General features: G+C 72.5%; 97 protein-coding genes, 6 tRNA genes, 1 other RNA gene and 1 pseudogene (2 of these 105 running past the window's edge). 54 read left to right on the forward strand and 51 right to left on the reverse strand.

Annotated elements, in window-relative coordinates:
• Window positions 1-863, reverse strand: the 5' portion of a protein-coding gene (locus ACIO9K_RS04405; RefSeq protein WP_363623072.1) for an oxidoreductase. It extends 28 nt beyond the left edge of the window; only the first 863 of its 891 coding nucleotides appear in the window; its start codon is at window positions 861-863; the stop codon falls past the left edge of the window.
• 218 nt (window positions 864-1081) lie between these two features.
• Here ACIO9K_RS04405 and ACIO9K_RS04410 point away from each other — a divergent pair, with 218 nt between their 5' ends.
• The 7 genes from ACIO9K_RS04410 to ACIO9K_RS04440 all read left to right on the forward strand — a co-directional run bounded on the left by ACIO9K_RS04410 (window position 1082) and on the right by ACIO9K_RS04440 (window position 11146).
• The gene (locus tag ACIO9K_RS04410; RefSeq protein WP_400327034.1) at window positions 1082-2080 is read left to right on the forward strand and encodes an ATP-binding protein; all 999 of its coding nucleotides are present in this window, start codon (window positions 1082-1084) and stop codon (window positions 2078-2080) included.
• 455 nt (window positions 2081-2535) lie between these two features.
• Complete coding sequence (locus ACIO9K_RS04415; protein WP_400327037.1) at window positions 2536-4965, forward strand: SulP family inorganic anion transporter; 2430 nt, start codon at window positions 2536-2538, stop codon at window positions 4963-4965.
• A 242-nt stretch (window positions 4966-5207) separates the two neighbouring features.
• Entirely contained in the window at window positions 5208-7163 is a 1956-nt protein-coding gene (gene acs / locus ACIO9K_RS04420) for an acetate--CoA ligase (RefSeq protein WP_363623066.1), read from the forward strand.
• A gap of 473 nt (window positions 7164-7636) precedes the next feature.
• On the forward strand, window positions 7637-9013 hold the full coding sequence (gene nhaA, locus ACIO9K_RS04425) for a Na+/H+ antiporter NhaA (protein WP_363623064.1): 1377 nt from the start codon (window positions 7637-7639) through the stop codon (window positions 9011-9013).
• A gap of 187 nt (window positions 9014-9200) precedes the next feature.
• Window positions 9201-9677 carry a phage holin family protein gene (locus ACIO9K_RS04430; protein ID WP_063348673.1) on the forward strand — a complete coding sequence of 159 codons (477 nt, stop codon included), beginning with the start codon at window positions 9201-9203 and terminating at the stop codon, window positions 9675-9677.
• A 95-nt stretch (window positions 9678-9772) separates the two neighbouring features.
• A complete protein-coding gene (locus tag ACIO9K_RS04435) occupies window positions 9773-10792 on the forward strand; it encodes an alpha/beta fold hydrolase (RefSeq protein WP_400327042.1) in 1020 nt (339 codons plus the stop codon).
• A 144-nt stretch (window positions 10793-10936) separates the two neighbouring features.
• A complete protein-coding gene (locus tag ACIO9K_RS04440) occupies window positions 10937-11146 on the forward strand; it encodes a hypothetical protein (RefSeq protein WP_063348672.1) in 210 nt (69 codons plus the stop codon).
• Window positions 11147-11228: 82 nt separating this feature from the next.
• On the opposite strand, the gene ACIO9K_RS04445 is transcribed toward ACIO9K_RS04440, so the two are convergent.
• From ACIO9K_RS04445 to nth, 4 genes are all read right to left on the reverse strand, one after another.
• Window positions 11229-11930 carry a metal-dependent hydrolase gene (locus ACIO9K_RS04445; RefSeq protein WP_363579682.1) on the reverse strand — a complete coding sequence of 234 codons (702 nt, stop codon included), beginning with the start codon at window positions 11928-11930 and terminating at the stop codon, window positions 11229-11231.
• A 150-nt stretch (window positions 11931-12080) separates the two neighbouring features.
• On the reverse strand, window positions 12081-13265 hold the full coding sequence (locus ACIO9K_RS04450) for a MarP family serine protease (protein ID WP_363579683.1): 1185 nt from the start codon (window positions 13263-13265) through the stop codon (window positions 12081-12083).
• A gap of 46 nt (window positions 13266-13311) precedes the next feature.
• Window positions 13312-14079: a CoA pyrophosphatase gene (locus ACIO9K_RS04455; RefSeq protein ID WP_363579684.1), complete on the reverse strand. Its 768-nt coding sequence runs from the start codon at window positions 14077-14079 to the stop codon at window positions 13312-13314.
• On the reverse strand, window positions 14076-14951 hold the full coding sequence (gene nth, locus ACIO9K_RS04460) for an endonuclease III (protein WP_363579685.1): 876 nt from the start codon (window positions 14949-14951) through the stop codon (window positions 14076-14078). The genes ACIO9K_RS04455 and nth overlap by 4 nt, the downstream gene beginning before the upstream one ends.
• Before the next feature lie 147 nt (window positions 14952-15098).
• Between nth and ACIO9K_RS04465 the strand changes: the two genes are divergently transcribed.
• The 3 genes from ACIO9K_RS04465 to ACIO9K_RS04475 all read left to right on the forward strand — a co-directional run bounded on the left by ACIO9K_RS04465 (window position 15099) and on the right by ACIO9K_RS04475 (window position 18841).
• Window positions 15099-16634, forward strand: coding sequence for an FAD-dependent oxidoreductase (locus ACIO9K_RS04465; RefSeq protein WP_363623060.1), 1536 nt, complete (start codon window positions 15099-15101; stop codon window positions 16632-16634).
• Window positions 16631-18034, forward strand: a complete 1404-nt coding sequence (locus ACIO9K_RS04470) for a glutamate-cysteine ligase family protein (RefSeq protein WP_400327048.1) — start codon at window positions 16631-16633, stop codon at window positions 18032-18034. The genes ACIO9K_RS04465 and ACIO9K_RS04470 overlap by 4 nt, the downstream gene beginning before the upstream one ends.
• A gap of 189 nt (window positions 18035-18223) precedes the next feature.
• Window positions 18224-18841, forward strand: coding sequence for an RraA family protein (locus tag ACIO9K_RS04475; protein WP_363623057.1), 618 nt, complete (start codon window positions 18224-18226; stop codon window positions 18839-18841).
• A gap of 119 nt (window positions 18842-18960) precedes the next feature.
• On the opposite strand, the gene ACIO9K_RS04480 is transcribed toward ACIO9K_RS04475, so the two are convergent.
• Entirely contained in the window at window positions 18961-19812 is an 852-nt protein-coding gene (locus tag ACIO9K_RS04480; RefSeq protein ID WP_400327050.1) for an isocitrate lyase/phosphoenolpyruvate mutase family protein, read from the reverse strand.
• 120 nt (window positions 19813-19932) lie between these two features.
• On the opposite strand from ACIO9K_RS04480, the gene ACIO9K_RS04485 reads away from it, so the two are divergent.
• Together ACIO9K_RS04485 and ACIO9K_RS04490 are read left to right on the forward strand one after the other, a co-directional pair.
• Window positions 19933-20964, forward strand: coding sequence for a winged helix-turn-helix domain-containing protein (locus tag ACIO9K_RS04485; protein ID WP_363623053.1), 1032 nt, complete (start codon window positions 19933-19935; stop codon window positions 20962-20964).
• A 152-nt stretch (window positions 20965-21116) separates the two neighbouring features.
• Complete coding sequence (locus tag ACIO9K_RS04490; RefSeq protein ID WP_030240972.1) at window positions 21117-21791, forward strand: Crp/Fnr family transcriptional regulator; 675 nt, start codon at window positions 21117-21119, stop codon at window positions 21789-21791.
• A 181-nt stretch (window positions 21792-21972) separates the two neighbouring features.
• Here the strand turns inward: ACIO9K_RS04490 and ACIO9K_RS04495 are convergent, their stop codons facing one another.
• From ACIO9K_RS04495 to ACIO9K_RS04515, 5 genes are all read right to left on the reverse strand, one after another.
• Window positions 21973-22806 carry an MBL fold metallo-hydrolase gene (locus tag ACIO9K_RS04495; RefSeq protein WP_363623052.1) on the reverse strand — a complete coding sequence of 278 codons (834 nt, stop codon included), beginning with the start codon at window positions 22804-22806 and terminating at the stop codon, window positions 21973-21975.
• On the reverse strand, window positions 22803-22976 hold the full coding sequence (locus tag ACIO9K_RS04500) for a hypothetical protein (RefSeq protein ID WP_400327053.1): 174 nt from the start codon (window positions 22974-22976) through the stop codon (window positions 22803-22805). Before ACIO9K_RS04500 ends, ACIO9K_RS04495 begins: the two co-directional genes overlap by 4 nt.
• Before the next feature lie 87 nt (window positions 22977-23063).
• Window positions 23064-23930, reverse strand: coding sequence for an NUDIX hydrolase (locus tag ACIO9K_RS04505; RefSeq protein ID WP_400327055.1), 867 nt, complete (start codon window positions 23928-23930; stop codon window positions 23064-23066).
• Between the two features lie 64 nt (window positions 23931-23994).
• Window positions 23995-24462 (reverse strand): RidA family protein, encoded by a 468-nt coding sequence (locus ACIO9K_RS04510; RefSeq protein ID WP_063348662.1) that lies wholly within the window; start codon window positions 24460-24462, stop codon window positions 23995-23997.
• Window positions 24459-24617, reverse strand: a complete 159-nt coding sequence (locus ACIO9K_RS04515; protein WP_363623046.1) for a DUF4177 domain-containing protein — start codon at window positions 24615-24617, stop codon at window positions 24459-24461. The genes ACIO9K_RS04510 and ACIO9K_RS04515 overlap by 4 nt, the downstream gene beginning before the upstream one ends.
• A gap of 208 nt (window positions 24618-24825) precedes the next feature.
• On the opposite strand from ACIO9K_RS04515, the gene ACIO9K_RS04520 reads away from it, so the two are divergent.
• Both ACIO9K_RS04520 and ACIO9K_RS04525 read left to right on the forward strand, forming a co-directional pair.
• The gene (locus ACIO9K_RS04520; RefSeq protein ID WP_363623044.1) at window positions 24826-25911 is read left to right on the forward strand and encodes an ArsA-related P-loop ATPase; all 1086 of its coding nucleotides are present in this window, start codon (window positions 24826-24828) and stop codon (window positions 25909-25911) included.
• A 131-nt stretch (window positions 25912-26042) separates the two neighbouring features.
• A complete protein-coding gene (locus tag ACIO9K_RS04525) occupies window positions 26043-27161 on the forward strand; it encodes an ArsA family ATPase (protein ID WP_363579928.1) in 1119 nt (372 codons plus the stop codon).
• A gap of 233 nt (window positions 27162-27394) precedes the next feature.
• Here ACIO9K_RS04525 and ACIO9K_RS04530 read toward each other — a convergent pair whose 3' ends face one another.
• Window positions 27395-27718: a WhiB family transcriptional regulator gene (locus tag ACIO9K_RS04530; protein ID WP_030240986.1), complete on the reverse strand. Its 324-nt coding sequence runs from the start codon at window positions 27716-27718 to the stop codon at window positions 27395-27397.
• A gap of 423 nt (window positions 27719-28141) precedes the next feature.
• Here ACIO9K_RS04530 and ACIO9K_RS04535 point away from each other — a divergent pair, with 423 nt between their 5' ends.
• Window positions 28142-30568 (forward strand): transglycosylase domain-containing protein, encoded by a 2427-nt coding sequence (locus ACIO9K_RS04535; protein ID WP_363623042.1) that lies wholly within the window; start codon window positions 28142-28144, stop codon window positions 30566-30568.
• A gap of 135 nt (window positions 30569-30703) precedes the next feature.
• Here ACIO9K_RS04535 and ACIO9K_RS04540 read toward each other — a convergent pair whose 3' ends face one another.
• Window positions 30704-31159: a GatB/YqeY domain-containing protein gene (locus ACIO9K_RS04540; RefSeq protein WP_363623040.1), complete on the reverse strand. Its 456-nt coding sequence runs from the start codon at window positions 31157-31159 to the stop codon at window positions 30704-30706.
• Between the two features lie 161 nt (window positions 31160-31320).
• Between ACIO9K_RS04540 and ACIO9K_RS04545 the strand changes: the two genes are divergently transcribed.
• Together ACIO9K_RS04545 and ACIO9K_RS04550 are read left to right on the forward strand one after the other, a co-directional pair.
• On the forward strand, window positions 31321-32265 hold the full coding sequence (locus tag ACIO9K_RS04545; RefSeq protein WP_400327059.1) for a metallophosphoesterase: 945 nt from the start codon (window positions 31321-31323) through the stop codon (window positions 32263-32265).
• Window positions 32266-32365: 100 nt separating this feature from the next.
• Window positions 32366-32439, forward strand: a tRNA-Pro gene (locus tag ACIO9K_RS04550).
• A gap of 119 nt (window positions 32440-32558) precedes the next feature.
• On the opposite strand, the gene ACIO9K_RS04555 is transcribed toward ACIO9K_RS04550, so the two are convergent.
• Entirely contained in the window at window positions 32559-32777 is a 219-nt protein-coding gene (locus tag ACIO9K_RS04555; protein WP_400327061.1) for a hypothetical protein, read from the reverse strand.
• Window positions 32778-33195: 418 nt separating this feature from the next.
• Between ACIO9K_RS04555 and ACIO9K_RS04560 the strand changes: the two genes are divergently transcribed.
• Window positions 33196-33372, forward strand: coding sequence for a hypothetical protein (locus ACIO9K_RS04560; protein WP_400327063.1), 177 nt, complete (start codon window positions 33196-33198; stop codon window positions 33370-33372).
• A 221-nt stretch (window positions 33373-33593) separates the two neighbouring features.
• A complete protein-coding gene (locus ACIO9K_RS04565) occupies window positions 33594-35024 on the forward strand; it encodes a PIN domain-containing protein (protein ID WP_400327065.1) in 1431 nt (476 codons plus the stop codon).
• Window positions 35025-35196: 172 nt separating this feature from the next.
• Here ACIO9K_RS04565 and ACIO9K_RS04570 read toward each other — a convergent pair whose 3' ends face one another.
• From ACIO9K_RS04570 to ACIO9K_RS04580, 3 genes are read right to left on the reverse strand one after another with little or no spacing between them, the layout of a single operon-like run.
• Window positions 35197-36945 carry an ATP-binding protein gene (locus ACIO9K_RS04570; RefSeq protein ID WP_400327067.1) on the reverse strand — a complete coding sequence of 583 codons (1749 nt, stop codon included), beginning with the start codon at window positions 36943-36945 and terminating at the stop codon, window positions 35197-35199.
• Window positions 36942-37340, reverse strand: coding sequence for a GIY-YIG nuclease family protein (locus ACIO9K_RS04575; protein WP_400327069.1), 399 nt, complete (start codon window positions 37338-37340; stop codon window positions 36942-36944). The genes ACIO9K_RS04570 and ACIO9K_RS04575 overlap by 4 nt, the downstream gene beginning before the upstream one ends.
• Entirely contained in the window at window positions 37337-37810 is a 474-nt protein-coding gene (locus tag ACIO9K_RS04580; protein WP_400327071.1) for a hypothetical protein, read from the reverse strand. The genes ACIO9K_RS04575 and ACIO9K_RS04580 overlap by 4 nt, the downstream gene beginning before the upstream one ends.
• Before the next feature lie 841 nt (window positions 37811-38651).
• Between ACIO9K_RS04580 and ACIO9K_RS04585 the strand changes: the two genes are divergently transcribed.
• The gene (locus ACIO9K_RS04585) at window positions 38652-39623 is read left to right on the forward strand and encodes a YDG/SRA domain-containing protein (RefSeq protein WP_400327073.1); all 972 of its coding nucleotides are present in this window, start codon (window positions 38652-38654) and stop codon (window positions 39621-39623) included.
• Between the two features lie 69 nt (window positions 39624-39692).
• Here ACIO9K_RS04585 and ACIO9K_RS04590 read toward each other — a convergent pair whose 3' ends face one another.
• On the reverse strand, window positions 39693-42431 hold the full coding sequence (locus ACIO9K_RS04590) for an AAA family ATPase (RefSeq protein ID WP_400327075.1): 2739 nt from the start codon (window positions 42429-42431) through the stop codon (window positions 39693-39695).
• A 192-nt stretch (window positions 42432-42623) separates the two neighbouring features.
• Between ACIO9K_RS04590 and ACIO9K_RS04595 the strand changes: the two genes are divergently transcribed.
• The 4 genes from ACIO9K_RS04595 (at window position 42624) to ACIO9K_RS04610 (ending at window position 47316) form a co-directional block, all read left to right on the forward strand.
• Window positions 42624-43001, forward strand: a complete 378-nt coding sequence (locus ACIO9K_RS04595; protein WP_371518052.1) for a nuclear transport factor 2 family protein — start codon at window positions 42624-42626, stop codon at window positions 42999-43001.
• A gap of 76 nt (window positions 43002-43077) precedes the next feature.
• A complete protein-coding gene (locus ACIO9K_RS04600; protein ID WP_400327078.1) occupies window positions 43078-44628 on the forward strand; it encodes an MFS transporter in 1551 nt (516 codons plus the stop codon).
• 196 nt (window positions 44629-44824) lie between these two features.
• Entirely contained in the window at window positions 44825-46777 is a 1953-nt protein-coding gene (locus ACIO9K_RS04605; RefSeq protein ID WP_400327080.1) for a S9 family peptidase, read from the forward strand.
• Entirely contained in the window at window positions 46774-47316 is a 543-nt protein-coding gene (locus ACIO9K_RS04610) for a hypothetical protein (protein ID WP_400327082.1), read from the forward strand. The genes ACIO9K_RS04605 and ACIO9K_RS04610 overlap by 4 nt, the downstream gene beginning before the upstream one ends.
• A 67-nt stretch (window positions 47317-47383) precedes the next feature.
• Here the strand turns inward: ACIO9K_RS04610 and ACIO9K_RS04615 are convergent, their stop codons facing one another.
• From ACIO9K_RS04615 to ffs, 10 genes are all read right to left on the reverse strand, one after another.
• Window positions 47384-48175, reverse strand: coding sequence for an SURF1 family protein (locus ACIO9K_RS04615; protein WP_363579720.1), 792 nt, complete (start codon window positions 48173-48175; stop codon window positions 47384-47386).
• A gap of 156 nt (window positions 48176-48331) precedes the next feature.
• Window positions 48332-49519, reverse strand: a complete 1188-nt coding sequence (locus ACIO9K_RS04620) for a hypothetical protein (RefSeq protein ID WP_363623024.1) — start codon at window positions 49517-49519, stop codon at window positions 48332-48334.
• A complete protein-coding gene (locus tag ACIO9K_RS04625; protein ID WP_363579722.1) occupies window positions 49512-50057 on the reverse strand; it encodes a SigE family RNA polymerase sigma factor in 546 nt (181 codons plus the stop codon). Before ACIO9K_RS04625 ends, ACIO9K_RS04620 begins: the two co-directional genes overlap by 8 nt.
• A gap of 403 nt (window positions 50058-50460) precedes the next feature.
• Window positions 50461-51540: an aspartate-semialdehyde dehydrogenase gene (locus ACIO9K_RS04630; protein ID WP_363579723.1), complete on the reverse strand. Its 1080-nt coding sequence runs from the start codon at window positions 51538-51540 to the stop codon at window positions 50461-50463.
• On the reverse strand, window positions 51537-52817 hold the full coding sequence (locus tag ACIO9K_RS04635; RefSeq protein ID WP_063348651.1) for an aspartate kinase: 1281 nt from the start codon (window positions 52815-52817) through the stop codon (window positions 51537-51539). The genes ACIO9K_RS04630 and ACIO9K_RS04635 overlap by 4 nt, the downstream gene beginning before the upstream one ends.
• Before the next feature lie 424 nt (window positions 52818-53241).
• Window positions 53242-53991: a DUF5063 domain-containing protein gene (locus tag ACIO9K_RS04640; RefSeq protein ID WP_363579724.1), complete on the reverse strand. Its 750-nt coding sequence runs from the start codon at window positions 53989-53991 to the stop codon at window positions 53242-53244.
• Window positions 53984-54583: a recombination mediator RecR gene (gene recR / locus ACIO9K_RS04645; RefSeq protein ID WP_350876365.1), complete on the reverse strand. Its 600-nt coding sequence runs from the start codon at window positions 54581-54583 to the stop codon at window positions 53984-53986. Before recR ends, ACIO9K_RS04640 begins: the two co-directional genes overlap by 8 nt.
• Window positions 54584-54764: 181 nt before the next feature.
• Window positions 54765-55103, reverse strand: coding sequence for a YbaB/EbfC family nucleoid-associated protein (locus ACIO9K_RS04650; RefSeq protein WP_063348649.1), 339 nt, complete (start codon window positions 55101-55103; stop codon window positions 54765-54767).
• Between the two features lie 121 nt (window positions 55104-55224).
• Window positions 55225-57438, reverse strand: coding sequence for a DNA polymerase III subunit gamma and tau (locus tag ACIO9K_RS04655; RefSeq protein WP_400327087.1), 2214 nt, complete (start codon window positions 57436-57438; stop codon window positions 55225-55227).
• A 91-nt stretch (window positions 57439-57529) separates the two neighbouring features.
• An RNA gene (gene ffs / locus ACIO9K_RS04660) (signal recognition particle sRNA small type) lies at window positions 57530-57620 on the reverse strand.
• 110 nt (window positions 57621-57730) lie between these two features.
• Here ffs and ACIO9K_RS04665 point away from each other — a divergent pair.
• The 3 genes from ACIO9K_RS04665 (at window position 57731) to ACIO9K_RS04675 (ending at window position 59573) form a co-directional block, all read left to right on the forward strand.
• Window positions 57731-57815: transfer RNA gene (locus tag ACIO9K_RS04665), tRNA-Ser, on the forward strand.
• A gap of 80 nt (window positions 57816-57895) precedes the next feature.
• Window positions 57896-58228, forward strand: a complete 333-nt coding sequence (locus tag ACIO9K_RS04670; RefSeq protein ID WP_363627824.1) for a hypothetical protein — start codon at window positions 57896-57898, stop codon at window positions 58226-58228.
• 748 nt (window positions 58229-58976) lie between these two features.
• The gene (locus ACIO9K_RS04675; RefSeq protein WP_400327090.1) at window positions 58977-59573 is read left to right on the forward strand and encodes a restriction endonuclease; all 597 of its coding nucleotides are present in this window, start codon (window positions 58977-58979) and stop codon (window positions 59571-59573) included.
• 258 nt (window positions 59574-59831) lie between these two features.
• Here ACIO9K_RS04675 and ACIO9K_RS04680 read toward each other — a convergent pair whose 3' ends face one another.
• The 4 genes from ACIO9K_RS04680 to ACIO9K_RS04695 form a co-directional block, all read right to left on the reverse strand.
• A complete protein-coding gene (locus ACIO9K_RS04680; protein ID WP_400327092.1) occupies window positions 59832-61259 on the reverse strand; it encodes a hypothetical protein in 1428 nt (475 codons plus the stop codon).
• Window positions 61256-63220 carry a hypothetical protein gene (locus ACIO9K_RS04685; protein WP_363627827.1) on the reverse strand — a complete coding sequence of 655 codons (1965 nt, stop codon included), beginning with the start codon at window positions 63218-63220 and terminating at the stop codon, window positions 61256-61258. The genes ACIO9K_RS04680 and ACIO9K_RS04685 overlap by 4 nt, the downstream gene beginning before the upstream one ends.
• Window positions 63217-64008 carry a toll/interleukin-1 receptor domain-containing protein gene (locus ACIO9K_RS04690; protein WP_363627828.1) on the reverse strand — a complete coding sequence of 264 codons (792 nt, stop codon included), beginning with the start codon at window positions 64006-64008 and terminating at the stop codon, window positions 63217-63219. Before ACIO9K_RS04690 ends, ACIO9K_RS04685 begins: the two co-directional genes overlap by 4 nt.
• Before the next feature lie 116 nt (window positions 64009-64124).
• Window positions 64125-65363, reverse strand: coding sequence for a helix-turn-helix transcriptional regulator (locus tag ACIO9K_RS04695; protein WP_400327095.1), 1239 nt, complete (start codon window positions 65361-65363; stop codon window positions 64125-64127).
• Window positions 65364-65871: 508 nt separating this feature from the next.
• Here ACIO9K_RS04695 and ACIO9K_RS04700 point away from each other — a divergent pair.
• Complete coding sequence (locus tag ACIO9K_RS04700) at window positions 65872-66363, forward strand: hypothetical protein (RefSeq protein ID WP_363579742.1); 492 nt, start codon at window positions 65872-65874, stop codon at window positions 66361-66363.
• Between the two features lie 94 nt (window positions 66364-66457).
• On the opposite strand, the gene ACIO9K_RS04705 is transcribed toward ACIO9K_RS04700, so the two are convergent.
• Complete coding sequence (locus tag ACIO9K_RS04705; RefSeq protein WP_400327097.1) at window positions 66458-67417, reverse strand: aldo/keto reductase; 960 nt, start codon at window positions 67415-67417, stop codon at window positions 66458-66460.
• A 164-nt stretch (window positions 67418-67581) separates the two neighbouring features.
• Between ACIO9K_RS04705 and ACIO9K_RS04710 the strand changes: the two genes are divergently transcribed.
• Window positions 67582-67998: a VOC family protein gene (locus ACIO9K_RS04710; protein ID WP_400327099.1), complete on the forward strand. Its 417-nt coding sequence runs from the start codon at window positions 67582-67584 to the stop codon at window positions 67996-67998.
• A gap of 1 nt (window position 67999) precedes the next feature.
• Here ACIO9K_RS04710 and ACIO9K_RS04715 read toward each other — a convergent pair whose 3' ends face one another.
• Window positions 68000-68707, reverse strand: a complete 708-nt coding sequence (locus ACIO9K_RS04715; RefSeq protein WP_400327101.1) for a helix-turn-helix domain-containing protein — start codon at window positions 68705-68707, stop codon at window positions 68000-68002.
• A 109-nt stretch (window positions 68708-68816) separates the two neighbouring features.
• Window positions 68817-70352, reverse strand: coding sequence for an MFS transporter (locus tag ACIO9K_RS04720; protein ID WP_400327103.1), 1536 nt, complete (start codon window positions 70350-70352; stop codon window positions 68817-68819).
• A 233-nt stretch (window positions 70353-70585) separates the two neighbouring features.
• Here ACIO9K_RS04720 and ACIO9K_RS04725 point away from each other — a divergent pair, with 233 nt between their 5' ends.
• The gene (locus ACIO9K_RS04725) at window positions 70586-71338 is read left to right on the forward strand and encodes a TetR/AcrR family transcriptional regulator C-terminal domain-containing protein (protein ID WP_363619509.1); all 753 of its coding nucleotides are present in this window, start codon (window positions 70586-70588) and stop codon (window positions 71336-71338) included.
• A 7-nt stretch (window positions 71339-71345) separates the two neighbouring features.
• On the opposite strand, the gene ACIO9K_RS04730 is transcribed toward ACIO9K_RS04725, so the two are convergent.
• Both ACIO9K_RS04730 and ACIO9K_RS04735 read right to left on the reverse strand, forming a co-directional pair.
• Entirely contained in the window at window positions 71346-72119 is a 774-nt protein-coding gene (locus tag ACIO9K_RS04730; protein ID WP_400327106.1) for an isocitrate lyase/phosphoenolpyruvate mutase family protein, read from the reverse strand.
• Window positions 72116-72277: a hypothetical protein gene (locus ACIO9K_RS04735; RefSeq protein WP_400327108.1), complete on the reverse strand. Its 162-nt coding sequence runs from the start codon at window positions 72275-72277 to the stop codon at window positions 72116-72118. Before ACIO9K_RS04735 ends, ACIO9K_RS04730 begins: the two co-directional genes overlap by 4 nt.
• Window positions 72278-72342: 65 nt before the next feature.
• On the opposite strand from ACIO9K_RS04735, the gene ACIO9K_RS04740 reads away from it, so the two are divergent.
• The gene (locus tag ACIO9K_RS04740; protein ID WP_363619506.1) at window positions 72343-73029 is read left to right on the forward strand and encodes a winged helix-turn-helix domain-containing protein; all 687 of its coding nucleotides are present in this window, start codon (window positions 72343-72345) and stop codon (window positions 73027-73029) included.
• 157 nt (window positions 73030-73186) lie between these two features.
• Here ACIO9K_RS04740 and ACIO9K_RS04745 read toward each other — a convergent pair whose 3' ends face one another.
• Window positions 73187-73984: a VOC family protein gene (locus ACIO9K_RS04745; RefSeq protein ID WP_400327110.1), complete on the reverse strand. Its 798-nt coding sequence runs from the start codon at window positions 73982-73984 to the stop codon at window positions 73187-73189.
• A 139-nt stretch (window positions 73985-74123) separates the two neighbouring features.
• Window positions 74124-76526, reverse strand: a complete 2403-nt coding sequence (locus tag ACIO9K_RS04750; RefSeq protein ID WP_400327112.1) for a germacradienol/geosmin synthase — start codon at window positions 76524-76526, stop codon at window positions 74124-74126.
• Window positions 76527-76871: 345 nt separating this feature from the next.
• Between ACIO9K_RS04750 and ACIO9K_RS04755 the strand changes: the two genes are divergently transcribed.
• Window positions 76872-77507 carry an HhH-GPD-type base excision DNA repair protein gene (locus ACIO9K_RS04755; RefSeq protein ID WP_350876398.1) on the forward strand — a complete coding sequence of 212 codons (636 nt, stop codon included), beginning with the start codon at window positions 76872-76874 and terminating at the stop codon, window positions 77505-77507.
• A gap of 129 nt (window positions 77508-77636) precedes the next feature.
• Here ACIO9K_RS04755 and ACIO9K_RS04760 read toward each other — a convergent pair whose 3' ends face one another.
• The gene (locus ACIO9K_RS04760; protein WP_363619503.1) at window positions 77637-79157 is read right to left on the reverse strand and encodes an MFS transporter; all 1521 of its coding nucleotides are present in this window, start codon (window positions 79155-79157) and stop codon (window positions 77637-77639) included.
• Between the two features lie 132 nt (window positions 79158-79289).
• On the opposite strand from ACIO9K_RS04760, the gene ACIO9K_RS04765 reads away from it, so the two are divergent.
• Complete coding sequence (locus ACIO9K_RS04765; protein ID WP_400327501.1) at window positions 79290-80255, forward strand: helix-turn-helix transcriptional regulator; 966 nt, start codon at window positions 79290-79292, stop codon at window positions 80253-80255.
• Window positions 80256-80629: 374 nt separating this feature from the next.
• On the opposite strand, the gene ACIO9K_RS04770 is transcribed toward ACIO9K_RS04765, so the two are convergent.
• Window positions 80630-81148 carry a YbhB/YbcL family Raf kinase inhibitor-like protein gene (locus tag ACIO9K_RS04770; RefSeq protein WP_363619502.1) on the reverse strand — a complete coding sequence of 173 codons (519 nt, stop codon included), beginning with the start codon at window positions 81146-81148 and terminating at the stop codon, window positions 80630-80632.
• A gap of 268 nt (window positions 81149-81416) precedes the next feature.
• Between ACIO9K_RS04770 and ACIO9K_RS04775 the strand changes: the two genes are divergently transcribed.
• Complete coding sequence (locus ACIO9K_RS04775; RefSeq protein ID WP_400327115.1) at window positions 81417-82583, forward strand: hypothetical protein; 1167 nt, start codon at window positions 81417-81419, stop codon at window positions 82581-82583.
• Between the two features lie 31 nt (window positions 82584-82614).
• Here the strand turns inward: ACIO9K_RS04775 and ACIO9K_RS04780 are convergent, their stop codons facing one another.
• Entirely contained in the window at window positions 82615-84180 is a 1566-nt protein-coding gene (locus tag ACIO9K_RS04780; RefSeq protein ID WP_400327117.1) for a helicase HerA-like domain-containing protein, read from the reverse strand.
• 202 nt (window positions 84181-84382) lie between these two features.
• Here ACIO9K_RS04780 and ACIO9K_RS04785 point away from each other — a divergent pair, with 202 nt between their 5' ends.
• Together ACIO9K_RS04785 and ACIO9K_RS04790 are read left to right on the forward strand one after the other, a co-directional pair.
• Complete coding sequence (locus ACIO9K_RS04785; RefSeq protein WP_063348635.1) at window positions 84383-84679, forward strand: type II toxin-antitoxin system VapB family antitoxin; 297 nt, start codon at window positions 84383-84385, stop codon at window positions 84677-84679.
• 253 nt (window positions 84680-84932) lie between these two features.
• Window positions 84933-85613, forward strand: coding sequence for a LytR C-terminal domain-containing protein (locus ACIO9K_RS04790; RefSeq protein WP_363619530.1), 681 nt, complete (start codon window positions 84933-84935; stop codon window positions 85611-85613).
• A 74-nt stretch (window positions 85614-85687) separates the two neighbouring features.
• On the opposite strand, the gene upp is transcribed toward ACIO9K_RS04790, so the two are convergent.
• Window positions 85688-86323 (reverse strand): uracil phosphoribosyltransferase, encoded by a 636-nt coding sequence (gene upp, locus ACIO9K_RS04795; RefSeq protein WP_350876411.1) that lies wholly within the window; start codon window positions 86321-86323, stop codon window positions 85688-85690.
• Window positions 86324-86488: 165 nt separating this feature from the next.
• Here upp and ACIO9K_RS04800 point away from each other — a divergent pair, with 165 nt between their 5' ends.
• From ACIO9K_RS04800 to ACIO9K_RS04875, 16 genes and pseudogenes are all read left to right on the forward strand, one after another.
• A complete protein-coding gene (locus ACIO9K_RS04800; protein WP_063348632.1) occupies window positions 86489-86725 on the forward strand; it encodes a hypothetical protein in 237 nt (78 codons plus the stop codon).
• Between the two features lie 303 nt (window positions 86726-87028).
• The gene (locus tag ACIO9K_RS04805) at window positions 87029-87565 is read left to right on the forward strand and encodes a tRNA adenosine deaminase-associated protein (protein ID WP_363579757.1); all 537 of its coding nucleotides are present in this window, start codon (window positions 87029-87031) and stop codon (window positions 87563-87565) included.
• 51 nt (window positions 87566-87616) lie between these two features.
• Window positions 87617-88144: a tRNA adenosine(34) deaminase TadA gene (gene tadA, locus ACIO9K_RS04810; RefSeq protein ID WP_400327121.1), complete on the forward strand. Its 528-nt coding sequence runs from the start codon at window positions 87617-87619 to the stop codon at window positions 88142-88144.
• 93 nt (window positions 88145-88237) lie between these two features.
• A tRNA-Ser gene (locus ACIO9K_RS04815) sits at window positions 88238-88324 on the forward strand.
• A 452-nt stretch (window positions 88325-88776) separates the two neighbouring features.
• Window positions 88777-88941: a hypothetical protein gene (locus ACIO9K_RS04820; protein ID WP_167745863.1), complete on the forward strand. Its 165-nt coding sequence runs from the start codon at window positions 88777-88779 to the stop codon at window positions 88939-88941.
• A gap of 92 nt (window positions 88942-89033) precedes the next feature.
• Window positions 89034-89327, forward strand: coding sequence for a Dabb family protein (locus ACIO9K_RS04825; RefSeq protein ID WP_063348630.1), 294 nt, complete (start codon window positions 89034-89036; stop codon window positions 89325-89327).
• A 338-nt stretch (window positions 89328-89665) separates the two neighbouring features.
• Window positions 89666-90448, forward strand: coding sequence for an RNA polymerase sigma factor SigF (locus ACIO9K_RS04830; RefSeq protein ID WP_244293642.1), 783 nt, complete (start codon window positions 89666-89668; stop codon window positions 90446-90448).
• A gap of 144 nt (window positions 90449-90592) precedes the next feature.
• The gene (locus tag ACIO9K_RS04835) at window positions 90593-91486 is read left to right on the forward strand and encodes an RNA polymerase sigma factor SigF (protein WP_350876421.1); all 894 of its coding nucleotides are present in this window, start codon (window positions 90593-90595) and stop codon (window positions 91484-91486) included.
• A 786-nt stretch (window positions 91487-92272) separates the two neighbouring features.
• A complete protein-coding gene (locus ACIO9K_RS04840) occupies window positions 92273-94624 on the forward strand; it encodes a hypothetical protein (RefSeq protein WP_363619497.1) in 2352 nt (783 codons plus the stop codon).
• A 114-nt stretch (window positions 94625-94738) separates the two neighbouring features.
• On the forward strand, window positions 94739-96253 hold the full coding sequence (pelF, locus tag ACIO9K_RS04845; RefSeq protein WP_350876425.1) for a GT4 family glycosyltransferase PelF: 1515 nt from the start codon (window positions 94739-94741) through the stop codon (window positions 96251-96253).
• A gap of 73 nt (window positions 96254-96326) precedes the next feature.
• Window positions 96327-97844: a hypothetical protein gene (locus tag ACIO9K_RS04850; protein WP_400327124.1), complete on the forward strand. Its 1518-nt coding sequence runs from the start codon at window positions 96327-96329 to the stop codon at window positions 97842-97844.
• A gap of 183 nt (window positions 97845-98027) precedes the next feature.
• Entirely contained in the window at window positions 98028-99020 is a 993-nt protein-coding gene (locus ACIO9K_RS04855; protein ID WP_363619493.1) for an SDR family NAD(P)-dependent oxidoreductase, read from the forward strand.
• Between the two features lie 74 nt (window positions 99021-99094).
• A pseudogene (locus tag ACIO9K_RS04860) lies at window positions 99095-99796 on the forward strand (NDP-sugar synthase); the annotation flags it as partial.
• Window positions 99797-99921: 125 nt separating this feature from the next.
• Window positions 99922-100839 (forward strand): NAD(P)-dependent oxidoreductase, encoded by a 918-nt coding sequence (locus tag ACIO9K_RS04865; protein ID WP_363619492.1) that lies wholly within the window; start codon window positions 99922-99924, stop codon window positions 100837-100839.
• A complete protein-coding gene (locus ACIO9K_RS04870) occupies window positions 100836-101531 on the forward strand; it encodes a spherulation-specific family 4 protein (RefSeq protein ID WP_363579765.1) in 696 nt (231 codons plus the stop codon). Before ACIO9K_RS04865 ends, ACIO9K_RS04870 begins: the two co-directional genes overlap by 4 nt.
• Before the next feature lie 22 nt (window positions 101532-101553).
• Window positions 101554-102594: an endo alpha-1,4 polygalactosaminidase gene (locus ACIO9K_RS04875; RefSeq protein ID WP_363579766.1), complete on the forward strand. Its 1041-nt coding sequence runs from the start codon at window positions 101554-101556 to the stop codon at window positions 102592-102594.
• A gap of 75 nt (window positions 102595-102669) precedes the next feature.
• Here ACIO9K_RS04875 and ACIO9K_RS04880 read toward each other — a convergent pair whose 3' ends face one another.
• Window positions 102670-102879, reverse strand: coding sequence for a hypothetical protein (locus tag ACIO9K_RS04880; RefSeq protein ID WP_350876437.1), 210 nt, complete (start codon window positions 102877-102879; stop codon window positions 102670-102672).
• Between the two features lie 154 nt (window positions 102880-103033).
• On the opposite strand from ACIO9K_RS04880, the gene ACIO9K_RS04885 reads away from it, so the two are divergent.
• Window positions 103034-103999, forward strand: coding sequence for an aldo/keto reductase (locus ACIO9K_RS04885; RefSeq protein ID WP_363619491.1), 966 nt, complete (start codon window positions 103034-103036; stop codon window positions 103997-103999).
• 530 nt (window positions 104000-104529) lie between these two features.
• Here ACIO9K_RS04885 and ACIO9K_RS04890 read toward each other — a convergent pair.
• The 6 genes from ACIO9K_RS04890 to ACIO9K_RS04915 form a co-directional block, all read right to left on the reverse strand.
• Window positions 104530-105552 carry a C40 family peptidase gene (locus tag ACIO9K_RS04890; protein WP_400327128.1) on the reverse strand — a complete coding sequence of 341 codons (1023 nt, stop codon included), beginning with the start codon at window positions 105550-105552 and terminating at the stop codon, window positions 104530-104532.
• Entirely contained in the window at window positions 105549-106847 is a 1299-nt protein-coding gene (locus ACIO9K_RS04895; RefSeq protein WP_400327130.1) for an SPFH domain-containing protein, read from the reverse strand. Before ACIO9K_RS04895 ends, ACIO9K_RS04890 begins: the two co-directional genes overlap by 4 nt.
• Window positions 106848-107041: 194 nt before the next feature.
• Window positions 107042-110077, reverse strand: a complete 3036-nt coding sequence (locus ACIO9K_RS04900; RefSeq protein ID WP_400327132.1) for an Ig-like domain-containing protein — start codon at window positions 110075-110077, stop codon at window positions 107042-107044.
• A 277-nt stretch (window positions 110078-110354) separates the two neighbouring features.
• Window positions 110355-110430: transfer RNA gene (locus ACIO9K_RS04905), tRNA-Arg, on the reverse strand.
• A 31-nt stretch (window positions 110431-110461) separates the two neighbouring features.
• Window positions 110462-110537, reverse strand: a tRNA-Arg gene (locus tag ACIO9K_RS04910).
• A gap of 235 nt (window positions 110538-110772) precedes the next feature.
• Window positions 110773-110863: transfer RNA gene (locus ACIO9K_RS04915), tRNA-Ser, on the reverse strand.
• 178 nt (window positions 110864-111041) lie between these two features.
• On the opposite strand from ACIO9K_RS04915, the gene ACIO9K_RS04920 reads away from it, so the two are divergent.
• The gene (locus tag ACIO9K_RS04920) at window positions 111042-114518 is read left to right on the forward strand and encodes a PAS domain-containing protein (RefSeq protein ID WP_400327134.1); all 3477 of its coding nucleotides are present in this window, start codon (window positions 111042-111044) and stop codon (window positions 114516-114518) included.
• A 105-nt stretch (window positions 114519-114623) separates the two neighbouring features.
• Here the strand turns inward: ACIO9K_RS04920 and ACIO9K_RS04925 are convergent, their stop codons facing one another.
• Window positions 114624-114817: the end of a long-chain fatty acid--CoA ligase gene (locus ACIO9K_RS04925; protein ID WP_400327136.1), read on the reverse strand. 1468 nt of this gene lie beyond the right edge of the window; 194 of the gene's 1662 nt are visible here — the last part of the coding sequence; the start codon falls outside the window, past its right edge; its stop codon occupies window positions 114624-114626.

Below are 114817 nucleotides of genomic sequence, written 5' to 3' on the forward strand. Positions count from 1 at the left end.
CAGACCGCCGTACTCTCCCGCACCCCGAGCCGCAGCGCCCGCCCGCAGTGCGCGATCCAGGCCGCCATCCCCTCGGGCGTGCCCGCCAGGTAGCCGGCCAGGGCCCGCCGGTAGGCGTCGGTGCCGAGTTCCGCCAGCCCGACCTCGGCCGGGCAGATCGACTTCGGGTCGAGCCCCTCGGCGAGCAGCACGATCCGCTGGGCGGCCCGCGCGATCACGCCGTTGTACGCGCCGAACGGCCGCAGCGCGAGCAGTTCGCCGTGCACCACGGAGGCGACCACCAGGGCCGGCGTCCCCACGCCCTGGCCCTCGGCGCGCGCCACCAGCAGTCGGGAGAGCTGGTCGAGCCGGGCCGCGACCTCCTCGGCACCCGGGGCGGGCGGCAGCACGGGCAGCGGTTCGTCCACCTGGACGACCTCGACGCTCTCCACCGGCTCGAGCCCCAGCGGGAACAGGTCCTCGACGCCTTCGCCCGCGCGGCGGGGCCGCCCGGCGGACGGCTCGCCGTCGCCGACGGCGAGCAGGTGCAGCCGGGCCAGCACCTGGAGCGGCGAATGCCGCCAGATGCTGAGCAGCTGGCCGGCCTCGGCGGCGATCCGCAGGGCCGCGCCGACCGTCCGAGCCCCGGGGTCCGCGCTGAAGTCGCTGCGGCGCCGGACCTCCTCCAGCGGCCAGTCGGCCCCGGCCAGCGCCGCCGACGCGCGGGCGCCGCGCAGCGCGGACTCGGAGGTGACCTCGGCCGCGCGGCGGCGCATCACCCGGTGGCCGTAGAGCCGGTCGACGGCCTTGCGGACCTCGGCCACGGCGTCGGGCACCCCGGGGAGCTGGGCCAGCGGGGCGAGGGGATCTGTTCCAGTGCTCACCTACCCGAGAGTAATGAACAGCCGCCCCCTCCCGGAACAGCAACCCCGGATCACCCGTTAGAGGCAATCCTCACTTCCCTCCGCCGAGGAGGCCCAAACCCCGGCTAGCATGGCCACTATCGGAGACGATAACTATTTCCACTTAGGGCGCCTCGGCACGTGCGGCCCCTGAGCAGGTGGCCCCGAGCGCGGGCCCAGAGCGAGAGCCGGAGTCCCAGATGAAGATCGCCTTCGTCGGCAAGGGCGGCAGCGGGAAGACCACGCTGTCCGCACTGTTCATCCGCCATCTGGCCGCCGCGGGCCGGCCGGTCATCGCCGTCGACGCCGACATCAACCAGCACCTGGGCCCGGCCCTGGGTCTGACGGATGCCCAGGCCGCGGAGCTGCCCTCGCTCGGCGCGCACCTGCCGGAGATCAAGGAGTACCTGCGCGGCAGCAACCCGCTGATCCGCTCGGCCGACGAGATGATCAAGACCACTCCGCCCGGCCGGGGTTCGCGCCTGCTGCGGATCGTCGAGGAGAACCCGGTCTACGCCGCCTGCGCCCGCCCGATCGCCCTGGACGAGGGATCGGTCCGACTGCTGGCGACCGGCGCCTTCACCGAGGAGGACCTCGGGGTGGCCTGCTACCACTCCAAGGTCGGCGCGGTGGAACTGCTGCTCAACCACCTGCTGGACGGCCCCGACGAGTACCTGGTCACCGACATGACGGCGGGCTCGGACTCCTTCGCCTCCGGCCTGTTCACCCGCTTCGACCTGACCTTCCTGGTGGCCGAACCGACCCGCAAGGGCGTCTCCGTCTACCGCCAGTACAAGGACTACGCCCGCGACTTCGGCGTCCGGCTGCGGGTGATCGGCAACAAGGTGCAGGGCCCGGACGACCTGGCGTTCCTGCGCCGGGAGGTCGGCGACGACCTGCTCACCACCTTCGGGCACTCGGACTGGGTGCGCCGTCTGGAGCAGGGCGCCGAGCCGCCGCTGAAGTCGCTGGAGCCGGCCAACCGGGCCGTCCTGGAGGAGCTGCGGGCCGAGGCCGAGTCCGCGTACGGGCAACGGGACGTGCGCCGCTACACCGAGCAGGCCGTGCTCTTCCACGTGCGCAACGCGGAGAGTTGGGCCAACGCCAAGGTCGGCGTCGACCTCGCGACCCAGGTGGACGAGGCCTTCGTGCTGGGCGGGGTCGGCGAGCGGCCCGCCCCGGCGGGTGCGCGCGCCTGACGCCGCTCCGCCCGAACGGGCCGTGGCCCTCCCCCCTTCCCCGGGGAGGGCCACGGCCCGTTCCGCACGTCCGGACCGCCCGGCGCCACCGAACGCCCGGCCGTCCCCGGCTTCGCCAGCAGATTCCCAGCGGTTCGAACACCACCCAATGGGGTGAATCGGGGGGTTTTCCCCTTCCCTCCCGGAATGACGCTGTGCAAAGCTTTCATTACCCTCGGTTTACCGAGTCTTGATGGTCCGTCCCGACGGCCCTCGGCGAGACGTCCCGCACCTCGCCCAGGTCCCTGGCGGGCCCTGATGGTCGAGGTCCGGCCGGTGACACCCGCACTCCCCGCCGCGCCCACGCCATCCCGCCACACCGTCGCGACCCACGACAGCCGATCCGCCCCGGAGCCCCACCCCGGACTCACCGCCGGACCTGACTGCGTTCGTTCCCCCGGACAGACGGGAAGACAATGACCCTCGACATCTCCAGCGCCCCCATCGCCTCCGACACCACCGACCACGCACCACCGGGCCCCGGCACCAAGGCCCGCTGGGCCCAGGACCTCTCAGCCTCCCTGGTGGTCTTCCTGATCGCCGTGCCGTTCTCCCTCGGCATCGCACTCGCCACCGGCGCCCCGCTCACCGCCGGCCTCGCCGCCGCGGCCGTCGGCGGCATCGTCGTCGGGCTATTCGGCGGCACCCCGCTCCAGGTCAGCGGCCCCTCCGCCGCGCTGACCGTGATCACCGCCGGACTGATCGTCCAGTACGGGTGGCGGGCCACCTGCGCCATCACCCTGGCCGCCGGGCTGCTCCAACTCCTGCTCGGCGTGCGCCGGGTGGCACGGACAGCGCTCGCCGTCTCGCCCGCCATCGTGCACGGCATGCTGGCCGGGGTCGGGCTCACCATCGCCATCGCGCAGTTGCACGTCGTCCTCGGCGGCTCCCCGCAGAGCTCCGCGATCGCCAACCTCCTCGCGCTGCCAGGCCAGTTGGCCGGGCCGCACCCGCCCGCGCTGCTGGCCGGATCGGTGACCGCGGCCGTCCTGCTGGGCTGGCCCCGACTCGGCCGACTCCCCGGCCGCGCGGGCGAGTTCGGCGCCAGGCTGGCCAAGGTGCCGGGCCCGCTGGCCGCCGTCGCCACCGCGACCGCGCTCGCCCTGGCCCTGGACCTGCGGCTCGCCCACATCGGGCTGCCCGCCTGGCAGCCGCACGCCCTCGTGCCCGCGCTGCCGCACGGCCCGCTGGCCGGAGTGCTGGCCGCCGTCCTGACCGTCACCGCCGTCGCCAGCGTGGAGTCGCTGCTGTCCGCCGTCGCGGTCGACCGGATGTCCCGCCGCACCGGCGACCTCGACCGCGAACTGCGCGGCCAGGGCCTGGCCAACATCGTCAGCGGGCTGGTCGGCGGGCTGCCCGTCGCCGGCGGCGCCGTCCGCAGCACCGCCAACGTGCGGGCCGGCGGCCAGAGCAGGTGGTCCTCGGTGCTGCACGGCGTCTGGGTGCTCGCCGCCGCACTGGCGCTGACCGGCGGGCTGCGCCGGATCCCGCTGGCCGCGCTGGCCGCGCTGGTGCTGGTGGTCGGGCTGCAGATGGTGAGCTTCGCGCACATCCGCAACGTGCACCGGCACCGCGAGTTCCCGGTCTACCTGACCACCGTGCTCGCCGTGGTGGCGCTCGGCGTGCTGTGGGGCGTCGCGCTCGGCGCCGGCACCGCCGTGCTGCTCGCGCTCTACCGGCTGACCCGCGCCCACGTGGACGTGCTGGCCGGCCCGGCCGGCGTGGTCACCGTCCAGACGCACGGGCCGCTCACCTTCACCGCCGTGCCCCGGCTGAGCCGGGCGCTGGCCGGGATCCCCTCCGGCGCCGAGGTCACCGTGCTCCACGACGGCTCCTTCCTGGACCACGCCGCGTACGAGACGCTGCACAGTTGGCGGACGGGCCACCAGGCCGCGGGCGGCCGGGTCTCGATGGTGACGCGCCGCAGGGACGACGAGGTGCTCGACCCCGACGGCACCGTCCGGGCGGGCAGTTCACCCGGTCCGCACCGCTGCCGGGCCTGGACGCCCTGGGTCGGCCACCACTGCATCGAGCAGCAGGAGGACCCGCACGGCCGGCTGCTGGACGGCGTCCGGGTGTTCCAGCAGCACACCGCCCCGCTGATCCGGCCCGAACTCGCCCGCCTGGCCCGGGAGGGGCAGACGCCCTCCCAGCTCTTCCTGACCTGCGCGGACTCCCGGATGGTCACCAGCATGATCACCAACAGCGGCCCGGGGGACCTGTTCACCGTCCGCAACGTCGGCAATCTGGTGCCGGCCCCGTACGAGCCCGGTGCGGCCGACGACTCGGTGGCGGCCGCGGTGCAGTACGCGGTCGAGGTCCTGGAGGTCGGCTCGATCACGGTCTGCGGCCACTCCGGCTGCGGCGCGATGAAGGCCCTGCTGGACGGCGTGCACGAGCGCCCCGGGCCGCCCACCCCGCTGGCCCGCTGGCTGCGCAACGGCCGCGGCTCGCTGGACCGGCTCCGCCGGGTCCCCGCCGGGTTCGACGCGCGGCCGGTGGTGGACCTGGTGGAGCAGCTCTGCATCACCAACGTGGTCCAGCAACTGGACCAACTGCTGGCCAACCCGGCCGTGGAGCGCCGGGTGGAGGAGGGCACCCTGCGACTGGTCGGGATGTACTTCGACTTCGCGACCGCCCAGGCCTACGTGCTCGACCGGGCCGAGGGGACGTTCAGTCCGATCGAGGCGCGCATCGGGACGGCAGCGGCCGGAACGACCGCCGGCCGGTCAGCGCCAGGGGCACCGCCGACCGGGTCGCCGGCGGGCGACACGCCCGAACGGGTGAATGAGGATGGCCGGGTTCCCGCCGACGGCGCCGAGGACGGCCCCCGGCTGGCCGCCTGAGAGCCGGGCCCGCGTCCCCGCCGGGCGGGCCGGGGCGCGGGCCCTCCGGCCGCCGTACGGCGCACCGCCCAGAGGCGGTGCGCCGTACGATGGTCCGTTCGACTGCCGGTCAAAGGTCTACACCAATTACCCGGAGGCTCTTGTCAAGTGCCCCATTCGCCTGGTGAGCTGTGCGCTGGGACACACGGGACAATCCCCACGCACGGGATCGTCTCCGATCATGACTCGATGAGGAGTGCGCGTTGAGCAACGAGAGCCTGGCCAACCTGCTCAAGGAGGAGCGGCGATTCGCCCCGCCGGCAGAGCTCGCCGCCGCCGCCAACGTCACCGCGGCCGCGTACGCGCAGGCCTCCGAGGACCGCCTGGGCTTCTGGGCCGAGCAGGCCCGCCGCCTCAGCTGGGCCGTCGAGCCGACCGAGACGCTGGACTGGTCCAACCCGCCCTTCGCCAAGTGGTTCGCCGACGGCAAGCTCAACGTGGCCTACAACTGCGTCGACCGCCACGTCGAGGCCGGACTCGGCGACCGGGTCGCGATCCACTTCGAGGGCGAGCCCGGCGACAGCCGCTCGATCACCTACGCCCAGCTCAAGGACGAGGTCTCGCAGGCCGCCAACGCGCTGCTGGAGCTCGGCGTCCGCAAGGGCGACCGGGTCGCGGTCTACCTGCCGATGATCGCCGAGGCGGTCGTCGCGATGCTCGCCTGCGCCCGGATCGGCGCCACCCACTCGGTGGTCTTCGGCGGCTTCTCCGCCGACGCCGTCGCCTCCCGCATCGAGGACGCCCAGGCCAAGCTCGTCATCACCGCCGACGGCGGCTACCGCCGCGGCAAGCCGTCCGCGCTCAAGCCGGCCATCGACGAGGCGCTCACCAAGGTCGACGGCGTCGAGCACGTCCTGGTGATCCGCCGCACCGGGCAGGACATCGCCTGGACCGAGGGCCGTGACGTCTGGTGGCACGAGATCACCGCGCGCCAGTCCACCGAGCACACCCCCGAGGCGCACGACGCCGAGCACCCGCTGTTCATCCTCTACACCTCGGGCACCACCGGTAAGCCCAAGGGCATCCTGCACACCTCGGGCGGCTACCTCACCCAGGCCAGCTACACCCACCACGCGGTCTTCGACCTCAAGCCGGAGACCGACGTCTACTGGTGCACCGCCGACATCGGCTGGGTCACCGGCCACTCGTACATCGTCTACGGCCCGCTCTCCAACGGCGCCACCCAGGTCATCTACGAGGGCACCCCGGACACCCCGCACCAGGGCCGGTTCTGGGAGATCGTCCAGAAGTACGGCGTGACGATCCTCTACACCGCGCCGACCGCGATCCGCACCTTCATGAAGTGGGGCGACGACATCCCCGCGAAGTTCGACCTGTCCTCGCTGCGGGTGCTGGGCAGCGTCGGCGAGCCGATCAACCCCGAGGCCTGGATCTGGTACCGCGAGCACATCGGCGCCGGCAAGACCCCGATCGTGGACACCTGGTGGCAGACCGAGACCGGCGCCATGATGATCAGCCCGCTGCCGGGCGTCACCGAGACCAAGCCGGGTTCGGCCCAGCGTGCCCTGCCGGGCATCGCGGCCACCGTGGTCGACGACGAGGCCAACGAGGTCCCGAACGGCTCCGGCGGCTACCTGGTGCTCACCGAGCCGTGGCCGTCCATGCTGCGCACCATCTGGGGCGACGACCAGCGCTACATCGACACCTACTGGTCGCGCTTCGCGGGCCGCTACTTCGCCGGTGACGGCGCCAAGAAGGACGAGGACGGCGACATCTGGCTGCTCGGCCGGGTCGACGACGTCATGCTCGTCTCGGGCCACAACATCTCCACCACCGAGGTCGAGTCCGCCCTGGTCGGCCACCCGTCGGTGGCCGAGTCCGCCGTGGTCGGCGCCGCGGACGCCACCACCGGCCAGGCCATCGTCGCCTTCGTGATCCTACGCGGCGGCGCCACCGAGAGCCCGGAGCTGGTCGAGGAGCTGCGCGCGCACGTCGGCCGCACGCTCGGCCCGATCGCCAAGCCGAAGCAGGTCAAGGTGGTCGGCGAGCTGCCGAAGACCCGCTCCGGCAAGATCATGCGCCGTCTGCTGCGCGACATCGCCGAGGGCCGCGAGGTCGGTGACACCACCACCCTCGCCGACAGCACGGTGATGAGCCAGATCCAGGCCCAGCTGCCGCCGGCGGGTGGCAACGGCTGAGCCGGCCGACACGGTGAAGCGTGCCCCGGGCGGTGGTCACCGCCCGGGGCACAGCCATGCGTGAGTCCGAAGCCCGCTTCCGGTCGGCCGCCGGGGTGTGCCAGCGGGGCGGCCGGGGCGGGGCGGCCGGGGCCGGGCGGCGCCTGCGACCGACGGCAAGGGCGACGGAGACCACAGGGACGACAGAGATGACAAGGACGACAGGGACGGCAGGGCCGCGTTCACCCGTCTGCGAGCGGCCTAGGCCATTCGGGTGCCGTGCTACTGCTCCTCCGGAGTGCAGAACCAACCCGCAGGGCTTAAGTCCTTGAATAGGACAATCCGGATGTCACCCGAACGATCCCCTAGACTGTTAACGACGTATCAAGATCCCTGAACGGGAATCCGAGCGTCACAGGGCGCGCCGGGAAGTCTGGTCGGCAACTGCACCACACGTGCATCCGTTGCCGCTCCCAGCCCCTCAGGAGGTCCTCGTGACCGACCAGCCGCCCGTCCACGAGCCGACGACCCGCCGCCGGCAGCTGCTCGGCCGGCTGTCCCTGCCCGAGCGGACGTTCATCACCGACGCCCTGCGCACCGAGACCGTCGGCGGCGTGCTGCTGCTGCTCGCCGCCGTGGTCGCACTGGTCTGGGCCAACGTCTGGCCACACGCGTACGAGAGCGTCCTCGACTACACCGTCGGGCCGTCCGCCCCGCTGCACCTCGACCTCACCCTCGGCAACTGGGCCAAGGACGGCCTGCTGACGATCTTCTTCTTCGTGGCCGGGATCGAGCTCAAGCGCGAGTTCGTCGCGGGCGAGCTGCGCACCCCGAGCGCCGCGCTGCTCCCGGTGGTGGCCGCCGTCTGCGGGGTCGCGCTGCCGGCGATCCTGTTCGCCCTCGTCAACTCGGGCAGCGGCGGTCACCCCAGCGGTTGGGCCATCCCGACCGCCACCGACATCGCCTTCGCGCTCGGCGTGCTGGCCGTGGTCGGCAGCCACCTGCCGTCCGCCCTGCGCGCCTTCCTGCTCACCCTCGCCGTGGTGGACGACCTGATAGCGATCCTGATCATCGCGGTCTTCTACAGCTCCGGCATCAAGTTCTGGGCGCTCGGCCTGGCCTTCGCCGGCCTGGTGCTGTTCTGGTTCCTGCACCGGCGCGGGGTGCACGGCTGGTACCTGTTCGTACCGCTGGCCGTCGTGAACTGGGCGCTGATGCACGAGAGCGGCATCCACGCCACGGTCGCGGGCGTCGCGATGGGCCTGATGCTGCGCTGCCACCGGGAGGGCGACGAGCAGCACTCCCCCGGCGAGCACATCGAGCACCTGGTCCGTCCGCTCTCGGCCGGCCTGGCCGTCCCGGTGTTCGCGCTGTTCGCCGCCGGGGTGACGATCTCCGGCCCGACGCTGCGCGAGGTGTTCACCCAGGCCACGCCGCTCGGCATCGTCATCGGCCTGCTGGTCGGCAAGACGGTGGGCATATTCGGCGGCACCTGGCTGGCCGCCCGGTTCACCCGGGCCGAGCTGAACCCGAAGCTCAAGTGGGCCGACATGTTCGCGGTCTCGGTGCTCGCGGGCATCGGCTTCACCGTCTCGCTGCTGATCAGCGAACTGGCGTTCCGCGACGACCTGGCCCTCGCCGACCTCTCCAAGACGGCCGTCCTGGTCGGCTCGCTGCTCTGCGCGACGGTGGCCACCGTGCTGCTCAAGCTCCGCAACCGGCACTACCGCGAGCTGTGCGAGGAGGAGGAGCGGGACGTGGACGGCGACGGCGTCCCGGACGTCTACCAGGAGGACGACCCGGCCTGGCGGGCCCGGGCCGCCGAGCTCGCCCCTCGGCCCGACGGCGAGGGGCCGGAGAAGCCCCGCTGAGGCCCGTCGGCGGCCCGGCAGCGCCCGGACACGTCCCCCCGGCGGGGCCCCGGAGTGGTGTGCGACTGACCGGTAGGGGCATGATTCTGAGCTGTCGACAGTCCACTGACGCCTCCGGGCCCCTCCGGCCCCCCGAACCGCACCACGCGGCGGCGTCACGCCGCACAGCCGCAGAGGAGAACCGCTGATGCCCGCAGGAGCCGCAGACCCGTCCAGCAACGGCCGGGCGCCCTACGAGGGCGAGCGTTCGGTGGGGCAGCTGTTCGCGGCGGCCACCGCCGACCTGTCCGCACTGGTCCACGACGAGATCGCGCTCGCCAAGGCCGAGATCCGGGCGGACGTCAAGCGCGGCGTCTCCGGGGGCGTCTCGCTGGGCGTCGCCGCCGTGGTGGCGCTGGCCGCCGTCCCGATGCTGAGCGCCGCGGCGGCCTTCGGCATCCACGCGCTGGGCCTGTCGCTCGGCTGGTCTTTCCTCATCGTGGCCGGCGCCTACCTGCTGCTCGCGGTGCTGCTCGGGCTGATGGCCTGGCGCTCGTTCAAGCGGATCGAGAAGCCGCACCGCACCATCGAGGGCGCCCAGAAGACCGCCGACGTGCTGAAGAACGCCCGGCCGCGCCCGGCCACCAAGGAGGAGATCGACCGGGCCCTGGGCCGCATCCCGTAACGGCCCTTCCGGTGGCGGCGCGCAGCCGCCCGCCCGGACCCGCCGGGAGCGAGTACCGGGCGCCGTCCGGCGCACGGATGTGACACGCTCTCGGTATGCCGCTTGACCAGAAGCCCGTGCCCGCGCAGCCGTCCGCCGACTCCGGACCCGACCTGGCACCCGGGGGGGAGCCCGCCGAGGAGACCCCCGACACCGCCCCCCACGGCGGCGCCGAGGCCTGGAGCGTCCGGCAGAGCGGCCCGTGGACGCACCGCGACCTCGCGGCCAACGGCGCCCGGTTCCACATCGCCGAGCTGGGCTCGGGCCCGCTGGTGCTGCTGGTGCACGGCTGGCCCGAGTACTGGTGGGCCTGGCGCCACCAGCTGACCGCGCTCGCCGAGGCCGGCTACCGGGCGGTGGCGCTCGACCTGCGGGGCATCGGCGGCAGCGACCGCACCCCGCGCGGGTACGACCCGGGCAACCTCGCCCTGGACATCACCGGGGTGATCCGCTCGCTCGGCGAACGCCGGGCGCACCTGGTCGGGCACGCCGCCGGCGGCACGCTGGCCTGGGTGGCGGCGGTGATGCGCCCGTCGGTGATCCAGAGCCTCACCGTGGTCTCCGCCGCGCACCCCCGGGACCTGCGCCGGGCCCTGCTGACCGACCGCCGCCAGGCTGCCGCCTTCGAGCACGTGCTGGGCTTCCAGCGGCCGTGGATACCGGAACGCCGCCTGGTGGCCGACGACGCCGCGCTGGTCGGCCGCTACCTGGACGCCTGGGCCGGTCCGAACCGGCTGGACGAGGAGGCGGTGCACGCGTACCGGCAGGCCATCCAGATCCCCAGCACGGCGCACTGCTCGATCGAGCCGTACCGCTGGCTGCTGCGCTCGATGGCGCGCCCGGACGGCATCCAGTTCGCCCGGCGGATGAAGAAGCCGATCACGGCGCCGACCCTGCACGTCCAGGGCGCGGCGGACCCGGTGCTGCTGTCGCACACCGCGCTGGGCGGCGGCGAGTACGTGGCGGCGCCGTACCGCTGGCGGCTGATGCCGGGGGTCGGGCACTTCCCGCACGAGGAGGCCCCGGAGCAGTTCACCGCGGAGTTGCTGGACTGGGTCGGCCGTCACAAGGAGTGACGGCGCAGGAGCGGCGAAGGGGCCGGGAGGGAAGGGCCCTTGGTCCCAACTCCCTTGATCTGACGCACATATGACAACCGCATAGGCCAATTTCGACGCGTGCCCGGCGGTTACCCCCACCGGCCCAGGGGCATCCATTCCGGTATGACCTGGATGCCCGATCGCGGCGGCGCCCCGCGCGCCCGACGCCACAACAGCTCCCAACGCTCCGCCCACCGCCCCGACTGGGCGGACGACCTCGGCTACGACGGCCCCGACCGCCGTCCGCGCCCGGCGCAGCGGCAGCTCGGCATCCCCCGCATCCTCGGCCGCCGCGCCCGCTGGGTCGGCGCACGACTGCGGCGCGAGACCTGAGGCCTCGCGCCGCGTCATCCGGCCGGTCGGTCCCGTCGGCCGGGTCGGCCGGCCGATCGGTTCGGCCGGTCGGGCCGGACGGTCAGTTCACGATCGTCGGCGACACCGCGGTGAACCAGAGCAGGACGAAGGTCGCCACCGACATGATCGGCACCAGCACCTTGGTCTCGACGTTGTTGCCGCTGCGCTTGATCAGCACCACCTCGTAACGCTCCTTGTGCGGCCAGAGCAGCGGCGCGCCCTTCTTGGTCAGGCAGTCGCCCAGCAGGTGCGCCAGGGTGCCCAGCGCCACCGCGTACGGCAGCCAGCCCGGCGAGTTCGGCATCCAGGTGTTCATCCCGAAGGTGCCGAGCGCGGACAGCCCGATGACGGTGATCCAGCTCTCCGGGCCGTCCCCCGGCGGGCAGAGCCGCAGCGCCCGGATCGCGAGCGCGATCAGGAAGAACGTCAGCACCAGGGTGAAGTTGCGGCCCAGGTAGGTGACGCCCGCCCAGGTGCCGGCGCCCATCAGCGCGACGAACAGCAGCGAGTGGGTGGCGTGCCGGTGCCCGCCGGAGGCCCAGGCCACGAAGCGGCAGAGCGCTTTGGAGATCGGCCCCAGGAAGTTGGCGATCGAGCCGTCGTGGTGGTCGAGGTCCGGCAGCAGGGCCGCCCCCGCGCACAGCACCGTGCCCATCAGTATGTCCGCCGGCTGCAGCGTGGTGTGCAGCAGCAGCGGGGGCAGGAACGGCGCGGAGGCGGCGTACAGCATCGCCCCACTGACCGCGTGCGAGTGACCCATCATCGGACTACCACGACCTCCCGTAAGACTCACTCCGGGACGGCGCCCGGTTGAGCCGAACGGGTGAGCGCGGCAGAGGCTACCAGGGCGGACTGACGGTGTGACGGATATCGGATCGTCGGATCCGGCGCGTCGGACCGCCCCGGGGCCCGGTCAGAGCGCGCAGCCCTGGGTGTCCACCCGGGTGCTCGCGGTGCCGCCCTTCTCCGCGTCCTCCCGCACCTCGGCCGCGGTCAGCACGTACCCGGTGTCGGCGCTGTCCAGCGACTTGGCGAACACCACGCCGTAGACCTGGCCGTCCGGAGTGAGCAGCGGGCCGCCGCTGTTGCCCTGGCGGACCAGCGAGCGGACCGAGTAGACGTCGCGGACCACCTGGCCGCGGTGGTAGATGTCCGGGCCGTTGGCCTGGATCCGGCCGCGGATACGGGCCGGCTGGACGTTGAAGGCGCCGTTCTCCGGGAAGCCCGCCACGATCGCGCTGTCGTTGGTCTTCGCCTCGCCCGCGAACGACAGCGGGGGCGCGTTCAGCTTGGGGACGTCCAGGACGGCGATGTCGCGCTGCCAGTCGTAGCGGACCACCGTCGCGTCGTACAGCTGGCCGACCCCGCCGATCTGCACGGTCGGCTCGTCGACCCCGCCGACCACGTGGGCGTTGGTCATCACCCGGTGCGGGGCGAAGACGAAACCGCTGCCCTCCAGGGTCTTGCTGCAGGAGGTGGCGGTGCCCACCACCTTGACCAGGCTCTGCTTGGCCCGCGCCACCGCCGGGCTGCCGGCCAGCGCCGGGTCGGGGGTGTCGACCTGGGTGATCGGCTCGTGCTCGAAGGGGTTGAAGACCTGCGGGAAGCCGTTGCGGGCCAGCACCTTGGAGAAGTCCGAGAACCAGTTCGGCGCGTCGTCGGGCAGCGCGTTCTGCACGCCGCCGAGGATCGCCGAGGAGCGGACCTGCTTGGACACCGTCGGCAGCGACGCCCCGGCCAGCGCCGAGCCGATCAGCCAGGCCACCAGCAGCATCGAGACCACGTTCACGGCCGCGCCGCCGGTCGCGTCCAGCACCCGCGCCGGACGGCGGCCGATGTGGCCCCGGAGCTTCCAGCCGAAGTGCGCGGTGACCGCCTGGCCGATCGCGGCGCACACGATCACCACCACCACGGCCACCACCGAGGCCGTCGTACCCGGGCTGAGGTGGTCGAGCAGCAGCGGCAGCAGTTGGACGGCCAGCAGGCCGCCGCCCAGGAAGCCGACCAGGGACAGGACACCCACGACGAAGCCCTGCCGGTAGCCCGACACGGCGAATGCCACGGCAGCGGCGATCAGCAGCACATCCAGGACGTTCACCCGGACACCCTCCCACGGCCCGCGGCCCGGCCGTGCAGACGGCCCCTCACGTGGGACCGGCGTCGCCGCCGGGCAGCGCCCGGGAGTGGTCGAGATCGCCCTGCACCAGGGCCAGCGCCTCGTCCGAGAGGTCGACGATCCGGGACGGGTCCCAGGGCAGCTCCAGCCCGCCGTGGTGCAGCACCCGGTCGATCACCCCGGCCGTGAACCCCCAGACCAGCCGCCCGGCCACCGCGAAGGCCGGCCCCACGTGCCCGGACGGGTGGCGCAGCCGCACCCGGTTCGCCGGGTCGGCCAGATCGGCGACCGGCACCCGGAACACCGCGCCGGTCTCGCCCTGGTCCACCGGCCGCACCGGCGACTCCTCGCGCCACCAGCCCAGCACCGGCGTCACCACGAACCGGCTGACCGGGATGTACAGCGCCGGCAGCACCGCGAACACCTGCACCCCGGCCGGGTCCAGCCCGGTCTCCTCCCAGGCCTCGCGCAGCGCCGCCGCGACCGGGCCCGGGCCGTCCGGGTCACCGTCCTCCGGATCCAGCGCGCCGCCCGGGAAGGACGGCTGCCCGGCGTGCGAGCGCAGCGAGCGGGCCCGCTCGATCAGCAGCAGGTCCGGCCCGTCCGGGCCCTCGCCGAACAGCATCAGCACCGCCGCCGCCCGGCCGCCCTCCACCGGCGGCAGGAAGCGGCTCAGCTGCTCCGGCAGCACCCGCTCGGCCGCCTCCCGCACCGGCTCCAGCCAGGCCGGCAGGCCGTCCGCCTCGACCACCCGCACCGCCGACGGCTCCGGAGTCCGCCGTGCCTCGCGGGTCACTCGCCCACCGCCAGGTCCGCGATCCGCCCCTGGTGCTCGGCGGCGTCGGCCCGGGCGGCGGCCTCCCCCGGGAAGTCCCCCGGCGGCCTCAGCCGCTGCCCGGGCTGCCCGCCCAGCTCGTACTTGAGCAGCTTGCGCGCCTTCTCCGGGTCGGTCTCGCCCTCCCCGTACGACGGGCAGAGCGGCGCGACCGGGCAGGCGCCGCAGGCGGGCTTGCGGGAGTGGCAGATCCGGCGGCCGTGGAAGACCACCCGGTGCGACAGCATCGTCCACTCCGACTTCGGGAAGATCTCGGCGACGGCCGCCTCGACCTTCACCGGGTCCTCCTCCGCCGTCCAGCCGAACCGCCGGGCCAGCCGCCCGAAATGCGTGTCCACGGTGATCCCGGGCACCCCGAAGGCGTTGCCGAGGACCACGTTGGCGGTCTTGCGGCCCACGCCCGGCAGCGTCACCAGGTCGTCCAGGCGCCCCGGGACCTCGCCGCCGAAGTCGTCGCGCAGGGCGATCGAGAGGCCGATCAGCGACTTCGCCTTGTTCCGGAAGAACCCGGTCGGGCGGATGACCTCCTCCAGCTCCTCCGGGTTCGCGGCCGCCATGTCCTCCGGCGTCGGGTACTTCGCGAACAGCGCCGGCGTCGTCTGGTTCACCCGCAGGTCAGTCGTCTGCGCCGACAGCACGGTCGCCACCAGCAGCTGGAACGGGTTCTCGAAGTCCAGCTCCGGATGCGCGTACGGGTACAGCTCCGTCAACTCGCGGTTGATCCGCCGCGCCCGCCGCACCATCGCCAGGTGCGACTCCGGCTTCCCCGGCTTCACCCCCGGCACGGCCTTCGCCTTCGGTGCCGCCGCCGCCCGGACCTTGCTCTCTGCCATGCACGAAGGCTACGCCGAACGGCCGACGGCGGGCAGCGGATCACCGGAGCCCGCGGGAGCCGCGGGCCGACCTTCGGATGGGCGCGGTCTGGTGGCTCGCGACGGCGGGCTGCCCCAGGCTGAGGGCTACGACGACGCGAGGTGCCCATGTTCGACGAGAGCTTCGCCTTTCCCAGCAGCCTGCTGCGCCCGGTGACCGGCGCCACCGGACGCGTCGCGGTGATCGGGGCCGGGGTGGCGGGCCTCGTCGCCGCCTACGAGCTCCAGCGCAGGGGCTTCGGCATCGTCCTGTACGAGCGGTCGAACCAACCCGGCGGACGGGTGCGCACGCACCGCTTCTGGGACGGCACGCACGCCGACCTGGGCGCCATGCGCATCCCCGGGAACCACCACTGCGTCCTCCACTACGTGTCCCAGTTCGGCCTGCGGACCAGGCCGTTCGTCAACTTCAACCCGGACGCCTACTACCACCTGCGCGGCCGTCGCGCCCGCGTCCAGGAGGTGCACGCGCTGCACCCGGCGTACGCGCTGCGCGCCGCCGAGAAGCAGGACCCGGTGCGGATCCTGGACCGGCTGCTGACGGCCGCCTGGGAGACGCTCACCCCCGACCAGCGCCGGCGGGTGCTGGACGGCCACTGGGACGACCCGGCGCTCGACCGGCTCGTCTCGGTGTCGCTGTGGCAGTACGTCCACGAGCACCTGTCACAGGACGCCTGGGACCTCCTCGGCCACGCCAGCGGCCTGGTCCACTACGAGCAGTCCTCCCTGCTGGAGGTCCTCGTCGACTACTTCGGCCTGTTCCACGCGGGCCAGGTGGAACTGGTCGACGGCACCGACCGCCTGGTGCACGCGTTCGTGCGCCGGCTGCGGCCGAGGACCCTCCAGCTGTCCACCCAGATCGACGAACTCTCGCTGACCCGCCGGGGCGTCCGGGTGCACGGGCGGCGCCTCGGCGGCACGATCACCGAGGACGTCGACTTCGTCGTCTGCTGCGTCCCCGTCCCCGCCCTCGACCAGATCAGCTTCCGGCCCGGCCTGCCCCACCACCAGCGCCACGCGATCCGCGGCATCAGCTACGCCAGCAGCACGAAGACGCTCGTCCACACCAAGCGGCGCGGCTGGGAACTGGACGACCGGATCTTCGGCGGCGGCAGCTTCACCGACATGCCGATCCAGCAGTGCTGGTACCCGTCGGACAACGCCCGGCCCGTCGACGGCCGGACCAACGGGAGCACCGTCGGCAGGCGCTGGGCCGCCCGGGACCCGCAGCGCTCCCACGAGCCCGCGGTGCTCGTCGGCGCCTACCTGTGGGGGGCCAACGCCCGCCGCTTCACCACCCTGCCGCCGGCCGACCGCGACCTGCTGGTCCTGAAGTGCCTGGAACGGCTGCACCCCGGCATCCTCCGCGACGCGGACGACATCGTGCACTGGAACTGGGACGACCAGGTCGGCATGGGCGGCGGCGCCTTCGCCCACCTCGCGCCCGGCGAGCACACCCGGTACCTGACCGGGCTCGGCGCCCCGCACCCGACCGACGACCCGAGGATCTTCTTCGCCGGAGAGCACCTGTCCGGAGCGCACGCCTGGATGCAGGGCGCCGCCCAGTCGGCCCTGGCCGTGGTCGGCCAGGTGATCGACCGGGGGCAGCACGCCGACGACACCGCCCGGCTGCGGGCCGGGTGAGCGCGGCACCGGCGCCCCGGCGCCGACCCGGCGAGCAGAGCGGCGGCCCGGCGACGGGAGCGGCGCTGCGCCGCGACGACCTCGGACCGCTGCTCGCCCCGGCGGCGTCCGCGACCGAGCGGATCGGGCTGGAGATCGAGAACGGCATCGTCGACCCGGAGACCGGGCTGGCCGCCCCCTACGAGGGGAGGAACGGCGTCCGGGCCGTCCTGGAGGCCGTCCTCGCCGAATGGGGCGGCACGGACCGGCGCGACAACGGTCGGCTGACCGGCGTGGACCTGACGGACACCGCCCAGATCACGCTCGAACACGGCGGCCAGGTCGAGTACTCCTCCGCCCCGGCCGCCGACCTGGCCACGGCCGTGGACGACATGCGGGCCACGATGGAGCGCCTCGCGGAACTCGTCGGGCGCTTCGGCCTGGCCCTCCTGCCCGGCGGCAACCTCCCCTTCGACCGGCTCGACACCGTCTCCTGGGTGCCGATGCTCCGCGGTGCCGTCATGCGCGACTTCTTCGACCGGATCGGCGAGGCCGGCAGCGGGGCCCCGAAGATCATGTCGATGTCGCTGTCCACCCAGGTGCACCTGGACTACCTGTCCGACGAGGACTTCACCCAGAAGCTGCGGATGCTGACCGCCGCGTCCCCGGTGGTCGCCGCACTCCTCGTCAACTCGCCGCTCCAGGGCGGCCGATCGAACGGGCTGCTCTCGCACAGGTCGCAGAACTGGCTGCGGATGGACCCGCGCCGCTGCGGCGTCCTGCCGCCCGCGCTGCGGCCCGACGTGACCGCCGACGACGTCATCGACTGGGCGCTGGGGATCCCGATGATCTACTACCGCGACCCGGACGGACGGTACCGGCTCGCCCCCGACCGGCCGTTCGCCGAGATCCTGCGGCAGGGCTTCGACGACGGCACCATGCCGACCTTCGACCACTGGGTCTCCCACATGTCGCAGATCTGGACGGACGTCAGAGTCCGCCGGACCCTGGAACTGCGGGCCGGGGACGGCCCGCCGTACCCGCACATCCCGGCCGTACCGGCGCTGTGGGCGGGGCTCGCCTACCACCCCCCGTCGCGGACGGCGGCCTGGGAACTGCTGCGCCACCACGGCGTGGCGGAGCACCGCGCGGCGAAGGCCCGGCTCCCCGCCGACGGCCTGGACACCCTGCTCGGCGGCGACCGGGTCCGCGAACTCGCGGCGGAACTCGTCCGGCTCGCCCGGGCAGGCCTGCGGGACCGGGTCCGCGCCGGCCTGGAACAGCCGAAGGTGCTGGACTACCTCGACCCGCTCGACGAGGTGCTGCGCACCGGGCAGACCTTCGCGGAACAGTGCACGGCCCGCTGGGACACCGACCTCCGCCGCGACCCCCGCCGCTACGTCGCGGCCTTCCGCGTCTGAGCCCCCGTCCGACACGGCCGCCCGGCACGGCCGCCCGGGTGCGCGGGTGCACGGGTGCGCGGCGACGCAGCCCACCCCGCCCGAGCCGGTGCAGTTCTCCGGCCGAAGGGCCTTCCTCGCCCGAACCGTCGCGGGTTAGCGTGACCGGCGGCGGCCGGCCGCCGCCTGCCCACCGAAGAACGAGGAAGCATGGACCAGGACTTCAAGGACATCCCCACCACCACCCTGGCCGACGTGCTCGGGCGCGCCCAGGTCATGGACATCGGCATCCGTCCGCTGTGGGCGGGGGCGCCGCGGGTGGCCGGCCCGGCGTTCACCGTGCAGTGCCCGCCCGGCGACAACCTGATGCTGCACGCGGCGATCCACCGGGCCGAGCCGGGCGCCGTGATCGTCGTCGAGTCGGGAGACCTGGACTACGCGCTGGCCGGCGGCAACGTGTGCGCCGTCGCGCAGCGCCGGGGCGTCGTGGCGTTCGTCGCCGACGGCCTGATCCGGGATCTGGGCGAGGTGCGGGAGCTGGGCTTCCCGGTCTTCGCCCGCGGCGTGATCCCGATCCCGGGGGCCAAGCGGGAGCTCGGCACGCACGGCGCCCGGGTGCGCTGCGGCGGCGTGCTGGTGGCGGCCGGTGACATCGTGGTGGCCGACGAGGAGGGGGTCGTGGTGGTGCCCGCCGACCGACGTGCCGAGGCCCTGGAGGCGGCCCGCGCCAAGCTGGCCAAGGAGGCCGCCGAGACGCTGGACGACTGGGAGGCGGCGCACCGCACCCGGATCGAGAAGACCCTCGGCGAGCTGGGCTTCACCGGCTGACCCCCTGCCCGGCGAGCCCGGCCCGGGTGAACGGGCCGGGTGAACGGGCCTGGTGAACGGGCCTGGTGAACGGGCCGGGTGAACGGGGCCGAGCGGCCGTGCCCCCGGCGGGCCCGCGGTCAGCCCCGGTACAGCCCGTTCAGCTCGCCGAAGCCGAGCGCGCCGTCCAGCTCCGCCAGCGTCCCGGCGCCGAGCAGTTCGGCGGCCGCGCGGCGCGCCGCGGTGTACGCGAGCTGGGCGAGCCCGGTGCCGACGCTGACACGCCGCACCCCCGTGGCGGCGAGTTCGGCGACGGTCGGCCCGCCCGCGACGGCCATGGCGTTCACCGGCAGCGGGGAGCGCTCGCACAGCCCGGCGAGGGCGTCGAGGTCCAGCAGCCCGGGGACGAACAGACCGTCGGCGCCCGCCTCGGCGTAGGCCTCGGCCCGGGCCAACACGTCGTCGAGACCGCCCAGCCCGAACAGGAGGACGTCGGTGCGGGCGTTGACCACCAGCTCGGGCAGCCCGGCCGCGGCCGCCGCCGTCCGGGCCGCCCGCAGCCGGTCGGCCTGCTCGGCCACCGGGAACAGCGGGCCGCCGACGGCCGTCGAGTCCTCCAGGTTGACGCCGACGGCACCCGCCCCGACCAGTGCCGCCACGGTCGCGGCCACGTCGGCGGGCGTCGGCCCGTAGCCGCCCTCGGCGTCGACGGTGACCGGCACGTCCACGGCCGCGACGATCCGGCGGGCCGCCTCGACGGCCTGCGCCCGGTCCAGCCGGTGGCCGTCGCCGTGGCCGAGCGACCAGGAGACGCCGCCGCTGGTGGTGGCGATCGCCGGGGCGCCGGCCGAGGCGATGACGGCGGCGCTGCCCGCGTCCCAGGCGTTGGGCAGGACGAGCGGGCCGTCCACGACGAGCTCCCGCAGCCGAAGCGCCCGCTCGCGCGGCGTGGGGGTGGGGGTGGGGGTGGGGGCCTGAGGGGGAGTGGACATGCGGGGTCACCGTTCTTCCGTGCCGTCGGGTGCTGCCTCGGTTCCCCCGCATCGTGCGGCCCGGCCCGGGCGGGTCACCACTGATTAAGCTGGGCCCGAATCTTCTGGGAGGGGCCCGGCATGCGGACGGCACTGCACTTCTCCGCGAACGACCTGGCGCTGACCCGCTTCGCCCTCTCCCCCCTGCAGGAGGTGGTGACCAGCCTCCGCGCCCTCGCCCACTCCCCCGTCCCCGCGCTGCACCGCCGCTGGGCCGACCAGGTCCGCGACCGGCTGGCCGCCACCGGACTCGACCGCGGCCGGCTGGCCGTCATGGTCCCGGCCGTCGGCCACCTGCCCGACTTCCTCAACCCCGCACCGGCGGGCTTCTCCCCCGCCCTCGCCGACGAACTGGCCGCGATCGCCACCACCGGCGCCGGGCAGGTCCGCGCCGACCTGGACATCCTCGCCGCCGAGGCCGGCGGCCGCCTGCCGCCCGTCCTGGAGCCGCTGTACCGCGACCCGGCGGCGCAGCTGCCCCGGCTCACCGCCGAGATCGAGGCGTACTGGCAGCTCGCGCTCGCCCCGTACTGGGCCCGGATCCGCGCCCTGCTGGAGGCGGACGTGTTCCACCGCTCCCGGCAGGCCGCCGAGCACGGCACCGCGCGGATGCTGGACGACCTGCACGAGACGGTCCGCTGGGACGGCGCGGCGCTGCGCCTGGAGCGGCGGCACTGCGCGGTCGCCCGGCTGAGCGCCGGGGCCGGGCTGCTGCTCCTGCCGTCCGCCTTCGCCTGGCCGCGGGTGCTGACCCGGGTGCTGCCGCCGGACCCGCCGCAGCTGAGCTACCCGGCGCGCGGCGCGGCCACCCTGTGGGAGCCGCGCCCGAACGGGCGCCCGGACGCGCTGGCCGCCGTCCTGGGCCGGTCCCGGGCCCGGCTGCTGGCCGAGTTGGACTCCCCGGCCTCGACCACCGAGCTGGCCCGCCGCACCGGTCTGTCCGCCGCCGGCGTATCGCAGCACCTGACCGCCCTGCGCGCGGCGGGCCTGACCAGCGCCCACCGGGCCGGTCACAGCGTCCTCTACGCCCGTACGGCGGTGGGCGATTCACTGTTCGAACCGTCCGATGACGCGTTCGACCCGGTGCCGCCCCCGCGACGCCCCACCCGGTGACCCGCCGGTACGAATGGCCCCGCACCGCACACCTCGGCACACCCCCTCCTCATATGATCGGAGCGACATGCGCCATGCTTGGTGATGCAGAGCACGGTACGGAACTTGCGCCGGACGGCCCACCCGCCGAACGGCCGAGAAGGAGGAAGCACGTGGACGACGTTCTGCGGCGCGCCGCACTCTTCGCGGCACTCGACGACGAACAGGCCGGCGAGCTGCGCGCTTCCATGACCGAGGTGACCCTCGCCCGTGGTGAGTCGCTGTTCCACGAGGGCGACCCGGGCGACCGGCTGTACGTCGTCGCCGAGGGCAAGGTCAAGCTGCACCGCGCCTCGCCGGACGGACGCGAGAACATGCTCGCCGTCCTCGGCCCCAGCGAGATGATCGGCGAGCTGTCGCTGTTCGACCCGGGCCCGCGCACCGCGACCGCCAGCGCGCTGACCGAGGTCAAGCTGCTCGGCCTGGGCCACGGCGACCTGCAGCCCTGGCTGCACGCCCGCCCCGAGGTCTCCATCGCGCTGCTGCGGGCCATCGCCCGCCGCCTGCGCCGGACCAACGACGTGATGTCCGACCTGGTCTTCTCCGACGTGCCCGGCCGCGTCGCCAAGGCCCTGCTGGACCTCTCCCGCCGGTTCGGCGTGCAGTCCGAGGAGGGCATCCACGTCGCCCACGACCTCACCCAGGAGGAGCTGGCCCAGCTGGTCGGCGCCTCCCGCGAGACGGTCAACAAGGCGCTCGCCGACTTCGCCGGCCGCGGCTGGCTGAAGCTGGAGGCGCGCGCGGTGGTGCTGATGGACGTCGAGCGGCTGTCGCGCCGCTCGCGCTGACCTCGGCGCGCACGTCTTCACGCCTTCACGCCGTAAACGCCGAAGGGCCCGTCCGAGCGGACGGGCCCTTCGGCGTTCCCCTTCGGCGTTCCCCTTCGGCGTTCCCCTTCGGCGTTCCCCTTCGGCGTTCCCCTTCGGCGTTCCCCTTCGTGTTCCGTTGCCCGCCCCGCGCGCGACGGGATCAGTCGAGGCCCGGGATCAGCCCGTGCTCCTCCAGGTACTCCAACTGCGCCCGGACCGAGAGCTCGGCGGCCGGCCAGAGCGCCCGGTCGACGTCGGCGTAGACCCGGGCCACCACCTCGTCCGCGGTCCGGCAGCCGGCCTCGACCGCGGTCTCCACCTGGGCGAGCCGGTTGGCCCGGTGGGCGAGGTAGTAGTCGACGGCGCCGAGCGCGTCCGCGAGCGCCGGACCGTGGCCGGGCAGCACCGTCCGCACACCGTGCGCGGAGGCCATCGTGTGCAGGTGGCGCAGCGAGTCCAGGTAGTCGCCGAGCCGGCCGTCGGGGTGGGCGACCATCGTGGTGCCGCGGCCGAGGACGGTGTCGCCGGTGAGGATCGCGCCGTCGGCGGGCAGGTGGAAGGTCAGCGAGTCCGAGGTGTGGCCGGGGGTGGCGACCACCCGCAGGTCGAGGCCGCCGACGTCCAGCCGCTGGCCGTTGACCAGGCCCTCGGAGCCCAGCCGGTGCGCCGGGTCCAGCGCGCGCACCTCGGTGCCGGTGAGTTCGGCGAAGCGGGCCGCGCCCTCGGAGTGGTCGGCGTGGCCGTGGGTGAGCAGGGTCAGCGCGACGCGTTTGCCCTGCTCTTCCGCGAGGTCGACCACCCGGCGCAGGTGGCCCTCGTGCAGCGGGCCGGGGTCGACCACCACGGCGAGGTCCGAGCCGGGCTCGGAGAGCAGCCAGGTGTTGGTGCCGTCCAGCGTCATCGGCGACGGGTTGGGCGCCAGCACGCACAGCGCCCGGGCCGTGGCCTCGCCGTCGATGGTGGCGGCCGGGTCGCCCGGCAGGAGCCCGCTCACCGGTTGTCCCCGCCGGGCCGGTGCAGGGCCCTGAGCGGCAGGACCCGGACGAGCGGCCGCTGGGCCGTCTCGACGAACGGGACCGGACTCTCGCAGGCCGGGGTACGGGGGATCAGGCGGCGGGCGGGCAGCTCGGGTGCCGTCCGGCGAGCCACGGCGTTGTGGGTCATCGGGCGTCGGTCCTCTCTGTTTCGAGTCTGTTCGGCGGCGTCGGCGGCGTCGGCGGCGACAGTGCCGACGAGGGCGGCGCCGGGCGGTCAGGCGTCCTCGGGGAAGTCCCCGTCGATGGTCAGTTCGTCGTACCCGGGCCAGCGGACCGTCATCCGGTCGCCCCGGACCTCGGCCCGGCCCAGCACCGGCTCCAGCGACCGCCCGGCGGCCGCGGCCAGCGCCTCCGCGGCGGTGCGCACCGGCGCCAGCTCGCGCAGCACCGTCACGGTCGGCGGCAGCATCCCGAACCGGCCCTCCCGGTAGCCGAGAACGGCCTCGGCGGGCGTCAGCCAGGCCACCCGGTCGGCCTCGCCGACCTCCAGGGCCGCGCTCTGCCCGGCCGGCAGCACCGCGACGAAGAACCACGTGTCGTAGCGGCGCTCCTCGAACTCCGGGGTGACCCAGCGGGCCCAGCCGCCCAGCAGGTCGCTGCGCAGCACCAGAGCATGGTCGCGGAGGAACTCGGCGAAGGACAGCTCGTGCGCCTCCAGCGCCGCCCGCTCGGCGCTCCAGTCGCGCGGCGCGGCGACGCTGTCCGCGTCCGGGCCGGCCAGCAGGACGCCGGCTTCCTCGAAGGTCTCGCGGACGGCCGCGCAGACCACCGCCCGCGCCGTCCGGGCGTCCACCCCGAGCCGTCGCGCCCACTCCTCGGGCGCCGGTCCGGCCCAGCCCGTCTCCACCTCGGCGTCGCGCGGATCCACCCCGCCGCCCGGGTAGGCGTACATGCCGGCCGCGAAGGCCATCGAGGTGCGCCGGCGCAGCAGGTACGCCTGCGGCCCGGCGGCCGCGTCGCGCAGCAGCACGACCGTCGCGGCCAGCCTGGGCACCGGCGGGGTCAGCACGCCGGAGTCGACCGCCCGGATCCGGGCGGGCCAACCGGGCGGCATCGGGAGCGTCGTCGCTCGATGGTCCATGCCCGGATGCTAAGCGCACGAAGGCGGGGTTGGACAGGCCCAACCCCGCCTTTCGCGATCACGCTCAGCTGTTCTTGACGCGCACCTGGAGCTCGACCTCGACCGGGGCGTCCAGCGGCAGCACCGCGACGCCGACCGCACTGCGGGCGTGCACCCCGGCCTCGCCCAGCACCTTGCCCAGCAGCTCGCTGGCACCGTTGATCACGCCCGGCTGACCGGTGAAGTCGGGGGCGGAGGCGACGAAGCCGACCACCTTCACGACCCGCTCGATCTGGTCCAGATCACCGATCACCGACTTGATCGCGGCCAGCGCGTTCAGCGCGCAGGTCTGCGCGAGCTCCTTGGCCTCCTCCGGGGAGACCTCCGCGCCGACCTTGCCGGTGCTCGGCAGCTTGCCACCGACGACCGGCAGCTGGCCGGAGGTGAACACGAACTCGCCCGAGCGCAGGGCCGGCACGTACGCGGCGACCGGAGCGGCCACCGGCGGCAGGGTCAGCCCCAGGTCGGCGAGCTTGGCCTCGACCTTGCTCATGCGTTCTTCTCCCGCTTGAAGTAGGCCACCAGCTGCTCCGGGTTCGGGCCCGGCACGACCTGGACGAGCTCCCAGCCGTCCGCGCCGAAGTTGTCCAGGATCTGCTTGGTGGCGTGCACGAGCAGAGGCGCCGTCATGTATTCCCACTTGGTCATGGCCAGACTCTAGACGAGCGGCCACCGCGATCGGCGCCGCCCACGGACCGGCGTGTGAGGTGGCCCACAAAGGGGGCATGATTCAGGCCCGGCCCCCCTGGTGCTCCGGGCATCCGGCGCGCTCCCTGGTTACCCTCGCGAGAGGGCACCGGTAGTTCGGGCCGGCCGACGGAGCGGCCCCGGCCCACGAGACGGACGGAGACGGAGCGTGGCACGCACCCCCGGCCAGGCGGCCCGGCGCGACCCCGACTGGGAGGGCGTCCGGCTGCACGTGGTCAGCGGCAAGGGCGGCACCGGGAAGACCACGCTGGCCGCCGCGCTGGCGCTGGCGCTCGCCGCCGACGGCGGCCGGGTGCTGCTGATCGAGGTCGAGGGGCGCCAGGGCATCGCCGAGCTGTTCGGCATCGCCGCCCTCCCGTACGAGGAGCGCCGGATCGCCGCGGTCTCCCGCGCCCAGCTGGGCCTGCCCCCCGACGACGGGGGCGGCGGAGGCGGCGGCGGCGAGGTGCTCGCGCTGGCCATCGACCCCGAGCAGGCGCTGCTCGAGTACCTGGAGATGTTCTACAAGCTCGGCCGGGCCGGCAAGGCGCTGCAGAAGGTCGGCTTCGTCGACTTCGCGACCACCATCGCGCCCGGCGTCCGGGACGTCCTGCTCACCGGCAAGGCCTGCGAGGCGGCCCGGCGCAAGGGCCCGGACGGCCGCCGCCGCTACGACGCGGTCGTGATGGACGCGCCGCCGACCGGGCGGCTCACCCGGTTCCTGAACGTGAATGCCGAGGTCGCCGGGCTGGCCCGGATCGGGCCGATACACACCCAGGCGCAGGCCGTGATGCGGGTGCTGAAGTCGCCGGAGACCGCGGTGCACCTGGTCACCCTGCTGGAGGAGATGCCGGTGCAGGAGACGGTCGACGGCTTCGCCGAGCTGCGCGAGGCCAGGCTCCCGGTGGGCGGGGTGATGGTCAACATGGTCCGGCCGCCGGTGCTGGACGCCGCGGCGGTGGCCGCGGTGGACGGGGACCACCGCGAGGAGGTCGCCCTGGCCCTCGGCGAGGCCGGGCTCGGCGGGCGCTCGCGCAAGCCGGAGACGGTCCGGGCGGCGGTGGAGCCGCTGCTCGACCCGCTGCTGGAGCAGGCCAGGGAGCACGCCGAGCGGGTCGAGCTGGAGCGCGAGCAGCGCGCCGACCTCCAGCAGCTGCGGCTCCCCACGTACGAACTGCCACTGCTGGGCGAGGGCGTGGACCTCGGCGGGCTGTACCAGCTGGCGGGCCAACTGAAGCGGCAGGGGGCGGCGTGACCACCAACGGAACCAACGGAACCAGCGGGAACGGCGGGGCCGGCCGGGCCCACGGCGGCGGTAGCAGCGGCGGGGTCGGCGACGGCGGCAGCGGTGTCCGGGCCGCCGGCAGCCGGCTCGCCGTCGACGGGCTGATCGACGACCCGAGGACCAGGATCATCGTCTGCTGCGGCTCCGGCGGCGTCGGCAAGACCACCACCGCCGCGGCGATCGGCCTGCGGGCCGCCGAACGCGGCCGCAAGGTCGTCGTTCTGACCATCGACCCGGCCCGCCGGCTCGCCCAGTCGATGGGCCTCACCGAGCTGGACAACACCCCCCGGGTCGTCAAGGGGGTCACCGGCAACGGCGAGCTGCAGGCCATGATGCTCGACATGAAGCGGACCTTCGACGAGGTCGTGCTCGCCCACGCCGAGCCCGAACGGGCCAAGGCGATCATGGAGAACCCGTTCTACCAGTCCCTGTCGGCCGGCTTCGCGGGCACGCAGGAGTACATGGCGATGGAGAAGCTCGGGCAGCTGCGCGATGCCGAGGAATGGGACCTGATCGTCGTCGACACCCCGCCGTCCCGCTCCGCACTGGACTTCCTGGACGCGCCCAACCGGCTCGGCTCCTTCCTCGACGGCCGGGTGATCCGGATCCTGACCGCCCCGGCCAAGGTCGGCGGACGCAGTGCGATGAGGTTCCTCAACGCCGGCATGGGCCTGATCACCGGCACCCTGGGCAAGATCTTCGGCGCCCAGCTGCTCACCGACGTGCAGACCTTCGTCAGCGCGATGGACTCGATGTTCGGCGGCTTCCGCGAGCGCGCCGACCGCACGTACCAGCTGCTCAAGGCGCCGGGCACGGCGTTCCTGGTGGTGGCCGCGCCGGAGCGGGACGCGCTGCGCGAGGCGGCGTACTTCGTCGACCGGCTCGCCGCGGACCGGATGCCGCTGGCCGGTCTGGTGCTCAACCGGGTGCACGGCTCGGGCGCGCCGCAGCTCACCGCGGAACGGGCGCTGGCGGCCGCCGAGGCGCTGGAGGAGAACGGCTCGGAGCACGCCTCGCCCGAGGCCGAACTGCTCGCGGCCGGGCTGCTGAGGCTGCACGCCGAACGGATGCAGATCATGGGGCGGGAGCGCCGAACCCGCGACCGCTTCGTCTCCGTGTACCCGGACGTGCCGATCGTGGAGGTCGCCGCGCTGCCGGGCGACGTGCACGACCTGGACGGGCTGCGCGCCATCGGGGACCGGCTCAGCGGCACCGCGTAGGCACCGGCCCGGCCCGGGCGCCCAACACCGGTGCGCCCGGCGCGAACGTCGTCGGCACGGATGTCCTCAGCCCGAACGTCGTCGGTGCGGATGTCCTCAGCCCGAACGTCCTCAGCGCGGATGTCCTCAGCGCGGGTGCGCCGGACACGGGTGCGCTGGGCACCGATGTCCTCAGCCCGATGGCCCCCCGGCACCGGTCTGCCACGGCGCGGGTCCGCACCGCGCCGGTGTGCTCAGCCCGCCTGGGCGTAGTCCGTCAGTATCACGCCGGTCGCGAGGGACTCCTCGTACTCGGTGCGGGCCGTCTCCAGCAGTCTCCGCCACGAGATGACCGTCGGGCGGCGGCGCAGCAGCGCCCGGCGCTCGCGCTCCGTCATCCCGCCCCAGACCCCGAACTCGACCCGGTTGTCCAGTGCGTCCGCCAGGCACTCCGTGCGGACGGGGCAACCGCTGCACACCGCCTTGGCGCGATTCTGCGCCGCCCCCTGGACGAACAACTCGTCCGGATCACTCGTGCGGCAGGCGGCCTGCGCACTCCAGTCGTCAACCCAGCCCATCCCGGCGCCGTCCTCTCCCGTATCGAGGCTCCCCCACGGCGGCAACGGCATATTCACCGTTGCCAGTTGAGGACGTTACGGAAGAACGACAGCGAGCAACAGCCCCTCCGGGCTCAATCTCGAATGACCCGATTGGACTATGGGTACCGGTCAGCTCACTCGTTGGAGTGATCGCAGGTCGCAAGCCTTGTCAATCGCGGCGCGGCAACTCTCGCCACGCGTGTCATCACGGAGCGCTACCGTTCACACGGGTACAGCAGGCCACAGCTGCCTCAAAAACCCTCTAATATCGGGCAATTCGGGCAAGTCTCTGCACTCACAAGAGTGAATGGTGTTGACGCACCGAAGCTGTCGCAAGCTTGTGACAAGCGTAGGGGAACACCTGCCCCTATGGGCGGGATTCCGCGACGTAGGGTTCTCCTCATGGCACCGAAGCGCCCCCAGGCATCCCAGCCCCCAGGCAACACCGGAGCTCCGCGCGATAAGCGCCGCGAGTCGCCGCTCGACATCGCGGGACACGGAGTGAAGTTCCTGGGCGTCAGCGTGCTCTCCGGAGTCCTGCTGGCAGGCCTCGCCCTGCCCGCCGTCGGCGCCATCGGGCTGACCGCCAAGGACACGGCGGAGAGCTTCTCCAACATCTCCGACGACTTCAAGACCCCGCCGCTCACCCAGGCGACGCAGATCTTCGACGCCAAGGGCGGCCTGATCGCCAAGGTGTACGAGCGCGACCGCACCGTCCTCACCGCCGACCAGATGTCACCGTTCATGCGGCACGCCCAGGTCGACATCGAGGACGCCCGCTTCTACGAGCACGGCGCCGTCGACCTCAAGGGCGTGCTCCGCGCCATCGGCAAGAACGCCGAGAGCGGCACCACCTCGCAGGGCGCCTCGACGCTGACCCAGCAGTACGTGAAGAACGTCAACGTCGAGAAGGCCGGCGACGACCAGGCCGCGGTGCTGGAGGCTCAGCGCAAGACCCTGGGTCGCAAGATCCAGGAGCTCAAGGTCGCGATCAAGCTGGAAGAGGACCTGTCGAAGGACCAGATCCTCACCAACTACCTCAACATCACCTTCTACGGCCACCAGGCCTACGGCATCGAAGCCGCCTCCCAGCGCTACTTCAGCAAGAGCAACAAGGACCTGACCGTCGCCGAGGCCGCCACCCTGGCCGGCATGGTGCAGAACCCGTCGTCCTACGACCCGGTGCGCTACCCCGACAACACGGTCAAGCGCCGCAACGTCGTGATCGACAAGATGCTCGAGAACAAGCACATCACCGCGGACCAGGCCAAGGAGGCCAAGGCCGCCCCGCTGGGCCTGAAGTTCAAGGACCCGCAGAACGGCTGCATCACCGCCCAGGCCGGCATGGGCTTCTTCTGCGACTACGTGCGCCACGTGGTCAAGCAGGACCCGGCGTTCGGCAAGAGCGCCGCCGACCGCAAGAAGCTGTGGGACACCGGCGGCCTCAACATCTACACCACGCTGGACCCGGACAAGCAGGCCGCCGCCCAGAACGCCGTCACCAAGAAGGTCAACGTGACGGACACGGTCTCGGCCGCCGCGACCATGATGGAGCCCGGCACCGGCAAGATCCTGGCCATGGCCCAGACCCGCCCGTACGGCCTGGACCCGAACAAGAACCAGACCGTCGTCAACCTCAACGTCGACTCCGCGATGGGCGGCGGCAACGGCTTCCAGACCGGTTCGACGTTCAAGCCGATCCTCGCCGCGGCGGCCCTGGAGTCGGGCCTGTCGCCCACCCAGCCGTTCCCCTCCGAGAACAAGATCGACTACCCGCAGATGACCACCTGCACGGGCACCTGGAGGAACACCGACAAGCCCAGGGCCACGGTGAAGAACGAGTCGGCCGGCGAGGTCGGCCCGTACGAGCTCAAGCAGGCCATGGCCCTCTCGGTCAACACCTACTTCGTGCAGATGGAACAGCAGGTCGGCCTCTGCGCGATGAAGCAGATGGCCAACAAGCTGGGCATCACCCAGTCCGCCAAGGGCGACGCCTTCCAGGAGGTCCCCTCGATGGTCCTCGGTACCCTGGAGCTCAGCCCGCTGACCATGTCGAACGTCTACGCGACCTTCGCGGCCCGCGGCAAGTACTGCACCCCGATCGCGATCAACAAGATCAGCACGGTCGACGGCAAGGACGTCAAGGTCCCGCAGACCACCTGCAGCCAGGCCTTCTCCGAGCAGACCGCGGACGCCCTCAACACCGTCCTGCTCAACGTGACCGAGAAGGGCACCGCGGCCGCGCTCAAGCTCGACGACGGCCGGCAGATCGCCGGCAAGACCGGTACCACCGACGAGAAGAAGGCCGCCTGGTTCAGCGGCTACACCCCGTCGCTGGCCACCTCCGTCTGGCTCGGCGGCCCGGCCGGCGGCGTCAAGATGAAGAACATCAACATCGGCGGCAAGCACTTCGACGAGGTGTTCGGCGCCGACGGCCCCGGTCCGATCTGGCAGCTCGCGATGAACCAGGCCCTCAAGGGCTCGTCCCCGGAGCAGATCCAGACCATCAACATCCCGGACCCGGCGCCCAAGACCGACCCCAACGCCAACCAGACCGGCGGGGCCACGCCGCCGGCCGACCCCGCCCAGCAGCAGCCCGGCGGCAACCCGCCGCCCCAGGGCGGAAACCCGGGCGGCAACCCCGGTGGCAACCCGGGCGGGAACCCCGGCGGCGGCAACCCGGGCGGGGGCAACCCTGGCGGCGGCAGCAACAACGCCGGCGGGATGATCGGCGGTGGGTTCACCTTCCCGCCGGGCGTCATCGGCGGGAACAACGGCGGCAACGGTGGAAACGGCAACGGCGGCAAGCACGGCGGCAACAACGGCTGACCGGCCCCCGACCCGGGCACGACACGACGAAGGGGCGCCCTCCGAGACCACTCTCGGAGGGCGCCCCTTCGGGCTCCGCGGACGGTGCCATCCGGGCCCTGGCCGGCTGGCACCCTTCGGGCCTGGCGGCGGGGCTCAGCCCGTCAGCGCCGCCCTCACCGCGGCGGCCACCCGGCCGCCCTCCGCCAGGCCGTCCACCTTCGGCTTCACCAGCTTCATCACGGCGCCCATCGCCTGCGGACCGGCCGCCCCGCTCTCGGCGACGGCGGCCGCCACGATCGCGGTCAGCTCCTCGTCGGAGAGCTGCTTGGGCAGGTACCCCGCCAGCACCTCGCCCTCCTCGCGCTCCCGGGCCGCCTGCTCCACCCGGCCGGCGGTGTCGAACGCCTCCGCCGCCTCCCGGCGCTTCTTCGCCTCGCGGCCGATCACCTTCAGCACCTCGTCATCGGACAGCTCGCGCTTCGCCTTACCCGCCACCTCCTCGCTGGTGACGGCGGCCAGCGTGAGCCGGATGGTGGACGAGCGCAGCTCGTCCCGGTCCCTGATCGCGGCCGTGAGGTCCTCGTGCAGCTTCGCCTTGAGCGTCGTCATGGCCCCGAGTCTCCCACCTGCGACGTTCGGTCGCTTGCCATTAACCGGCCCGGCGGCAGGCAACGGGCCCGCTGGCACGTAGCGGACCCGCCGGCGGCCCCGTATCCGCGCACGGCCACCGGACGTTCACCGGCTGATCCACCGTCTGAGAGCATGGAGCGATGCGACCGCTGTACTCCGTTCCCCTCGGCTTCGCCGCCGCCGGCGCCGCCTGCCTCGCCTACTCCGTCGGGTACGAGGTCCGTTCCTTCCGGCTCCGCCGGGTCGAGGTCCCCGTCCTGCCCCACGGCGCCCGGCCCATCCGGGTACTGCAGGTCTCCGACATCCACATGGTGAGCGGGCAGGGCAAGAAGCAGCGCTGGCTGCAGAGCCTCGCCGGCCTGCGCCCCGACCTCGTCGTCAACACCGGCGACAACCTCTCCGACCCCCTCGGGGTCCCCGCCGCCCTGGACGCGCTCGGACCCCTCATGGACTTCCCCGGCGTCTACGTCTTCGGCTCCAACGACTACTACGGCCCGGCCCGCAAGAACCCGGCCCGCTACCTCCAGGCGATGCGCAGCGGCGCCCACGGCCTCAACAACGCCGACGGCACCGGCCGCCGCGGCGTCACCGGCGCCGTCCACAACCCGTGGGAGAAGCTCCGCGACGGCTTCGACGCGGCCGGCTGGCTCGACCTCACCAACACCCGCGGCCGGCTCACCATCGGCGGCCTCGACCTCGAATTCACCGGCCTCGACGACCCGCACATCCGCCGCGACCGCTACAGCGAGGTCGCCGGCGGCCCCTCCCCCGATGCCGACCTCTCCCTCGCCGTCGTCCACGCCCCCTACCTGCGCGTCCTCGACGCCTTCACCGCCGACCGCTACCCGCTGATCCTGGCCGGCCACACCCACGGCGGCCAGCTCTGCATCCCCTTCTACGGCGCCCTGGTCACCAACTGCGACCTCGACGCCCGACGGGTCAAGGGCCTCTCCACCCACCAGGCCGGCGGCCGCCGCTCCTACCTCCACGTCTCCGCCGGCTGCGGCACCAACCGCTACACCCCCGTCCGCTTCGCCTGCCCCCCCGAGGCCACCCTCCTCACCCTCACCCCGGCCCCCCGCTGACCTGCACCGGACGCCCGCCAAGAACCGGATTTCGTGTCTCGGCGAGCGTCCGGTAGAGTTCTACTCGTTGCGAAGGAGACGGAGCAACAAACCGCAGGACCGGGGTGTGGCGCAGCTTGGTAGCGCGCTTCGTTCGGGACGAAGAGGCCGTGGGTTCAAATCCCGCCACCCCGACCCAGTGACATCATTCAGGCCCGGCCTCCCGCAAGGGAGGCCGGGCCTGAATGGCTTTTCGGGGCCTCTCGGAAGAATTCCTGGGAGAAACCCCGTCCCGGAGGCCCTCCCCGCCGGATCTACTGACCGGCCCTCAGCAGGGTGTCGAGCGTCCTCATCGGCGAGCCTGGCGACATCTCCCGGCGCAGGGCGAGGGATTCCTCCCACACCCGGGCGAGGTCGTCCATCAGGGTGCGGCGCATATCGGCGGTGGCGTGCGAGTAACAGGCCTGGACGGACCCGTCCTCGTGGCCCATCCGCTCGCCCTTGAGCTTCGGCGGCGTACCGAACTCGTCCATCATCGTCTTGTGCGTGTGCCGCAGGCCGTTCGGCGTGAGGCCGCAGGCGATCGACAGCCGGCACGCCTCAGTGCGCTGGGAGGCACCCCGCCACGGGCGGGAATCCCGGCCATGGATCGGCCAGCAGCGGCACTGGGTGCTCATCCTGGCTCGCGCGCTTCGGGTACCGGCCCGTGGCGGCCGGCCGGAACAGCCAGATGGCGAACCCGCTGCGTCGCCAGTGCGCCGCGTTCCCCCCGGACGGCCGGCACCGGATGCACCCGAGATCGGTGATCGCTTTCTCGACCCGGTCCCGGGCGTCCGGGGCGACGGCATGGGGCCGGCCGGCGGGCCAGAAGCTGCCGAGCATGCCCTGACCGGCTTTACGCCTCGGAACGGCGTGCGCTCTGCGGCCACTACTCCTGACGGTGTGTCATATATGGTGACCGAGTACGGCATGGCGACGTGGAGCGAAGCCTTCGGCCTGCTCCGCGCTGGCGGGCCTGCCCGCCTGATCAGCGCTGTTCAAGAGGTTGAGGCCACAGATCCGAACGGACAGCGGTGGCCCCGCTACAAAGCTGGCGACGACGCGGCAGTCGCCTACTGCTTTCTCTGACCGGGCGGAAATAGACCACTGCTCGGTAGCCTGGCCCTCCCAGGTCCGCCCCGCGTCCCAACGGAACAGATGCATATATGCGGCCCCGGTCCCGTGCGAGACCGAGTGCGCAGGCATTAGAGGAGGCAGGAGGTTGGGGCAGATTTGCCAGTGACAGGGTCAGGGATCTGGGACAGTCAGTGGCTCGGTGATGCCAAAGACTCCGGGATGGGGAGAGGTACATGGCGACAGCATTCGGGCTGTTCGACGGGTTCGAGGCCCATCGGACTCCGAACGATGACAACTACAGTGCAGTCCTGACGAGCGGATTGGTGGCGCTGGACACCAATGTCCTACTCGACCTATATCGGATGAATGCCCGGGTCCGAAAGGACATGCTCAAGGTTCTCAAGGCCATCGATGCCCGCATCTGGATCCCACACCAGGTCGCCATGGAATTTTGGCGGAATCGTCAGAGCGAGGATCTTGTCGGCTACCACGACCGCAGAGCTGACTCCACGAAGAAGGACCTGCAAGACTCGGTCCTCAAGGCCCGACGCACCATAGAGGAGTGGATCAAGCAGGTCCACATTGAGGACGGCAGCGAAGAAGCCCTCGCCTTGCACAGACAGCTGGAGAGGTCGAGCGAGAACTTCAAGGTGCTACAGGACATGCTCGATGCCCAGGCGGAGCGCGACCGAGTGCCTGGCATCCGCGATACCAACACTGATCCGGTGATCAAGTTTCTAGAGGAGCTATTCACAGGGCGTGTCGGCGCTCCCTACGATGAGGAGCGTCACCAGGAACTGGTGACTGAGGCCAAGCGTCGGAGCGATCTCAGGATCCCTCCGGGCTATAAGGACTTCGAGTCAGGCAAGAAGGGCGACACCGAAGCGGCGGGTGACTACCTGGTCTGGCAGCAGCTGCTCGACGAGGCCTTGGACCGGAAAACGGACGTCCTTTTCGTTACCCGTGACATCAAAGAAGACTGGTGGCGCGCTGCTTCCTCTAGAGCTATTCGCATGCCGCGTACAGAATTGGTCGACGAGCTACGGAACGTAACTGGCCAGCGACTCTTCATGGTCGAGCCCAGCCTCCTGATGCAGCAGGTGATCCGTGTCTTCGGCCTGGGCGGGAAGACGGACAGCAATTCAGTCGCGGCATTGCAGCAGTTCGAGTCAACCGAGGCGACGGCGGAGGCGATTCGCCGCTCCAATTCAAAGATACGCTATCGGCTCGCTCAGCTTCCAGGCGGCAGAAGCGGTGATTACTTCGAGATCATCATGATCATGGCCAGGCTAGTGGCAGCGAATCCTCGGATGAGCGACTGCCTGCAGAGATTCATGGAGGAGTTCCAAAGCGTCACACTTGAACCGGAGGCGCGCAGACGCTTGATGAACCTGGCCTCCCTTGGCCTCGCCGTTACAAAGGGAGACGAGGTACATCTAACCGATGCCGGCGAGACATACGTCAGGAACTACGACCGGGAACTGCTGACTAACCTGTTCATGGAACGCATCGAAGGGGCATCCGAGGCTCGGGAATTGTTGCATGGGGGGGTACCGGCGAACGGCCTTAGGGACCTACTGGCCGAGTACCCTGCACTAGAGCTGAGCGCCACTCAGAGCGAGCTGCTCTTGCGCTGGATGGAGAGGTTGGGCCTCCTCATCTGACCGCCGATCTCCATGAACCGGCCTCCGATTTCGTAGCGGATCGGGGCCGTAAGTGCTTCCCGGTTCGGTGATCTTCCAGAGCTGCAGAGGCCCGGTCAGATGGTCTGACCGGGCCTCGCGGCATCTCCGCAGCCTGGAGTGCGTACCTACCCTCTGCCGGGCGCCCCGGCAGCTACTCGTCGCTGGGCAGTTCGCGCAGGAAGGCCTGTGTGTACTGGCCCCAGTAGCTGCGGAGGTCGTCGAACTGGTTGGGGTCGACGTGCATGTTCTCGGCCTTGGCGTAGGCGAGGATCAAGACGTCGAGGGCCGTTTCAGTCTTGCGGATGAGCTTGACCAACTCTTCCGTAGTGGTTCCATTGGCGCCGCCGTCGGCGACGGCCTTGAGCCGGTCGTAGACATCGCGGATGAACGGGTGCCGGTGGTTTAGGCGGACGATCGCCTTAGCATTGAGGTGATCGATGTTGAACATCTCCTTGCCTGGCCAGGCGCCGTCCACCAGGGTGAAGGGCTGTTCCCTCACCTGTTCGCGCACCTGCTCGGCCTGCTCCTGATCGTCGGCGACGCCCAGGTCCTCGATCAGGTCCTGGATGATCTGCTCAGTCTCCTCCTCGCTGAGGTCCTGACCTGCCTGCCCAGGAAGCATGGTCCTATCGGCTCGGGCAGCGGCGGCCGCGGCCTCGGCGTGCTGGCGAGCGGCGGCACGCTCCTGCGTTTCAACATCACCCCAGTGAGCGCGGATCTCCTTGCGAGCCTGCCTTATCGGGCGCTCCAACCAGCTCCTGAGCTCGGTGCGGAGCTTGTCGACCGGCACAGCACCGCGCTTGACGTTGCGCACCTGGAAGAACTCGTCCAGTTCGGCGGGGAAGGCGACCTCGATGCCGATATAGCGGTCGACCTTTTCGACCCCAGAGGGGAGTAGCTTCGCGACGATGTCGTAGTTGATCTCCCGACCGTTGCGGATCATGCTGATCTTGCCGGCACTGTCGGGGATCTGGAACTCCCGGATGTCCCGGCCGCCGCGGTCCTTGTAACCACCCTCGCCTGAACGCCAACGGAACTGTTCTGGGGCGATTGTGACGGTGACGTGGATAGCGTGCCCGTCAGCGATCGAGATGTCATCCTCGTCAACGACCGTGCCGCGGACGTCCTCCTTGGGGTAGTTCTTGAGGATGCGCGGGTTGTTCAGGAGGAACAGCGGGTCCGAGAGCGTGACCGTCGTGGTGTTGAGCCGGATCACCAGGCCCTGGTCGAGGAACTTGCGGTAGGCACGGGCGATGAAGCTACGCAGGTCAGCAAGCTTCTCGTCAAGGCTGGTGCCGTAGTGGCCACCTGAGGCGAGGCGGTCGATCTTGCCGTAGATCACCAGGGTTCCGGAGTCGAGGGGAGCCTCGTCCGGCGTACGCATGGTGCCCGCGTACGCCGCGGGCCAGCCGTCGACCTCACGAGCCTGGATGTCCCTCTGCTGCCCAGCCGAGATTTCGTCCAGGTCGAGGTAGGCATGGCGGATGGTGTTGTCACCGGCCTGCTTGGTGTAGACGTCGATACGCCGACCGAGGCACAATCCGGCCAGCTTCATGCCAACGCCGAAGCGGCCGAGGCTGCCGCGCTGCCCGTATCGGGTGCTGTAGCCCATGGACAGGGCATGGGCGAGGATGCCGGACTTGATGCCGCGGCCGTTGTCAGCGATGGCGATCTCGTCGATGCTGGTCTTCTTCGGCCCGAAGGCTGTCAACACCTGGATACGGGCGGCCCCGGCCTCGATGGAGTTGTCGATGGGCTCGCCGATCGCCGCGGTCAGGTCGAACCCGGAGTCGCGCATGGACTCCAGCGCCGTGTCGATCTTGATGATGTCGGCGACGGGCTTCGGCCCGGTGGAGGGATTGCTGGGCTCGGAGGGCTGGAAGAGGGGGTTGGTGGTCACCGGGTTCCTTCTGCAAGAGAGGTGGTTCTCGGGGCGGGAATGCTCAGGCGCTGCTGCCGGACGGCCAGCAGAGTGGCTGGGCAAAACGGGCACTTCGCCTGGGAGTAGTTGGGGCGGTCCGGGTGCAAGACGTTGGTCAGGTGGGGGCGTAGGACGTGGTAAAGACTGCATTCGGCGGTGAACGCCTGATCTGCGGAGGTGTGGACGTCGTACGTGAAGTACTCACCGCGAACCGAAGCGCAGTGCTGGAGAAGCCGGCGTCGCACGCAGGTGTCGCTACGACCGATGTAGTGCGGCGCGCCGTGGCGGTAAAGCACATACGCGCCGATGTAGCCGTTCGGGATGAGAGCGCGGACCACCCACGGCGCGAGCCGGAACGAGCGGGGGCGCGTCATGCGGCAACAACCTCCGAGGCGTATGCCGTGCGGGCGAGCTTGCGTGCCCGGGAGATCTGCTCGCGCATGCGGGGCAGCGGGATACCGCGCCGCGACGCGAGAGCGTCCGGCTCCAGACCGGCGGCCAGGTTCTGGAGCAGAGCACGCTGGGGTTCGGCGAGAGAGGGCGTGGTCTGCAGCCAGTGGTAGGTGTCGACCGCGGCGAAGGCCATCTCCTCCGTCTCGGGCTCATCCTGCGGCTCCACCTCGCTCAGCCGCATCGACGGCACGAGCTTGCGCCGCTCGTGGAGCACCGCACTTGCATGTGCCATGGCACTGCGTAGCTGGAACGGAGCCGGGCTGCTGGAGTTCAGCCGGATGATCTCGTCCTTCGCGCGGTCCACGCGGTCGAGAGTGAAAAGATCGCCCGTGTTGTCGGCGCGACGGGTCAGCAGCACAAGGGCGCGCTGCGCCTGCTCGGTGAGCGGCATCTGGGATCTCCTGGTCTAACTGCGGCCCCCATGCGGTGGGACGCGGTCGAAGTAGCGGAGCGTCTGAAGTTGTGGTTCGAGGGTACCCGGAGCCGGCTCACCCCCACCAGGGATTTACCCGCTCGCTGCCGTGCTGCCCTCAATATGGGAGGGCGGCCTGGGCGGCCAATTGTTGCGCGCCTTCGCGACTCGCCGGATCACGAGCGCGGTCAGCGCTGCGGAGTCGTGCACGGCATCGGCCGGAGGCGTGCGGTCTGAGCAGGCCAGGGCGCCTTCGGGTGCAGAGTGCGAAGGCGCTGACACTTCACCTCGTGAAGGATGTGGTCCTGGGAGAATCTCGGGAGAAGATCTTGCTTGCAACGCTCGCTAAGGCTGTACCAGGCCTCCCCAACCAACGCCCTGGCCTGCGCTGACCCCAATCCCGGCAGGTTGGACGAGCCCTTAGCCCTCATTCGGGACGAAGAGGCCGTGGGTTCAAATCCCGCCACCCCGACCCAGTAACACCAGCTCAGAGCCGGTGACCCGCAAGGGTTGCCGGCCCTGACTGCTTTCCCCAGGGCCCCCGGAGACTTTCCGGAGAGAGCCCTCAGACAGCTGGCCCCTCGGCCCAGGGCTGACCGGGCTTCAGGCGGTGGAACCGTAGCGAGCCTGCACGCGTTGCGCGAATATAGATCGCTTGGCGGGTCGATCGAGGACCCGATGTCGGAGACGAGCCGGGTAAACGCCCGCTGCGCGACAGTGGATGTCTTGCGCGTCGACGAGTCCTCCGGCCAGCCAGGTCAGCAGCAGACCGTCGACGCCTTGGTGAACCGTTTCTTTAGCGCTGAGAGGACCGACAGCTTTGCGGATAAACACCCTTCTCACTGTCCCCACCGGCTTTGACGGCTTCGGGTCGGTACCGGGGATAGCGACCGGACGCGTCTTCGTGAATCGGCGGGCTCTGAGCGAGGCAGGCGTGCACCGGCCGCTGCAGGCAGGCATCTGTGGCACCAAGAAGCTCGGTGCGGAGTCGATCGTCGTGTCTGGCGGCTATGAGGACGACCTGGACCACGGCAACGTCATCGTCTACACCGGACAAGGGGGCCGTGATGCCGACACAGGCCAGCAGGTGGGCGACCAGACGCTCACCCGCGGAAACGCTGCGCTGGCGACCAGCATGGCTACTGGCATCCCGGTGCGAGTCGTACGCGGCTCACAAGGTGATCCTCAGCACTCACCCACCACTGGCTACCGCTACGACGGGCTCTTTCGTGTCGAAGACTTCTGGCGCGAGACCGGTCAGTCCAGCTTCGCGATCTGGCGCTACCGGCTCGCAAAGATCGCTTCTGAGGAAACCGTGAGCGAGGGTCCCACGCTTCAGGAGCCGGTAGGCAGGGAGACGCCGACGCGATTGGAAGCGACGATTCAGCGGATCGTCCGCAGTACCAAGGTGGCGAACTTCGTGAAGCGCGTCCATGACTTCACCTGCCAGGTATGCGGCACCCGACTTGCCACGCCCACGAGTGCCTACGCAGAGGCTGCTCACATTCGGGCCCTGGGGCAGCCGCACAACGGGCCTGATCTCGCGGGCAACGTGCTGTGTCTGTGCCCCAACCACCACACGCTGTTCGACTTCGGCATGCTGTCCATCGCGGATGACCTGACGATTACCGACCGCGCCACAGGTGCCGGCCTTGGGAGGCTGCGCGAGGCTGACGGCCATCGGATCGACCAGGCGCACCTGGCGTATCACCGAGAGCATCACTCCCAGGGATGGAAGCATGCCCAGGACGGGGGCCTCGGCGACGAAGGTGGCACCGGGACCAAGGAGTAGCGAGCCGACGAGTGGAGAGCAGGGCCCTGCCGGAGGTGTTCGGGAGGGCCCTTTGGTGTGGGCGGGGTGTCAGAGGGTGGTGGGGAGGTCGGTGCGGGAGGTGATGTGGAGTTTGGGGTAGGCCTTGTAGAGGTGGTGGGCGATGGTGCGGGGGCTGAGGAAGAGTTGGGCGGCGATCTCGCGGTTCGTGAGGCCTTGGGCGGCCAGGCGGGCGATCTGGAGTTCCTGGGGGGTGAGGGGGGAGTCGGGGGTGCCGGTGGGGCTGGTGGTGGGGGCCGGGGTGCCGGTGGCGGTGAGTTCGGTGCGGGCGCGGGCGGCCCAGGGGTGGGCGGCGAGGCGTTCGAAGGTTTCGAGGGCGGCGCGCAGGTGGGGGCGGGCGTCGGTGCGGCGGCGGGAGCGGCGCAGCCATTCGCCGTAGAGGAGGGCGGTGCGGGCCTGCTCGAAGGGGCGGTGGGTGCCTTCGTGGAGGTCGAGGGCGGCGCGGTAGGCGGATTCGGCGAGTTCGTCGGGGCCGAGCAGGGCCTGGCAGCGGAGTCGGAGCGCTTCGGTCCAGGGGCGGTCGGCGGCGGCGCTCCAGCGGGCGAAGCGTTCGTAGGGTTCGGCGGAGCGTTCGGGGGTGCCGAACCGGACGGCGGCTTCGACCAGGTCGGGGACGGCCCGGGTGGCGCTGACGTGGTGCCGGTGGGGGCCGGTGGTGAGGGTGCGCAGGCGGTCGGCGGCGTCGCCGGCGCGGCCGTGGCCGAGGTCGAGCAGGGCGAGTGCCCAGTGGGCCCAGGGGCGGCCGGCCGCGGGGGCGGCGGTCTGCGGGCCGGTGGTGGCGAGGGATTCGGCGGTGAGCCGGGTGCAGCGGTCGGTGTCACCGTCGAGGGCGGCCAGGTAGGCGAGGAGCGCGGTGAGTTGGCTGGTCCACTGGTGCTGGCCGGTGTCACGGGCGAGGGCGAGGGCTTCGGTGGCGGTGACTTCGGCGTCGCGGTGGCGGCCGTGGAAGAGTTCGGCCTCGGCGAGGAAGAACTGGAGGGTGGGCATCACACCGATGGTGCCCTTGGCGCGGGCTTCGGCGACGAGTTCGCCGCCGAGTTCGGCGGTCTCGTCGTCGCGGCCGAGGATGAGGGTGGCGCCGCAGAGTTGGACGAGGTCGACGGGGGTTTCGGCGCCGGCCTTGCGGGCTGCCGCAGCGGTGTCGCGGGCGGCGGGGGGCTGTGGTGCGGGCCGGCCGAGGGCGGGGAGTACGGCGGCGGGCAGGTGGCGGGCGAGCGGGGCGAGCGGGTCGTCGTCGGCGAGCGGTAGCGCGGCCAGCCGGTCGAGGACGGCGATCACCGGTTCCTCGCCCGCGTACCAGGCGGTGTGGAAGGCCTGGAACAGCATCCGGGCGGCGTGCGGCGCCTCGATGGCGGTGCCGGCGGCGTCGAGCAGCAGCCGGTAGGCGGTCGGGTAGGAGCCGCGCCAGAAGTGCGCGGTGGCCCGGACCTGGTCGAGCAGGGCGTGTGCCAGGGGGTTGTCGGTGCGGGCCCCGGCCTCGTCGGCGAGCGTCTCGGCCCGCACCAACTTCCCTTCTTCGGTGGCGGCTTCGGCGGCCAGGACGAGGCGGCGGGTGGCGGCGTCGCGGTCCGGGGTGAGCCGGGCGGCCCGCTCGTACGCGGCGGCGGCGCCGCCGTGGGCGCCGCGGGCCTCGGCGCGGACGGCGGTGCGTTCCAGCGCGTCGGCGAGGGCGGCGTCGGGGGTGGTGGCGGCGTGGGCCTGGTGCCAGGTGCGGCGGTCGCCGTCCGGCAGTGCTCCGGCGATGGCCTGGTGAATCGCCAGCCGCTGGTGGTGCGGGGCGCGTTGCAGGATGGCAGCCCGCAGGAGCGGGTGGCGGAAGGCGATCCGGCGGTCGGGGGTGACGCTCGCCAGGCCGGATTCCTCGGCGGGGCCGAGGTGTTCGGCGGGGACGCCGAGGGCGTCCGCGGCGGGCAGGACGACGTCGAGCTCGCCGGTCTCCTCGGCGGCGGCGACCAGCAGGAGGGTCTGGGTGGCCGGGGGCAGGCCGGTGACCTGGCCGTGGAAGGCGATCAGCAGCCGGCTGGTGAGCGGCAGGCCGCCGGGCGCGGGCGGCGGCGAGCCGTGGGTGTTCGCCTGCGTCCCGGTGGCGATGGGGAGTTCGGTGAGGGCGAGCGGGTTGCCGGCCGCCTCGACGAGCAGCCGCTCGCGGACGGCGGCGGACAGGCCGGGGCCGGCCCGGTGGTCCAGGAGCCGGGCGGCGTCGGGCTCGGGCAGGCCGTTCAGCCGGAGCTCGGGGAAGCCCGTGGTCGGGAGTTCCGGTGCGCCGCCGCCGGTGCGGGCGGCGAGCAGCAGGGCGACTCCTTCGGCCTGGAGCCGGCGGGCGGCCAGCAGCAGGGCGTCGAGGGAGGCGTCGTCCAGCCACTGCGCGTCGTCGAGGACGCACAACAGGGGCTTTTCGGTGGCGAGTTCGGCGAGCAGTCCGAGGGTGGCGAGCCCGACCAGCAGCCGGTCGACCGGGGCGCTTTCCTCGGAGAGTCCGAACGCCGCTTCCAGGGCGCGCCGTTGCGGCCCGGGCAGGGCGTGCAGCCGGTCGAGGCCGGGTGCGAGCAGCAGGCTCAGCCCGGCGAAGGGCAGTTCCGCCTCGTACTCGACGCCCGCCGCCCGGATCACCCGGAACGCCTCGCCCGCCCGCCCGACGGCGTGGTCCAGCAGCGCGGTCTTGCCGATCCCGGGCTCGCCCCGGAGCAGCAGCACCCCGCTGCGGCCTTCGCGTGCCGCGTCCAACAGTCCCGCCACGACGGACTGTTCGTGTTCCCTCCCGTACAGCATGCCCCCGACCCTACCGAGGCCCTCCCGGCCGCAGGTGCGGGCGGGCCCGCCGAGCACACCTACGTACCCCCCGCCGGACGCTACGTACCCCCATGCCGATACGTGACTGATTCGCCCGCGCCGGCCCGTCCCTACCTTGGTGAGCAGCGGGAACGAGCCGCTCAACCACCCACCGGGACACGGGAGAAGACCATGACCGAGATCACCGCCACCGCCCTCCAGCAGCTCGCCGAGCGCTACCTCGCGGTCTGGAACGAGACCGACCCGGGCGCCCGCCGCAAGCTGATCGACGAGGTGTGGGCCGTGGACGGCCGGTACACCGACCCGCTGGCCGCCGTCGCCGGCCGGGACGCGATCGACGCGCTGATCGGCGCGGCCCAGGCCCAGTTCCCCGGGCTGGAGTTCACCCTCGGCCCGGTGGACGCGCACCACGACATCGCCCGGTTCACCTGGAACCTCGGGCCGGCCGGCGCCGAGCCGGTGGTGATCGGCTTCGACGTCCTGGTGGCCTCGCCGGACGGGCGGATCGGCTCGGTGTACGGCTTCCTGGACCGCGTCCCGGGCGCCTGACGGCAGGCCGGACGGGTCGGGGGCCACCCCCACCGCCCCCGACCCACTCCCCCAACCCCACTGAGGAGAAGCCGAGATGAGCTCCGCCCTGACCGCCCGCCCATCGACCGCGACCGGCAATGCGCCCGACGATGCGCCCGGCACCGCGGGCACCGCCGCGAGCACCACCGCGCCCGGGGCCGAGGCGGCGGCCGACGCCCCGCGCGGCCTGCTGGCGGTCGTCCTGACCGCCACCTTCATGACCGCCCTCGACTTCTTCGTCGTCAACGTCGCCGTCCCGTCCGTCCAGGCCGACCTGGGCGCCGGACCGGCCGCCGTCCAGTGGGTGATCGCCGGATTCAGCCTGGCCCTCGCGGCCGGCCTGATCACCGCCGGCCGACTCGGCGACCGGTACGGCCGGCGCCGAGTGTTCGGGCTCGGCCTGGCCCTGTTCACCCTCGCCTCCGCGGGCTGCGGCCTCGCCCCCACCGCCGCCGCGCTGGTCGGCGCCCGGGTGGTGCAGGGCCTGGCGGCGGCGCTGATGGGCCCGCAGGTGCTGGCGATCCTGCGGACGGCGTTCAGCGGCGCGGCGCAGGCGCGGGCCTTCGCCCGGTACGGGCTGACCATGGGCGTCGGCGCGGTGTTCGGCCAGTTGATCGGCGGGCTGCTGATCCGGGCGGACCTCTTCGGCCTCGGCTGGCGCAGCTGCTTCCTGATCAACCTTCCGATCGGCCTGGCCGCCCTGGCCCTGGTCCGCCGCTGCCTGCCGGAGTCGCGCGCCCCGCAACGGCCGGGCCTGGACCCGGTCGGCGTGCTGCTGGTCACCACCGCGCTGACCGCCCTGGTGCTGCCGCTGATCCAGGGCCCCGCGCAGGGCTGGCCGCTGTGGACCTGGCTCTGCCTGGGCGGCGCGGTCGCCCTGCTGGCCGGCTTCGTGGTGCATCAGCACCGCACCCGGACCCGCGCCACTGCCCCCGGCTCCGTCACCGCCCCCGCCACCGACTCCGGCAGCAGCTCCGGCAGCGGCTCCGGCCCCGCCGCCCCGCTGGTCGACACCCGGCTGTTCCGGACCAGGGCCTTCGGCGCCGGTCTGCTCGCCCAGCTCGCCTTCTGGCTCGGCCAGGCGTCCTTCTTCCTGGTGCTCGCCCTGTACCTCCAGCTGGGCCGCGGCCTGGACGCGCTCGGCGCCGGACTGGTGTTCACGGCGATCGGCCTCGGCTACCTGCTCACCTCCAACGCCACCCACCGCGTCGCCGCCCGGCTCGGCGGGGCCCGGACGATCGCCGTCGGCGGGCTGCTGATGGCCGTCGGGCTGGGCCTGCTCGCCCTCGCGGTGTACGGCGCGCCGGGCGGGAGCGTGTGGTGGCTGACGCCGGGGCTGTTCGTGGACGGCCTGGGGATGGGCCTGGTGATCGCCCCGGTGACCTCCGTGGTGCTGGCCGGGGTCGAGCCCCAGCTGGTCGGGTCGGCCGCCGGGGTGCTGGCCACCGTGCAGCAGGTCGGCGGGGCGCTGGGCATCGCACTGATCGGCCTGCTCTACTACGGCGGGGGCGACCCGGCGGCCGCGTTCGGCCGCAGCGTGACGGCGCTGGCGGCGCTGGAGCTGGTGCTGGTGGGCCTGGTCCGGCTGCTGCCGCGGAAGGGCTAGCGGGACCGAGCGGGCGCGCACGAGCGGACGGGCTCACAGGAGCGGACGGGATCCCGGGAACGGGGGTGGGAGGGACGGGGCGGGTGGGGCGCGCGGGTGAGCTGCGGCCACCCGTCCGCCCCGTTCCGTCCCCCGCCCGCCCCGTTCCGCCGCCCGCCCGTTCCGTTCTGTCCCCCCGATCGGGTTGGATGGTCGGATGAGCGAGGAGAAGAGCGCCGTACCGGCGTGGGAGCAGCGGTTCAGGGCAGCACGGGTGTCACTCCCCGACTGGGCCGAGGACGCCCCCGACCGGGCGCTGTACGTGTCCAACGCGACCGGCACCTACGAGGTCTACGCCTGGGACCGGGTCACCGGCACCCACCGGCAGGTCACCGACCGGCCGAACGGCACCACCGACGCCGAGCTGTCCCCCGACGGCGCCTGGGTGTGGTGGTTCGACGACCACGACGGGGACGAGTTCGGCGTCTGGCGCCGCCAGCCCTTCGCCGGCGGGCCCGCGGACCGCAGCGCCGGCACCCCCGACGAGGAGGCCGTGCCCGGCCTCGCCCCCTCCTACTCGGCCGGCCTGGCGCTCGGCCGCGACGGCACGGTGGTCGTCGGACGTTCCACCGACGAGGACGGCACCACCCTGCACCTGCGCCGCCCCGGAGCGGCCGAGGCCGTCGAGATCTACCGGCACGCGGAGTACGGCGGCGTCGGCGACCTCAGCTACGACGGCACGCTGCTCGCCATCGACCACACCGAGCACGGCGACGCGATGCACTCCGCGATCCGGATCGTCCGCCTCTCGGACGGCACGGGCAGCACGAGCGGCACGACGGGCGAGCCCGCCGAAACCGTCGAAACCGTCGCCGAACTCGACGAGGTGACCGGCCGGGACGACCCGCGCGGCGTCGCCTGCCTCGGCTTCGCCCCGGTCGACGGCGACACCCGGCTGCTGGTGGCCCACCAGCGCACCGGCCGCTGGGAGCCGATGATCTGGGACGTCGCCACCGGCGCCGAGACCGCGCTGCCGCTGCGCGACGAGCAGGGGCGCGAGCTGCCCGGCGACGTCTCCGCGCAGTGGTGCCCCGGCGCCGAGGCGCTGCTCGTCGAGCACGAGTACGAGGCGCGCAGCGAACTGTTCTCGTACACGCTCGCCGACGGTCGGCTGACCCGGCTGGACACCCCGCGCGGCACCGTCGGCGGCGCCACCGCCCGCCCGGACGGCACCGTCGAGTACCTGTGGTCCTCCGCCGCCGAGCCCTCCGCCGTCCGCTCCACCGCCGGGACGGTCGTGCTGCGGGCGCCCGGCGCGGTGCCGCCCGGCTCCGTCCCGGTCGAGGACATCTGGGTGGACGGGCCCGGCGGGCGGGTGCACGCCCTGGTGCAGCGTCCGGCCGGGGCGGGCGAGGGGCCCTTCCCGACCGTGTTCGAGATCCACGGCGGCCCCACCCACCACGACAGCGACTCCTTCGCCGCCGGCCCGGCCGCCTGGCTGGACCACGGCTTCGCGGTGGTCCGGGTCAACTACCGCGGCTCCACCGGCTACGGCCAGGCCTGGACCGACGCCCTGCACGAGCGGGTCGGCCTGATCGAGCTGGAGGACATCGCGGCCGTCCGGGAGTGGGCGGTCGCGAGCGGCCTCGCCGACCCGCGCCGGCTGGTGCTCACCGGCGGCAGCTGGGGCGGCTACCTGACCCTGCTGGGCATCGGCGTCCAGCCGGACAGCTGGACGCTGGGCGTCGCCGCCGTGCCCGTCGCGGACTACCACGCCGCGTACGCCGACGAGATGGAAGCGCTCAAGTCGCTGGACCGCACCCTCTTCGGGGGCACCCCGGAGGAGGTCCCGGAGCGATTCACCGCCTCCTCGCCGCTCAGCTACGTCGAGCAGGTGCGGGTGCCGGTCTACATCAGCGCCGGGGTCAACGACCCGCGCTGCCCGATCCGGCAGATCGAGAACTACGTCGAGCGGCTGGAGCAGCTGGGCAAGCCGCACGAGGTCTACCGGTACGACGCGGGGCACGGGTCGCTGGTGGTGGAGGAGCGGATCAAGCAGCTGCGGCTGGAGATCGACTTCGTCCGGCGGCACCTCACCGCGGCGTCGGAGGCCGAGGCCGTGGCCGGAACCGAGGCCGGGACCGAGGCCGGCGACGGGGAGACGGTGTGAGGCGTCTGCTGACGCTCGCGGGGGTGGCGGTGGCCGGGGCCCTGGTGCTCACCGGCTGCTCGGGCGGGCACGGCGCCGAGGCCGCCTGCCCGCCCCCGGCCGGCCCCACGCCGACCACGGCCGCGCCAACCGCACCGGCCGCCACCGCGACCCGCGCGAGCGCAGCGGGGCCGAACGCGCCGGGGCCGGGACCCGCCGTCGCCCGGGCGGCGTACGCGCCTGCGGCGGGCGAGGACGCGGTCCAGCTCGCCAGGGGATCCAGCGGGTCGAAGGGCTCGTCCGGCTCGAAGGGCTCCGGGTCGAAGGGCTCCGGCTCCAAGGGGACGAAGACCGGGCGCACCGTGCACCACCACATCGACCGCTACGACTCGAACGACGACGTGAGCGGCGGCCACGGCCGGTGCCACGACGAGCCGGCGTTCACCGAGTCGCCGACGCCGGTGCCGTCCTCCCCGACGGCGCCCGGTAAGCCGACGACCGCACCGGTCGTCCCGGCCCTGCCGTCCGCTCCCTCCGTCCCCGGCAAGCCGACCCGCTGAGGCGGGCCGGCCGAGCAGGGGCCGGCCGAGCAAGGGTGGGCCGAGCAGGGGCGCCGAACCGCGGAGGTCAGTCCAGGACCGGGTCCAGTCCGAGGGCCCGGTCCTGCTCCGCCTCCCCCTCGCGGCGCACCAGGCGGAACCACATGAAGATGACGAAGCCCCCGAAGACGAACCACTCCAGGGTGTAGCCGAGGTTCTGGAACGCCCGCAGGGTGAGCCCGTCGCCGCCCTGCGGCTGGACCGTCGGCACCGGGGTCAGCCCGGCCGGCACCGCGTCGGCGGCGACCCAGCCGTCGTACCAGCCGTCGTACGCGAGCGCGTTGAGCAGCGCCGCCCGGTTGACCGTGCCGAGCTGACCGGCCGGCAGACCGCCCGCCACGGCGCCGTTGCTGCCACTGGACTCACCGGCCTGCAGCCGCCCGGTGACGGTCACCTGGCCGGGAGGCGGCGGCGCGGCCGCGGACGCGCCCTCGGCGGGCGCACCGGGCGCCCAGCCGCGGACCACGGCGGCGAACCGGCCGTCGGCGGTGCGCAGCGGAGTGAGCACGTAGTAGCCCTGCTTGCCGTCGACCATCCGGTTCGGGACGAGGAGCTGGTGCTCCGCGTCGTAGCTGCCGGTCACGGTGACGGGCTTGCCGACGGTCTCGGTGGTCACCTGCGGGGTGGCCTGGTTGAGCAGGTCGTCGATCGGCCGCACATCACTCGAAGCGGTGACGGTCTGCTTGGTCTCCTGGTGCGACGAGAACCGGTCCTCGAACCGGCCGAGCTGCCAGGAGCCCAGCCAGACGCACACCGCCACGGCCGCGACGGCCAGCGCGGTGCCGCCGAGCCAGCGCGGAGTCAGGAGGAACCGGTACACACCCCCACGGTAACCACTCCTCACACCCGTCCCGGCCGCAGGGGTCCGCCATCGGCCACTCCGGACCGGCTGGTCGCCCGTCCGACCCTGCCCGCCCGGCCCCGACCGCCTCCCCTGACCGCCCGCCGCCGGACCGCCGCCGGACCGCGGAGCCCGTCAGCCCGCCGGGGGCGTGTCCGACGGCGGCGACGCCGGTGCGCCCACCGCCTGGACGCCGCCGCGGTACAGGGTGCCGGCGCAGGCCACGGGGAAGGTCGCGGTGGCAACGGCAGGGCTGCCGGGGGCGGGGGTGTGGGCGATGGTGGCGGTGGCCGGCGCCGTGGTGGGGTTGCCGGTCGGGGTGGCGGTGGGGCTGGGGGCGTTGGTGGGCCCGGCGCTGGGGGACGAGCTGGCCTGGGGGTTGGTGCTGGGGACCGCCGAGGCGTCCGAGGCCGCCGGGGCGGCACCGGTGGCGGCGGCGGGTGCCTGGGAGGCCCCGGCGGCCTGGTTGGCGCCGCCCTGGCTGGTGGGCCCGGTGGTGGCGGTGCTGCCGCCGGAGGTGGGGCAGGTCCGGTCGGGGATCCAGTCGAACGACACCCGGTAGCCGGCCTGCGGGGCGAGGACGGGGGGCTCCGCGTCCATCGCGGGCAGGTCGCCGGCCGGGTCGCCGGCGGCGTGGTCGGCGGTGCGCACGCGGCTGCGGTCGGTCCCGCTCACCGCCGTGACGGCGACGGCGCCGGGGCCGCCGAGCCGGCAGCTGCGGCCGGAGACGTTGTACACGGTGAACGAGCCGTGGATCCGGCCGTCGGCGTCGGCCGGGCCGACCTGTGCGCCGCCCTGGCCGAGGTCGGCCCGGGTGCAGAGCGGGGTGATCGGGCTGTCGCCGGTACTGGCGGCGGGGGCGGCCGGGGCGGTGGTGCCATCGGCGCGGGTGGTGCTGGCGCCGGGGCTGGGTGAGGCGGTGGGGGTGCCGGAGGGTGACGCGGTGTCGCCGGTGCCGCTGGGGCCGGGCCGCGAGGGCGTGCCGGTGCCGGGGGCACCGCCGGCCCTGGTGCCGGTCGGTGCGGCGGGGGCCGGGCTGCTGGCGTCGGCCGAGCCGGGGCCGCCGGACAGGCCCAGGTGCTCACCGTCGTGCAGGGCGGGCAGGGCGACGGCGACGGCGAGGGCGAGGGCGACGGCGCCGGTCCAGGCTCCGCGCCGGGCGGCCCGGCGGCGGGGTACGGCGTACCGGATCCGCGGCAGGCCGCCGGGTTCGGGCTGGATGCCGGCGACGGCGCCGCGCATCAGGTCGCGGACGCTTCGTTCCTCGGCGGAGAGCCCGTCGCCCTCACCGTCCGAGGGCCACCGCCCGGCGCCGTCAGCCATGCCCGGCCTCCATCTGGATGCGCAGGGCGGCGAGTCCGCGCGAGCCGTAGGCCTTCACCGATCCGAGCGAGATGCCGAGGGTCTCGGCGACCTGCGCCTCCGTCATGTCCACGAAGTAACGCAGCACCAGAACCTCCCGCTGACGGCGTTGCAGACCACGGAGCGCGGCCTTCAACTGGTCGCGCTCCAGCGCATCGTAAGCGCCTTCTTCTGCACTGGCCATGTCAGGCATGGGCTTGGGCAGCAGGCGCAGGCCGAGGATCCGTCGGCGCAGGGTCGAGCGGGACAGGTTGACGACGGTCTGCCGCAGGTAGGCCAGGGTCTTCTCGGGCTCGCGGACCCGGCGCCGGGCGGCGTGCACCCGGATGAACGCCTCCTGGACGACGTCCTCGCAGGTCGAGAGGTCGTCCAGGAGCAGCGCGGCGAGCCGCAGCAGGGAGCCGTAGTGGGCCTGGTAGGTCTCGGTGAGCAGGTCTTCGCTGGTACCCGCGTCGGTACCGGCACCGGAGCCCGCCGCACCGGGTGCGACCGCGGTCATCTGGTCGTCTTCCGGCCTACTCGCCGGCCACGGGGCGCGCGAGGGGAAGGCCACCACGGCTCTCGCCGGGATGCCCGCCCCTGCTCCCACCATCACGTTCGCCACGCCCGTTGGACACTCGATCCCCTGTCATGGTTGCCCAGCCCGGGGGCCATTCTTCCGCATCGGCGGAAGAGGCCTCCAGGGGATTCCATCGGGATTCCGGACAGATTGTGTCGAGGAGCGGACACGTCCTCCCCGGATCGGGGGCCGCGCGGGCCCGGGAGCGGGCGGCTCCAGGCCTTCCCGGGCCATCTCCCGGGCCTCCTACCAGGCCTCTTCCCGCGCCCTCTCCCAGGCCTCTCCCAGGCCTCTTCCCGTGCCTCTCCCGGGCTTCCTGCCAGGCCTCTTCCCCCACCTTCTCCTACGCCGCTCCCGGCGCGCCTTCCTGCGTCACCGTCAGCTCACCCGCCACCAGCTCCGCGATCTGCAGCAGGTTGAGCGCCGCACCCTTGCGCAGGTTGTCGCCGCAGAGGAAGAGGTCGAGCGCGGCCGGCTCGTCGAGGGCCCGGCGCACCCGTCCGACCCAGACCGGGTCCGTCCCGACCACGTCGTTCGGCGTGGGGAACTCGCCGGCCGCCGGATCGTCGTACAGCACGACCCCGGGGGCGTCGCGGAGGATCTGCTGCGCGTGCTCCTGGGTGACCTCGCGTTCGAAGAGCGCGTGCACGGCCAGCGCGTGGGTGCGGACGACCGGGATGCGGACGCAGGTCGCGGAGACCTTGAGGGCGGGCAGGCCGAGGATCTTGCGGGCCTCGGCACGGATGCCGACCTCCTCGGAGGACCAGCCGCCGTCCACCAGGGAGCCGGTCCAGGGCACCGCGTTGAGCGCGAGCGGGGCGGCGAACGGCCCGTGGTCGGCGATCACCGCGCGCAGGTCGCCGGCCTGCCGGCCGACCTCGGTGCCGGCCACCAGGGCGGTCTGCTCGCGCAGCGCCGCCTCGCCGATCCGGCCCTCACCGGAGGCGGCCTGGTAGGAGGCGACGACGAGTTGAACGAGCCCGTACTCGGCGTGCAGGGCGCCGACGGCCGCGATCATCGCGAGGGTGGTGCTGGCGGGGCTGGCGACGATGCCGCGGGCGCGCAGCCGCAGCGCGGCCGCGTTGACCTCGGGGACGACCAGCGGCACGTCCTCGGCGGTGCGGAAGGCGGCGGAGTCGTCGACCACCACGACGCCCTTGGCGGCCGCGATCGGCGCCCACTGGGCGGAGACCTCGTCGGGGACGGCGAACACGGCGACGTCGATCCCCTCGAAGGCCTCCTCGGCCAGCGGGACGACCTCGACCGGCACCCCGCGCACGACCGGCTTGCGGCCGGCCGAACGCGGGGAGGCGACGAGTCGGATCTCGCCCCAGACGTCCTGGCGCAGGGAGAGCAGGCCGAGCAGCACCTCGCCGACCGCGCCGGTGGCGCCGACGACGGCGAGGTTCGGCCGCCGGGTCATCGCCCGGTGCCTCCGTAGACGACGGCCTCGTCCGTCTCGCTGTCCAGTCCGAAGGCGCTGTGCACGGCGCGGACGGCCTCCGGCACGTCCTCGGCGCGGGTGACGACCGAGATGCGGATCTCCGAGGTGGAGATCAGCTCGATGTTGACGCCCGCGGCGGACAGCGCCTCGAAGAAGGCCGCCGTGACACCCGGGTTGGAGCGCATGCCCGCGCCGACCAGGGAGATCTTGCCGATCGCGTCGTCGTAGCGCAGCGACTCGTAGCCGATGCCCTCCTTGACCCGGCCGAGCGCGTCGATGGCCTTCTGGCCCTCCGCCTTGGGCAGGGTGAAGGAGATGTCGGTCAGCCCGGTCGACGCGGCGGAGACGTTCTGCACCACCATGTCGATGTTGACCTCGGCGTCCGCGATGGCGCGGAAGATGCGGGCCGCCTCGCCCGGCTTGTCGGGCACGCCGACGACCGTGACCTTGGCCTCGGACGTGTCGTGGGCGACTCCGGAGATGATGGCCTGCTCCATCTCGCCCCCTTCGGGCTTGTGCGGGTTCTCGTTGCTGACGATCGTCCCGGGAAGACCCGAGAAGGACGAGCGTACGTGAATCGGGATGTTGTAGCGCCGGGCGTACTCCACGCAGCGGTCGAGCAGCACCTTGGAGCCGGACGACGCCAGCTCCAGCATGTCCTCGTACGCGATCCAGTCGATCTTGCGGGCCTTCGCCACCACGCGCGGGTCGGCGGTGAACACGCCGTCCACGTCGGTGTAGATCTCGCAGACCTCGGCCTTGAGCGCGGCGGCGAGGGCGACGGCGGTGGTGTCCGAGCCGCCGCGGCCCAGCGTGGTGATGTCCTTGCTGGTCTGCGACACGCCCTGGAAGCCGGCCACGATCGCGATGTTGCCCTCGTCCAGGGCGGTGCGGATGCGACCAGGCGTCACGTCGATGATGCGCGCCTTGTTGTGGACGGAGTCGGTGATGACGCCGGCCTGGCTGCCCGTGAAGGACTGCGCCTCGTGCCCCAGCGATTTGATCGCCATGGCCAGCAGCGCCATGGAGATGCGCTCTCCAGCGGTCAGCAGCATGTCGAACTCACGGCCGGCAGGAAGCGGTGACACCTGCTCCGCGAGTTCGATGAGCTCGTCCGTCGTGTCGCCCATTGCGGACACCACGACGACGACCTCATGGCCGGCCTTCTTGGCGTCAACGATTCGGCGGGCAACGCGCTTGATGCCTTCGGCATCCGCAACGGATGAGCCGCCGTACTTCTGCACGACAAGGCCCACGTGCGCTCCTCGACTTGTGTCGTCTTCCGGGGGCACCAGGCCCCCGCACCCCCGGGGAAAAGGGGCTGTGCGGTCGGCGCCAGTCTACCGAGCAGGGGTGCCACAACCGGCGCTTTCCATATGATGAGACGCCCGTTTCAGCAGGTGGTCGGCGAAACGGGCGGCACCACCGGCAGGTCTGCGGGCAATTCGCCACCGCCCCGAAGAATCGGCGGATCAACGGACGGCGATCCGGCGGGATTTCTTTTCCGCGCGGAATGCTGAGGCATTCGTCACAATCAGCCGACGACCGGCCGATGCCCGGCAGATGCCGGACAGACGACCGCCGGGGGCGCACCGAAAACCGGCGCGCGCCGGGGGCGACGTTCGGGCGTGCCGGAATCGCGCGGACGTGCCGGAATGACACGGGCAGCGGAGGGCGGCGCTACCGCCCGAGGCCCAGCTCCGCCGCCATCAGGTCGCCGGCCTGCTGCTCCAGCTGCTCGTCGGTGAGCCCGTCGTCGTCGGTGTCGGCGCCGTCCGGCACCGCACCGATCGGACTGTCCAGCCGGACGTGCGCGATCAGTGACTGCAGCGCCCGCAGCACCGCCGTGCAGGTCGTGCCCCAGTTGGAGAGGTACGAGAACTGCCACCACCACAGCGCCTCGCTGACCCGGCCCTCGCGGTAGTGGGTCAGCCCGTGCTGCAGCTCGCCGACCACGCCGGCCAGGTCGTCCGAGATCCGGAAGGCGTTCGGCTTCTCCGGCGGGCCGTACGGGTCGAAGACCTCGTGGTAGACGTCGATCGGCGCGAGCAGCTCGGCCAGTCGCTCGCGCAGCTGCTCGCCGTCCGGCTCCGGCCCCGCGTCGGGCTCGAAGCGGTCCTCCGGGACGACGTCCTCGATGGCGCCCAGCCGGCCACCGGCCAGCAGCACCTGCGAGACCTCCAGGAGCAGCAGCGAGACCGCGCTGCCCGGCTCGTCGCCCTTGGCGACCTCGGTGACGGCGAGCACGAAGCTCTCCACCGAGTCGGCGATCTGCACGGCGAAGTCGTCCGGCTCCGAACCGTGCGCATGGATGTGCGGGGTGTGGCTCTGCGGCTCCCCGTGCGGCTGTCCGGGGGCCGGCTGGTGGGCCTGCCCGTGGGACGGCTGGTGGGGCGTGTGGGGCTGCTGGTCGAGCGTCCGGTCAGACATCGAGAAGTCGTCTCCCTTCGAAGGCGCGACCGAGGGTGACCTCGTCCGCGTACTCCAGATCCCCGCCGACGGGCAGGCCGCTCGCCAGCCGGGTCACCTTCAGGCCCATCGGCTTGCAGAGCCGGGCCAGATAGGTGGCGGTCGCCTCCCCCTCCAGGTTGGGGTCGGTGGCCAGGATCAGCTCGGTGACCGTGCCGTCCGCGAGGCGCGCCAGCAGCTCGCGGATCCGCAGGTCGTCCGGGCCGACGCCCTCGATGGGGCTGATCGCGCCGCCCAGCACGTGGTAGCGGCCGCGGAACTCGCGGGTGCGCTCGATGGCGACGACGTCCTTGGACTCCTCGACCACGCAGATGACGCCGAGGTCGCGGCGCGGGTCCAGGCAGACCCGGCACTGTTCGGCCTCCGCGACGTTGCCGCAGACCGCGCAGAACCGGACCTTGTCCTTGACCTCCAGCAGCGCGTGCGCGAGGCGGCGCACGTCGGTCGGGTCGGACTGCAGGATGTGGAAGGCGATCCGCTGGGCGCTCTTGGGCCCGACGCCGGGCAGCCTGCCCAGTTCGTCGATCAGGTCCTGAACCACGCCCTCGTACAACGTCGCGCCTTCCCTCGGATGGTCGGTGGTGCTCCGGTGCCATCATCCAACGAATCGGGCGCCGGACACACCGCCCGACGCCCGACTCCCACATAAATCACATGGGTCCGTTGTCTGAACTTCAGAACTTCAGGACCTCAGACCTGCCTGCTCGGAGCCCCCGTCCGGGAGCTCCCCCAGGTCAGAACGGCAGACCGGGGATGCCCCCGCCCAGGCCCTGGGTCAGCGGGCCCATGCGCTCGGCCTGCATCTTCTGCGCCGACTGGTTGGCGTCCCGCACGGCCGCCAGGACCAGGTCGGCCAGGGTCTCGGTGTCCTCCGGGTCGACGGCCGCCGGGGCGATGGTCAGCGCCACCAGCTCACCGGCACCGGTCACCGTGGCCTCGACCAGGCCACCGCCCGCCGAACCGCTCACCTTCGTCTCCGCCAGCTCCTGCTGCGCCTGCGCGAGATCCTGCTGCATCTTCTGCGCCTGCTTCAGCAGCTGCTGCATGTTGGGCTGGCCACCACCGGGGAACACGGCTCACTCCTCGCTTCGTGCTTGCTGTCCTGCGTCGCCGTCCTGCCTGCGGTCACGTCCGCTTGCAGTCCCGCTCGCGTCGTCACGGCCGAGCCTACGTGCTGCCGGGGCGGACCGTCGCTCAGTTGCCGCGGTGGTGGATCTCCTCCAGAACCGTCGCGCCCAGCTCCCGGATGATCAGCTCCTGACCGGAGAACGCCTCCTCGTTGAGGTCCGGGTCGTCCTCCTCCGGGATGTCGTCCTCCGGCGCCACCGCGCGCACCGGACGGGCCGGCGGCGCGGCCACCGGCGGCGGGGCCTGGACCGGCGCGGGCGCCGGGGCGGCCTGCACCTGCGGGGACGGCTGCGACCGGACCGGCGCGGGCACCGGAGCCGGAGCCGGCACCGGCGGCGCGGCGGCCGCCGGACGGGCCGGGGCCCCCCAGCCGCCACCGCTCGGGGCGGCACCGCCCAGGCCACCGCCGCCGATGGCCGTACCGCCGCCGAGGGAACCGCCCCCGGACGGGTCGACGATGCACTCGATCCGCCAGTCCACACCCAGCGCGTCGGTCAGCGCCTGGCGCAGCACGTCATCGCTGTTGCTGCCGACGAAGCTGTCCCGGGCGCCCGCGTTGATGAAGGACACCTGGAGCACGCTGCCGTCGAACCCGGCCACCTGGCCGTTCTGGCTGAGCAGGATCCAGGTGAAGCGGCGGCGGTTCTTCACCGCCTCCAGAATCTGCGGCCACAGCTGCCGGACCTGCGCCGCGCCCTGTTGCGCGGCGGCCGACGCCGGCTCGGCGGGCTGCCCGGCCGGGGCGGGCGCGGGCGCCGCGGGGGCAGGGGCAGGGGCGGGGGCGGGGGCGGGGGCGGACACCGGGGCCTCGACGGCCTCGGCGGCCTGGGCCGGCGGCTGCGGCGAGGGGGCCGCGGCCGGGGCCCCGCCCGCCGGCGGGAAGCTGCGCGGGATCGGCCAGGCACCCGGCGCGGGCCCGGCGGGCGCCGCGGGGGCTGCCGGTGCTGCCGGTGCTGCCGGTGCGACTGGCGCAATCGGTACCGGAGCCGCCGCAGGGGCCGTCGCGACCGGCGCGGCCTGCACCGGGGCGGCCTCCGTCACCGGCGCCGGCGCCGGAACGGGCGCGGCCATGGGCGCCGCCACCGGCACCCCCACCGCCATCGGCGCGGCGAACCCGCCGGCCGCCGCCCGGCGCTCCAGCTTGTCCAGCCGCGCCTGCAAGGACAGCTCGTCGCTGTACGCGCCCGGCAGCATCACCCGGGCGCAGATCAGCTCCAGCTGCAACCTCGGCGCCGCGTTGCCGCGCATCTCGGTCAACCCGGTGTTGACGATGTCCGCCGCCCGGCTCAGCTCCGCCGAGCCGAACGCGTCCGCCTGCGCCTGCATGATCGCGACCCGGTCCGCCGGGGCGTCGATCAGCCCCTTCTCCCCCGCCTCCGGCACGGTGGCCAGGATCACCAGGTCGCGCAGCCGCTCCAGCAGGTCGGCGACGAAGCGGCGCGGGTCGTGCCCGCCCTCGACCACCCGGTCGATCACCTGGAACACCGTCGCCCCGTCGTGCGCGGCGAAGGCGTCCACCACCTCGTCCAGCAGCGCCGAGTCGGTGTACCCGAGCAGCGAGGTCGCCATCTGGTACGTCACGCCGCCCTCGGCGGCGCCGGCCAGCAACTGGTCCATGACCGACATCGAGTCACGCACCGACCCGGCCCCGGCCCGGACCACCAGCGGGAACACCGAGTCCTCGACCTGGATGCCCTCCCGGCCGCAGACCTCCGCCAGGTAGTCGCGCAGCGTGCCCGGCGGGACCAGCCGGAACGGGTAGTGGTGCGTCCGGGACCGGATCGTCCCGATCACCTTCTCCGGCTCCGTGGTCGCGAAGATGAACTTGAGGTGCTCCGGAGGCTCCTCGACCACCTTGAGCAGCGCGTTGAACCCGGCCGAGGTCACCATGTGCGCCTCGTCCAGGATGAAGATCTTGTAGCGACTGTGGACCGGCGCGAAGAACGCCCGCTCCCGCAGCTCGCGCGCGTCGTCCACACCACCGTGCGAGGCCGCGTCGATCTCGATCACGTCGATCGAGCCGGGCCCGCCGGTCGCGAGGTCGCGACAGGACTGGCACTCCCCGCAGGGCGTCGGCGTCGGCCCCTGTTCACAGTTCAGACAGCGGGCCAGGATGCGCGCACTCGTCGTCTTCCCGCAGCCGCGCGGCCCGCTGAACAGGTACGCGTGGTTGACCCTGTTGTTACGCAGGGCCTGCTGGAGCGGAGCGGTCACGTGCTCCTGCCCGATGACCTCCGCGAAGGTCTCGGGGCGGTAGCGGCGGTACAGGGCTAGGGACACACCCCCGACGATATCGGGACGCGCCGACAAACGCGTCGCCCCTCGCCTCGCCGCCGTCCCCCACCGCCCCCCGGCGACCGCCCGGGAACGCAAAGACCCCCCGTGCACCCGCCAGAGCCCTCTTACCCTTGCTGCCTTCCGGCCCTGGGGGGGTTCAGAGAGATAACGCCACACGAGGGGCTGACCCCCACACTACCGGATCCGAGCCCCGACGATCCACAGGCAACCCCACCCTCCCGCCTACGGGATCGCTGGTCGCGACCACCCCCGAACATGTACTAAGCTCTCCCACGGAGGATTCGCCTAGAGGCCTAGGGCGCACGCTTGGAAAGCGTGTTGGGGGCAACCCCTCACGAGTTCGAATCTCGTATCCTCCGCCGGCAGAAGGCCCGGACCGTTCCGACGGTCCGGGCCTTCGTCGTTCTGCCCGGCCTCGCTAGGCGCTGTCGATGAGGGCTTGGACGCCGTCGAAGATGCGGTCGAGGCCGAACTCCAGCGGGTCGACGGTCTCGGGGACGAAAGCGCCAGCGGCGATGGCGCGGATCAGGGTGGGAAAGCGGTCGGCATGCCGGTCGAGCAGTGCACCGCTGAGGCGGGCCCACTCCTGGCTGTGCTCCTCGTCGAAGTCGAGCTACTGCTGATGGGCGCCGACTCCGAGCCGCTTGCGCTCGAAGCCGTGACCATCGACGAACGGGCCGAGGGCATCACGTTCCACCTCCCGTTCTTCATCTTCCAGGGCGACGGCGACGTGCTCACCCAGCCCGCCCGGCCAAGCGCCTCTTCGACGTGACCGCCCCGGTCAAGACTTCGCACTCATCCGGGGCGCCGGCCACTTCGCGTCCTTCCGCCACCCCAACCAGGTTCCTCGACCTGAGCCCGGCGACAACCGTTGCGGGCCGCGGAAGCTCGCCGTTCCCCACCTGTTCCGGGCCTTTCATCGCGCTGAAGGCGAACGGCTGTGCCGCGCACGCTTCCTGTTTCGACCCAGGAGCCGCGTGACTATCCGTGTGGCTGGTCCACCGCCGGATCGGGTCTTGGGAGCCTCCGGATCCGCCTAGGATCCGAGATCTCAGCGGCTCCGGTCACGAAGATGGGCGATACGGGCAGCGTGTGGGTCAAAGGGCAGGAAGTCATCGAGTATATGAGCGAATTCGTCGGCTTCAAGCTCGGACTGACCGTCTCCGCAGAACAGCTCGCGCAGGCGGTGAGGACGCATGGTGCGCTGGAGCTATGGCCGGATGACCTCGAAGTCACCTACCGCTACCAGTCCGAAGCCATGGAGTACCTCGGCCACACGCTCCTCACCGCGTTCGGCGACCCGGATGCCGCCGACGTCCGGGACTCGCCCCTGGCGATCGCTCCTCTCCTGAAGGAGTTCGCGGATCTCGGCGATCTTGACGAAGCGCTCAAGTTCGTCATGAACGGCCTTCCGGAACTACCTCTGAACGATCAGGGAGACGCGCTGGATCCGGCCCCGCTCCTCGAAGAGGTATCCCGGCGGTGGGGGGGCGGACGGAGTGGCAGTGACTCTGCGGCTCATGGGAACCGTCAATGCGCGTCTCACATCCAACCTCTGGATCCGGGTCCGGCGGACGGAACACAGCTCCCGGGTCGACCTTCGCGATCTCTTCGACTCGGAATCGCTGCCCCTGCCCCTGGGCGTGTTCATCGATCAGCGGTTCATCGACTACCTCGACGCCAACACCAAAGAGTTGGCTTGCATGCACTGGCGACAGTTCGAGGGACTCGTTGCAGAGAAGCTGCGCCGTGAAGGCCTGAAGGTAGGCCTTGGCCCCGGCCGCGCCGACGAGGGCGTGGACGTCCGCGCATGGGATCCTGACGCACCAGCGGATGCACCAGCGGTCCTACTGGTGCAGTGCAAGCGAACCCGCCAAAAGATCGAACGCGTGGTCGTCAAGGCGTTGGCTGCAGACGTGATCTTTGAAGGGGCTCGCCGGGGAATGGTGGCTACCACCTCCGCCTGGTCGCCAGGCGCTCGCTCCACGGTGGACGCGCGGAGCTACCCCGTAGACGAAGCGAACCAGGACACACTGATCGACTGGCTTGCCCAGATGCGGACCCCTGGCGCAGGTCTCTGGCTACCAGAGGGGATCCGTCAGGTCCCCCGTGTATGAACCCGCGGGCCTACTGAACATGAGCTCCGAGCTGTGCAGGGACGACCCGCCGTGGTTCCAGTCCTGGCTGTCTTCACCCCCGTTCCGGCGAGGTTCGGAACACGTCCAGTAAGTCGTCTCCAACAGATCAGGGCGCCCACGTTCGCCGACAACGCCCAGACGAACATTGGGAAGGCGCGGCTGGGGCAGCTCCTCACGAATTCGAATCCCGCCCCCTGCCAACGTCGACCGGCCGGGGCCACGTTAAATCGCGCTGTTTCAGCCACGCGCCAACGGATCCTCTCCAACGGAACTCCCGGAATCTGGTGACGGCCTGGATTCGTTGGTCGCTCCACGCCGCGACGAGGTACCCCAGATCACGCTGGTCGTGTCGTGGTAGTCGTCCGCGATGTTCGGCCCCCCAATTCGGTCTGCGTCTGATGCCTGGCCGACGCGGTCATCGAGGTGCGGCCGATCTTGGTACCCAACTCGCGGATCCGGGCCGGTTCCCCCGGAGTCCGCGAGTCGAGAGTCCGTCTTCGGCTGTTCGGGCTTGTCGCGAGCGGGGTGTGTCGCAGCCGATGCCTCTTCTTCGAGCCACGTCTCACCGGCCCACCGACCCGACAAGTGCTGTCGGATCCGTTCGGCCGCCACGACTCGGCCGGAGGCGTCCGTTGAGCGTGCGATCCGGTGCACAAGCACCTCCCGCTCGACAGATCCCTCCTCCAACCCGAGCTCCTCCAGCAGTTCGCGCACGCGTTCGACCACGGTCGAGTCCGGATCCACCAGTGACGGAGCAACGGAATCGACGGGGATCGTCTCTCCATCGCGCTCCTCAGCCGAGCACTCCGGACCACCCGATCCATACCCTGGGATGCCCGGCGCAGGTGTCGACTCGCAGGTGGGAAAACCGGCCACCAAACGTCGAAACGGTTCAGGCACCTCGGTGTCATTCGCAGCGGCGGACAACTGGGCGAGAGGCCCGATCATTTCCACTGCCTTCTCCACTTCATCCTCGTGACGCGTCAGCCACCACACCACCGCACTACCGGGGCTCTTCAGCACCTCCTCGCCGATATAGGACCGCCTGTTTCGCTCGTACTGCTGGTGTTGTTCCCAGGCGTCCTCCGTCTTGCGAAGCCTGGCCAACTTCTCCAGCCGGTCACGGTCAGACTGGTTCAGGGTCAACGTGGCATTGGTCGCCAGTGCGGTGAAGAGCCCCGACGCATCGGCGGCCTCAGCACCCAGCGATCCGACCAACCGGTATCGGGCGGCGTCCCAGTGGTAGGGGTGTTCCTGACTGGTGATGAGCTGCGCCCGCTTCAGTACCGCCGACACGGCAAGGTTTCCCAGGCTGGCGTGTGGGAGGTCCGGATGACTTCGCGTCGGCCGCCAACGCACAGTGGCAGAGAACACGAAGTCGTAGTCAGGTAGCGCACTCGGAAGGGTCAGACCATCCACGTGGGTTTCTTGAAGCGGCTCTGCGGGAGGATTTGGCCTGATGTACAACGGCTCCGACAGCGGCTCTGCCACGGGTGAATGGCGTGGACTCTGACGCACCACCAACAAACCCAGGCCAGCTGCCATGGTCAGCGCAAGAAAGATGCCCACCCAGGCCGGCCAGTTGAACAGCCGACCGACCAGAGCAGGAACCGATGCACAGACGAAGACGAGGAAGACGGGTAGGGCCTTGTTTCGGTAATTCATCGAGGCTCCCTCTCTGGTACGCCAGGACGACTATCAAGGGTCTCAATGCCCTGAGCGAAGTCGATCTTCTGCCAAAACCGGTAGGCGGTCGCCTTCCGAGAGTCCGAGGACCCATTCGGAGCCGAAGTCTCTGCCACGGCCCAGTCGCGAGTGATCAGGTAGAGGTGGTTCAGAACGGACTGGCGGCCCTCGGCGGCCTGAAGCACAACGTCCAATGCATTCCGCCATCCGCGCGCGCCGTCTGCCGCGGTCAACCACTGGTGTGCTGTGGGCGCCCAGCTGTCAGTGGGCAAGGCCAGCACTGCCTGCCAGCTGGCACGAAGGGCCTGCCACGGCGGTGGGAACAGGATCCCGGCCGGCTTGAGGAGTGCGAGAAGCAGCGTCAGGTTGGGAGTCGGCGACGTACCTGACCGGGCGAGCAACCGGTCGATCAGTTGCTCGTAGAGGCGCCGGTCCGCCCTGGCCAGCTCCAGGAGTTCCGCCCGAGCGACATCGATCTCCTCACCGCCGGACCGCAACGCCAAGTGATGGAGCCGCACTACTGCCTGATCGGGGTGACTGGCGCCGATGACGTGGCGGCACAGGCCAGTCAGCACGCGTAGAAGATCTGGAGAGAGCCTTGGCCCGACCGCCCAGTCGTAGATCTTCGAACGGATCCTGGCGCCGTACCGTTCGTGATTGAGTCCCTGCTCAAGGAGGGCCGCCGCCTCAGCGTTCCACCGTCTGGAGGTACCGGATCGTGTCCAGAGTTCAGCCAGAGTGGAGAGGTCGCCAGGTCGTCCCGCAGCGAGTGACTGCTCTGCGAAACGCACAACCAGGTTCGTCCGGTCGTCGCCCGTAAGTTCCGGCAACGCGACTGACCGGCCGACCCAGTCCCGCAGGTTTTGTCGCAGGTCCGGGAAGTTGACCCAGAAGTGGTTTCGTACAGCGCCATCGTATGCGAGCCGCTCGAAGCGGACCCGGCCGTCGTGGTCGCGCCGAATATGCAACGACGTCAGCTGCTCGCCCAAGTCGGCCTGAGCCAGTCGGGGTGTCTCATCACCGTTGTGCCGCAGCTCGGCCAGTAGGCTGGCTGCACTGTGGAAGACAGCGTCAGCGGTGGCACCGTTGAGCATGGCCGCGGTGAGTAGCAACGCCCGCTCCTTCACCGTGCGGTGGGCACTCACCTGCCTGGCCACCTCGCCCGTCCAATTGGTGACTACGGCAACCGCCTCGTCCCGCCAGGCAGAGAAGTCGGAGCCGTAGGCGCCACTGTCCCGCGCACGGCACACCATCTCCGCGAACCTGGCCAGCTCACGCATAGGTGACTCGTGAAGCAGGTGTTTCAGCTCCGGTACGCTCAAATGTTCAGGCACGAAGTCGATGCCGCCCACTCGGAGGTAGCGGCTGAGCACCGCAGGCCCGTGAGGTCGTCCTACATGCACGACGAGCGGCGCGAACTCGGCATCCAGCAGATAGCCGAGACCGGCTGGCAGAACGACGACCATGCGTGCGGCGTTCTGTTCAACAACCGCCCGGTAAGAGGTCAGAACGCGCTGAGCGCCCAGGTAGGCGTCGTCGGGCGTACTGGACAGGTCGAGAAGGAACCGGTCGTCCGGTGCGATATCCAGGCCGCTTTCCTCGCGTTCCACCGACAGTTCTTCGAACCTCCCCGCTGGCAGGTCGAGTTGGTGCAACAGCATGGTGGCGGCGGCACGGCGACCGCTGCCTTCCGGGCCGTCCAAGAGGACAACGGAACCGGGGGTGGCCAGCCTCTCCACGGCGGTGCCGTAGCGATCCGGCGGCACGAACCAGCGGCTGAGTCGCAACCGGTGCTGGTGAGCGATCACCAGCGGATTGGTGCCCGTTCTGACCAGTCGATCGGACGTCGCGGTAGTGTGCCAGAAGTTGTACTGCGGTCCGCTTCCGCTGTGGAGCGGTCCCTGTGAGTCGTTGACCCAGCTGTAGGCCCCTTCGCTCACCTGTCTCCGTCCTCAGGGCAGCGACTGTTGTCGATGTTGGTACGGACGGTGCCGGAGTGCTTGCCGGCGATGTAGTTGACACCCATCCCGTCGCCGGAGAACCGCGGGGCCGTGTACTGGTGTCCGCTGCCCGTGTGCACCGGACCGCTCGGTTCACTGACAAAGGTTCCAGAGAAGCCCCCGGTCAGATTGCCGATACCGCCACGCTGCCTGCTGCGGATCTCGCGGGCACGGATCTGGATACCCGCCGATCGGATCTCGCCATCATCCGTGTCATCCAACCGCCGCTGATCGTGGCCGACGCCCAGGCGGTCGGCAGCGGCCAGCTGCGGAACGAGGGCGGCCAAGTCGTTCCCGATGCGGGTGAGGTCAGCTTCCGCATTTCGCAGGTCCAGTCGCCTGTACTGATGGTCCGCCAATCCGGACAGCACGAGGGGCAGGTCCGCGCGCTTCAAGCGAGGCGCGCGATCAACCAAGACAGGGACGATCAGAGCACCGGACTCGAACGCCTCGATGATCTCCCTGCGAGTCCAGTCCTCAGGGTTGTCAAGCGCCCGGCTTCCGTCTGCGCTCGACGCTTCCATCCAGCGCAGACCGATTACGGGCAACAGAACGCTACTGCGTCGAACGGCGGTGATCAGTGCCTGCGGAAATTTCTGACCTGCTTCGATCGACTTACTGGCCCGGAATACCCGATCGCTGCCGAAGCGCCGGGAGAGCTCCCGTTCGAGCAACGTGGCGGTGCCTTCCTCGTCTCCGGTACGGTAGTTGATAAAGATGTCAGGCATGGCGGATCTCCTCCCCGGAGGTACGTCTTTGGGTCCAGCAACGGAACGGCCGCGCCGACCTGCCGGTTACGCAGGCACGAGTCCCCGCTGCAGCGGCCGAACCGTTTGATGTGCTGTCAGGCTTGAATGGTGTGCAGTGCCCTGGCCAGGGCGGGTTGGAGATCACGCACGGATCGGTTGGTGCGAAATCGCGCCAACTCCCTGGCCAGCCGCCGAAGGTCCGCGGTCACCGTGGCGGAGCGCACGGCGATGACCATGTCGAGCAGTTCACCCGCGATTTCACAGGAGTGCTCGATTTCGCCGGCCGCAGCGTGTGCCAGCGCCCGTCGCAGGCCGTACCTGGCCCGGGTGCGAAGTGCCTGTGGCGCAATGCCCAGGCACTCCCGATCGAAGACCTCAGCGGCCTCCCGGGGACGTCCTAGATCGAACAAGCACCAGCCGGTCACCATGGCCGCCGGATCCGTCAAATGGGAGGTGCCGATTACCGGTCCGGTGCCGGTCCTGCCTGAGGCCGAGTCGAGCAGGTGCCGAGCCCGGTCAAGACTCCGCATGCAAGAGTGCTCGTCCCCGATCAGGGCATGTCCCTGCGCCTCGCGCTGGGCAGCCAGCCCCCGGATCCGGAATGGCAGTCGGCTCTCCTGCGCCCGGCTCGCGAGGGCGATGGTCTGCTCGGCATCAGCGTCGTAGAAGGTGACGAGCGCACGCCGGACGAGAGCGTAGAAGGCCAGGTCACGATCACCCCCTGCCTGCGCGAGTTCGACGGCGCTGGCGGTCCAGCCGAGGGCCGACTCGTTGTCGCCGGCCTCCTGCGCCATCCAACCCGTGAAGTCGGCGAAGTGGGCGGCAAGCACAAAGAGCCGCGCTCCGTCGCGCGAGCCGCTCGTAACAGCGAGCTTGGTAACAGTGCGGGTTTGGGCCTCGAGCAGGTCGAGAAGAGCGGTCGGCTCGGTAACCTGGCCTAGCTGTCGCATCTGGTCAAGCTGCGCTAGAAACGGCCCGGTGAGTGACACGCCTTCTGGTCGGTCTACCCGTTCACCGTCCACCGAACCGAAGCCGATCAGTGATGCCGCTCCAACCGTGAGCGTGCTGCGGCGTGCCATCGACTTGCCTGCCCTGCGCATCCGTTCAACGCGCTTGGACGGGTAACGACCGACCAACCTCTGCAAGCGCCCGCCTGCTCCGAACAACGTGTCGCAGCGTCGGGCCAAGTCCATGGAAGGTCGTTTCTCGCCGCGTTCGATTCGGCTGAGGTGGCTCCTGCTGTAGTTGACCTCTTGGGCAAGATCCCCAAGGGTGAATCCGGCCTCGCCTCGCAGTCGGCGCAGTTCCCAGCCGAATCCTAAGGGCATGGCCATGCCAAGCACCTCCATGGTGATGTCTGAAACTGAGCAATCCCGGTGAGTGGTCGGAGCGCCCCGCCGCTCCGAAAAAGATTTTGGCACGCGCCATGCCCACCAAGGGGCGATCCGGCCGAGTTGTCCGTTGCCTCTTCCGATCGTCGCTGCATGCACTGACCGGCTCGGAGACGGACCGCGAGAGTCGGAAGTCGAGGACCACGCCGCCGACCACCGCCACGCACCTCCGGCAGTCGCCGAGCAATGGCGGACAGATTCGCGCCTGCCCCGCAGGCCACGAACACCGGACTCGGGCACGCTCGGGCCGAATCGCCATCCTCGACCCGTGCACCGAGGCGACACCTCGCGCCGCCTCCTCTCGACTGCCGACAGGCGGCGAGCGCGAGAAGATGGAATTAATAGCAACTCATCACCAACCTAGTCCAGGTTAGTGCCTGGACACGTGGAGACATGACGTGCAAGTATCTGTCCTGCCGCCAGACGGGCGACACGTCGGAGGGGAAGAAACATGACGCAGGACAACCAGCAGTTCATCTCGGTGCCGGTGCCGGCTCAGTACGTCACGCAGGTGTACGCGTTCCTCGCGGAGCTTTCGGGCGCCGCTGCCGGGCCCGCGGTGGCGGCGCCGGCCGAGGGGGGTCCGCAGGAGGACGGCGAGTGGCCGTTCGTCGAGTGGACCGTGCAGGATCTGCGCCGGCTGACGGCCGATCCGCTGGACTCGGTGCAGGCGGTGACCGGGGTGCTCGACATCCTGGCGAAGCAGCCCGGCGAGCGGGTGAGTTACACGTCCCTGGTCGAGCTGCTCGACGTGGACCGGAAGCGGCTGCGCGGCGTGCTGTCCGCGTTCACCCGGGTCGTGCACAAGCACTACGGCCGGCGGAACTGGCCGATGAGCTGGGTGGAGGCGCTGAGTGACGGGGCCGAGTTCAAGTCGGAGTTCTTCTACACGGTGAGCGAGACCACCGCCAACCGGTGGCGGGCGGTCCGCGCCCAGGGCTGACGGCGCGCAGGGCTGACGGCCGCAGGGCTGACGGCCGCAGGAGTGACGGCCGCAGGAGTGACGGCGCGCAGCCGGTTCGAGGCGGACGCCGCGGTCAGGCCGCGGTGTCCAGCCGCCGGCGCTGGTCCTCGTCGAGCACCAGGTCCAGGGCGGCCAGGCTCTCGTCCAGCTGGGCGACGGAGCTGGCGCCCACGACCGGGATCGTCGGCACCGGGTGGCCCAGCAGCCAGGCGAGCACCACCTGGTTGACGGTGGCCCCGGTCTCCTTCGCCACCTCGGCCAGGGCGGCCAGCTGGGCCTGCACCACCGGCCACCGGTACTTCTCGGACAGCGGCCGGTCGGGCCGGCAGTACGCGCCGCCGAGCAGCGGGGAGTACGCCAGCAGCAGCAGCTCCGGCCGCCGCGCGACGTACGACAGCAGCTCCTCGTCGGCGTGCTTCTGGATGCCGAAGTCCGCGTCCGGCCGCGGCCGGAGGTAGCTGTGGCGCTGCTGGACGCACCGGTAGCCCGGCCAACTCCGCTGCTCGGCGATCTCGTTGGCGGCGGCCAGGTCCGCGGCGCTGTGGTTGCTGCAGCCGAGCCGGCCGGCCTTTCCGTCGGCCACCAGCTCGGCGAAGGCGCCGAGGGTCTCCTCGACCGGGGTGGACGGGTCCGTCACGTGGGCGTAGTAGACGTCCACGCGGTCGGTGCCGAGCCGGCGCAGGCTGCCCTCGGCCGCGTTGCGCAGCGCGGCGGCGGACAGCCCCTCCATGTGCGCGGGGAAGGGGAGTTCGGGCACCGGGCGGGCTCCCGCCTTGGTGGCGAGCACCAGTTCGTCGCGGTTGCGCCGGCGGGCGATCCAGCGGCCGAGCAGTTCCTCGCTCTCGTACCCCGTCCCGCCGGGGGCCCAGAAGGCGTAGTTGTTCGAGGTGTCGACGAAGGTCCCGCCGGCCTCGGTGAACCGGTCCAGGATCGCCGTCGCGGTCTGCTCGTCCACGGTGGTGCCGAAGGTCATGGCGCCGAGGCACAGCGCACTGGCCTTCGGTCCGTCAACTCCGAGACTGCGGTACAGCATCAGTCATCCCTCCCAGGGGGTCGTCGGCAACGGTGGTGCGTGCCGGGATCGGGTCACCGGAATCATTACCCCGGCCGTGCCCGACTCGGCCAGTGTGCAGACCGGCCGGGAGACCGTCCGATTCGTTCAAGACGGGCGTCCGGGCGCCGCCTACCGTGACGGGCATGAACAGCACACCAGCACCGCAGTTCGCCGTCGTGGGCCTCGCCGTCTCGGACCTGGCCGCCTCGATCGCCTTCTACCGGCGGCTCGGACTCGCGTTCCCCGACGGGGCCGAGCAGGAGCCGCACGTCGAGGCCGTGCTGCCGGGCGGGCTGCGCCTGGCCCTCGACCCCGACTCCACCATCCGCTCGTTCCACCCGGACTGGCGTCCGCCGGCGGGCGGCGGCCGGACGGCACTGGCGTTCCGGTGCGCCGACCCCGCCCAGGTGGACGCGGTCTACGAGGACCTGGTCGGCGCCGGGTACCACGGCGAGCTGAAGCCGTGGGACGCCTTCTGGGGCCAGCGGTACGCCGTGATGCACGACCCGGACGGCAACGGCGTCGACCTCTTCGCGCCGCTGCCGGACGCCGCGGCCTGAGTCAACGGGGCAGCAGGACGGTCGCCGACACTCCCGCCAACTCCCGTACGTCACGCGCCAGATGGGCCTGGTCGGCGTAGCCCGTCCGGGCCGCCGTCTCGGCGAGGGGCACGCCGGAGCGGGCCAGCGCGATGGCGCGCTGCAAGCGGAGGATCCGGGCCAGGGTCTTGGGGCCGTAACCGAAGGCGGTCAGTGAGCGGCGGTGCAGTTGCCGCGCGCCGAGGCCGACCGCCTCGGCGGTCGCCGCGACCGAGCGGCCGGCCGCCAGGGCATCGGCGGCCGCCCGGACGAGCGGGTCCACCGGCCGCGCGTCGGCCGCCAGGCGCAGCGCCAACTCCTCCAGGGCCACGGCCGGGTCGGGCGCCGCGTCGATGCGTCCGGTACGGCGGCGCACCTCGGCGCCGGGCCGGAGGTCGGCCAGGTCGACCCGCCGGTCGCGCAGTTCGTACGCGGGCACGCCCAGCAGGGCGGGGGCGGCGCCGGGCGGGAGGCGGACGCCCGCCCACGGGCCGCGCAGCCCCGGTCCGAGTTGGAAGGCGCGGGTGTCCGGCCCGGCGACGAAGAGCCGGCCCTCGGTCCAGAGCAGGTCCATGCAGCCGTCGGGCAGGACGAGTCCGGCCGCGCCGCCGCCCGTGCTCCCGACGGCCCGGCGCTTCCACACGACCGCTCCCGGCAGCTTCGACGCCCGCTCCGCGTACTCGGGGGACATGGGGCCCAGGCTACGCGCCGCCTCCGGGGGTCGCCGGGGGGCGGCGACAAACCGGCGGCACGCCGACGGCCCCGGCCGCACGAGGCAGGCAGGGCCGAGGCGGGCAGGCTCAGCCCACCCGCTGGACGACCCCCGCCTCCGCCGCGCCCTCGACCGCGTCCTCCACCGGGCCCGCCGCCGGAGCGGCCTTCCGGCCGTCCCGCATCAGCACCAGCGTCAGCCCCGCGGCCGCCAGGACGGAGATCCCGCCCGCCGTGAAGGTGACGGAGGCCGCGGTGTTGAACGCGTCGCGGGCGGCGGCGGCCAGTCCGCCGTCCCCGGTGCCCGCGGCGAGGGCGAGCGCGTCGGTGATCGCGTGCTTCCCCGCCGTGGGCGCGTCGGTGGGCATCGCGCCGGTGTAGGTGCTGGACAGGACGGCGCCGAGGATGGCCACGCCCAGCGCGGAACCGGACTGCTGGATGGTGTCGTTGAGCGCGGAGCCGACGCCGGCGTGCTCGCCGGGGATCGCGCCCATCAGCGCGTTGGACGCGGCCGGCATCGCGAGGCCGGAGCCGGCGCCCAGCACCAGCATGGCCAGGGCGACCTTGACGAAGCCGTCGCCGACCGAGAGCGTGGCCAGCAGCCCGAACCCGGCCGCGATGACCAGCATGCCGACCGAGGTCAGCACCCGCGGGGCGACCTTCCTGCCGAGCGCGGCACCGACGGCGTTGAACACCAGCGAGGCGACGGCCAGTGGGATGAACGCCAGGCCGGTGTCGGCGGGCGAGAACTTCAGCACGAACTGCAGGTACTGGGTGAGGACCAGCATCAGGCCGCCGGTGGCGAAGGTCAGCAGGACGAGCGAGAAGCTGGCCCCGGTGAACACCCGGTTGCGGAACAGCTTGAGCGGGACCATCGGCGAGTCGGTCCGGAGCTGGCGGACGACGAACCCGGTCAGCGCGAACACCCCGACGACGAGCGGGCCGAGCGTGCCGGGGCTGGTGAGGCCGTCCCGGGGCAGCACGGTGATCGACCAGACCAGCGCGGTCATCCCGGTCATCGAGAGCACCATGCCGGGCAGGTCGGGCCGACGCCACGGCCCCTTGGACTCCGGCATCAGCACGACCGCCGCGATGACGGCGACCACCGTGACCGGCACGTTGAGCAGGAAGACCGCGCCCCACCAGAAGTGCGCGATCAGCGCGCCGCCGAGCACCGGCCCGCCGACCATGCCGATCATGGCCACCGCGCTCCACACGGCGATCGCCTTGGGCCGTTCCTCGGCGTCGAAGACGGTGATCAGGATGGAGAGCGTGCTCGGCATGACCAGGGCTCCGCCCACGCCCATCAGCACGCGTCCGGCGATGAGCTGGCCGGGGCTGTCGGCGACGGCCGCGACCAGGGAGGCGGCGCCGAACAGCACCAGCCCGATGATCATCACCTTCCGCCGGCCGAACCGGTCGGAGAGGCTGCCCGAGGTGAGCAGCAGCCCGGCGAAGACCAGGATGTACGAGTCGATGATCCACTGGATGTCCTGGGCCCCGGCCCCGAGGTCCGCCGCGATCTGCGGGATGGACACCGCGAGCACCATGTTGTCGACCACCAGCACCAGGCTGCTGAGACAGAGCACGACCAGGATGAGCCAGCGGCGCGGCTGACGGTCCACCGCGGTCCCCCTTCGAAGTGAGCGCGCCGGCCGCGGCCGGACGAAAGTCCTCGCGGGCGCACCGCGGTCCGTCCCCACGGCCGCGGCGCGCCTCGCTCCGCACACCGTGCGGACACCGAACACTGTACGGAGACCGCACAGTGTTCGCAACGCCGTACGGCGTGCGGCGCGGCTTATGCTGAACGGAGCAGCCGAGCCGAGCACAGGCGGGCGAAGACCGAGAGGAGGGCCGGATGCCGGCCAGGTCGAAGGACGCGCCCGGGACACCGTGGAGCCGCCCCGAGCGCCCCCGGCGCGAGCAGCCGGCGCTCAGCCGGGCCCAGATCGTCGCGGAGGCCCTGGCCATCCTGGACAGCGACGGCATCGAAGCCCTGAGCATGCGCAAGCTCGGCGCCCGCCTCAACGCCGGCGCCACCTCGATGTACACCCACGTCGCCAACAAGGACGAACTGCTCGCCCTGGTCGTCGACGAGGTGTTCGGCAAGATCCGGATCCCCACGGTCACCGACACGGACCCGGCGGACTGGCGCACCACCCTCGCCGAGTGCGCGGCCAGCACGCGTGAGGTCGTCCTGCGCCACCCGTGGATGGTGTCGGTGATCGGCGACCTGGGGCTGGTCTACTTCGGGCCCAACTGGATGCGCCTCTCCGAGGCCCTGCTCACCTTCCTGGATGCGGCCGGCTTCACCCCGACGGAGGCCAACGACGCGATGGGGGCCCTGCTCGGCTACGTCATCGGGACGGCCAGCGTGGAGGCCGCCTGGCTGAGCGCGCTGGCCCGGCAGGGCCGGGACGAGCAGGGCTGGATGGACGAGCTCGTGCCCGCCGTCATCGAGGCCACCCGGGACTTCCCGCGCCTGCACCACCTCTACACCACCGAGGTCGGCTCAGCGACCGACGGCGGCCGCGACAGCGGCTTCACCAACGGCGTCCGACTGATCCTGGCCGGCATCGAGGCCACCCGGCAGGACCGACCCGGCAGATGACGCATCGTCACTTCCTGCTCAGCTCCTGGACCTCGGCGTAGCCCGGCACCGGACCGACCTCATCGCCCGCACCGACGGCCGCCGCCGTGGCCACCGCCGCCGCCAGCGCGGAGCGGTACAGCAGCGAGCCGAGGCTGACCCGGGCCACCCCCAGCGCGGCAAGCTCGGCGAAGCCCGGACCGGCCGGCGTCCAGAGAACGTTGAGCGGGGCGGCCAGCCGTTCGACCAGCGCCACGATGGCGGCCGGATCGGCCAGCCCCGGGACGAACACGCCGTCCGCGCCCGCCTGTTGATAGGCCTCCAGGCGGCGGACCGTCTCCGGCCCGGGGCCGTGGCGCCCGGCCCAGCAGGTGTCGGTACGGGCGTTCACGAAGAGCTCCGGCACGGCCACCTTCACCGCCGCGATCTTCGCCGCGAGGACGGCGGACGGCGCCAGGGTGCCGTCCGCCCGGCCGTCCTCCAGGTTGATGCCGACCACCCCGGCCTGAGCCAACTCGACGGCCAGGGAGGCGACTTCCTCCGGATCGTCACTGAACCCGGACTCGGCGTCCACGCTCAGCAGGAACCCGCTACGGCCCAGCCGGCGGGCCAGCCGCACGGTCTCCGCGCGGGTGACGGCCACGCCGTCGGGCAGGCCGGCGGCGGCGGCCACGCCCAGGCTGGTGGTGCCGATCGCGGCGTAGCCCTCGGCGGCGAGCGCCACGGCCGAGGCGTGGTCCCAGGCGTTCGGCAGCAGCAGCGGCCGGCCGGGGCGGTGGTGCAGGGCGGCGAAGGGGGTCATCGGGTCACCTCCGGGGAGTGGTCGCCGACGGCGCCCGCGCAGAACGCGGACCCGACGACGTGGTGGACGAGTCGGCGCGAGCCCCAGCCGGTGCCCGGCGAGTCGTCCGGGGCCGCGGTCACCTCGCCGCAGCGGGAGAACACCGTGGGATCGTCCATACCGGCCATCCTGGCTCCGGCTCGTTTCGGCCCGCGCCGAACCGTGCCGGGGCGACCATGGAGGCATGTCGCTCGCCGCCTTCGCCGCCCTGCTCGCCGACCCCACCCGCGCCGCGTTCTGCACCGCACTGCTCGACGGCCGCGCCTGGACGGCCGGCGAGCTGGCCCGGCACGCGGGCGTCGCGCCGTCCACGGCCAGCGAGCACCTGTCGCGGCTGATCGCCGGCGGGCTGCTGGCCGAGGAGCGGCAGGGCCGGCACCGGTACGTCCGGCTGGCCACCCCGGAGGTCGCCACCCTGATCGAGGACCTCACCGCCTTCGCCGACCAGGGTGACCGGCCCACCCCGCACGGCCTGCGCGAGGCCACCCGGCAGAGCGCCGAGGCCCGCGCCCGCACCTGCTACGACCACCTGGCCGGCCGCCTCGGCGTGGCCGTCGCGGACGCGCTGCTCGCCCGCGGCCTGCTCACCGACGACGCCGGGCTCGCCGTCACCGGGCGCGGCCGGGCCTGGCTGGCCGCGCAGGCGATCGAGCTGCCCGAGCGGGCGGGCCGCCGGGGCGGGCGCCCGGTGGTGCGCAGTTGCCTGGACTGGACGGAGCGCCGCAGCCATCTCGGCGGGGCGCTGGGCGCGGCACTCTGCCGGACGGCGCTGGACCGGTCCTGGGTGGAGCGGATCGGCTCCGGCCGGGCCCTGCGGGTCACCCCGGACGGCGACCGCGCACTGCGCGAGCTGCTCGGCGTCGAGCTCTGAGCGATCGGGCCGCCGGGGCGGGCCTCGGCATCAGCCGGACCTCAGGACCGGACGCCCCTCAGCCCCGGGCGACCTCAGCCCGTCGACTTCGCCCCGTCCAGCGCGGCAGATCGCGGTACCCGTCCAGCGGCTCGACGAGTTCCTCCCGCTCCCCCCCTCAGGCGTCCGCCACCTCGGGCGGCTCTCCCGAGGTCCGGCCGAGGTCGATGATCCCGAAGGCCGCGCCCTGCTGGTCGCCGACAGCGGCGAACCGGCCGAACGGGCTGTCCATCGGCCCGAAGTGCACCGTGCCGCCGCGCGCCCGCAGCCGTTCGAGCGCGGCGTCGGTGTCGTCGACCGCGAAGTACACGCTCACGTACGAGGGCGCCTCGGGCGGTAGGAAGTCGCCCTCCGCCCCCATCCGGCCCAGCACGGGTCGGCCGTCGACCTGGAACATCCGGTAGTCGAAGTCCTCGGCGTCCATCCGCTTCACGCCGAACGGGAAGACCGCGGGGAAGAACGCGTCCGCCTTCGCGGGCTCGCGGGTCACCACCTCGGCCCAGCTGTACGCGCCGGGCTCGCCCTGCTTCTCGAAGCCCTGGTGGCGGTCGCCCTGCCAGACGCCGAACACGACCCCGCCCGGGTCCCTGGCGATCACCATGGTGCCGAAGTCGCCGATCTGCATCGGCCCCATGACCACCTCGCCGCCGTTGGCGCGGATCCGCCCGGCGGTGGCGGCGGCGTCCGGCGAGGCGAGGTACAGGCACCAGGCGGACTGCGCCTGCGCGCCGGGCATCGACGGCACGATCGCGGCGACCGCCTTGCCGTCCGAGTACGCCTGCGTGTAGTTGCCGTACTCCGACGAGCTCTCGCCGAAGGTCCAGCCCAGGACGTCACCGTAGAACGCCTTCGCGCCCTCCGGATCGGTGAACATCGCGTCGACCCAACAGGGCGTGCCCTCAGGTAGCGCTGCCATCTCTTCCGCCCTCTCGCCTGGCGACGTGCGCCCGCGATCCGGAGCGCACCCGGCCCCGTCCGGCCACCCTAGCCAGTACCGGGCGCACCCGCGCGGGATCGGCCCGCACGGGTGCGCCGTGGGCTGGTCCGCCCGCCGGTCAGCCCAGGGCCGCCACCCCGGCGGCCGGGGCCGCACCGGCTCGCGGCAGGCGCAGCGAGGCCGTGCCCAGGCCGGTCGGGCCGACCGGGAAGGCCGCGGGCCCGGGCAGTTCCTTCACCGCCGCCCCCGCCTTGAGCTCCCGCTCCGCGCCGAAGTGCCGCAGCAGGTCCTCCTCGCGGTACCGGCGGCAGTCCCGGTGCCAGACCAGGATGCCCGCGAGCCAGTTCTCCAGCTCCTCCACGTACCCGTCCAGCAGCTCCCTCGCCTCCGGCTCCAGCGCGAAGTCGTCGTACAGGACGGGGAGTTCCTTCCCCGCGACGTGCTGGAACTGGTCCAGCCGGGAGTGCATCAGGTCGTCGACGATCCGGACCGCCGACGGGTAGTCGCAGTTGAAGAAGTTCTGCACCACCAGGACGGCGTTGTGCACCTCGCCCTCGTACTCGATCTCCTTCTGGTACGAGAACAGGTCGTTCATCATGCACGCGTAGTCCGCGGCCGAGTTCTCCAGCGAGCGCATCGAGCCGTGCTCGTACACCGCGGGCGGCACGACCTGGCCGTGGGCGAGCCGGCACAGGCTCATGGTGAGGTCGGAGCCGAAGGTGGCGCGGCGCATCTCCAGGTAGTCCACCGGGTCCGGGATCCGGTTCTGCACCTGGTTGTTGAGCTCCCAGATCCAGCTCGCGGTCATGTCCTCGACGGTCTGGCGGAACTTCCGCCGGGCGTCGGCCGTCATCGGGCCGGCGGTGCGCTCCCAGATGTCGGCGAGTCCGCGTTCCAGGGCGTTGGCGGGCTCGGGCGCGGGGCTGCCGTCCACCGGCATGAACAGCGGGAGCCGCTCGTTGGCGAGCTTGGCGCCGGCCAGGTCGCGGGTGCGGCCGAAGACCACCGGGTAGTAGTCGTCGGCCCAGGTGCCCCAGGCCAACCAGGCGGAGGAGACGTCGAGTTGGTCGGCGGTGGCGTCCGGGTGGATGCCGGCCGCGCAGAGCGGGAGGTCGTAGTCCCGCATGGACGCGGCGTCCCAGATGCCGGATCCGGGGATGCCGGGCTGCTCCTCCAGCATGCCCATCCGCGCGGCCCACTCGATCACCCGGTCCCGCGCGCCGTCCAGGTGCGGGCTCAGCGTGGCCTCGAACGGCAGCTTGAACTCGGGCAGTTGGGACGGCCCGACGGCCTGGTACGGCACGTGGCTGTGCGACCGGGCCCGCCGAACGGCCGGTCCGACGCCGCCCGGGCCGCCCGAACCGGCCGGACCGGCCGCAGGTCCACCGCCGCCCATCGCCCCGCTGCGCAGGATGTCAAGCGCCGAGGTGCCCACCCCGCCGATCGCGAACGGGTCCCACCAGTTGCCGGTGCCGGGCAGCGCGCCGCCCGTCCCCGCCGCGACGCGGCCGCCCGAACCGGCCGCCGCACCACCGCCGTTCATGTACCGGCTGGAGCGCATGTGCCACTCGTGGCCGCCGGACTGCCAGTCCTGGAGGCCCTTGACGTACGCCAGCACCCGGGCGCGGCCCTCGGGAGCGAGCCCGGTCTCGGCGAACAGCACGGGCAGTTCGGTGAACACGGTGTTCTCGAACTGCTGGAGCCGCGAGGTGAGCAGGTCGTTGACCGCCTCGGCGGCTTCCTGGGTGGAGCACTCCAGGAACTTCTCCAGCACCAGGATGCCGTTGCTCAGCTCGCCCTCGTCCTCCACCTCCCGCTGGTAGGAGAAGATGTCGTTGCGCAGGTGCACGCCGTCCGAGAAGGCGTCCATCAGCACCCGCAGCGCGCGCGAGCCGGAGACCTCCTTCGGGACCTCGGCGCCGGCCGCGTACTCCACCAGTTGGGCGGACCAGGGCGCACCGCCCACCTTGCGGCGCATCTCGATGTACTCGACCGGGTTGGAGACCCGGCCGGCGTTGATGTTGGCGAGCTCCCAGAGCGACTCGTTGAGCAGGTTGCGGGTGCTCTCCGCGAAGCGGATCCGCCAGTCCTCGCCCATCACCGGCACGGTGCGCCGCCACAGGTCGGCCAGGCCCGCCTCGACCGGGTTCTCCGGCTCCGGCATCGGGGTGGCCGGGTCGGCCGGCATGAACAGCGGCAGCCGGTCGAGGTGCGCCTTGCCGGCCTCGCGGTCGTTGGTGCGCTTGAACATGTCGAGGAAGTGGTCGTCGAAGAAGAAGACCCACACGTACCAGTCGGTGACCAGCGAGAGCGCCTCGGCGGAGGCGTCGGGGTGGGTGTAGGCGCAGAGCAGACCGTAGTCGTGGGCGTCCAGGTCGGCCTGGTCCCAGATGCCGGAGCCCTCCAGCATGCCCATCTCCCTTGCCCAGACGGAGGAATGGGCCCGGGCCTCGTCCAGGTGGGGGTTGAGGCGTGCCGGGTGCGGCACGTAGAAGGACGGCAGTTCGAACGGCTGGGTCACGGCGGGCGAGCCTTTCTGGACGCGTCGATTGCACCAAGAATGACCCGCCGGCAGGTCGCCGCACCGGCGCAACAGAAACAGTCATACAAGATGACCTACCTCCCTCCAGCCCGCCCGGGCCGCCCGCCTCCTCGCCACCCGAAGCGGGCAAAAAGTATTCCGCCGGCTCTCCCGACCGCCGGAGCTGGCATCCCAGGCGGTCGCTCCGCCAACGAACAAGCCAGCTACGCCAAGGCCCTGGAACTCCAAGACTTCCCCTGCTACGGGCGTGTTGACCGCCCCCGCCCCCGCCCCGTCCACCAGACTGGGCGCCGACCCGACGTCAACTCCGAGGAGGGCAAGCCCATGAACGTCACCGTCCGGCTCGCACAGCAGCCCGAGGCCGACGAACTGCTCGGACGGAGTGCGCTGGCCGCGCTCGTCGGCATGTTGCTCGACCAACAGGTGCCGATGGAATGGGCGTTCACCGGTCCGCTGACCATCGCCCAGCGGCTCGGACGGAACGACCTGGACGCACGGGAGATCGCCGTGTACAACCCGGAGGAGTTCGTCGCCCTGCTGTCCGCGAAGCCCGCCGTGCACCGTTACCCCGCCGCGATGGCCAAACGGGTCCAGCAGCTCTGCCAGTTCCTGGTGGCGCAGTACGACGCCGACGCCGCCGCGCTCTGGAAGGACACCCGCACCGGCAAGGAGCTGCTCAGCCGCCTCAACGCCCTGCCCGGTTTCGGCAAACAGAAGTCGCAGATCTTCCTGGCCCTGCTCGGCAAGCAGTACGGCGTGCGGCCGGAGGGCTGGCGCGAGGCGGCCGGCGTGTACGGCGAGGAGGGCGCGCACCGCTCGGTCGCCGACATCACCGGGCCCGAATCCCTCGACCTGGTCCGGGAGTTCAAGCAGGAGATGAAGCGCGCCGCGAAGGAGGCCAAGTCCGCGGCGAAGACCACGCCCCGGACGACGGCGGTGAGCACGGCCGGGGCGCGCTGAAAGCCGATCGCCCGGCCGGGAGCCGTTGCCGAGCCGCCGAGGAGTCCACCGCCGTACGGTCCCTGGCCCTCCCAGGATGCGCCGAAGGCCCCGGTCGCACCGCGCGACCGGGGCCCTCACCCGTGCCCGTCAGGCCAGGACGGGCTCCCGCTCGTCCGTCGGATCCGCCGCACCCGCCGTCGCCGGCGCGTCCACCGCGCCCGCCGCATCCGCGTCGGCCTGTGCGACCGCCTTGCGCCGCGGCAGCGCGAACATCAGCAGGAACACCACCAGCAGCGCCCCCGCGACCCACCACATCGCGTGGACGAACGCCCCGCCGAACGCGGTGCCCATCGCCTCCGGCGCGACCACGTCGTCCATCGCCCCGAAGAAGGCCACCGACACCAGCGCGAGCCCCAGCGCGTTCCCCATCTGCTGGACGGTGTTGATCAGCCCCGACGCCGAACCGGCGTGCGCGCGCGGCACCTCCGCCAGGATCGCGTCGGTGATCGGCGCGACGATCAGGCCCATCCCCAGGCCCATCACCACCAGTGGCAGCGCCATCTGCCAGGGCGCGATCGCCGTCCCGTACCGGTCCGCCTCCCAGATGTACGTCAGCACACCCGCCGCCATCACCAGCGCGCCGGTCTGGAGCACCCGGCGCCCGAACCGGGGCACCAGCTTCTGCACGGACAGCCCGGCCGCGGCCGAGACGGCGAGCGAGAACGGGATGCCGGTGGAACCGGCCTTGAGCGGGCTCCAGCCGAGGCCCAGCTGCATGTACAGCGTCCAGACCAGGAAGAAGATCCCGCAGACCACCCCGAAGGCCAGCTGCACGCCGATACCGGCCGCGAAGCTCTTCACCCGGAACAGCGACAGCTCGACCAGCGGCGAGCCGTCCCGCCGCGTCTTGGCCTTCTCGTACGCCACGAACAGCGCGAACACCACCAGGCTGCCGGCCATCGACAGGTAGCCCCAGAGCGGCCAGCCGGCCTCCCGCCCGTGCGTCAGCGGGTAGATCAGCATCAGCAGGCCGACGCTCGCCAGCGCCACCCCGACCAGGTCCAGCTTGAGCGCCCGCTCGGCCTTCGACTCGTCGATGAAGCGGCGCCCGAGCAGCAGCCCGGCGATGCCGACCGGCAGGTTGATCAGGAAGATCGGGCGCCAGGCCAGGCCGAACAGGTCCCACTCGGTGAGCAGCGCGCCGATCAGCGGCCCGGAGACGGCGCCCAGCCCGACCACCGCTCCGAACATGCCGAACACCTTGCCGCGCTCCTCCGCCGGGAAGGTCGCGTGGATGATCGACAGCACCTGCGGCACCATCATGGCCGCCGTGCCGCCCTGGAGCACCCGCATCCCGACCAGCATCTCGGGGCCGGAGGCCAGGCCGCACAGCGCGGACGCCACGGTGAACCCGCCGATGCCGATCAGGAACAGCCGCTTGCGGCCGTAGATGTCGCCCAGCCGGCCGCCGGTGATCAGCCCGATCGCGAAGGCCAGCGCGTAACCGCCGGTGACCCACTGGATGGCGCTGAAGGAGGCGCCGGTGTCCTCCTGGATGCTGGGGATGGCGATGTTGACGATGGTGACGTCCACCAGGTCCATGAAGGAGGCGACCATCACGATCGCCAGCGCGATCCACCTCCGTCGGTCCGCGTCCGCGGTCTTCATTCGGTACTCCTCATTCGTCCTGCTCGTCCTGCTCGTCCTGCTCGCGCTGCTCGCACTGCTCGTCGGCACGTCCACGAGGGTACGGGGCATGTAGGTCAGATCCTGTCCCAGTTGTCCGGCATCCTGGACGGCATGACGGACACCCCCGCACGGCTGCTGAACCTGCTGTCCCTGCTGCAGACCCCGCGCGAGTGGCCCGGCAGCGAACTCGCCGAACGGCTCGGCGTCAGCCCCCGGACGATCCGGCGCGACATCGACCGGCTGCGCGACCTCGGCTACCCGGTGCAGGCCACCATGGGCGCGGTCGGCGGCTACCGACTGGTCGCGGGGACGGCGATGCCGCCGCTGCTGCTGGACGACGACGAGGCCGTCGCCATCGCGGTCGGACTGCGGGCGGCCGCCGGGCACGCGGTGGTCGGCATCGAGGAGGCCTCGGTCCGCGCCCTCGGCAAGCTGCTCCAGGTGCTGCCGGGCCGCCTGCGGCACCGGGTGGGCGCGCTCAACACCGCCACCGTGCCGCTGCTCACCGGCGACGGCCCGACCGTCGACCCGGACGACCTCACCGTGCTCGCCGGCGCCGTCACCAACCGGGAACGGCTGCGCTTCGCCTACCGGGCCGGCGACGGCGCCGAGACCAGGCGCAACGTCGAACCCGAGCGGCTGGTCTCGGCCGGCCGCCGCTGGTACCTGGTCGGCTACGACCTGGACCGGGACGACTGGCGGCTCTTCCGCGTCGACCGGCTCAGCGAACCCCGCGCCACCGGCGCCCACTTCACCCCGCGCCCGCTCCCGGCCGAGGACGCCGCCGCGTACGTGGCGGGCAAGCTGCGCCGCCAGTCACCGGCCCGCGCCGTGGTCGCCACCGTGCACGCCCCGGCCGCGAGCGTCCGACGGCACTTCGACCGGGGGGACTCCGAGATCGAGCCGATCGACGAGCACCGCTGTCGGCTGCGCTCCCGCACGGACTCCTTGGAGTGGACGGCGGTGCGACTGCTGACGCTGGACTGCGAGTTCGACGTGCACGAGCCCCCGGAGCTGATCACCCACCTGCGCGCCCTGGCCGCCCGCGCCGACCGGGCCACCCGCGCAGACGGTTAGGCCTCGATCCGGTACCAGCGGTCCCCCGTGCGGAACCACAGCGCGCCGACCCGGCCGTGCGCCCGCGCACCCGGTCGAGCGCGCCGGGCACGCCCGGCTGCCGGCGCCGGGTCTGCTTCCACTCCTCGCCGATCAGCTGATACCGGGTCAACTCCCCGCCACTGGCCAAGGAGACGCCCTGACCGCCGTGGACCGCGAAGCCGACCGGCAGCCGGACCGGCGGCCAGGATCCGGCCGGCGCCAGGTGCTGCTCCGGCGCCACCAGGAGGGCCGGTTCCCCGGCCGGCCCGACCGTCCAGGCCACGGCCCTGCGACCGGCCGACCGGTCCTCCTCGGGCAGCCGCCGGACCTCGACCGGATCGTGGCCCCCGTGCTCAGACCCCGTACTCGGCGGTGAGCAGCGCCCGCCCCAGCGTGTGGAAGGTCAGGTGGAAGCCGATCTGGGCCGCCGGGGTGTCGGCGGAGACGTCCAGCTTCTCGACGTCCAGGGCGTGCACCGCGAACACGTACCGGTGCGGGGCGCCGGGCGGCGGGGCGGCGCCGTCGTACTGGTGGCCGGGGAAGTCGTTGCGGCCGTGGAAGGAGGCCGCGCCGGGCAGGTCGTCGTCCGAGGAGCCGGCGCCGCGCGGCAGTTCGACCGTGTCGGCGGGCAGGTCGAGGGCGAGCCAGTGCCACCAGCCGGAGCCGGTGGGCGCGTCCGGGTCGTAGCAGGTGACGGCGATGCTCCGGGTGCCCTCGGGCAGGCCCGACCAGGCCAGCTGCGGCGACCGGTTGCCTCCGGCGTGGCTGAACTCCCCGGCCAGTGTGCCGCCGTCGGTGATGTCCTGGCTGGTCAGCGGGAAGGACGGCACCTGCGGCAGGAAGTCGTACGGCAGCGGCGGGCGAACGCTCATGGGGTGGTCACCTCTCAACGGGCCGTGCACGGCCTCGGGCTGAAGGACGTTGAAGGACACGGTCCGACGGGCACGCACTGTCGGACACGCGCTGTCGGACACGGCCTGACGGACACGGCTCACTGTAGTGGGGGCCCGTCCGGTCCGGCCGCCCCGATCCGGCCGCCCCTCGTTCGGGCCCGGTCCGCTCGAATTGCCAGGTATAGACCAATCAGGCGCCTGCGGCTAGCGTGGACAGCGCACCCGCCCCCAGCTCCGGAGCCGCACCGTGGAGTCGTCCGTCCTCGCCTTCGCCACCGACCTGCTCGACGAGGGCGCCGACACCTTCTTCGGCAACCTCACCGACCGCGCCGGGGTCGGCGGCGTCACCCTCGCCTCGGTCTACCACGAGGCCCGGGACGTCTTCCCGCACAACCCCCGCCGGGTGATCCGCTACCTGGAGCCGGGCGCGGCCTACTTCCGCCCCGATCCGGCCCGCTGGCAGGGCCGTCGGCTGGCGCCCGTGCCCTCCACCGCGATCGGCGACCGCGACCCCTTCGCCGAGGCCGCCGCCGAGACCCGCCGCCGGGGGCTGAAGCTGCACGCCTGGACGGTGTTCTGCCACAACGACCGGCTCGGCTTCGCCCACCCGGACTGCGCCCCGGCCAACGCCTTCGGCGACCGCCACCTCACCGAGCTCTGCCCGGCCCACCCGGAGGTCCGGGAGTACGCACGGACCCTGGTCACCGAGCTGGCCCGGTACGGCGTGGACTCGATCCGGGCCGAGTCCCTGCACTTCCACGGGCTGCGCCACGGCTACCACCACGAGCGCTACTTCGAGGAGCTGGGCGCGGGCGCCGAGGCGCTGCTCGGCATCTGCTTCTGCCCGCACTGCCGCGCCGCCGCCACCCGCGCGGGCGTCCCGGCGGAGGAGGTCGCGGAGGCCGTCCGCACCGAGCTACGCCGCCGGCTGGCCGACGAGGCGGCCGCCGCCGAACCTGCGGACCTGAGCGCGCTCGCGGACGGCGCCCTGGCCGCCTACCTGGACGCCGCCACCGCCACCGTCACCACGCTGGCCGCCGAACTGACCGAGGAGGCCAGGCGCCACGGCATGCGGCTGAGCTTCATGGACGGCGCCGGCCCGGGCAAGGGCTGGCTGTCCGGCATCGACCTGCCCGCGCTCGCCGAGGCGACCGACCAGATCGAGACGCTCGGCTACGCGAAGACCCCGGAGGCCGTCCGGGAGAAGGTCGCCGCGTTCGCCCTGCACGGCGTCCGCCCCCAGGACATGGCGGTGATCCTGCGGCCGATGGCCTCGGACTGCGACGGTCCGGCGAACCTCGCCGCCAAGATCGCCACCCTGCGCGAACTGGGCGTCCCCGAGGTCGAGTTCTACAACTACGGCCTGATGCGGCTGTCCTCGCTCGACCGGATCGGCGCCGCCCTGGCCGGCTAGGCGCCCACCCCCACCGTCCGGGGCCCGGCCGCTACCGCCGCCGCTTGGACGTCCCGAACAGGCTGCGCGAGATCTCCTGCCCGAGCTGCTTCCCGGCCGAACGCGCCAGGGACTTCACCGTCGGGTTGCTGAGCAGCGAATCGAGCAGCCCGCCCGCCCCCTTCGGCTCCTCCCGCCGCGGGGCGGGCTCCCGCTCCTTCGGCGCCCTGGCCGGTGCGGCGGCCTCCGGCCTGGGCGCCCGCGCCGCCCGCGCCGCCAGCTTCTCGTACGCCGACTCCCGGTCGATCGCGTCCCGGTAGCGCGCCGTCAGCGGCGAGGCGTCGACGACGGCCCGCAGCGCGCCCACCTCGATCGGCCCCATCAGGGACTGCGGCGCCCGCAGCCGGGTGGCCGCGACCGGCGTCGGCGCGCCCTTCTCGGAGAGCACGGTCACCACGGCCTCGCCGGTGCCGAGCGAGGTGAGCACCGCGCCGAGGTCGTAGGAGGAGCGCGGGAAGGTCGAGACGGTGGCCTTGAGCGCCTTGGCGTCGTCCGGGGTGAAGGCGCGCAGCGCGTGCTGCACCCGGTTGCCCAGCTGCGCGAGCACGTCGGAGGGGACGTCGCGCGGGGATTGGGTGACGAAGAAGATGCCCACGGCCTTCGAGCGGATCAGCCGGACGGTCTGGGTGATGGCCTCCAGGAAGGCCTTGGAGGCGCCCTTGAACAGCAGGTGCGCCTCGTCGAAGAAGAACACCAGCTTGGGCTTGTCCAGGTCGCCGATCTCGGGCAGTTCCTGGTAGAGGTCGGCGAGCAGCCACATCAGGAAGGTGGAGAACAGCCGCGGCCGGTCCTGGACGGCGGGCAGTTCCAGCACCGAGACGACGCCCCGGCCGTCCGGGGCGGTCCGCAGCAGTTCGGCGGTGTCGAACTCGGGCTCGCCGAAGAACGCCCCGGCGCCCTCGTTCTCCAGCACGGTGAGCGCGCGCAGGATCACCCCGGCGGTGGCCGACGAGAGGCCGCCGATGGTCCTCAGCTCCTCCTTGCCCTCGGGCGAGGCGAGGAAGGCGATGACGGCGGTGAGGTCCTTGAGGTCGTACAGCTCCAGGCCCTTGGTGTCGGCGTAGTGGAACACCAGGCTGAGCGAGGACTCCTGGGTCTCGTTCAGGTCGAGCACCTTGGCGAGCAGCAGCGGCCCGAAGCTGGTGACGGTGGCGCGGATCGGGATCCCGGCGCCCTGGCCGCCGAGCGAGTAGAACTCGACCGGGCAGCCCTGCGGGGTCCACTGCTGCCCGACCTCGGCCGCGCGGGCGGCGGTGCGCTCGCTCGGCGCGCCGGGCGCGGCGACGCCGGAGACGTCCCCCTTGACGTCGGCGAGGAACACCGGCACGCCCTGGGCGGAGAGCTGTTCGGCGATCAGCTGGAGGGTCTTGGTCTTGCCGGTGCCGGTGGCGCCGGCGACCAGCCCGTGCCGGTTGAGCACCCCGAGCGGGATGCGCACCTGGGCGTCCGGGTAGGCGGTGCCGTCCAGCAGCACCGCGCCGAGGTCGAGGGCGGGCCCGGTGAAGGCGTACCCGTCGGCGATCTCCCGGACGGCCGGCGGGGTGGGGGCGGAGGACATCGGGGCACTCTCCTGGGCGGTGCGGGGAGGCGGGGCGGGCCCGGAACCCGGTCCCGGGCGGGCCGTGTCCCGATCGGAACCGGGCGATGTTCGCGACATTTCCCATCAAACAGCCGCAATCGCCCTCCCGCAGCTCACACCCGAGCGCGTGGCGGCGTCGCGGCGGCTGCGCCATCCGCCGCCCAAACGGTAGGCTTTCCGTGTGATCTTCAAGCGCATCGGCAATGGGCGGCCGTACCCGGATCACGGCCGGACGAGCACCCGCCAGTGGGCTGACGTCGCCCCACGCCCGGTGCGGCTCGACCAGCTGGTGACCACCAAGGGGCAACTCGACCTCGAAACCCTGCTCGCCGAGGACTCGACCTTCTACGGGGACCTCTTCGCGCACGTGGTGAAGTGGCGCGGCGACCTGTACCTGGAGGACGGACTGCACCGGGCGGTGCGGGCCGCGCTGCAGCAGCGCCAGGTGCTGCACGCCCGGGTCCTCGAAATGGAATGACGGACCCTCTGCACGGGCTCCTGGACCGCCCCCTCGCCATCCGGCGGAGGGCGGTCCGCGCGTACCCGGGTACCTCCTTTCGGGTACCGGCGTACTCCAGATGATGATCATTTAGTACCTTCGCGGTCTGACGGCACTACGCTGCTGACTACGGCCGCGACCAGGGGATCCGCCCGCACCACGGGATCCACCCGCACCAGCCGATCCGTCATCCCGACCCCGCCCTGGCACGAGGGGGAGACAAACCGTGAGCATGTTGACTCCCCAAGGCCTCAAGGGGAAGCAGTACCGCGTCACCGGCAACGCCTATCCACGACTCGGCCGGCCCCCGAGGAAGAGCCGCAAGGTGATCTCCGGGCTCGCGAGCCTGCTCGCCCTGGCCCTGATCGGCCTCGGCGGCGTCCAGCTCTACGACATCTTCAGCGGGAAGAACAAGAACTCCTCCGCCCAGGCCTGCGTGACCCCGTCGGGCAAGCCGCTGGCCGCCCCCTCCCCGGGCGCCACGCCCGGTGCGCCCACCGACTCCGGCGCCCCCGCCGCCCCGGGCGACCCGCACGCGATCCCGCAGCCGGCCGGCGTCACGGTGAACGTCTACAACGCCACCACCAAGGGCGGCCTGGCCGGCCGGACCGCCGAGGAGCTCAAGAAGCGCGGCTTCACCATCGGCAAGGTCGGCAACGCCCCGGCCGAACTGGACAAGAAGGTGCCCGGCACCGCCCAGGTGATCGCCGGCCCGGCCGGCGCCGGCGCCGCCACCCTGCTCGGCTCGCAGATCGCCGGCGCCACCACCACCGCCGACGCCCGCACCGACGGCACCGTGGACTTCGTGGTCGGCGACAGCTACAACGCCCTGCTGGACGAGACCCAGGCGGCCGCCGCCCTCGCCCTCGCGACCAAGCCGTCCCCCACCCCGACCGCCACCGGCAGCTGCTGAGGCCGGTCGTCCGGCGCAACAGGAGAGCCCCCCGGCAGCGCGCCGGGGGGCTCTCGTCCGTTCGGGGGATTCGCTCAGCCGGCAGTGCCGTACAGGCGGTCGCCCGCGTCGCCGAGGCCGGGCACGATGTAGCCGTTCTCGTTGAGCCGCTCGTCCAGGGCGGCGGTGACGACGGTGACCGGCAGGCCGGCCAGCTCGCGCTTCATCACCTCGACGCCCTCGGGGGCGGCCAGCAGCACCACGGCGGTGACGTCGGTGGCGCCGCGCTCGATCAGCATCTTGATCGCCGCGACGAGGGTGCCGCCGGTGGCCAGCATCGGGTCGAGCACGTAGACCTGGCGGCCGGAGAGGTCGTCCGGCATCCGGGTGGCGTAGGTGGAGGCCTCCAGGGTCTCCTCGTTGCGCACCATGCCGAGGAAGCCGACCTCGGCGGTCGGCAGCAGTCGGGTCATCCCGTCCAGCATGCCGAGACCGGCGCGCAGGATCGGCACGACCAGGGGGCGGGGGTAGCTGAGGCGGGTGCCGAGCGTGACCGCCACGGGGGTGGTGATCTCCACCTCGTCGGTGCGGACGTCCCGGGTGGCCTCGTAGGCGAGGAGGGTCACCAGCTCGTCGGTCAGGCGACGGAAGGTCGGCGAGTCGGTGCGCTCGTCGCGCAGGGTGGAGAGCTTGTGGGCCACCAGGGGGTGGTCGACGACGTGGAGACGCATGTATCGAGGTTAGCCCGGGTCTGGACGCCTGTACGACTCGCCGCGTGCCGACCGCCCCCGTCGCCGGGGTGCACCCGGCCGTGCCGCGCCGTGGCGCCCCGCGAATGTCCGGACGGAAGCGCCTCCTGTGGTATCAACCGGGCTGATCTGGGAATGTCACGTCTTATGACGAGCAACCCGAACGCCGGGGACGGCTCGGCGGACGAGCCCGCAGGCCGGTCGGGCAATCGCCCCGGCCCGCCACAGGACCCCCCGGAGACCGAGGCGGACCGCCGCAGGCGGCGGGCCGTCTTCCTGCGCGAGCTCACCGAGGCCCGCGAGCTCCGGGAGCGGGTCCAGCCCCGGCGGACCAAGGAACGGCGGATGCGCGAAGCCATGCGAATGCGAACCTTCCGGATCTGACGAGGATCCGAAGCGGTTCCGGCGCGGCTCCCCCCGCGGCTCCCCCCGCAGCTCCGCCGACCGGCTGGTCCGGATCCGACGGGCCCCGGGCGGTGGCGCCGGCGCCACACCGGCCGCCGGCCGGACCTTCCGACACGACCTGCAAAGACGCGCTGCCGAACACCCCCCGCAAGGGCGGGCTTTCTGTCACGATTCCGATGGGACGGTCCGAACGAGCGGACCGCCTCTGGCGCGGGGGCGGCCAGATTTTCGCGTTGCCCGAGCGCGCCGACAGCCGAGACCGAGATCTTGGGAGTGTCCCTGGTGGCGTACTTCGCTGCAGTGCTTGCTCGCACCGAGGACGGGTGGGATGTGAGCGAGACGGAGCTCGACGACGTCGAAACCCTCGCCGACCTGACCGAACTGGCCCGCGACTCCACGCAGGACGACGACAGCGTCCTGATCTTCATCGAACAGGAGGACGCCTGGTTCGCCATCGTCCGGGTGGACGGCGAGGAGGACCCACGGATCTTCGTGTCCGACGGCGCCGCCGCCGCCCGCAGCTCCTACGGCTCCGTCCTCACCGACGAGCTGGTCGACCAGGCCGGTGAGAGCGAGTTCGGCGACCTGGACCACCTGGTCGTCGAGCTGGAGGAGGACGAGGAGACGCAGGAGCAGGACGAGGACGCCCGCAGCGGCGTCCCGGTCGGCCCGCTCGGCGACGCCCACCTGCTCACCGAGTTCGGCCTGGCCGCCGAGGAGCTGCTCGCCCTCAGCGGCGAGGGCGCCGTCCCGGGCGACGCCCTGGAGGAGATCGCCGAGGCCCTCGGCTGCGGCGAGGTCCTGGAGGCGGTCCGGTAGCGGGCGGTGACCAGGCCGGTGCCCACCGCCGGATACCCGACACTGGATGCCATGCAGTCCGCATCCACCCCGCAGGCCGTCCCCCGCATCGCCCCTCTGCCCGCCCCCGTCCGCCCCGACCCGGTCCGTGACCGCTGGGCGGCGCCGATGCGCCTCGCCATCGCCGAGGCCGCCCTGGCGCCGGCCACCGGCGACGTCCCGGTCGGGGCGCTCGTCCTGGGCCCGGACGGCGAGGTGATCGGGCGCGGCCACAACGAGCGCGAGGCGGTCGGCGACCCGACCGCGCACGCCGAGGTGGTCGCGATCCGGCAGGCGGCCGAACGGATCGGGGAGTGGCGGCTCAGCGGCTGCACCCTGGTCGTCACCCTGGAGCCCTGCACGATGTGCGCCGGCGCCATCGTGCTGTCCCGGATCGACCGGGTGGTCTACGGCGCCCTCGACGAGAAGGCCGGCGCGGCCGGCTCGCTCTTCGACGTGATGCGCGACCGCCGGCTCAACCACCGCCCCGAGGTGGTCTGGGGCGTCCTCGCCGACGAGTGCGGCGAGCAGTTGCGCGAGTTCTTCGAGTCCCACCGCTGACGTCCGGCGCCGACTTCCGCCGCCGGCTCCCCCGTCGGCCGCCCGGCCATACGGATTTCGTGACCGCGCCACCCGTCCGGTAGAGTTCCCCTCGGTAGCGTGTCCGAGCGGCCAAAGGAGCACGCCTCGAAAGCGTGTGTGGGGGCAACTCCACCGTGGGTTCGAATCCCACCGCTACCGCTGTAGAGCCCGAGGGCCCGTCCGATCCGGACGGGCCCTCGGCGTTTCCGCGCACCCCCGAACGCGAAAAGGGCTCCGCACTCCGGGCTGATGACCACCAACGCCCGGAGAGTACGGAGCCTGGAAAGGGGGAGCGGCTCGGGGGGACGACCGCTCCCCCGGCGGAGTCCCACAACCGGCGCCGCGTCGGGGGGAAGCCGCGGCGCCCGGTCCCACAGCGGGGAGCTCCGGATCCACGCACCGGGGATTCCTGCCAGATCCTCGGCACGTCTCCCATCCTGCCGCCCGGGACGTTTCCGGGCATCCGGAGAAAGGCCCCACTCACGGGGACCTTCGTCCCGCCGGGCGAACGCGTCGCACACTTGATAGCCCGTCCGATGGATAAGCTGCTTCCGCAGGGCCGCTCGGGGACCCGGATGGCGGCGGCCCACAGCAGGAGAGGACGACACCCGATGGCGCAGGCGAAGAAGATCGGCATGGCCCTCCTGCTCATCTTCGTCCTCTACTCGATCATCAGCTCGCCGGCCCGCTCCGCCCAGCTCGTCCAACTGGGCTTCGAGGGCATCTCGAACGCGGCCAAGGCGGTCGGCACCTTCATGACCGGGCTGATCAAGTGAGCCGTCCGGTCGCGTAGGGCCCGTCGTCCCGCCCCGGCGCACCGGCTACGGTGTGCGGGACCCTCTGTCCCCGTCCGCGAGGAGCGGCAATCGTGATCCGGCATCTGGTCCTGTTCAAGCTCAACGAAGGCGTCCGCAAGGACGACGAGCGCGCGCTCGCCGGCGCCAAGGCGTTCGCCGAGCTGGGTTCGCTGATCCCCGAGCTGCGCGAGTGGGAGTGCGGCTGGAACACCACCGAGCGGGACATCGCCCACGACTACGCGATCAACAGCCTGGTCGAGGACCGCGACGCCCTGCACGCGTACCTGACCCACCCGGCCCATCAGGCCGCGGCCGGCCAGTGGCGCGAATTCGCCACCTGGGTGATCGCCGACATCGAGGTCTGACACCCGAGGCACCCGGGTCCGTCCCTCGGACGGCCCGCCGCGCCCCGTCCGGCCACCGGACGGGGCGCCTTGCTCCGCCCCGGAACGATCCGTGCGGCGCCTGGGCGGGAAGCCCGGTGAAGCCCCGACCCCGCACCAACACACCTCCGCCGGGTGCTTGCCCGACCTGCGCCCGCCTTGTGATGCTATGACCGGTTTTGCCGGACATGGCGAGGTGGTGAAGCAGCCGCGACACCCGATCCGCAGGGCCCTTCGTTATCGACTGAGGGAGGGGTGACGTGTCCGACGAGGTACTGGCGTCGATCATCAGCCCGGCCGGCGAGCTCCGCCCGGACGGTCTGCGCGGCCCCGGCGGCCGCCCCGCGGTGGACGTCCGGACGCTGACCCGGGTGCTGTTCGAACGGCTCGCGGAGCTGCCCCCGGGCACCCCCGAGCGGGAGCGGGTCCGGGCCGCCCTGATCGAGGTGAACATCCCCCTGGTCCGCTACGCGGCCACCCGCTTCCGCAGCCGCAGCGAGCCGATGGAGGACGTCGTCCAGGTCGGCACCATCGGCCTGATCAACGCGATCGACCGCTTCGACCCCACCCGCGGCGTCCAGTTCCCCACCTACGCACTGCCGACCATCCTCGGCGAGATCAAGCGCTACTTCCGGGACAACGTCCGCACCATGCACGTCCCGCGCCGGCTCCAGGAACTGTGGGTCCAGGTCAGCGGCGCGATGGAGGAGCTGACGGTGCTGCACGGCCGGGCCCCCAAGGTGCCGGAGATCGCCGCCAGCCTGCGGATCCCCGAGGAGGACGTCCGGGCCTGCCTGGACGCCGGGCGGGCCTACAACGCGGCCTCGCTGGAAGCGGCGCAGGAGCACGAGGGCGGGCTCGCCCTGCTGGACCGGCTCGGCTACGAGGACTCCGCGCTGGCCGAGGTCGAGCACCGGGACATGGTCCGCCACCTGCTGGTCCAGCTGCCCGAGCGGGAGCGGCGGATCGTGATGCTGCGGTTCTTCGCCAACCTGACCCAGTCGCAGATCAGCACCGAGCTGGGGATGTCCCAGATGCACGTCTCGCGGCTGCTCTCCCGCATTCTGACGAGGCTTCGGACCGGCAACTCCTGGGAAGACTGAGATTGCAGCGCGTTACCCTCGCGTGACATCTTGCGACGTTCGGGTTTGCCGTGGACCGTGTTCCGGTATGGAGGGGGAGGGCCCCCGCCGGGAACCTCCGTGCGACGGCCCCCGTTCAACTGTCAGTCACAAGGGGGTGGGCGCATGTCCGGAGAGCTGGGCACTGCGGAGATCCACGCTGGTCAGGCCAACGGTACGGCTGTCGCCGAGGACCGGATCCCGCTCCAGCGGGTCCCGGCCGCCGCGCCGCCCGGGCCCGAGACGCCGCCCGGCTCCGGGCTGGACACCCGGACGCTGTCGCGCTCGCTGTTCCTGCGGCTGGCCGCCCTGGAACCGGGCAGCGCGGAGCACACGTACGTCCGCGACACCCTGATCGAGCTCAACCTGCCGCTGGTCCGGTACGCCTCGGCGCGCTTCCGCAGCCGCAACGAGCCGATGGAGGACATCGTCCAGGTCGGCACCATCGGCCTGATCAAGGCGATCGACCGGTTCGACCCCGAGCGCGGGGTGGAGTTCCCCACCTTCGCGATGCCCACCGTGGTGGGCGAGATCAAGCGCTTCTTCCGGGACACCAGCTGGTCGGTCCGGGTGCCCCGGCGGCTCCAGGAGCTGCGGCTGGCGCTCACCAAGGCCGGTGACGACCTGTCCCAGCGGCTGGACCGCTCCCCCACCGTCGCCGAGCTGGCCACCTGCCTGGGGGTCAGCGAGGAGGACGTGGTCGAGGGCCTCGCAGTGGGCAACGCGTACACCGCCAGCTCGCTCGACTCCAGCCCCAGCGAGGAGGACGGCGACGGACCGCTGGCCGAGCGGCTCGGCTACGAGGACCTCGCGCTGGAAGGCGTCGAGTACCGGGAGTCGCTGAAGCCGCTGCTGGCCAAGCTGCCGCCGCGCGAGCGCCGGATCATCATGCTGCGGTTCTTCGGCAACCTCACTCAGTCGCAGATCGGCGAGGAGATCGGCATCTCCCAGATGCACGTCTCCCGGCTGCTCACCAGGACGCTGACCCAGCTCCGTGAGGGCCTGATCAGCGAGGGCTGACAGGCCCAGGGAAGCCCTCCGTCGCCGTCCTGGCAGGCTGATGCGCAGCCTGCCAGGACGGCGCCGTCCATCACCCGGGCCGGCCACTGCGGCGGCGCGCTCGACGGTGCGCAGGTAGTCGGCGAGGACGGTTCCGCGGTCGGCGCCGGCGGCGTGCGCGCAGCGGGCCGAACTCGTCGGTAATGACATGGTTCAGGCCATCACTGCACAGGGCCGCGGCGCCCGCCCGTCGACCGTCCAATAGCCGCCGGGATCACGGTCGTCGAGCGCACCGCGCAGTCCGGGACTGCGCCCGACCAGCGCCGTTCGACCGGCTCCGGCGCCGCTTTCCGCCCGGCCCCGATTGCACCGGACTCGGTCCGCCGATCGGCCGCACGAGCACCTCCATTGCATATTCGGACTGTCACATGGCACAGCGGTGCCCGATATTGCATGAACCTGCCCAAGGCGTCGGCAAGATGTGCAAGAGTGTCATGCGCGACGACGACAGTGTAGGTGTCCGGTGGTCCGCCCAAGCCGCACGGGTGGTAACCAGGTGTAGCTCTCAGCTTCCGCTTTTTCATTCTCAATTCATTATTTGCATGGCCGGTCCGGTTCCGGTCACAATCGGCGCCTTCATGGCTTCGCCATGAACGTTGGTAACAGGTTCGCTGCACTCTCGCCCAATTGGTCCCTCGCAGAGGCCCCCCTCGACCAGGATGGGCGCCGGGCAGCCTGCTGCCCGCGAACAGCTACAGGGCAGGCGAGCGCTGAGCAGCGAGGCGCCTACCCAAGGGGAGGATCACCATGGGTCGAGCGACCCGAAGAGTTGCCGCGTGCGCGGCGGCAGTTCTGCTGGCCAGCGGCCTGCAGACCACCCTGGCCCACGGCGACACGCCGCCCAGGATCGACCTCACCATCCTGGTCATCGACGACGGAGGCCCGTCGGTCGCGGCGATCACCGCCGAACTCAAGAACCAGGGCACCCCGTACAAGGTCGTCAACCTCAACGACACCAACCGTCCCATCATCAACTCCGCTTTCCTCAGCGACACGGTGAACGGCCAGCCCCGCGGGAAGTACCAGGGCATCGTCCTTCCCAACGAAAACCCCTTCCCCAACAGTGCGGCCGAGATGACGGCCATCGCGGGCTACGAAGCCGCATTCGGAATCCGGCAGATCGACGCGTACACGTTCGCCAGTCCTGCGGTGGGGCTGAACTACGCGGTGAATCCCGGTTACTACGGCACGCTGGACGGATTCCAGGGAGCCACCACCACGGCCGGCACTTCGGGCCCGTTCGGGTACCTGAAGGGCAGCGTGCCGTTCGAGGACAACGATCCGACCGTCAGCGAGAGTTACGGTTACCTGGCCACGCCACTGGCCACCCTGCCGGCCGGCGCCTCGTTCGTCCCGCTGGTCGACGCCGCGATCCCGAGCACCACCTCGCGCGGTTCGCTGGTCGGCGAGTACACCCACGACGGCCGCAAGGAACTGGTCGTCACGTTCGTCTACAACCAGTACCAGCAGCAGTACCGCCTGCTGGCCCGCGGCATGGTCGACTGGATCACCCAGGGCGTCCACCTCGGCTACGACCGCAACTACTTCGCGGCCCACGTGGACGACGTCTTCCTGGCCGACGACCGCTGGGACACCGTGCTCAAGTGCACCCCCGGCGACGTCACCTGCCCGCCCGGCACCCCGGACACGGCCAACCCGATCCGGATGACGCCGGACGACGCCCAGCACCTCAAGCAGTGGCAGACCGCCAACAACTTCACCCTGGACATGGTGTTCAACGGTGGCGGCAGCGAGGACTGGAAGGCCGACCACCAGACCACGGTGGACCCCACGGCCAACCAGATGATCGCCGACCAGAACAGCTACCGCTGGGTCAACCACACCTACACCCACCCGTACCTGGGCTGCGTCCAGGACGTCACCGTGGTGCCGTGGCGCTGCACCAAGGACTCCTCGGGCAAGACCGTCTGGACCGACCAGAACACCATCTCGGGCCAGATCAAGGACAACTTCGACTGGGCCGCCAAGAACGGCCTGAAGGTCGACCCGCAGGCCCTGGTCACCGGCGAGCACTCCGGTCTGCTGACCGCCCCGCAGGAGACCAGCGACAACCCGAACCTGGCGCCGGCGCTGGCCGCCAACGGCATCAAGTTCACCGGCAGCGACGCCTCCCGCGAGCCCGCCCAGCGGACCGTCGGCTCGTCCACGCTGACCGTGCCGCGCTACCCGATGAACGTCTTCTACAACGCCGGCACGGCGAAGGAGGAGGCCGACGAGTACAACTGGATCTACACCAGCAAGGCCAACGGCGGCAGCGGCGTCTGTGAGAACAACGCCAACTCCACCTGCCTGACGCAGCCGCTGGACGTCAACACCGGATTCCAGTCGTACATCGTGCCGCTGGAGGCCCGGATCGACCTCGGGCACGTGCTGAGCAACGACCCGAGGCCGCACTTCATCCACCAGTCGAACCTGTCCGAGGACCGGATCCTCTACCCGGTGCTGGAGAAGATCCTCGGCACCTACCGGTCGCTGCACGCCGACAACACCCCGATCGTGAACCTCGGCGAGCGCGAGATCGGCCTGGAGTTCCAGCGCCGCGCCGCCTGGAACTCGGCCGTCTCGGCCGGCCAGGTCACCGGCTACCGGGTCGGCAACACCATCACGGTCAACGCTCCGGCCGGTGTTCAGGTCCAGGCCACCATGCCGACCGGAACTTCTCAGAAGCTGGTCATCGGATCGACCGCCTTCGGTTCGTCCTACGCCGGTACGCTCTCCGGTTGGGTGTCCCCGGGCACCCTGCAGAGCAGCGTCTCCCTGCAGCTCCCCTCGGCCGGCACCCCGGCCGCCCCGGCCGCCGTCGCCCCCGGCGTCGCGGCCAAGTCCGTCCCGGCCCCGGCCCCGGCGGACAAGAAGGTCGTCCCGCAGGGCGTCGCCACTCCCGTCCCGGTGGGCCCGAGCGACACCGGTCGTACCAGCGCCCCGACCCTGGTCCCCGGTAGCGGAACCCCGGTGCCCGGCAAGGGCGTCGCCACCGACGGCAACGGCGGCACCGCCGCTGCCGCCAAGAGCGGTAAGGCCACCGGGGGGGCGGCCTCGCTCGGCACCAGTACCACCGGACGCTCCGGCAACCGGTAGCCCGCAGCACCCGATGGCGGGGCCGGGCCGGTCGCCCGGTCCGGCCCTGCCTCGGGTCCCGTTCCGGCCACCCAGACCGGACACCGAAGCAAGGAACAGGAGGGGGGACAGGAGATGCGCGTCACCCTGCTCACCGAGGGGACGTATCCGCACCAGCACGGCGGTGTGAGTGTCTGGTGCGACCAGCTCGTTCAAGGCATGCCGGACGTCGACTTCGACGTCATCGCCGTCACTGGTACCGGCCAGGAACCGCTGGCCTGGGAACTGCCCGCCAACGTGCGGTCGGTCACGACCGCACCGCTGTGGGGCCCGGCCTCCGAGGCCGGACCGCCCCGCGGCAAGGAGATGCGGCGCTTCCTCAACGCGTACGAGCGCTTCCTCCACTCCATCCTCGATCCGGTCTACACCACCCACTTCGGCACCGAGCTGTACGGCTTCGCCGACCTCGCCCGGCGCGGGCTGCTCAGCCCGGCGCTGCGCAGCGAGCGCGCCCTGCGCACCCTCCAGCACGTCTGGACCCGGGACTACCTGCCCACCGCCGTCTCCCGGCCCACCATGCACGACGCCCTGAACGCCACCGACCTGCTGGAGCACGCCCTGCGGCCGCTCTCGGTCGAACCGCCCACCGGCGGCGTCGCGCACGCCGCCAGCGGCGGGCTGGCCACCCTGCCGGGGCTGATCGCCGCCCAGCAGTACGGCGTACCGTTTCTGCTCACCGAGCACGGCATCTACCTGCGCGAGCGCTACCTCGGCTACCGCACCGGCCCGTACCGCTGGCCGGTCAAGGCGCTGCTGCTCGGCTTCTACCGGATGCTGGCCGAGGAGAGCTACCGGCAGGCCGCGCTGGTCACCCCCGGCAACCGGTACAACCGGCGCTGGGAGGAGCGCGGCGGCACGCCGTCCGCCCACATCCGCACCGTCTACAACGGCGTGGACCCGGCGGCCTTCCCGCCCGCCGGGCCCGAACCCGAGACGCCGACCCTCAGCTGGGCCGGCCGGGTCGACCCGATCAAGGACCTGGAGACGCTGATCCGGGCCTTCGCCATCGTCCACCGTGAGATCCCCGAGGCGCGGCTGCGGCTCTTCGGCGGAACCCCCAAGGGCGGCGAGGCCTACCGGGACGGCTGCATAGCCCTGGCCGCCGAACTCGGCATCGCCGACTCGGTGGCCTTCGAGGGCCGCGTCGCCGACATCACCGACGCGTACGCGGCGGGCAACGTGGTCATGCTCTCCAGCATCAGCGAGGGCTTCCCGTTCACCCTGATCGAGGCGATGTCCTGCGGCCGCGCGACCGTCTCGACCGACGTCGGCGGCGTCCGCGAAGCCGTCGGCGACACCGGACTCGTCGTCCCTCCCCGCGAACCCGAACCGATGGCGGCCGCCGCGATCGAGCTGCTGCGCGACGCCGAACGGCGCGCCCGCCTGGGCGAACAGGCCCGGCTGCGGGTCATCGAACAGTTCACGCTCCGCCAGAACATCGACGGCTTCCGGGGCATCTACACCGAACTCCTCGGCACCGCCCGCTGGATGCCGGACGGCGTGGTGGCCGTCACCGACCAGACCCCCACCACCGACTGGGACCAGCAGCTCGCCGCCGCCCAGCCCCAGCACAGCGAGGTGGGCGCGTGAACGAGCGGAGCGAGAGAACCATCGACAGGTGCGTGTACCGCGAAGCGGCCGCCGAACGCAGCGAGGTGGCAGCATGAGTGGGCCCCTGCGGCTCGTGGAGGACGAGGGCGGCTCCGAGCGGACGATGCAGCTGCGCACCCTGCCGCTCAAGCGCCGCCGCCCCGCCCTGCCGACCCAGCCCGAGCCCGAGGAGCAGCTCGACCTCTCTGCGGACCCGCTGGACGAGCTCGCCGAGCGGCTGCACGACATCTGCGCCGATGCCGTCCACCCGTACGAGATCGCCGCGTTCCTGGAGTCCGACGGCCTTTCCGACGAGCAGGCTGCCCTGCTGTACGGCCGCCCCGACTCGTTCACCCTCGCCGAGGAGCTGTTCGAGAAGGTCGAGCGCCGCTATCCCGGCCCGAGCTCCGAGTTCGCCAACCCGTGGCGGGCCGACCCCTGGCGCTGCGTCGTGCGCGGCCTGGTGTTCGCCCTGCCCGGGCTCGGCTACCTGCTCGGCGCCAACCTGTTCGCGGCCACCCGGATGCGGTTCGGCCTGCCCTCCGGCATGCTCGCGCTGTCCGTCGCGACGCTGGTCAGCTGGGGCTTCAACCAGGCGCTGGCACACCGCTCGTACCGCTGGCTCGGCCGGCTGCGGCGCCGCGAGGCCGCGATCTGCCTGGCCCTCGGGGCGCCGCTGGGCGCACTGGTCGCGTCCGCCGCGGCGTACGTGGTCGGCGGGCCGCTGGGCGCGCTCTTCTTCGCCGCCGGGCAGTCGCTGTACCTGGGCGCGGCCACCGTCCTGCTGGTGCTGGGGCGGGAGAAGTTCCTGCTGCTGGCCCTGGTTCCGGCCTCGGTGGGCGCGGGCGTGGTGCTGGCCGCGGACGTCCCGCAGGTCGTGCGGACGGTCGTGCTGCTCGTCTCGCTGGTGCTGGCGGTCGGCCTGGCCGCCCGGGAGCTGCTGTTCTGCATCCGCGGCGGCGAGAAGGAGTCCGTCGAGCTGAAGCTGCCGATCCGCCAGGAGGTCCCGCACCTGCTGTTCGGCCTGGCCTGCGGCACCCTCACGCTGATCGCCGGCCTCGGCGAGACCATCCACCAGGCCGTGCAGACCGGCGCCGCGCACGGCGCGAAGGCCACCCCGACCGGACCGGCCATGATCGCGCTGACGCTCAGTCTCGGCCTCGCCGAGTGGCTGCTCTTCCGCTACCGGGCGATGGCCGTGGCCGCGCTGCGCACCAGTCACACCAGCGGGCAGTTCACCCGCCGCACCGGCGGGATCCTGCTCGGCTGCCTGTTCATCTACCTCACCACCGTGGCCGCGCTGGACGCCGCCACGACCGTGCTGTGGCCCGGCGCCCCCGCGCTCGGCGTGCCGCAGCTCGGCGCGATGCTGCTCCTCGGCGGCTCGCTCTGGCTGGCGCTGCTGCTGAACGCCTTCGGGTTCAGCTGGAGCACCGCCCTCATCTGTCTGGCCGCCGCGGGTGCCGAGAGCGCCGGGCTGCTGACCGGTGCGGATCCGATCGTCCTGCAGCTGATCGGCTGCGGGGCGGCCGCCTTGCTCCTCACCGCCATCGCCGGGCCTGCGCTCGGCCGCACCACCCAGCACCGCTGAACACCGAAATCACGCACGCCCAATTCGCGTGCACCGCTGGACCCGCTCCACCTGAACACGCTCCACAACGCGCTTCACCGCAACACGCTTCACCCGAACACGCTTCACGGCACAGCTGAACCACCACCGGCCGGTCGCCACCGGGAGTCCGGCCGTTCCCAAAATCGAGAGAGCGAATCACGCATGAGCAGCGTCGCGGTCACCGGAGCCGAGGGCTTCATCGGCTCCCACCTCGTCGAGTCCCTGGTTGCCGACGGGCACCAGGTCCGGGCCATGGTCCAGTACAACTCCTTCTCGTCCTTCGGCTGGCTGGAGACCCTGCCCAAGGAGGTGCTGGACTCGGTCGAGATCGTCCTCGGCGACGTCCGGGACCCGGGCTCGGTCAACGGCCTGGTCAAGGGCACCGAGGCGGTCTACCACCTGGCCGCCCTGATAGCGATCCCGTACTCCTACCGGGCCCCGCACTCGTACGTCGACACCAACGTCACCGGCACCCTGAACGTGCTGGAGGCGGTGCGCCACCAGGAGATCCCGCGCCTGGTGCACACCTCCACCAGCGAGACGTACGGCACCGCGCAGACCGTGCCGATCACCGAGGACCACCCGATCAACACCCAGTCCCCGTACGCCGCCTCCAAGGCCGGCGGGGACCGGCTGGCCGACAGCTACCACGCCAGCTTCGAGACCCCGGTCGTCACCCTGCGCCCGTTCAACACCTTCGGCCCGCGTCAGTCGATGCGCGCCGTCATCCCGACCGTGATCGCCCAGGTCGCCGCCGGCGAGACCGAGATCACCCTCGGCGACCTGCGCCCGACCCGCGACTTCATGTTCGTCAAGGACACCGCGCACGCGTTCCGCACGGTCGGCACCGCTCCCGCCGAGACCGTGGTCGGCAGGACCTTCAACGCCGGCACCGGCGGCGAGATCTCGGTCGGCGACCTGGTCTCCCTGGTCGGCAAGCTGATGGGCGTCGACCTCCTGGTGAAGGAGGACGAGCAGCGCATCCGCCCGGCCAACTCCGAGGTCATGCGCCTGGTCGCGGACGCCACCCGGCTGCGCGAGGCCACCGGCTGGGCCCCCCAGTTCACCCTGGAGCAGGGCCTGGAGCAGACCATCGAGTTCTTCCGCGACCCGGCCAACCTGGCCCGCTACAAGACCGACATCTACAACGTCTGACCGCCGTAGCGATCAATGCCCGTCCTGGTAACCAAGGTTCGTGTCCTGCACATCCTTTCCGTGGGGGAAACACCATGCATGCAGTGATCCTGGCCGGCGGTAAGGGCGTCCGCCTCCGCCCGTACACCACCGCGCTTCCCAAGCCGCTCGTCCCGATCGGCGACCAGCACGCGATCCTGGAGATCGTGATGCGCCAGCTCGCCGCCGCGGGCTTCAAGACCGTCACCCTGGCCATCGGCCACCTCGGCCACATCATCCGCGCGTACGTCGGCAACGGCTCCCAGTGGGGGCTGCGGGTCGGCTACGCCGTCGAGGACAGCCCGCTCGGCACCATGGGCCCGCTGCTCACCATGCAGGACCGCCTGCCGGAGCACTTCCTGGTGATGAACGGCGACATCCTCACCGACCTGGACTTCGCCGGGGTGCTCAAGCACCACGAGGCGTCCGGGGCGCCGCTCACCATCGCCACCTACGCCCGTCAGGTGAAGATCGACTTCGGTGTGCTGACCGCCGAGTCCGGCAGCATCACCGGCTTCCAGGAGAAGCCGAGCATCGACTACCGCGTCTCGATGGGCGTGTACGGCGTGTCCCGTTCGGCACTCGCCAAGTACACCCCCGGCCTGCCGCTGGGCTTCGACGAGCTGGTGCTGGACCTGCTCGCCGCCAAGACCCCGCCCGCCGCGTACGACTTCGGCGGCTACTGGCTGGACATCGGCCGCCCGGACGACTACGACCGGGCGAACGCCGAATTCTCGTCCATCCGACCGGTGCTGATGCCCTTCGAGTCGGCCGGCGCCGGCCAGGGCGCGGCGGAGCTGCCGATCCCGGCCGCCCGCACCGCCCCGGACGACACGGCCGAGGCTCCCGCCACCGCGGGCGCCCAGAGTGACGGACGGGCCGCGTGAGAATCCTGCTCCTCGGCGGCGACGGCTTCCTCGGCCGTCACGCCACCGCCGTCCTGCGGTCACTGCCCGGTGCCACCGTGCTGACCGCGGGCCGGCGGCCCGCCCACGACCTCCGGCTGGACCTGGCCACCGCCCAGGCCGGCCCGCTCGGCGAGGAACTCGCCGCGCTGGCACCCGACGTGGTGGTCAACTTCGCCGGCGCGGTGGCCGGCAGCGCGGTCAAGCTCGCCGAGGTGAACGCGCGCGGCCCGGCCGTGCTCTGCGAGGCGCTGCAGCTCGGCGCCCCGAAGACCCGGCTGGTGCACATCGGTTCGGCCGGCGAGTACGGCGTCTGTCCGGCAGGCAGTTCGCTGTCCGAGGACTCCGACGCCCGCCCGGTCGGCGTGTACGGCGCGACCAAGCTGGCCGGCTCCCTCGCGGTGGCGGGCTCGGCGCTGGACGCCGTGGTCCTGCGGGTGTTCAACCCGGTCGGCCCGGGGGCACCGGCGGGCTCGCTGCCCGGCCGGCTGGCCGCCGAGCTGCTCCGGGTGGCGCCAGAGGGCGCCGACGGCGTGATCACGGTCGGCGACCTCTCCGCCTACCGCGACTTCGTCGACGCCCGGGACATCGCCCGCGCGGTCGGCCTGGCCGCCGCCGCGGACCGTCCGCTCCCCCGGGTGCTCAACCTCGCCTCCGGGCAGGCCCGGCAGGTCCGGGCGATCGCGGACGGGCTGGTCACCGCGGCCGGCTTCACCGGCCGGATCGACGAGAGCGGGGCGGGCTCCGAGCGCTCGGCCGCGGTCTCCTGGCAGCAGGCCGACGTGTCGGCCGCCGCCCGGGAGCTCGACTGGCACCCGGAGACGGACCTCGCCGACACCCTGCGCGACCTGTGGCTCAGCACCGCCGAGCCCGCCTCCCCACCGGTCGTCGCATGACCGGCGGGATCATCCCCGACGGCCGCCTGCTGGTGCCGCTGTACGTCCACCCCGCGGTGGACCCGGCGGCCTGGCAGGCGGTCGCCGCCGCCGACCCGGGCCGGATCGCCGCCGTCGTGCTCAACCTCGCCGACGGGCCGGGCGAGAACCCGGACAACGTCTTCGCCGAGGCCGCCGACCGACTCCGCGCGGCCGGAGTGCCGTTGGTCGGCTACACCGACACCGACTACGGCCGCCGACCGCACGCGGCGGTGGTCGCCGACATCCTGACCTACCGTCAACGCCACGACATCACCGGCGTCTACCTCGACCAGGTGGCCACCCACCCGGGCGCCCTCGCGCACTACCGGCGGCTGGCCACGGCCGCGCGCGCGGCCGGCTGCGGCACCGTGGTCTTCGGCCACGGCGAGCACCCCGACCCGGGGTACGCCGAAGTCGGCCTGGCCGACCTGCTGGTCACCTTCGAGGGCGACTGGGACACGTACCGCGCGATGACGCTCCCGCTGTGGACCGGCCGCCACGCGGCCTCCCGCTTCTGCCACCTGGTGTACGACGTCCCCGCCGAACACGCCGAGGACGCCACCGCGCTGATCGCCGCCCGCCGGGCCGGCGTCGGCTGCGCCGTACCGGGCGCCGGGGAGAACCCCTGGCGCACCCTGCCCTACGGCCTGACCGCTGCTGAACTGACCTGACCCGATCCGGAGTTCGACTACCGTGAACCGCCGTACCCGGCTCCTGCCGGCCGCCATCACCATCGCCGCCGCCCTGCTGGCGACCTCGTGCAGCAGCTCAGGCTCGGACGACGACGGCTCCTCGGCCGACGGCTCCCCGAGCAGCCCGCCCGCGGCCACCGCCCCGACCACCCCGGACGGCAGCGCAACCCCGGGCACCCCGTCGGACGCCGGCACCACACCCCCGGCCCCCGGCACGCCCAGCGCCCCCGGCTCGCCCACCGCGCCCGCCGCCACCACGCCCCCGGGCGCCACCACCGCCCCGGGCACCCCCGGGACCCCGGGCGGAACTCCCGGCGGCACCACCGCCCCGCAGCCGGCCGGCGCCCGCTGGCAGCCCACCCCGGGCCTCGCCTGGCAGTGGCAGCTCGGCGGCACCGTCGACCAGTCCGTGGACGTCCCGGTCTACGACATCGACGGCTTCGAGAACGACGCCTCGGTGGTGGCCGCGCTGCACGCCAAGGGCCGCAAGGTGATCTGCTACATCAACGCCGGCTCCTGGGAGAACTTCCGCCCCGACTCCGCGGCCTTCGCCAAGTCCTTGCAGGGCTCCGACACCGGCTGGAAGGGCGAGAAGTGGTTCGACATCCGCAAGCTCGACCAGCTCAAGCCGCTGATGGCGGCCCGCTTCGACATGTGCAAGAGCAAGGGCTTCGACGCCATCGAGCCGGACACCATCGAGGCCTACAACCAGAACAGCGGTTTCCCGCTCACTCCTGACGACCAGATCAAGTACAACCGCATGCTGGCCCAGCTCGCCCACGAACGCGGCCTGGCCATCGGCCTGAAGAACGACCTCGACCAGATCCCGGCGCTGCTGCCGGACTTCGACTTCGCGGTCAACGAGGAGTGCTCGCAGTTCGACGAGTGCGACCGGGTCGCGCCGTTCGTCAAGGCGGGCAAGGCGGTCTTCCACGTCGAGTACAAGCTCGGCACGGACCAGTTCTGCGCCAAGGCCAAGTCGCTCGGCTTCAGTTCGATGCAGAAGAAGCTCGACCTGGACGCCTGGCGCAAGCCCTGCTGAGCACCGGCGCACCGGTCCTCGGCGCACCGGTTTCCGTCGCGCGGGTGACCCTCGTCCGGGTCACCCGCGCGAGGATCACTTGACCGCCAGCCAGATGACGCCGCCCAACACGGCCAGCACGATGACGGCGACCAGCGCGATCACGCCGGTGCGGCCACCACCACCGCTGTTGCTGCGGCCGTAGGTGGAGACGGTGCCCGGCGCCTGCGGGGCCGCCGGGGTCTCGTCGACGAACGCCCGGAACATCTGGGTGCTGCCGGCGGGGTCGTAGTCGTTGTCAGCCATGGCACGGACTCTAACGAATCCGCCCACCTCACGGACACCCCGGACCCCTCCTGCGCGACCCCCACCACCCGGTCGCGCAACGGCGGTACGACATCCTCGTGAAGTCCGCCCGACACGCGGAATGCCGCCCAGTGCGATCCGGTTGAATCCGACCATGACCGGAAACCACAGCGACGCCCCGGGCCGGGTCCGCCTCGGCGCCTCCGACCTGTCCGTCTTCCCGCTCTCCCTCGGCGGCAACGTCTTCGGCTGGACGGCCGACGAGCAGCAGTCCTTCGCCGTCCTGGACGCCTACGCCGCGGCCGGCGGCAACTTCGTCGACACCGCCGACGTCTACTCGGCCTGGGCCCCGGGCAACACCGGCGGCGAGTCCGAGACCGTCCTCGGCAACTGGCTGCGCAGCCGCGGCAACCGCGACGACGTCGTGATCGCCACCAAGGTCGGCATGCACCCCGAGGCCGGCGGTCTGGGCGCGGCCAACATCAAGGCCGCGGCCGAGGGTTCGCTGCGCCGCCTGGGCGTCGAGCGGATCGACCTGTACTACACCCACCGGGACGACGACACCCCGGTCGAGGAGTTCGTCACCGCACTGGACGAGCTGGTCCGCGAGGGCAAGGTCGCCGCGGTCGGCGCCTCCAACATCGGCGCCGAGCGGCTGTCCGAGGCGCTGGCCTTCGCCGACCGCGAGGGCCTGGCCAAGTACGTCGCCGTCCAGCCGCACTACAACCTGGTCTCGCGCGGCACCTTCGAGGGCCCGCTGGCCGACGTGGTCGCCGAGCACGGCCTCGCCACCGTCCCGTACTACGCGCTCGCCTCCGGGTTCCTCACCGGCAAGTACCGCCCCGGCGGCCCAGGCGTCGACAGCGCCCGCTCCGAGGGCGCCGCCCGCTACCTGGACGACCCGCGCGGCCCGAAGGTGCTGGCAGCCCTGGACACCGTCGCCGGGGAGCAGGGCGTCGCCCTCGCCACGGTCGCCCTCTCCTGGCTGGCCGGGCGGCCGACGGTCGCCGCCCCCATCGCCAGCGCCCGCACCGTCGAGCAGCTCCCGCCCCTGCTGGCAGCCACCACGCTCCGGCTCACCCCCGAACAGACCGCCCTCCTCGACGCCGCCTCCGCCTGACCCCGCCCCACCCGCAGGCTGCGAACCCGCCCCCACCCGGGCCCGTTCGCAGCCTGCGCCCGTTCCCGGCGAACCCCGCCCGGTTGGGAACGCCGTCCGCAGTGACGGACTTGGTCCACGAACGACCTGACGCGGAGCGGGACTTCAACGCCGAATCCACCACGGCGGCGGCATCGCCGCGAATCCCGCCCGGGACGGGCTCTTCGACGACGAGGACCGGAAGAAGTACGCGCGCCCGGCCCTCGATTCCGCAGACAATCCGGGCCCGGGCGGTAACACCCGCAGGATGACCCTCGGCCCCCGCCGATCTGAGGGCCCGCGCCGGCACCGTCGACGAAATCCGGGCGACTTTCCGGGCGGTCGGCGAATCGGCCCGGAAAAGGACGGCCAACGCGCTTGGCGCACCGGCCCATTGACGGATCGGGCCCGAACTGCGCACCCGATGCATCCGCGGGGACGACCAGGTGGCCACGGTCGCGCTTCGGGCCCCCGACAGCGGCGTGCTGTCGGGGGCCCGGTGCGCCCCGGCGCTACGGCCGCCCGAAGTGGGTCGGGTAGTAGCCCGAGTTGAGAGTGGAGACCCGGACCGTCTTGCCGGGCCGGGGCGCCTCGACGAACTTGCCGCCGCCCAGGTAGATCCCCACGTGGTGGATCCCGGAGGCCCGGCCGCTGTCCGACCAGAACACCAGGTCGCCGCGGCGCAGCTGCCCCGCGCTGATCGGCGTGGTGGCCGCGTACTGGTCGTCGGCCACCCGCGGCAGGCTGATCCCGCTGCGCCGGTAGGCCTGCTGGACGAGCCCCGAGCAGTCGTAGCCTGACGGGCCGTTGCCGCCCCAGACGTACGGCTTGCCCAGCTGGGCGAGCGCGTAGTCGATGGCCGCCTCCATGCTGCCGGAGGCCGGTGCCTGGTCCGCCGACGGCGTGGCCGCGGGCCGGGCGGGAGCGGGATCAGCGCCGCCGCCGGACTGGCCGGTGCGGCTCGCGTAGACGTCGTAGTGGCTGGTCCACCGCCACTCGCCGCTGCCGTTCTTGAACCAGTACTTCGACCCGTCCCAGCCCTGGCGCAGTCCGGAGGAGGAAGCGGAGGAGGCCGAACCGTTGGACACGGCGGCCGCCTTGCCACTGGCACCGCTGGAGCCGCCCGAGCCGCCGGACTGGCCGGTGCGGCCCGCGTAGACGTCGTAGTGGCTGGTCCACCGCCACTCGCCGGCGCCGTTCTTGAACCAGTACTTCGACCCGTCCCAGCCCTGCTTCCCGGCCGCGGCGTGCGCGGACCCGGCACCGGCCGTCAGGCCGACCACGCCGGCGCCCGCCAGCACGGTGGTGGCCAGGCAGGTACTTCGCACGGCGCGGTGTATTCGGCTGCCGCCTGTCCCCGCCGCGGGGCGGGCGGTGCGCGGCCGGGCCGCGCAGTTCGGGCAGCCGCACCCCGCGATCGCGGGGATGCTGCCGGTGCTCTCCTCGAAGCCGATCAGGCCCCGGTCGAGGGCGGCGTCGAAATCGGCGTCGAGGTCGAGACCGGGATCGGTGTACGCGCCGGTGGCTATCCTCATGCGGGTCGTCCTTCCTTGCGCCCGGCCCGTGCGGCCGGGGGCGGTACCGAGGCGGCCACTCCGGCCGGGGCGACGAAGGCGACCAGCAGTTGCTCCATCAGCGCGCTGCGGGCGGCCTCGTCCAGTTCGTGGGCGGTGGCGCGCTCCAGCCGCCGGACGGCGAGCGCCGCCGCCTCGACCGCGTCGTCCACCAGCACCGTCCGCAGGCCCGCGTCCAGGTCGGCCAGCCGGCGGCGGCGCATCGACTCGGCGACCTCGGGCGCGTAGTCCAGCGCCAGCGGCTGCGCCGAGTAGACCTCCAGGCCCGCCGGGGCGACCTCGGCGGCCAGTGCTCTGGTCAGCTCGTCGGCGAACCACTGCCCGTCACGCAGCGCGGGCCCGGGCGCCGCGTTGCTGTCGCACGGCAGGATGGACGCGGTGCGGGTGAGTACCGCCTGGACCTGCTCGCGCAGGTAGCTCTCGTGGTCCTCGATCGCCAGCAGCGCCCGCGCGGTGTCCTTGACCCGCCAGACGATCAGCAGCCGGACGACGATCGGCGTGCCGGTCCGGTCGACCGCCTTGACCGGCTCGCTGCGCCAGTGCCGCAGCCGCACGTCCACCCGGCGCCGGCGCAGCAGCGGGTTGACCCAGACCAGGCCGGTACGGCGGACGGTGCCCCGGTAGCGGCCCCAGCGGGTCAGCACCCGGGTCTCGCCGCCCGCGTTGGCCAGCAGCCCGGCGAGCGCGAACACCACGAGCAGGCCGACCGCGCTGACCGCGGCGACCGACTTTGCGTCCACCTCGGCCTGGCCGCTCGCCTGCGCGGCGGCGCTGCGCAGGTCGGGCAGCGCGTCCCAGTACGGGATGACGCCGTCGCGCAGCAGCATCAGCAGCACGCCGGCCACGCCGACCAGCACCACCAGCAGGGCGATCCAGCCGGGCAGGGCGGTGGCGCCGTGCTCGCGGACCGCCTGGTCGGCGCGCGGGGGCCGGCGGGAGGTGGCGGCCGCGGGGGCGCCGACCTGGATGGCTTCCGGGATCTCGGCGGTCTCCGGGGCGGCCGCCTCCAGCGGATCGCGCAGGTCGGCGGAGGCGCCGGAGGCCGGGCCGGGGACGACGACCAGCGGAGTGGTCGCGGGGCCGCCGTCGACCGGGCCGAGCGGCTTGGCCGTCTTGGCGGCCGTGACGGTGGCTGTGGCTGTGGCTGTGGCTGTGGCCAGCGGGCTGGCGCCGGAGGCGGAACGTTCCGGCAAGGCCGGTGGGAGCGCCTTGGGCAGGTGGTCGGGTCGCTGCGAAGAATCGCGGGTGACGTCCATGCACGGATCCTCGGGGTCGGTGTGTCGCGCAACGGGCGGCCCGGATCTGACGGGCAGTGCCAAGATCAGGCTAAGTTCATACGTCATCAAATGCGACATTTGAGGTGAGGTGTGTCGACATTTGCTGACGAATCGTCCGAAGCCGACCTGACGCGCAGGCACATGAATGGATGGTCGGGATGGTTCAGCGCAGGTCAGCGCCGCCGGACACCGCCATCACGGGCGAACACCCGGCGGGTGATCAGCCCGATGGCGGCGAGCACCAGCAGGCCAGCGGCGACCCCACCGCGCCAACCGCTCGCGGTGGACCGAGCGGCCGCCGCCTGCGAGGCCTCCGCGGCCGCCCCCACGGGCGACGCACTGGGCGGCGCCGGCAGCTGCCCGGCACTCTCCCCGGCGGACCCGAGCGGTTCGGCCGCCACCGGCGTCGATGACGGTGATGATGACGGTGACGGTGACGGTGACGGAGGCGCTGACGGAGGCGCTGACAGGGGCGGTGGCAGTGACGGCGACGGTGACGACGCCACGACGCCGACGGCCGCCCGGGACGGACTGGCACCCAGGGACGGAACGGTACGGAGCGTCGGAGGGACGGAACCGGCGGAGGTGGTGGTGACGGTCGGGACCGTCGGGACGGTCGGGGTGACGGAAGCAGCGGACGGCCCGGCCGCCGCCGGAACGGCAATCGGCAGCACGCCCACCGGCACCGGCGCGAGCACGGACGCATCGGGCGCCGCCCCCACAACCGGGCTCGGCGACGAGGTGACCGGGATCGAAGGCGTGGACGGAGACGGGGACGGGGACGTGGCCGTGGGCGACATCGCGGGACGGGACGGTACGGAGGAGGCCACCGGCGCGGAAGCACCGGCCGAGGGCAGCACCGGCACCGCCACGCTCGGACTCGGCCCGATCGGCACCGAAGCCGACGCCGACGGGCTCGGCACGGTCGCCACGGTCGGCACCGAGGCCGCAGGGCTGGGCCGCACGGGAACCGACGCCCCCGAACCCGGCACCGCGGAAGTCGACGCCGAAGCCGACGCCGACGGGCTCGGCGCCGACGCGACGCGCACCGGCACCGCGTCCGCCGCCGCCCCGTTCCCCGCCAGGTCGGTCGCCGTGACGACCAGCCACTGCTGCCCGTCCGTCAGGTCCCGGTTGGCGGTGCAGGTCCAGCTGCCGTCGAGGGCCGCCGTCGCCCCGCACAGCACCGTCCGCTCGCCCGAGACCGAACCCGAGGCCGAACCCGAGGCCGAAGCCGGCCCCGAGGCCGCCGAGCCGCCCGCCCGCGCCGTGACCAGCACCTTCGAACCCGGCTCGGCCCGCCCGGTGAACGTCGGCCGGCTGACCCGCAGGGTCTCCCCGGCGGCCGGCGAGCCGAGCACCGGCTTGTCCGGCGGGACGGTGTCGACGACCAGCGCGACCGCCTGCCCGGCCGTCCGGTTCCCGGCCGTGTCGACCGCGACGGGGGTGAGCAGGTGGCGCCCGTCCACCAGGTTCTCGACCGGCAGGCAGGACCACTGGCCGTCCGCCCGGACGGCGCTGCGGCACAGTTCGGCGGCCTGGTCGGTGACCGCGACGGTGCTGCCCGCCTCGCCGGTACCGGTGAGCTGGATCCCCGGGTCGTTGGTGTACTCCGGGAGGGTGAGGACGGGCGCGGCGGGCGGCGCCGTCTTCACGGTGACCCGGACGGCCTCGCCGCGCAGCACCACACCACCGCTGGTGATCTCGACCGGGGTGAGGGAGTGCGGGCCCGCGGTGAGCGCTTCACCGGGCCGGCAGGACCAGTCGCCGCCGCGCTCGACCCGGGCCCGGCAGGCCGTGGCGTCGCCGTCCCGGATCTCCACCGAGGCACCGGCGACCGCTCCGTCGCCGTGGACCCGCGGACGGGCTTCGGCGAGGACGGCGCCGTCGACGGGTTCGGCGATCTCGGGCCGGGCGGCGCCGACGGTCAATTTGATCCGCTGGTCGGTGACCTGCCCGGAGTCGGCGAAGCCGCCGGAGGGGACGAGTTGGCTGGCGTCGCGGGCGATCCGCAGCCGGGCCCAGGTGTCGCCGGAGCCGGCGCCGGTCGGGACGGTCCATTCCAGGGTCGCGGTGTCGGCGCCGGCCGGGATCTCGGTCTGCACCCGCTCGGCGGGGTCGAAGCGCCCGCTGTGGTCGAAGTCGATCCAGCCGGCCAGGGTCGCGGGCTGGTCGCCGACCGCCACCGGGACGGTGAGCCGGTAGTAGCGGCCGATCGCGGCCTCGGTGGGGAAGCCGATCGACGGGTCGGCGCCCTGGTACTCGCCGCGGCCGGGCTGGAGCTTGGGGGGCGGCGGGCTGGCGAAGACGCTGCGCCGGCCGGCCCCGTGGTCGAGCTGGACCAGCGGCTCGCCGGTCGGCCCGGCCGTGCCCCGGTCGTCGGCGGACCGGGGGCGGGTGCGGTGCGCAGCGTTGGCGGCGTCCGCGCCGAGGAACAGGTCGGAGAGCACGTGCGAGGCGTTGCCGTAGTTCTGCGGGGCGGTGCCGAGGTCCTCGTCGACGGTGACGGTGTAGGCCTGGCGCAGGACGGGCGGGGCGGTGGTGCTGCCGGCCCGGGCGGTGGAGCGCTGCTCGATCCGGAAGACCGCGGTGCGCAGGGTGCCGACGAGTTCCAGGGTGCCCTCGGAGGCGGAGCCGGCCGCGCCGTCGGAGCTGCCGTCGGCTCCGACGGGCGCGAGGGCGTTGGCGTCGACCGTCCAGCCGGGCCAGTCGGTGCGGTTGACCAGGGTGGGGGCGGCGGGTGAGCCGCCGGTGAGGGTCAGCCGGGCCGCGGTGCTGGTGGTGCCCGACTTCCCGGTGGCGAGCGCGACCAATCCGCTGAGGTGCAGCCGGGGGTTGCGGACCGGTCGGGAGAAGGCGAGCCGGAGCGTTCCGACGGTGCGCCAGGATCCGTCCGTCTGCGGGCGGTTCTCGGTGACGCTGAAGGTCTGCGCGGGGTTTCCGGGGCGCATTCCGTCCGTGTACGGCCCGGCCGCACGCCCCCCGCCGGAGCGGTCGGCCAGTTCGCCGGCCGCGGCGGCCACCTCGGTGCCCGGGGTGGCGGCGAATTCGAGCTGGACGGAGAGGCCGGAGGGCAGGACCGCCCGGTGTTCCCCCGACCAGGCGTCAGGGGACTGCTGGGCCACTGAGAGTGGGGCGTTCCAGCCGGTCAGCAGCCCGGCCACGAGGACGGTCAGGGCGACGGCCGTGCGGGGAAACTGTCGGCCCATCCGGCTCTCCTTCGCGGTCGGCTGCCGGGGTGCCGGGCAGCCTGGGCACAAGATCTGACAAAAAGGAATCACGATCCTGAACCGGTCATACTGCGACACCTGGGCTTATAGCCGGGTCCCACCCGTTTGGCGGTCATCCGAGCGACAGGACGGGATATACCCGAAACAGATGTATTTCATCCATTAGGCCCGCAATCCAGAACGGACCAGGCACCCGGCGCCCTGTCCGGGCCCGGAAACGGGAGAAGCCCCCGGCCGGTGGCCGGGGGCTTCTCGCTGGTGCGCTCAGCAGGATTCGAACCTGCAACCTCTTGATCCGTAGTCAAGTGCTCTATCCGTTGAGCTATGAGCGCAAGGAACGGGCGAACCCGATCTTGCGGAGATTGGTGCGCTCAGCAGGATTCGAACCTGCAACCTCTTGATCCGTAGTCAAGTGCTCTATCCGTTGAGCTATGAGCGCTCGCCCTGATGAACGGTGCCAGCGGGGCGTTGCGGGGACAACATTACATGACCTGCGACGCGGGACGAAATCGATTGCTCCCTCCCTCCGGGCCGACCCCCTGGAGGCCGCCCGGGCCCCCGACGGCCCCGGCCCGCGGGGCAGGTCGGAGAGGTGGGCGGCGGGGTGGGTCCGGAACCTCCCCGGGGACGGGGAAAGCCCCGCCGACAAGATCGTCGACGGGGCTTTCCGGCTGCGGAGGCTGAGGGATTTGAACCCTCGATCAGGAATAACCCCGAAACCGCATTAGCAGTGCGGCGCCATAGACCGGACTAGGCGAAGCCTCCTCCACAGGGACCACGTCCGCGTGAGCGGACCCGTTCCGTGTGCCTGAGATGATGCCACAACCGTGGGGCTCGGCACCAACCACCGCCCACGTTACTAGGCGGGTCGACCCCGCCGCAAAGAAGAATGAGATACTGCCGTCTCCGGAGGAGCTGCCCTGAGCCGAGGAGACCTGTCGACGTGAGCAGCAGGCCGATCCGAGGCGCTGCTCGCCTCGCCGCCATACTCGACGCCCTGCCCGACGCGTTGTTGCTGGTGAACAGCAACGGCACCGTCGTGGACGCCAACAGCGCAGCCGTCCAGGCGCTCCAGACGCCCGGCACCTCGCTGGTCGGCATGGGCGTGCTGGACCTCCTGCCCGAGTTCGACCCCAGTCGGATCCCCGGCTCGATGCGCCCGGCCGCCCGCGACGGCGACGAGCCCGACCGCCCGGTCCGGATGACCGCCCGGCGCACCGACGGCACCAGCTTCCCGGTCGAGGTCTCCGGCAACGACTTCCCCGACGACGGCACCGGCGAGGGCCGCGGCTACGGACTCACCTCGTACGACTCGTACCGCGAGCGCTCCCGCCCGTCCTCCGCGAGCGACCTGCTCCTGCTCCTGGTCCGCGACCTCTCCAGCCGGCTCGGCGTCGAGGCCGAGCTGCGCCGCCAGCACAAGCAGACCGAGATGATCCTGCGCGCCGCCGCCGAGGGCGTGCTCGGCGTCGACCTCGAAGGCCGCTGCGTGCTGGTCAACCCGGCCGCCGCGCACATCCTGGAGTACCGGGCGAGCGAGCTGGGCGGGCGCGAACTGCACCCGCTGATCCAGCACTCCCGGGCCGACGGCACGCCGCTGGCGCTGGAGGAGTCCGCGCTGCTGGACACCCTGACCTCCGGGCGCAAGCACCGGGTGCGCGGCACCGTGCTGTGGCGCAAGGACGGCCGCCCGGTCACCGTCGACCTCACCACCGCGCCGGTGCGGGACGGCGACCAGCTGGTCGGCGCGGTGATGACCTTCACCGACCGCAGCCGCGAACTCGCCCTGGTCGCCCGCAACGAACACCTCACCGCCGTCCTGGAGAGCGAACTCGGCGGCGCGCTGAGCGCGCTGAACCAGCGGCTGGACGCGCTCGCCGCCGACCCGGCCGGGCAGCTGTGGCCGGAGGCCAACTGGACGTTGCGCCGGCTCGCCGACGAGTGCCGCCGGTTCAGCCGGCTGATCGACGGCGTGCTCGCGCACCAGCGCTCCGAGGCCGGCGAGACCGGCGAGACCGCCCCGGCGGACGGCCCGGACGCGAAGGACGGCAAGGACGGCAAGGACCGCCGCAAGCCGACCGAGCGGCGGGTGCCGGTCGCCCTGGACAAGGTGGTCCGACGGGCCGTCGAGGCGGCCGGCGAGCTGGTCGGCCCGGGCCGGGTGCGGTTCTCGGTGCACGCCGCCGCCGTCGAGGTGATCGCCGACGAGCGCCGGCTCGCCCAGGCGCTGGCCCACCTGGTCGCCGACGTCAGCGGCATCGGCCTCGCCCTGGACGCCCCGACCGCCCCCTCCCCCGGCCTGGCCGCCCCCGGCGCGCCCGCCGCGCTGCCCTCCGGCGGCGAGCCGCCGACCGTCGTCCTGGCCGCCGCCCAGCGCGGCGAGGTCGCCCGGGTCGAGATCCGCGGGCCCGGCCTCGGCGGCAGCCCCGTCCACCTGCCGATAGCCCGCGCGGTGGTCGAGCGCCACGGTGGCGTGCTCCAGCCGCACGAGCTGCCCGGCAAGGCCGGCACCACGTACGTCGTCGAGCTGCCGTTGGACCCGGCCGCCGCGAAGGCCGCCGCCGAGCGCGCGGCCGCCGAGGGCCGCTCCGACCGGCCCAAGGAGGGCGACAGCGCCGTCCTGCCCGACCTGCCGGGCATCCCGCAGCTGCCCAGCAGCGACGGGGCCGCCGAGCCGGTCGCCGACGGCGGCGAGCAGCCCGACCGCGAGACCCCGGCCGCGGAGGCGGAGGCGGAGGCGGAGCAGCCCGCCGAGGAACCCGCCGCCGAGCGGCGCGGCCGCCGGGGCCGCCCCGCCGCCGAGGAACCGGCGCCGCCGGCCCGGACCGCCCCCAGCGCCCCCGCCGACCAGTGGCCGAACGCCCCCGCCCGGATCGAGCGGGCCGTCCCCGAACAGTGGAACGGCACCGGCAACGACCCCGCGTACGGCCGCCAGGGCCTGGCCGGTCCGGACGGCGCGCAGCGTGACCCCTGGGGCAAGGACGACGGCCGCTCCGGCCCCGCCTACGCCGTCCCCGTCGAGGGCGAGCGCCCGCAGCAGCACCGGACCGGCGGGCGCGAACCGCTCGCGCTCGGCCCCGGTGCCGCCCCCGCCGACGGCACCCCGGCGGGCGGCACGCCCGCCGCGGAAGGCGGCCCGGCCGCCGACGGCGCCGAGGCCAAGCCCCGCCGGCGCCGCGCCCTGCCCTCCACCGAGGACTCCTCCGGTGGCTTCGCCCTCCCCGGCGCCGCCGACACCCCGGTGTACCCCGGCCTGGAGCACGCCCTGCCGACCGGCCCGGCGCCCGCGCAGCCCGAGCCCGCCGCCCCACCGACCGGCCGCCGACGCCGGCTGGCCGTGCCGCCCGGCCCCGGCCAGGAGGTCCCGGCCGCGCCGTCCGACCAGGCCCCGCAGGAGGACCGGCCCGCGCCCGGCGGCCCCGCCGCGCTACCGGCCGCCCGCCCGGCGCTGCCCGCCGCCGAGGACCCGTCCGGCCCGCGCCCGGTCGGCACCGGCCTCGCCGAACTCGCGCCGCCGCGCCCGCTCGGCGGTTCGCCGACCCCCGCCGCCGGACCGCAGCCGCCCGTCCCGGCCGAGGCCAGGACCGCCCCGCGCCCGATGGCCGAACTGCCCGCCGCCGCCGGCGACCGGACCGAGGAGCAGCCGCCGGCCATGGCCGGCCCGAACGGCTCGACCGGCGAGGGCGGCAGCGCCCGTCGGCTGCTGGTCTGGCCCGAGCCCGATCCGGCCACCCGGCAGGCCCTCCAGGAACGCGGCTACCGCCCGGTGATCGTCCGCTCCCGCGAGGAGGTGGACGCCCAGGTCGCCGGCTTCCCCGCGGCGCTCTTCGTCGACCCGCTGACCAGCCCGATCACCCGCACCGCGTTGCAGTCGCTGCGCACCGCCGCGCTCAACAGCCGCGTCCCGGTGCTGGTCACCGCCGGTCTCGGCCAGGCCACCCGGGACGCCGCGTACGGCGCCGACCCGGCCGTGCTGCTGCGCGCCCTCGCGCCGCGCGACGGCGAGCACCACGCCCCGCGCGTCCTGCTGGTCGAGGGCGACCCGGACATCGCCGCCGCCATGATCAGCAGCCTGGAGCGGCGCGGCATGCACGTCGAGCACGCGGTGGACGAGAACGACGCCGTCGCCCGGGCCAGCAGCGTGCAGCCCAACCTGGTGGTGATGGACCTGCTCCAGATCCGCCGCCGCCGGGTCGGCCTGCTGGACTGGCTGCGCGCCAACGACCGGCTGCACCGCACCCCGCTGGTGGTCTACACCTCGGTGGACCTCGACCCGCGCGAACTGCCCCGGCTGCGCACCGGCGAGACGGTGCTGTTCCTCTCCGAGCGCTCGACCAGCGCCGACGTCCAGTCCCGGATCGTCGACCTGCTCGGGCGGATCGGCGCGATGGGCGAGGCGGGCGTCGCCGCGGCGGGCTGACCGCGCCCTGACGCCGAGGGCCCGGCGAGATCCACACGGCACGCGCCGAGGGCCGACCACCCCGCTGGAACGGGGGTGGCCGGCCCTCGGCGGTCGGGCGGGCGGCTACTCCTTGCCGAGCACCGTCACGTCCAGTTCGTCCGCCGCGTAGCTGGCGCGGATCACCTTCTTGTCGAACTTGCCGACCGAGGTCTTCGGCACCGACTCGACGATCGACCAGCGCTCCGGCAGCTGCCAGGAGGCGATCCGTCCGGCCAGGAAGGCCCGCAGCTCGCTCAGCCCGGCCGTGGCACCCGGGC

The sequence above is a fragment of the Kitasatospora sp. NPDC087271 genome (genome assembly GCF_044744605.1).
GTDB lineage: Bacteria > Actinomycetota > Actinomycetes > Streptomycetales > Streptomycetaceae > Kitasatospora.

Coding starts and splice junctions, on each gene's coding strand:
- ACIO9K_RS04535 (WP_363623042.1), top strand. CDS start 28,142: ATGGCACCGAAGCGCCCCCAGGCATCCCAGCCCCCAGGCAACACCGGA.
- ACIO9K_RS04505 (WP_400327055.1), bottom strand. CDS start 23,930: ATGGACCATCGAGCGACGACGCTCCCGATGCCGCCCGGTTGGCCCGCC.
- ACIO9K_RS04745 (WP_400327110.1), bottom strand. CDS start 73,984: ATGGCAGCGCTACCTGAGGGCACGCCCTGTTGGGTCGACGCGATGTTC.
- ACIO9K_RS04675 (WP_400327090.1), top strand. CDS start 58,977: ATGGGAACCGTCAATGCGCGTCTCACATCCAACCTCTGGATCCGGGTC.
- ACIO9K_RS04725 (WP_363619509.1), top strand. CDS start 70,586: ATGCCGGCCAGGTCGAAGGACGCGCCCGGGACACCGTGGAGCCGCCCC.
- ACIO9K_RS04890 (WP_400327128.1), bottom strand. CDS start 105,552: ATGAGGATAGCCACCGGCGCGTACACCGATCCCGGTCTCGACCTCGAC.
- ACIO9K_RS04880 (WP_350876437.1), bottom strand. CDS start 102,879: ATGGCTGACAACGACTACGACCCCGCCGGCAGCACCCAGATGTTCCGG.
- ACIO9K_RS04620 (WP_363623024.1), bottom strand. CDS start 49,519: ATGGCTGACGGCGCCGGGCGGTGGCCCTCGGACGGTGAGGGCGACGGG.
- ACIO9K_RS04600 (WP_400327078.1), top strand. CDS start 43,078: ATGAGCTCCGCCCTGACCGCCCGCCCATCGACCGCGACCGGCAATGCG.
- ACIO9K_RS04465 (WP_363623060.1), top strand. CDS start 15,099: ATGTTCGACGAGAGCTTCGCCTTTCCCAGCAGCCTGCTGCGCCCGGTG.
- ACIO9K_RS04500 (WP_400327053.1), bottom strand. CDS start 22,976: ATGACCCACAACGCCGTGGCTCGCCGGACGGCACCCGAGCTGCCCGCC.
- ACIO9K_RS04840 (WP_363619497.1), top strand. CDS start 92,273: ATGGGTCGAGCGACCCGAAGAGTTGCCGCGTGCGCGGCGGCAGTTCTG.
- ACIO9K_RS04680 (WP_400327092.1), bottom strand. CDS start 61,259: ATGAATTACCGAAACAAGGCCCTACCCGTCTTCCTCGTCTTCGTCTGT.
- nth (WP_363579685.1), bottom strand. CDS start 14,951: ATGGCAGAGAGCAAGGTCCGGGCGGCGGCGGCACCGAAGGCGAAGGCC.
- ACIO9K_RS04780 (WP_400327117.1), bottom strand. CDS start 84,180: ATGTCCTCCGCCCCCACCCCGCCGGCCGTCCGGGAGATCGCCGACGGG.
- ACIO9K_RS04545 (WP_400327059.1), top strand. CDS start 31,321: ATGCGACCGCTGTACTCCGTTCCCCTCGGCTTCGCCGCCGCCGGCGCC.
- ACIO9K_RS04820 (WP_167745863.1), top strand. CDS start 88,777: ATGGCGCAGGCGAAGAAGATCGGCATGGCCCTCCTGCTCATCTTCGTC.
- ACIO9K_RS04740 (WP_363619506.1), top strand. CDS start 72,343: ATGTCGCTCGCCGCCTTCGCCGCCCTGCTCGCCGACCCCACCCGCGCC.
- ACIO9K_RS04790 (WP_363619530.1), top strand. CDS start 84,933: ATGTTGACTCCCCAAGGCCTCAAGGGGAAGCAGTACCGCGTCACCGGC.
- ACIO9K_RS04760 (WP_363619503.1), bottom strand. CDS start 79,157: ATGAAGACCGCGGACGCGGACCGACGGAGGTGGATCGCGCTGGCGATC.
- ACIO9K_RS04770 (WP_363619502.1), bottom strand. CDS start 81,148: ATGAGCGTTCGCCCGCCGCTGCCGTACGACTTCCTGCCGCAGGTGCCG.
- ACIO9K_RS04690 (WP_363627828.1), bottom strand. CDS start 64,008: ATGCCTGACATCTTTATCAACTACCGTACCGGAGACGAGGAAGGCACC.
- upp (WP_350876411.1), bottom strand. CDS start 86,323: ATGCGTCTCCACGTCGTCGACCACCCCCTGGTGGCCCACAAGCTCTCC.
- ACIO9K_RS04700 (WP_363579742.1), top strand. CDS start 65,872: ATGACGCAGGACAACCAGCAGTTCATCTCGGTGCCGGTGCCGGCTCAG.
- ACIO9K_RS04870 (WP_363579765.1), top strand. CDS start 100,836: ATGACCGGCGGGATCATCCCCGACGGCCGCCTGCTGGTGCCGCTGTAC.
- ACIO9K_RS04835 (WP_350876421.1), top strand. CDS start 90,593: ATGTCCGGAGAGCTGGGCACTGCGGAGATCCACGCTGGTCAGGCCAAC.
- ACIO9K_RS04485 (WP_363623053.1), top strand. CDS start 19,933: ATGCGGACGGCACTGCACTTCTCCGCGAACGACCTGGCGCTGACCCGC.
- ACIO9K_RS04515 (WP_363623046.1), bottom strand. CDS start 24,617: ATGACCAAGTGGGAATACATGACGGCGCCTCTGCTCGTGCACGCCACC.
- ACIO9K_RS04565 (WP_400327065.1), top strand. CDS start 33,594: ATGGCGACAGCATTCGGGCTGTTCGACGGGTTCGAGGCCCATCGGACT.
- ACIO9K_RS04730 (WP_400327106.1), bottom strand. CDS start 72,119: ATGACCCCCTTCGCCGCCCTGCACCACCGCCCCGGCCGGCCGCTGCTG.
- ACIO9K_RS04885 (WP_363619491.1), top strand. CDS start 103,034: ATGACCGGAAACCACAGCGACGCCCCGGGCCGGGTCCGCCTCGGCGCC.
- ACIO9K_RS04695 (WP_400327095.1), bottom strand. CDS start 65,363: ATGGCCATGCCCTTAGGATTCGGCTGGGAACTGCGCCGACTGCGAGGC.
- ACIO9K_RS04850 (WP_400327124.1), top strand. CDS start 96,327: ATGAGTGGGCCCCTGCGGCTCGTGGAGGACGAGGGCGGCTCCGAGCGG.
- ACIO9K_RS04580 (WP_400327071.1), bottom strand. CDS start 37,810: ATGCCGCTCACCGAGCAGGCGCAGCGCGCCCTTGTGCTGCTGACCCGT.
- ACIO9K_RS04555 (WP_400327061.1), bottom strand. CDS start 32,777: ATGGACGAGTTCGGTACGCCGCCGAAGCTCAAGGGCGAGCGGATGGGC.
- ACIO9K_RS04710 (WP_400327099.1), top strand. CDS start 67,582: ATGAACAGCACACCAGCACCGCAGTTCGCCGTCGTGGGCCTCGCCGTC.
- ACIO9K_RS04755 (WP_350876398.1), top strand. CDS start 76,872: ATGAACGTCACCGTCCGGCTCGCACAGCAGCCCGAGGCCGACGAACTG.
- ACIO9K_RS04445 (WP_363579682.1), bottom strand. CDS start 11,930: ATGATGGGTCACTCGCACGCGGTCAGTGGGGCGATGCTGTACGCCGCC.
- ACIO9K_RS04430 (WP_063348673.1), top strand. CDS start 9,201: ATGCCCGCAGGAGCCGCAGACCCGTCCAGCAACGGCCGGGCGCCCTAC.
- ACIO9K_RS04435 (WP_400327042.1), top strand. CDS start 9,773: ATGCCGCTTGACCAGAAGCCCGTGCCCGCGCAGCCGTCCGCCGACTCC.
- ACIO9K_RS04415 (WP_400327037.1), top strand. CDS start 2,536: ATGACCCTCGACATCTCCAGCGCCCCCATCGCCTCCGACACCACCGAC.
- ACIO9K_RS04900 (WP_400327132.1), bottom strand. CDS start 110,077: ATGGGCCGACAGTTTCCCCGCACGGCCGTCGCCCTGACCGTCCTCGTG.
- ACIO9K_RS04410 (WP_400327034.1), top strand. CDS start 1,082: ATGAAGATCGCCTTCGTCGGCAAGGGCGGCAGCGGGAAGACCACGCTG.
- ACIO9K_RS04605 (WP_400327080.1), top strand. CDS start 44,825: ATGAGCGAGGAGAAGAGCGCCGTACCGGCGTGGGAGCAGCGGTTCAGG.
- ACIO9K_RS04625 (WP_363579722.1), bottom strand. CDS start 50,057: ATGACCGCGGTCGCACCCGGTGCGGCGGGCTCCGGTGCCGGTACCGAC.
- ACIO9K_RS04590 (WP_400327075.1), bottom strand. CDS start 42,431: ATGCTGTACGGGAGGGAACACGAACAGTCCGTCGTGGCGGGACTGTTG.
- ACIO9K_RS04540 (WP_363623040.1), bottom strand. CDS start 31,159: ATGACGACGCTCAAGGCGAAGCTGCACGAGGACCTCACGGCCGCGATC.
- ACIO9K_RS04575 (WP_400327069.1), bottom strand. CDS start 37,340: ATGACGCGCCCCCGCTCGTTCCGGCTCGCGCCGTGGGTGGTCCGCGCT.
- ACIO9K_RS04630 (WP_363579723.1), bottom strand. CDS start 51,540: ATGACCCGGCGGCCGAACCTCGCCGTCGTCGGCGCCACCGGCGCGGTC.
- ACIO9K_RS04800 (WP_063348632.1), top strand. CDS start 86,489: ATGACGAGCAACCCGAACGCCGGGGACGGCTCGGCGGACGAGCCCGCA.
- ACIO9K_RS04530 (WP_030240986.1), bottom strand. CDS start 27,718: ATGGGCTGGGTTGACGACTGGAGTGCGCAGGCCGCCTGCCGCACGAGT.
- ACIO9K_RS04895 (WP_400327130.1), bottom strand. CDS start 106,847: ATGGACGTCACCCGCGATTCTTCGCAGCGACCCGACCACCTGCCCAAG.
- ACIO9K_RS04705 (WP_400327097.1), bottom strand. CDS start 67,417: ATGCTGTACCGCAGTCTCGGAGTTGACGGACCGAAGGCCAGTGCGCTG.
- ACIO9K_RS04560 (WP_400327063.1), top strand. CDS start 33,196: ATGGTGACCGAGTACGGCATGGCGACGTGGAGCGAAGCCTTCGGCCTG.
- ACIO9K_RS04855 (WP_363619493.1), top strand. CDS start 98,028: ATGAGCAGCGTCGCGGTCACCGGAGCCGAGGGCTTCATCGGCTCCCAC.
- ACIO9K_RS04475 (WP_363623057.1), top strand. CDS start 18,224: ATGGACCAGGACTTCAAGGACATCCCCACCACCACCCTGGCCGACGTG.
- ACIO9K_RS04440 (WP_063348672.1), top strand. CDS start 10,937: ATGACCTGGATGCCCGATCGCGGCGGCGCCCCGCGCGCCCGACGCCAC.
- ACIO9K_RS04765 (WP_400327501.1), top strand. CDS start 79,290: ATGACGGACACCCCCGCACGGCTGCTGAACCTGCTGTCCCTGCTGCAG.
- ACIO9K_RS04510 (WP_063348662.1), bottom strand. CDS start 24,462: ATGAGCAAGGTCGAGGCCAAGCTCGCCGACCTGGGGCTGACCCTGCCG.
- pelF (WP_350876425.1), top strand. CDS start 94,739: ATGCGCGTCACCCTGCTCACCGAGGGGACGTATCCGCACCAGCACGGC.
- ACIO9K_RS04480 (WP_400327050.1), bottom strand. CDS start 19,812: ATGTCCACTCCCCCTCAGGCCCCCACCCCCACCCCCACCCCCACGCCG.
- tadA (WP_400327121.1), top strand. CDS start 87,617: ATGCAGTCCGCATCCACCCCGCAGGCCGTCCCCCGCATCGCCCCTCTG.
- ACIO9K_RS04595 (WP_371518052.1), top strand. CDS start 42,624: ATGACCGAGATCACCGCCACCGCCCTCCAGCAGCTCGCCGAGCGCTAC.
- ACIO9K_RS04735 (WP_400327108.1), bottom strand. CDS start 72,277: ATGGACGATCCCACGGTGTTCTCCCGCTGCGGCGAGGTGACCGCGGCC.
- ACIO9K_RS04640 (WP_363579724.1), bottom strand. CDS start 53,991: ATGTCTGACCGGACGCTCGACCAGCAGCCCCACACGCCCCACCAGCCG.
- ACIO9K_RS04715 (WP_400327101.1), bottom strand. CDS start 68,707: ATGTCCCCCGAGTACGCGGAGCGGGCGTCGAAGCTGCCGGGAGCGGTC.